Here is a 115,343-nt window from a genome sequence, read left to right as displayed (position 1 = left end):
AAGTTATTGTTTTATTTTATTTAATTATCTAAATATTCATTTAAAATATATTTAATGTTTATTTTTATTATATTTTGTTTAATAATAAAATTAATATCAAATGAGGTTTAATTTATGAGCCTTAATTTTAAAAATCTTAACAGCCGTTTAATTAAAGAAATCACTATTATTCTAATAATAAAAATAGTGCTTCTTTTAACGATTAAACATATTTGGTTTGATGCTCCCACCATCCCCAAAAATTTTGACAATCAGGTCGCCGAGCATATTGCTGGCGATAACATTTCCCACATTAAGGAGACACGTTGATGATTTCTGAAAGCGTGGTTGATCTTTCGCGGTTTCAATTTGCGATGACCGCAATGTATCACTTTCTTTTCGTCCCTTTAACTCTAGGTTTGGCATTTATTCTTGCCATTATGGAAACCACCTATGTCATTTCTGGTAAAGAAATTTACAAGGATATGACTAAATTTTGGGGAAAATTATTTGGTATTAACTTTGCTTTAGGGGTAACCACTGGCTTAACAATGGAGTTCCAGTTTGGAACAAACTGGGCTTATTACTCGCACTATGTAGGTGATATTTTCGGTGCTCCATTAGCAATTGAAGGCCTTATGGCATTCTTTCTTGAATCGACATTTATAGGTCTATTTTTCTTTGGATGGGACCGGTTAACGAAGGTTCAGCATCTAGGCGTAACATGGTTAGTCGCTCTCGGGTCTAACATGTCAGCGCTTTGGATTTTAGTGGCTAATGGATGGATGCAAAACCCTGTAGGTGCTGCATTTAACTTTGAAACAATGCGTATGGAATTAGTTGATTTCGGCGCGCTTATCTTCAACCCTGTAGCTCAGGTGAAATTCGTACATACCGTTTCTGCGGGTTATGTAACTGGTGCAATTTTTGTACTCGCCATCTCAAGCTATTATTTACTTAAGAAACGTGATCTTCCTTTCGCACGTCGCTCATTTGCAATTGCTGCCATTTTCGGTCTTGCATCTACACTTTCAGTGATTTTGTTAGGCGATGAATCTGGCTATGAGTTAGGTGATGTTCAAAAAACTAAACTCGCTGCGATTGAAGCTGAATGGGATACTCACCCTGCTCCCGCTCCATTTACTTTGTTTGGCGTACCAAACCATGAAGAGATGCGGACAGATTATGCAGTTAAAATTCCATATGCGTTAGGTTTAATTGCAACTCGTTCAACAACTAAAGAAGTTACTGGCCTTAAAGATCTCATGCAACAGCATGAAGTTCGTATTCGCAACGGTATGCTTGCCTATGCCGATCTTGAAAAATTACGTGCAGGTGACCGTTCACCAGCGTTATTGGCCTCATTTGAAAAAAATCAAAAAGATTTAGGTTATGGCCTACTTCTTAAAAAATATGCACCAAATGTAGTTGATGCAAGCGAGCAAAATATTAAAGCTGCAGTCAAAGATACTGTTCCAAATGTTACAGCGCTATTTTTCTCTTTCCGCGCAATGGTTGCCTCTGGTTTCTTAATGCTATTACTCTTCATTTTAGCGACTTGGGCTGTAGCAAAAAGAAATGCTGAAAACAAACCTTGGCTATTGAAATATGCATTGTTTGCTCTTCCGCTTCCTTGGATTGCTGCACAAACTGGTTGGTATGTAGCTGAAGGTGGCCGTCAACCATGGTCTATTGGTGAGATTTTACCAACTCATCTCTCTACTTCTAGTTTAAGTACTGGAGATGTATGGGGTTCAATCCTTGCTTTAGCAGCGTTCTATTCTGCTCTTTTAATTATTGAAATGTATTTAATGATCAAATTTGCTCGTTTAGGGCCAAGTTCCCTGCACACTGGCAAATATCATTTTGAAAAGCAAGAATCTAAAGCAGCTGTTAATGGGGAGGCCTTATCATGATTGAATATGAATTATTAAAAATCATTTGGTGGGTGTTAGTTGGCGTATTACTAATAGGTTTCGCTCTAACTGATGGTTTCGATATGGGTTCTATGACTCTCATGCCTTTTGTTGGAAAAACTGATAGCGAGCGCCGTGCTGCAATCAACACCATTGCCCCTCATTGGGATGGTAATCAGGTCTGGTTTATCACCGCAGGTGGTGCACTATTTGCTGCGTGGCCAATGGTCTATTCCGTTGCCTTCTCTGGAATGTACTGGGCACTGTTGTTGGTTTTGTTCGCACTCTTCCTAAGACCAGTCGGCTTCGATTATCGTTCTAAACTAGATAATACCAAGTGGCGTAATTCTTGGGATTGGGGGCTTTGCATTGGCGGTGCCGTTCCAGCGCTTGTATTTGGTGTGGCCTTTGGTAATTTGTTCTTAGGCATTCCTTTTAGTTTAGATAGCACATTACGCTCTGAATATTCAGGTAGCTTTTTTGCCCTTCTCAACCCATTTGCCTTAGTTTGCGGAGTTGTGAGTCTATCTATGCTTTGTGCACATGGTGGTGCATGGCTCATGTTGCGTACAGATGAAGCTTTAAAACAACGCTCTGCCAAAGCCACTCAAATTATGGCCATTCTATTTTTAATTTGCTTCCTTGTGATTGGAGCATGGCTCTATTTCGGGCAAGTGCCAGGTTATAGCTATGCTGTTGCTATAGATCCAAATGCTGCGCTTAACCCCATAGCTAAAGAAGTAATTACCAATGGTAACCCGGGTTGGATGAACAATTACAGCACCTATCCAATGACTAAAGTTGCTCCAGTTGTTGCCATATTAGGTGCAATTATTGCAATTTTTGCATCTTCAAAAGCAAAAGCAGGTTTAAGTTTTACTGGCACAAGTTTAATGATTGTAGGAGCAATTTTAACTGCTGGCTTTGCTCTATTTCCATTTCTGCTTCCCTCTAGTATCAACCCTAACTCTAGTTTAACGATGTGGGATGCTGTCTCAAGTCACCTTACTTTAGGCGTTATGACTGTCGCTGCCTGCATTTTTGTTCCAATCATTTTGATTTACACAACTTGGTCTTATTACAAAATGTGGGGGATCATCACTAACAAACATATCGAGTCAAACTCGCATAGCTTGTATTAAGGAGAAGACTATGTGGTATTTCGCATGGATCCTAGGCATTTTGATGGCATGTTTTGCGGGCGTACTCAGCGCGCTGTATATCGAACATCATCAAGATTTAGATGAGGAATAAATGATGGCAAAAGCAATGACAGCATCAAATCATCGAAAAGCTCAAGCATTTGCAATGGCCCTTTCTTTTCTGTTGGCATTGCCTCTTGCTGCAATTTTGTTAGTTTATCCTTCACTTATGCTAGATGCTAATGGACACTACAATCATAGCCAGCTTATGCTGGTAATGATTGGTATTTCAGGTGGTTTTATTTATGGAGTAGGTTTCGTACCCAACTTCTGGTTGTGGAAATGGCTATTTAGCCCATGGGTGGCTTGGCCTCTCATGCTTCTAGGCTATTACATCTGGTTTCTAACCTAAATCCAAAAGGACCTCATCTGAGGTCCTTTTTCATTTCAACTAACTTAATAGGTACAATTGGCACACCTACATTTGCCTCAAATGGATATGGCTGTTCATTACCCGTTTTCACATATCCACGTCTTTCATAATAAGCGATCAATTCAGAACGTACATCGAGTACATACATTACGGCGTTAGTGAGATGTGGATCTTCTTTCAATGCATATTGCTCTGCATATTCTAAAACAGACCGACCGACTCTCATATTTTGAACTTGAGGATCCGTACAGAATGTTCCAATCTCAACCTGACTATTTTCAAATGTGAGCCCAATACACGCAACAATGTTAGAAAATTCAGTTTCCGCTATCAATAATGTTGAATTCCTAAGTTGTAATTGTTCTTCTAATTGATGCTCTGTAATACGTAGTCCTTTTACCCACTCTAGCTCTGTTGTCCAACTTCGACCCTGCTGTTCTCGATAAGACTTATTAATTAAATCTACAAGTTGTGGAATATCGCTAAATTGAGCTAAACGAAAATTTAAATTATTCATAAAGTACACTTAGGCTATTTATAAAAATTCTAAAAATAAAGCCGATATTAAATCGGCTTTATTTTAAATAGCAATGAATTAATTCGATTGTTCAGCTAACCATGCCATGAACTTTTGACGCTCAGCTTTAGAAGCTTTCTGCCAAGTTTCAACTAAACGTTGATCATTCGTTTGTGCTCCACCTGTTACTGCCATAGACGTTGCTGTTGGCACAACAACTTGAGCGGAAGTAGGTTTAGCAGATGCATACACTGCCTCAGGCTGTGATTTTGATGATTTAGTCGTAAAGTCAGTAACCTTACCTAATAAGCCCGTTGCAAACCATGGTTTTGCCTCATTGTTTGCACCAGTTTGTTTTACGATTAATTGATTATTTGCACTATACAAAGCCACTGTTGGCTGCTCCGCATATTTCTTAGCTTGTTCAAATTGTTTTGGTGCATCTACCATTCTGAGCTTATAAGTTTGCCCATCTTGGAGTGCTGGAGTTTGAATCGTAACTACCCCAGATTTAATAATGTCATGTTCACCATTTAAATGCTCAAAGTATTCTTGATAGCGCACACTTAAGCTCGCTTCCCCTGCATCAACTTTATAATTATTTTTAGATGAACGAAATAATCCAGAGTTGACTTCCTGACCATTCACCGCAAGGATTACAATTTCCTCTGGTGCTGTAATTGTAACTGCTGAAAATACCGAACCGCTGAGTAATAAACCAATTGCAGCAACACCTAATCTTAAAGTCATCTGTCTCTTTCTCTGTGTTTGATAAGCTATTAAATCATGAGCAATATGCAATATGATTGTGACTATTTTATGACAGTGCAGTGATAGACTAATTTCTTGTTTTTTTATTTTGAAATATCTACCTGCATTTTATTAGTTTTCAATTTGGTTAACCTACCTACTCATTCTAAAAAAATAAAAAAGCACCTAAATAGGTGCTTTTTTTAACTTTCAATTAATTAAAAGTTTTGAAACGATCAGCATCATTAATAAATGCTTTTTCGCCTGCTGGTGCTTCAACTGAACCAAATACTAATTGAGCACGTAGTTTCCAATTTGTTGGAACATCAAAAGCTTCAGCTGCATCTGCATCAACAATCGGGTTATAGTGCTGTAAAGATGCACCTAAACCAAGCTCTGAAAGCGCAGTCCAAGTTGCAAATTGAGCAATCGCACTTGAGTGTTCAGACCATACTGGGAAGTTGTCTGCATATAATTCGAATTGCTCTTGTAAGCTTTTAACCACAGCTTGGTCTTCATAAAATAAAACCGTACCAACACCCGCTACAAAGCTATCAATTTTTGCATTTGTACCAGCAAAAGCATCTGCAGGAACAATTTTACGTAATGCTTCACGAACCAAATTCCAAAATTTAGCATGTGATTCACCGTATAGTGTCACCACACGTGAAGACTGTGAGTTAAAAGCTGAGGGACTATGTTTAACCGCTTCACGAATAGTTTCTTCGATTTTAGTGCGATCTAATGCAACATTTTTACCAATTGCATAAATAGTACGACGATTTTTAATTTTATCTAAGAAAGTAGACATTTTGTTATTTCCTACCTATTGATTGACCAAGGGTCGTTGTTTGGGAATGAATACAGTGTATTAAAGTCATTTTTTATAATCAGCATTAAAAATATGACAGTTCGTTTTATTTTCGCAACAATAAAAAAGATATAGATATGAAAAAAGCTTCACGATTTAGTGAAGCTTTTTAAGATTAATAACCAATTTACTTATCAGTTTCAAACAGTGCTGCAACAAAAGATTTAGCCGAGAATGGTCTTAAATCATCAATTTTTTCACCTACACCAATAAAACGAATTGGCACATGGGTACGACTTGCAATATTAAAGAGCACACCACCTTTCGCAGTTCCATCTAACTTAGTAATGGTAATACCCGTTAAACCTACAGCCTGATCAAACTCTTGTACTTGGTTAATCGCATTTTGCCCTGTACCAGCATCTACCACCAACATGATTTCATGAGGGGCAGTGGCATCAATTTTCTGCATAACACGTTTAACTTTTTTGAGCTCTTCCATCAAATTGCTCTTATTATGTAAACGACCTGCCGTATCTGCAATTAATACGTCAATTCCTTTAGCACGAGCACTTTCAAAAGCATCAAAAATAACAGAAGCACTATCAGCCCCATGGCCTTGCGCCACTACTGAGATATCATTACGTTCACCCCAGATCTGTAATTGCTCAGTTGCTGCCGCACGGAACGTATCCCCAGCAGCTAACATCACTTTTTTACCTTCCCCTTGCAAACGTTTAGCTAACTTACCAATAGTAGTAGTTTTACCAACACCATTTACCCCAACCATTAAAATTACATATGGTGATTTATTAGGATCAATATGCAAAGGTTTTACACGTGGAGCCAACAAAGCAACCAACTCTTCTTGTAATGCTTTATATAACGAATGAGAATAGATCAAATCACCACGAGCTGTACGCTCTGTTAAATTGGTAATGATCGTTTTAGTTGCTTCGACACCAATGTCTGCAACCAGTAATTGCTCTTCAACTTCTTCAAGTAACTCATCGTCAATTTCCTTTCCGCCAATCAAGATATTGACCATACCATCAGCGAAATTACGACGAGTTTTGGTTAATCCCTCTTTCATTCGGCCAAAGAAACCAGTTTTTGGTTGTTCGACCGCTGTTTCTGAAGGAGCTAATTCAACTTTGGCTACTTCAATATTTTCTTGTGATTTAACAGGAGATTCAACGATGGGAACATCGATAGCAGGTAAATTAGGTAATGTGACATCGTCATCACCGATCTCAGCATCTATCAAGAATTTATTTTGCATATTCGATTGTTGCTCCATGCGGATTCCTTGAAAAGCAGCGTGTTAAAAAAGATAAAGTCTAACATAAATTCAAACTTTTGCCTGCCACAATAGTGCTCAAAAAGCTTTGGAAAACAAGATTTATCTCGATAACCAATTTATTGCATATCTTCCTGAGCGAGTGCTGGGTATTGCTTAATATGAGCACCTTCAAATTGGTATGCATGCATTAACTTTAAATACTCTGCTCTATGAATTTCAGATTGAGTCATGAGTAACTCAGCCATATCTTGAGTTCTTGGATAAGTTGCCTGATGAGAGAGTTGTACAATTCGTTGATATTGATCCGGACTAATAGGCCGAAGTAATGCTAAATATGACAGCACAAAAATACAGCCAATGACAATAACCACAAATAGGTTAAAACATTGATCAACTTTTAACTCAGACTTTAATTTAAGGAAATTTTGTTTGAATATGAGCATGACCTACCTCGAATTAGTGTAGTGTAGGGTTCAATACTCATAAGCACAAGATCAAACATCCAGTAAGGCCAAGAATCGTACCTTACTGGATAATAATACTTAGCTTATTAGTGAACGAATGACAGAAAAGTATAAAATTGCCGCAATAATCACCAAGACTAAAAACATGGCAAAGATACTTAATCCTTCTTCTGCATCTGCTGGATGCAACTCGTCTTCATCAGCAATTTTTCTCAGTTCACCATCATACACCTGATAAAACCAGTTTTTTTGTGCGGGTTCTAAATGCCGAGCGAAATCAAATACTCTTTTGCGCTGAGCAAGACAATAATCCCCTAAATGGATCTCTTGATGAAAGATCGCTTCATCTAATAGTTTACGATGATAATGGGCTAGTTCTATGATTTGTTCCTCTCTAGGTGGAGTATCAAAAACAAAGCCGTCGATAGTATTTGTCATATTTTATTCTCCTTGTCTTTTATTCTCATATTGATTTTACTCAAAATTATTTGTGAATAATGTTTAATCATGTATCCTAATAGTGAATAAAGTGGTTTGCACCAATAGTTGACAAATCCATTAATTTGTAATATTAGTTTAACAATACTAAGTTAAATTAATTTAAAGGCACTGGCCTTTAGAAAAAGTAATCATAATTACAATAAGGAGTTTTATATGATTCAACGTATCTCTCATCATGATTTAGAACATGTATACGCAACTGCAGTAAACACTATTCACTCTCAAATGAATTTTCAGGATGCAGTTGCACAGTTAGAAGAAGTTGCTCGCGCTGGGCACGGTAAAGCCGCACTGTTTTTAGCAGAATTGTATTATCAAGGTTTCCGTGTTGAACGTGACTCACTTAAAGCACAATATTGGCAAAAGTTAGCCACAATGCAAGCATAAAGAGACGTCACTTAGGTGGCGTTTTTTTATGTCTGTAAAATTCAAATTTATCAACTTATCTAAAGCCTTACTTCGCTACTTCAACCATGGCTCAGGTGGCGTTTTTATACCTATAAAAAAACTAAATTTATCAATTGATTTAAAACTTCAGACACTATAAGTAAATGAACAGAATTTCATAGCTGGAATATTTGTTTACGATTTGATACCTGTTTAAACTGAAATGTCATCTGATTTTTTTATAATAAGCAAGACAAGTTAAGAAACATTAAATTCACAATGAATAGTTTAAGTAATCTACAACCGGTTTCAAGAGACTTGATGATTAAGATTTATATTTTAAGAACCATGATGTACTGCGGGGTTCTTTGGGGTTTATTTCATCAAGGATGGGCAATTAAATCAGATCAGGAAGATTTTATTTTCCCTTTTTGGCTTAACGGTTTGCAAGCACATCGTTATGCAAAAGAGCATTGGCCACATTACAAACCTAGAAGAATTACCCCTAAAGATTTCCATGAGTCTTTATTACCAACCTTAACTCGACTTAACGTCACTCCTGCTTTGTTTAATTCATCTCATAGAAAATTAAAGCTATCTACTCAGCAAATGCATCATTTCTTTTTTAAACATCCCCATTGGCAAGGAGCGTAAACTTCTTCTTTAGCTTTTTAGCAATCAATATAGAATGCTTTTTGAACGCTTGAATGCAAAACTTATATTTGAATGACTATCAAGTCTTTGCATTTTTATAAAATCAAGCTAATTTAAAACAAAATGATAAAACACAGGACAGAAGAAATGACAATCGTTGCACAAGTAATCAAAAACAAATCAGAGCAAGATATTTTTACAATTTCTCCAGAAGCCACTGTCCTTGAAGCAATTAAGATCATGGCAGATAAAGGGATTGGTGCACTTGTCGTAGCAGACGGCGGAAAAGTTGTCGGAATTTTATCTGAACGTGACTACACGCGAAAAGTGACACTGATGGAACGTTCTTCATATAGCACCACAGTTGCTGAAATTATGACATCAAAAGTAATTACGGTAAGCCTAAACAATACGGTTGAAGAGTGTTTACAGCTCATGACAGACCGCCACTTACGTCACTTACCTGTACTAGACAATGAAAAATTAGTTGGATTTATCTCTATTGGTGATTTAGTAAAAGCTGCAATGGAAGACCAGAAAAACCTCATTGAACAGTTAAAACAGTACATTTCTGGATAATTATTTCACATAAAAAATGGGCATTTTATATGCCCATTTTTTATTGATACCAAAACTTAAAGGTAGTTATTAATTAAAGAGACTAAACGCTCGAGTAAATCATCAGCCTGTGCTTGAGTCATATTAATTGGTGGCAATAAACGCACTACAGAACCTGCTGTAACGTTAATAATCAGCTTATGTTGATCACGAGCAATTGCAACGAGCTCAGCACAGTCTTTAGGTAATTGAATACCAATCATCATACCAAAGCCACGTACTTGTACATTTTTATCTGCCAATTGAGCACGTAATTGATCAACAATATAACCACCGACTACAGCTGCATTTTCTACAGCATTCTCTTTTTGAATTGTATCAATTACCGTATAAACCACACGAGAACCTAGCACAGTTCCACCGTAAGTAGAACCGTGACTACCAGGACCTAATAAACCTACAGCTTTACCTTGTGTCATGACCGCTCCTACTGGAAAGCCATTACCAAGACCTTTCGCAGTCGTAAGAACATCGGGCACAATATTTGTGTGCTGATACGCAAAATACTTACCTGTACGGCCATTACCTGTTTGGATTTCATCTAGCATCATTAGCCAGTTATGCTGATTACATAGGATACGAACTTCTTCAAGATAGCTAAAACCTTGAGGTGCTGTATTAATACCACCTTCACCTTGAATTGGCTCAATCAAAATCGCAACAATATCTGGATGCTGTAAAGCGGCTTCTTGAATTGCTTCTACATCACCAAATGGCACACGGATAAAATCATGAGTTAAAGGAGCAAAGCCATCTTGTACTTTCTTATTACCAGTGGCTGAAAGTGTTGCTAAAGTACGGCCATGAAATGATTGCTCTGCCACAATAATCTTTGGTGAACTTATGCCTTGTTGAGTACCAAATTTACGAGCAATTTTAATCGCTCCTTCATTTGACTCAGCACCACTGTTTGAAAAGAAGATCTCTTCCATTCCTGAAACTTCAGCAAGCTTCTGAGCAGCAGCAGTTTGCCAAGGGATCTCAAATAAGTTACTCGTATGGACAAGTGTTGCAGCTTGTTCTGCAATCGCCTCTGCAATTACCGGATGTGCATGACCTAAACCACATACAGCAATACCCGTTAAAGCATCTAGATACTCTGTGCCATCTTCGGTATATAAATATGCCCCTCGGCCTCGTACAAAACTGATCGCTTGGCGGCCATAAGTAGCCATTAAATGTGATGGTTGATCAGGTTGTATTGGAGCTAGGGTAATATCAGTCATGACGAACTCTGTCTGTATGAGATTTTTAGAAGGGTTTATATAAGCAAAAACTGGCTCTGATGAAAAGTCTCATCATTCATTTATCTAAAATTTCGTCCACTTTTTGCTATCACTTCGGTTTATACAATAAAATATTGAATATTCAATGCAACTTTAAGTAATCAGGTGGTTTGCAAAGCGATGTAAACACCCCCTATAATGCTGCTAGATTAGTTGAGGATCTATTTATGACTGAACAAGCACGTGATACTGAAGCGTTAATCCGCGATCAAATTGCGAAGCATCCCGTTTTACTTTACATGAAAGGCACTCCACAGTTTCCACAATGTGGTTTCTCTGCACGTGCTGTAGAGGCGCTCAGTCAAATTGGTCGTCCATTTGCATATGTAAATATTTTGGAAAACCCTGATATTCGTGCAACATTACCAAAAATTGCGAACTGGCCTACATTCCCGCAACTTTGGGTAAATGGTGAACTTATTGGCGGTAGCGATATCATGCTTGAAATGTTCCAAAATGGCGAATTAAAACCATTAGTTGAACAATACAGCGCAGCGCCAGAAGCGTAAATAATAAAAAAGCCAATCAAAAGATTGGCTTTTTTATTACTCTCGAATTTAACGATCACTCACCCCAACATAGCGAAATAAATTTTCTACACCTAAATCAGACTTCAAAATAATTAGATTTTCATAAGTAGTTGTCGTTAAAGCTTCAAATACATTCATATTCGGATCTTCGTGCAACTCATCTACATTCTGATTCATACCCTCTTCAAATCGATCAGCAACAAATTCAAATCCTAAATCCATAGCAATAAATAAAGTATGTTCACAAGGCTGAATATATTGTTCTTGCACCCAGTCAATTATCGCTTGTTTACAAAATGGACATTCAATATTCGCAGACGCATCGTTAAGTTCGATTAGTTGATAAGGCATGAAATTTGAGAGTAGAGAAAAATTGTAGTGTAAAAGAAAATAATTAAAACTTCTATAAGAGGCGAGAATACTAGTTAAAACAACACACATTAAAATTACAACGTAATTACAATATAATTTCAAAATTCTATTTTTATTTAGAGGGCTAATTAATTACAAATAATTTAGTTTAAGAATTATTGTTGCAAAAATAATGATGTAAAATCGTTGGTGTTGCAGAAATAGGATATTTTAATGCTCACTGATCTTGATGATTTTTATTGTTTTGCTCTCGTTGTTGAGCATGGTGGCTTTAGTGCTGCTGAACGTGTAACGGATATACCAAAATCAAAACTAAGTCGTCGCGTATATAGTTTAGAAGAAAACTTAGGGGTTCGTCTCATTCAACGTAGTTCACGTCATTTTGCTGTTACAGATATTGGGATGGATATTTATAGACATGCTCAAGTTATGATGAATGCTGCACAAGCCGCACATGATCTGGTTGATCACCTAAGTATTCAACCCAGAGGTGTTGTTAAAGTTAGTGTTCCAGTTGATGTTGCTCAAAATCAACTTCCTAAAATTTTGCCTGCTTTCCTAAAAAAATATCCAGAAATTCGTTTGCAACTTATGGTCAGCAATCGTCGAGTAGATGTTATTAATGAAGGAATTGATATTGCTCTACGAGTTCGCTCAAAACTAGATGATGACCCGAGTTTAGTTCTTAGACAATTTGCTCTGATAGAACAGAGTCTATTTGCAAGTCAGGCCTATTTAAATGAGTTTGGTGATATAAAAACTCCTGAGCAGCTAAGCGAACACCGTATTTTAAGCCTTTCTGAAGAGCATCTTGATCAGCAATTCCTTTTGCATGGGCCAGACAACCAGCAAAAGAAAATCAAAGTCAGCCCTACTATAATGGGTACAAACATACACATGTTGGCGCAATTGGCGAGTCAAAACTGTGGTATCGCTTTACTCCCAGAAAGCGCAGCAGAAGATTTTTTAAAATCTGGACAACTTGTACAAATATTACCAGAATGGAAAGCGCCTCACGGTATATTACATGCTGTATATCCATCACGTCGAGGGTTGCTACCTGCTGTACGAGTATTTATCGATTATTTGGTAGAACATCTTTCTGAGCATTAAAATAAAAAAAGTTCGATAATTATCGAACTTTTTTATTTTCAAATTGCAGGATAATTTCCCACACCTTCAGGCCAAGGTGTTAATAGCTCAAAGCCTGTATCAGTTACAGCAACCATATGTTCCCATTGAGCAGATAACGAAAGATCTTGGGTAATGACAGTCCATCCATCATTCAACTCTTTCACTTGCGGTCTGCCCGCATTAATCATCGGTTCAATGGTAAAGACCATTCCCTTCTTTAAAACCAAACCTTGGCCACGTTGTCCATAATGTAGAACATTGGGTTGTTCATGATAAACCTTACCAATCCCATGGCCACAATATTCTCGAACAATGCTATACCCTTCTCGATGGGCAACTGACTGAATAGCGTAACCGATATCACCTAATGTAGCTCCCGGTTTAACGGTATGAATACCAGCAACCATCGCCTCATAAGTTGTTTCGACAAGTTTTTTTGCTTGTGGATTTACATTACCCACAAAATACATACGGCTCGTGTCACCAAAGTAGCCGTCTTTAATAATTGCGACATCAATATTGATAATATCGCCATCTTTTAAAATTTTATTCGGCGATGGAATTCCATGGCAAACCACTTCATTTACTGAGGTACATATTGTTTTAGTAAAACCATGATATCCAACATTGGCAGGAATAACTTTTAAAGTATTTACAATATAGTCGTTACACAGGTTATCTAAATATTCAGTAGATACACCTGGTTTAACATGTGCCTCTATCATTTCTAAAACTTGCGCAGCCAAGCGTCCAGAAACTCTCAACTTTTCTAGATCTTGTTCAGTTTTTATTGTAACAGTAGAAGCTCTCATTCAGTTTTATCCTCGTAGACACTATTTTTACAATGCCTACAAAAATGTAAGTTAATTTAGAATATTTTAGAACGGATATAGGATAGGCTGGAAGCGTTAAGTGCCCAAATATTCAACATTCATAATAGAAATTTATACTTTTATTTTTGCATAATTTCTTTAAAAAGTCAGACATAAAAAATGATTTACGCATTTCTTTCAATGGTTTTTCAACTACATACCTTAACCAGTTGATATTTTTGATATCTATTAAAGGTTTCTATACTCCGAAAAAAATCTTTTTCACATAAAATACCGCTTGATCATGCTCTCTTTTGCTCTAAAATTCCTTCTTTTTTATTAAATTTAATTTATGCAACATCTTCGTACTGGAGATATTATTGCCTTAGGTTTTATGACCTTTGCCCTCTTTATTGGGGCTGGCAATATTATCTTTCCTCCCATTGTCGCTCAACAAGCCGGTGATCATGTATGGCTAGCTGCTATAGGCTTTTTGATTACTGCAGTTGGTCTTCCTGTAATTACCATTATGGCACTCTCTCGTATGCAGGGTTCCATTGAAATTATTAGCTCTCCTCTAGGTCGAGTTGCAAGTCTGATTTTAACTGTAGTTTGTTATTTATCAGTAGGCCCTTTATTTGCAACTCCACGTACAGCTACTGTTTCTTATGAGATTGGTTTTTCTTCTTATTTTGGAACATCAAGTAGTAGCCTTTTAATCTATAGTGCAATTTATTTTTCATTTGTAACTCTAGTTTCTCTTTATCCAAACAAGTTATTGGATACAGTTGGACATGTACTTGCTCCGCTAAAAATTATTGCATTAGCAATTTTAGGCATTGCAGCAGTCATGATTCCATCTGGTTATGTTCCTGCTCCAATCAACCATTACGTTGCTTCTCCAGTTTCAGAAGGTTTCGTAAATGGTTATCTCACCATGGACACTTTAGGCGCATTAGTATTTGGTATTGTAATTATTCAAGCGATTTACTCTCGTGGTGTTACCGATAAAAAGCTAGTGACTAAATATGCAATTATTGCCAGTCTCATTTCAGGTGCTGGTCTTACATTAGTTTATTTAAGCTTGTTTAAATTAGGTTTAGGTAGCCATGAAGTTGCACCAAATGCAGCAAATGGTGCAGTAATTTTACATGCGTATGTTCAACATGCTTTCGGCAATATGGGTTCGCTATTCTTAACTGGCCTCATTTTTCTAGCATGTATGGTAACAGCGATTGGCTTAACTTGCGCTTGCGGTGAGTATTTTGCTCAGTTAACTAAATTACCGTACAAACTTTTAGTATTCATTTTAGTTGGTTTCTCTTTCGTTATTTCTAATCTTGGATTAACCAAACTTATTGCTGTATCAGTGCCTGTTTTAAGCGCAATTTATCCACCTGCAATTGTGGTAATTATGCTGAGTTTCTTTTGGAAATTCTGGCACAAGCCTTCTTTTATTGTAGGTTCAGTAACAAGTATTGCTTTTATCTTCGGGATTATTGACGGTCTTAAGGTTGCAGGTTTTGGTGATTATTTACCCGATTTTCTTCAACACTTACCTTTAAACGAACAAAACTTAGCTTGGTTGATCCCATCTTTAGTTGTTCTCATCATTACCGTAATGATCGACAAAGTTAAATTTAAAAACATTTAATCTAGTGTCTATTTTGAAATCGAGTTTTACCCAAACATGATTTTATATATTGAATAAAATGCTGAGTTTACCCAACCAGCATTTTGTTTCCACACTAATTTGAATGACAAAACAATAATAGATATAATCAATTTTTACTGTAAAATTACACTAAAATAATTTTTAGCTTACTAGGAAAGAAGAGCAACAATGAAAAGTAAATATTACCTAACATTAGCAGATGCAGAGTTTTTAATGGAAGAAGCTCAAAAATATGCAATTGAACACAACTTTAAAGTTAGTATCGCTATTGTTGACGAAACAAGTTCTTTACTACTCATGAAACGTTTAGATGGTGCCTCGCCTTTAAGTTCCCATTTATGTTTAGAAAAAGCAAAATGTTCTTCAATATCAGGTAGACCTTCAAAATTCTATGAAGAACTTTTACAAAATGGTCGCTTAGGTTTTTTAAGTATGTCGAGTGCTCAAGGGATGCTAGAAGGTGGTAAACCAATTCTTTACGACGGTCAAATTTTAGGAGCAATTGGTGTTTCTGGCGTTCAATCTTTTGAAGATGCAGAAATTGCCCAACATGCCATTGACCTCTTTTTAAAAAAACAAAATAGTTAATCTGAACTTATAGAGAAGAGAAATTATTATACTTTTCACTTAAATATTTCTCTTTTCTAAAAAAATTAAGTATTTTATACAAAAATATTTAATATTTACTTTTTTAATACCTTAACCTTTTATAAACATAGAGTTTTTTATAAAACTGCTCAAAAAATTTTCTATTCACTATTGAATTGAATTAAAAATAGAAGTACAACATTAAACTTATTCTTGACTAAAACATTCAGTTTTAGCACAACCACAAGGAGGGATGGAGATGTTATCATTACATTTCAACAAACAAGTCTTCATTAACACTCTGAACAGCAAAGATTCAGTTGTTTATGGAGTAACGCCGCTTGCTCTTATGCTGACTTTACTGTTTCAAGGTATGATTAAGGGAAATCTGAAACCCGAATACTTTATGTATGCGATGGTTGTTTCTTTCATATTTTGTGTGTGGGCCTTTGTCGACCATAAGATGCGAAAATTAGCTAAAAGACGTCTTAGTCAACAGAACTCGAATACTTAAAAAATGGATGAGTGATCATCCATTTTTATATACCTAAAAATAAAAAAATTGTTCCGATAACTAAAATAGCCGTAGCAAGTAATTCAGTCACAATTAATCCTACCATCATTAAAGACATTAACCATGAAGGCAAACTAAAACGGCCTAACTTGTGCGGACGTTTAAATTGATTTGTCGTGTCCTGTAAATAGCCATGTAGGATATAAACTAAAATTGAAAAACTAAAAAACAGAATATTTGCAAACACGCACCACAAAGCAATATTTTCATTTAAAACAGTAAAGTAGCTTAAGACAGCTAGAATTAGGCTAGCGGCTGCATATAACAAACTACTTCGATGAGCGATATCTACATAATAATGAGCACGACTTAATTCTGAACAGCGTATTTGCCAATATTTCCATACCCCGGTTACCATCCCTATCCATAAAAATATGCCACTAAACACAATAGCTAACTGTACAGCCTGTGGTAAATCCATCTTTTTTCCAATTATTCGTTTTATTCAAATTTAATGAGCTATATAACATAATTATTGACTTTATAGTCACATTTTAATCAAGTTTCATTTTAGAACTCGTGTAAATTAAAGATATCTACAAACTTATCACTACGAAATATTATGGATAATACTTTTGAAACATTTTGGATGACCTGCAAAGATGGTTATCAACTTGCTGCACATTTTTATCCAGCTCAATCAAAACAACTGGCCAATCCCGTGTTGATTTGTCCAGCCACAGGTATTACCAAAAACTTTTATCATTCTTTTGCTAGTTGGTTAAGTGAACAAGGCTATGACGTATTAAGCTTTGATTTCCGTGGAATTGGAGATTCATTGCATGGGCCGTTAAAGCAAAGTGGTGCAAGTATTAATGATTGGGGAACTCTCGATATCCCTTGTGCAATTGATACTTTATTAGGAAAAACCCAAGCACAACAAGTTACTCTTCTTGGCCATAGTGCTGGTGGGCAATTGCTAGGAATTGTGCCTAACTTCCATAAAGTAGCAAAAGTTGTTGCAGTCGCAGGTTCTACTGGCCACGTAAAAGGTCTTAAGGGTAAAACCAAGTTTTTAGCGCCAGTGATGTTTAATGTTATCTTCCCGATCTCTAGTGCCTTAAAAGGTTATGCTGCTACCCAATTTATTGGAATGGGAGAAAACTTACCTAAAAAAGTCGCTCAACAGTGGCGTGAATTTTGTAGTCATCCCGGTTATGTGAAAAACGCCATTGGTAAAACTATTTTTCAGGATTTTCATACTGAAATTAGCTGCCCTATTACTTCTATTTGGGCAAGTGATGATGAAATTGCAACCGAGCGTAATGTTGAAGCTTTATTAAAGCTGTATCCGAATGCACCTACAAAAATGCTAGAGCTAAACCCTATTAAACTCGGATATAAATCAATTGGGCACATGTTAATGTTTAAAAAATCACATCAAAAGTTGTGGTCGCTCTTGGAACAAGAAATTCGACACTAATTTTAATTAATCTTTCACTTTTTTTGCCTCTATACCCGTAATCCGGTATAGAGGTTTTTTTATCTGGAGGATTTAACTCCTTTTATAAAATTACTTTATTATCTTTATGGTTAATATAAAAATTTAAAATACTATTCATGGATTATCCTTTGTATTAAAAACAAGCATTTTTTACGTAAATACGTCGATATACCTTTAAAGTTCTGCTATGGTAATTTATACGAAGCTGTTGTTTAAAAACGGTTAAATTAACCTATTTTTAATACAAACGGCTTCTTTTTTTCTGTTTTAGCTAAACCTAAAGATATTGTTCAAGGATAAATATGCTAGCACTAGAGCCTCGACATATTCATATGAATCAACATGCTGTTGATAAAACTCATGCATTACAGTGTCTAGTAGATATATTGGAGAAAGATGGGTTAGTCACACCTGACTATATTACAGGACTCATTAATCGTGAAGAGCAAAGTGCAACCTATTTGGGTCAAGGCATTGCTATTCCCCACGGTACTCCCCAATCTCGTGAATGTATTTTAGAAACAGGTATCCGTTTAGCTCACTTCCCCGAAGGAATAATATGGGATGGTGAAAACAGAGTTTATTTAGCTGTTGTTATTGCAGCAAAATCAGATGAACACTTACAAGTCCTACAAATATTAACCCGAGCTTTAATGCATGATGTAAGTGAACAGGTAAAAAATGCAAAACAACCTGAGCAAATTATTGAAATATTACAAGCTCAGCCGTTATCTTTAAATTTACATGAAAATTTAATTCAAACTGAAATTGAATCCCAAGATATTGAAGATTTGTTTTGGTCAGCATCTCAAATTCTAAAAAAACACAATTTTGTAAAATGTGGTTTTCTAAGTTCGCTTGATCCAGATCAAGTTATTCAACTACAAGATCAAATCTGGTCTATTTCAAGTACCAAATTCGTTCAACAACCAGCAATCAGTATCGTAAAGCCTCGCCATGCATTAGAGTTAGGTGAAAAAAAGTTAAATACACTCGTATGTATCGCTGCCAATGAGCAATTAGATAGCCAGAGATTTAATCGGCTAATTGATATTCTGTTTAATCCAGAGCAAGTTGCACAATTAGATCAAACACAAGCGCCAAATGAAATTGCCAAAATCATTGGGGCAGATGTTATTCCAGATTGGCCTCATCGTTCTGTTGTACTCGCTAATGCACATGGATTACATGCTCGACCAGCAACTCATTTGGTGAACTTAACAAAAAGTTTTCAAGGTGATATTCAGGTCGCAGTAGATGAAGGAAATTTTGTTTCTGCTAAAAGTTTGACGCGCCTCTTGGCTTTAGGATGTAAACGTGGACAAACTCTACGTTTCATTGCCGAACCAGAAACAGATGCAGTCGAAGGTTTAGATAAAGTTATTCAAGCAGTACAACAAGGTTTAGGTGAAGAAGTCGAACCTATACAATCTTCCGATATAAAAATAGAGCCATCAAATAAAATTGAAGCTCCATCAAAACTACTTAGTTCAAATATGGGCATTGCCGCTTCAAGTGGTTTAGCTTTTGGTCCTGTTCATGTCATTAAACCTAAGGTTTATCAATATGAACGTATGGGTTTGAGCGTCAAAGTAGAAAAAGAAAATCTTGATATTGCCCTTCATGCAGTTAAAAACAACATTCACCAAGTTATTGCAAAATCTGAAGTGGCTGAAATTAAGCAGATCTTCCAAGCACATTTAGAAATGCTTGACGATCCAGATCTTATTAATGGTGTTTATCAAAAAATTAACTTAAACCTTTCTGCTCCTGCTGCTTGGCATGAACATATTGAAGCAGCAGCCAAAGAGCAAGCAGCTTTACCAGATCGTTTATTGGCTGAGCGGGCTGCAGACTTACGAGATATTGGCGATCGGGTTTTGGCTCAACTTTGTGGTGAAGTTATCATTGAAGAGCCTAAAGAGCCTTATATTTTAATTATGTATGATGTGGGACCAAGTGATGTGGCCCGCCTTAATAAAGATCGAGTTGCAGGTATTTTGACATCCGTAGGTGGTGCAAGTGCACATAGTGCTATTGTTGCTCGTGCTTTAGGTATTCCTGCAATTGTCGGTGCTGGTGAGCAAGTACTAGATATTGAGCAAAAAAGTTCTCTTTTAATTAATGGAGATACAGGAACCTTTATTTTAAATCCTAATACTCAGCAAATCGAACAAGCAAAACAAGAACGCGAGCATCAGAAAAAAATTCGTGAAGAAGCTGAACGTCACAGTCAAGAACCTGCAATTACTCTAGATCAGCATCAAATCGAGATTGCTGCCAATTTAGGAAAAGTTCAAGCGACAGCGCATGCAGTCGAGTGTGGTGCTGAAGCAATTGGCCTACTGAGAACAGAGCTTGTTTTTATGGCGCATAGTAGTGCTCCAAGTGAAGCTACCCAAGAAGCAGATTATCGTATTGTTTTAGATGCTCTTGCAGGCCGACCACTCGTAGTACGTACTCTAGATGTAGGTGGTGACAAACCACTCCCTTACCTTCCAATTGCTGAAGAAGAAAATCCATTTTTAGGATTAAGAGGCATCCGCTTAACTCTGAGACAACCAGAGCTGTTGCGTCAACAACTTATTGCTTTGCTTAAGGCTGCCGATGATCGCCCTTTAAGAATCATGTTTCCAATGATTGGCCGTGTAGAAGAATGGCGCGCAGCGAAAGCCATTCTTGACGAAGTAAAAGCAATATATCCGTGTACCGACTTACAAGTTGGTATCATGATAGAAGTTCCTTCAGCTGCTTTACTTGCACCTATCCTTGCTCAAGAAGTGGATTTCTTTAGCATAGGAACAAATGACTTAACTCAATATACTTTAGCCATTGACCGTGGGCACCCTATCCTCTCGGTTGAAGCAGATGGCCTACACCCAAGTATTTTGCAATTGATTGATCAAACTGTAAAAGCTGCCCACAAACATGGCAAATGGGTGGGCATATGCGGTGAACTCGCTGCTGATCCAAAAGCTGTACCGATCCTTATGGGTTTAGGTGTAGATGAGCTTAGTATGTCACCGAATAGTATTCCTTTGGTTAAAGCTCAAATTCGTACACTCAACTACAGCAAAGCTCAGGTGCTTGCAAAGCGTGCACTAGAATGTGATAGCGCCCCTGCTGTACGTCAGTTATCCGAACAAGAAATGTAAAGATTAGGAATGGTAATGGCTAAAGTTTTAACAATTACTTTAAATCCTGCAATTGATGTGACCATACAACTCAACGAGTTACAGATCGGTCAAGTGAATCGTCAAGAATCTGTAGAAATACATGCAGCAGGCAAAGGGTTAAATATTGCACAAGTTTTAAAAGATTTGGGGCATGAGGTTATTGTTTCTGGTTTTTTAGGAACAATGAACAAACAGATTTTTGATGAGCATTTTAAAAAAGTTCAATTCCAACCAGAGTTTATTTATATTGAAGGTGAAACTCGCCAAAATATAAAAATTGCTGAACATTCCGGAAGGATGACTGATTTAAATGGAAAAGGTTTCTTAGTATCCGAACTAGATAAAAAGAATCTCTTTCAAAAAATCGAAATGATTTTACCCCAGATCGATGTAGTTGCTATTGCAGGGAGTCTCCCGCAAGGGTTTAATGTTGATGAGCTACAACAACTTATTAAATTCATTCAAGGGCAAGGCAAAAAAGTTGCGCTTGATACAAGCGGTAAAGCATTAGTCGCTGCAATCGAATGCCAACCATGGATGATTAAACCAAATACAGATGAATTAGTTGAAAGTTATCAGCTTCCTGCCGCGACGTATTCTGAACAAAAAAAGCTTTTTGAAAACTTAGCTAAAATTGAGCATGTCGTAATTTCGATGGGTGAAGACGGTGTAAACTGGTTACATGACAGTCACCCACTTCATGCCAAAGCTCCTAAAGTGATCGTTAAAAGTACCGTAGGTGCAGGTGACTCTCTTTTAGCAGGAATGATCCATGGTTTAATCAATGGTTTCTCTGCCGAAGAAACATTAAAAACAGCCACAGCAATTGCGAGCCATGCTGTAACACAAATAGGTTTTCGCATTCCTAATGCTGAAAAGCTAAACCAGTTAAAAGCCCAAACTACTATCAATTCATTGAGTGAATCTGATGCCAACTGCTAAACATTTATTATTTGTCATTAATAGTCCGCAACAGCAAGTCAATGCTTTGATTTTAGCTCGTAAACTTGCACAAGTTGCATCCCAACAAGGTTATGAGAATAGCATTACCACGATCAACGAATTCGATCCGAATGAAAGCTTTGACCAAGTCATCGTGATTGGTCAACGGCCGAAAGATCTTCATATTTTTGGTGCACATTCTTTATCTTTCATTAGCATTGAAGAGATCAAAAATGATGCACACACAGCTTTGCAAACGGCATTAAATAATTTTAAATTTGCCCAAGACTGGCAAAATGATAATAGCCTAGCGTTAACTACCGCCAAAAAATTTGTTGCAATCACTGCCTGCCCTACGGGGGTTGCACACACTTTTATGGCTGCTGAAGCTTTACAACAAGGTGCAGAAAAACTGGGTTATGACATTGAAGTAGAAACTCAAGGTTCTGTGGGTGCAAAGAATATCTTGTCACCTCAAGCTATTGATGAAGCAGACATTGTCATTCTTGCGACTGACATTGAAGTTAATACAGATCGTTTTGTAGGTAAGCGCGTTTATCGATGCGGAACAGGCTTTGCTCTAAAGCAAACAGATAAAGCCTTTGCTGAAGCTATTAGCAATGCACAAGTTTTAGAACAAGGTAAGCAACAAACATCTGCAGAAACCAAAGATAAAACCGAAAAAGTTGGCGTATATAAACATCTCTTAACAGGTGTTTCTTATATGTTACCGATGGTGGTAGCTGGAGGCCTTTTAATTGCTCTCTCTTTATGCTTTGGCCTTAATGCAGCTGAACAAGCAGGCAGCTTACCAGCTATATTAAAACAAATTGGGGCCGCTGCATTTATGCTTATGGTTCCAATGCTATCTGGTTATATCGCTTACTCGATTGCTGATCGTCCTGGTCTTGCGCCTGGTTTAATTGGGGGCTTACTCGCTTCTCAGCTACAAGCAGGCTTTTTAGGTGGCATTGTCTCAGGTTTTCTTGCTGGCTATATCGCGCTTTTTATTGCAAAAAAACTCAAACTTCCTACAAGTTTAGAAGCACTTAAACCTATTTTAATTATTCCCCTATTAGGTACATTATTTGTTGGCCTTATCATGTTTTACGTGGTGGGTCAGCCAGTAGCACATATTTTTGAGCTAATGAAAGACTTCCTAAACAACATGGGTACAACAAATGCCGTATTAATGGGCATTATATTAGCAAGCATGATGTGTATTGATTTGGGTGGTCCAATCAATAAAGCAGCCTACGCTTTTACTGTCGGCTTACTGACAACAAACACGTATATGCCCATGGCAGCTACGATGGCTGGCGGCATGGTTCCTGCTATTGGTATGGCTATTGCAACTTTCATTGCTAAAAGTAAATTTAGTACAGGAGAGCGAGATGCTGGAAAAGCCGCTTTCGTATTAGGTTTATGTTTTATTTCTGAAGGTGCTATTCCATTTGCAGCAAAAGACCCAATGCGTGTAATCCCGACGTGTATTTTAGGTGGAGCGGTGACCGGAGCACTTGTTGCCCTTTTCCATTGCGAATTGGTTACTCCTCACGGCGGTGTATTTGTTCTTTTAATTCCGAATGCAATTAATCATGCTTGGTTATATCTTGCTGCAATTGCTGCAGGTAGTATCGTTACAGGCATAAGCTATGCCATTGTTAAGAAAAAGTTAGAAGAAAAGCCCGTGGCTATTTCATAATAAAAAAAGGGAGAATTTATATTCTCCCTTTTTTATAAATTATATATGCCAGATCTCATAAAAATTTAAATTAAAAACTACTTAATGGTTAATTGTCTAAGACTTAACTCATTTAATCTGAATAGCTCTTGCCATAATTTGTGCTGGCACTTCCTCTGCCAACACTACAGTTAAAGTTGGTTGGTTTTGCAATTTAAGAGATATATTTCAAGTAAAATTTATAAAAAATATAATTTATAGACAAAATCCACTCTCTATCATAATTTATGATTTAAAAGTAAATATATAAATTACAAATAAAATCAATAACTTATAATGAAAACTAATTTTAATTTACTAAATAATAGATGTTTCATGTTAAATGTATGGTAAATTTTATCAATATAAAAATAAAGCAAAACATTGATATATAAAAATATTTATTATTTAAATATCTTGATTTTTCATAATTATGACTTTAGAGACAAAAACTTTCTCGTTCAATGCCACGGTCAAATCATAATTTTTTTTCTACGATGCGGTTGCAAGCAATATCGTTCATTTAACGATCAAGCAAGCTTAGATGCAAACTTATATATCGATTCAAAGAGCTTTTGAGACTGCTTTGTTAAGCAGTATTAATTTTCAATACTCTTTGATTATAGAGGAAGAATATTTTTAAGTTCGTGCAAAGATATAGTAATGCTCTATAAAGATAAGGACTATTCAAGGCCATTATCAACTGAAGCTATATAACTTTTGCTCATCAAGTAAAGTCCTGCTATAACTTGCTTGATGAAACTATATTTTTCAACTATTAAAGATAGTTCACCAGGAATGCGATCCACCAAGGTATGGGGAAAAGTCAATGACAAAGAAGTATGCGCGTTTTTTACCTACAACAGAATCTTTTACTCTTGAAGATTTTCCATATTATTGGATTACTCAAGTACATGCCCAATATGTACAAAACATTGATAATGCTTTAAAAAAATATGGTTTAGATAACTCACGTCGACGTATTATGTTGGCTTTAAGCAGCAAGCCCCATGCGAGTGTTTCTGAACTTTCAGATATGATTATTTCAAAAATGTCGACTACTACAAAAATCGTTTATCGATTAAAAGATGAAGGACTGGTTGAAACATATTCCTGCCAGTCTGACGGCCGAATTACCCGCGTAGTACTTACAGAAAAAGGCACTGAAATGATCAACAAGATCAACGATCTAACCAGTGTAGTACTTGAGCAGTCTTTTGAAGGTATTACTCCTTTACAACTCGAAAAAATGATGGAAAGTTTAAAATTACTTTTAAAGAACCTTTCTCGTTAAAACCAAATAAAAACTCTCTTATAGATAACAATTTAAGCTCTCCTTACGAGAGCTTAATTATTTTAATATTTTGTCTGAGCCATTGAGAGATATAGCAGCCTACATAAAATAATCAATTAACCTTCCATCTGTTGACTTGAGCTTGCAACTCAAGTAGAAATTCTCTTTCAATCACTGAATAGCAAACTCCGGAAAAATGGCTAAAAGAAAATACAAAAGTGACAAGTTTCAAGTACGTCGTATTAACCGTAAATGGTGGGTACTCGAAAAAGATCTTGAATCAAATTGCTATTTAAAACATGAGCAAGTGGCGACAAAAACATTAGCAAACAACTATGCCGATGATTATATCGAACAATACTACATCAACCTGTACATTCAAGAACAGTTGAAAAAACCAGAAACTGTGTAAAAAGCCATTTTGGCTTTTTTTATTTTTAGTAGTTAGAATTTCTAAAAATTATGCATAAAAAAAACCTACATCTTGGGGAAAATGTAGGCTATAAAATGCACAAAAAGGAAATATATATCCTTTTTGACAAAAAGAATTTTACGATAATAGAAGCCTTTATTTTATGTTACTTTTGTAAACTTAATAGCGATTATTGTATTTATTTAAACTATTTTTAGAATTTCTTTATTTATATAATCTAAATAAAATTTAATTTACTAGCTTTTTTATTTTTCCTGTTTTCTTCCTCTCATCGTTAAGTTTATTTTTATTAAGCTAATTATATTAGGCCAGTTATAAGCTTCTGTTTTAATAAGTTTTTTACAAAAATCATCATAAATATTTTTTTAAAGTCAAGAATGCTAAAAACTAATAAATAACAAAAACATAAATTAAATATTAAGTTTATAATAGTTTCAGCAACCCAGTTTTAGTTCAAAAAAAATACACATAAATTTTTTTTATACTATTTTGGATACTACAGAAAGATTACAATACCCACTAATAAATAGATTAATCAACTCTCAATCTTTCTAGGCATGTTATGACTTCAATGTCGAACACTACCCAAAAGCATTTTATTGTTGAGCAAATTCCACTACCAACTTGGGTAAGTGATGAAAATGGCTTGATATTATATTGCAATGCAGAGTGTACAGAATATTGGTTGGATACTTTTTCTCCATTGCCAGAGCAATGGTTAGATTTTATATATCCTGCTGATTTAGATGAAGTCAAAAATAGATGGCTCGAAGCAATTCGCCTTCAAAAAAGAATAGAATTAAAATGTCGACTTCTACAAGCTGGAAATCAATATAGATGGTGCAAACTCTCTATTCAAGCCTCTAAGTATCACGGCCCATCTCAGGTTAACGAATGGTATGTAAGCTTTTTAGATATTGATCATGATATCCAAGAACAACAAAACTTGCAGAAGAATATTGAAATACAAAATCAAATGTTAGACATCAGTGAGGATTGCATTAAAGTACTTAATGTAGATGGCACAGTTTCTCATATGAATAAATCAGGATGCCTCGCTTTAGGTATCCCTGTTGACGAAACAGAATTTGGAATGAAATGGCTTGAGTTATTACCACCTCATATCCGTAAGCGTGGACGTGTTGCTTTAAAAAAGGCTCTTCAAGGAAAGGTTGCCCGATTTGCAGGGATGAGCTGTTTACCCAATCAAAACCCTGAGTATTGGGATAATATGCTTACCCCGATTCATCGGGAAAATGGTGAAATTGGACAAATACTTTGTGTCTCACGTAATGTTACCCAACAACATTTGGCAGAAAACCAGCTCAGGAATATGAGTGAGAGAGATGAGCTGACTGGTTTATGTAATCGGCGCTCATTTAAATTTCAACTTAAACGTACCCTCACCTACTCAAAAGACACCCAAACAAGTGTGGGGTTGCTTTTAATTGACCTTGATCATTTTAAACATATTAATGACACTTTAGGGCATAGCGCAGGCGATCATCTTTTAAAAGTTTTATCCAAACGCTTTAGCCATTGTGTCGATGAAGAACGATGTTTTGTTGCGCGATTAGGTGGAGATGAATTTGCGGTTATTATTAATAACCTCAAATCCGAAAATGATGTGCGCGACCTAGCAGCCATTTTACTTCAACAGCTAAATCAACCTATCACCTATTTAGGTAATGTTCTAAATGGTGGCATGAGTATTGGTTGCGCAATTTACCCACAAGATGCCATAGATCAGTCAGGTTTACTTAGTTGTGCTGATATGGCATTACATGACTTAAAAGCACGTGGTCGTGGCGGAATCCGCATGTATGATCCATGCATGATGCAAATGACTGAAACAGTCGCTTCTCAGCTTAATTTAGCACGCCAGTTAATTCGCCATCATACAATTCAGCCCTACTATCAACCTAAAGTAGATTTAAGAACCCATCATGTAGTGGGTTTTGAAGCTTTATTAAGATGGCATACCACATCAGCTCAAAGAGGCTACCCTGCACAAATTGCAGAAGCTTTTAAAGATTATAATTTAGCGAGTAAAATCGGTGAAACAATGCAACATCAAGTTTTACGTGATATCGCAAAATGGATAAATCTTGGTATTACACCCCTTCCTGTTTCCTTAAATGCCGCACCTGTAGAGTTCTTAAGAGATAACTACGCTGAGCGACTTTTGAAAAAGATTAATCAATTTCAAATACCGACACATTATATTGAAATTGAAGTCACTGAGCACATGTTGGGTGATCGAGGTTCAGAGTATGTAATCCGAGCACTGAATAAATTAAAACAGCATGGGGTCCGTATTGCACTAGACGACTTTGGTACTGGTTTTTCATCGCTCACACATATTCGAGATTACCCGATTGACAGTTTAAAAGTAGATTGTAGTTTTATACAAAAGATGCAGCATGACCCATCAATTTATGCAATTGTGCAAGCAATTGGGTTACTCGCTCCAAATTTATCACTTGGGCTTATCGCTGAGGGGATTGAGACGCCTGAACAAGAAGAGCTACTTCGGCAGTTTGGTTATAGTATAGGTCAAGGATTCTTATTTGAATCTGCTATAGATGCCAATCAAGTTATTTCAATACTTAGACAAAATCAACCTTACTTAGAAAGTCATTACAATGCTTAAAGCTAAAAATAGCTAATAAGCTTTTTGGATCTATTCATACTAAAAATAAACAATAACTTTTAAAAAATTGTTCATAATATAGGCATAAAGATAATAATTTGGTGTTTTGCCACCCCACATTGTCACAGGACAATAAGGAGCAATATATGAGTTATCACCATATTTTGGTTCCAGTCGATGGTTCTCCTACTTCACTTATTGCTGTCAATCATGCAGCGGCAGTTGCTAAGGCTTTTGGTAGTAAAGTGACTCTAGTATATGCGCTGACCATAGATCCTTTCATTTCTGTAGAATTTATTGATAGTACAGAATTAGCACAGGATTACTTTAATAAAGCTAGAGCATCTATTCAGACTATTTTAGATCAAGCTAAAGAACAATTTAGCCAGCATGGAATTTCTGTTGAAACAAAAATTGTTGAAGGTCACACAATTCACACAGAAATTATTAAAGCTGCTACCGAGCTAAAAGCAGACTTATTAGTGATTGGTTCTCATGGTCGAAAAGGGTTTAAAAAATTCTTCTTAGGAAGTGTGACTCAAGCTCTTTTAGGAGAAATTCATTTACCGGTACTCGTCGTAACCGAATAGTTTTTCTAAAGCAAAAAACCGATCTATAAAGATCGGTTTTTTAATGGGTAGTGTTATTGAGTCTTATATGTAAACTTAATGAGAGATCCTGGATTTTCCAATGTGTTGGTTACAGAGCCATCATCCTTTTGAACATTCCCAGCAGTGTCAGTTAATACATATAAAACATTCCCATCTGGGCTGGCAATTACATCACGATAACGGTTGTTGCTTTTAAACATTGGCACAGCATCATCATAAGTCGTACTGTAGGTTGGATCTAGCTTGATACGGAAAATAACGCCACGTTTTAAAGATGGAACCAATAATGTATTTTCCCAACCAGAAATAGCTTTTTTACCGCCCTTATAGACGTAAGCAGATGACGGCGCAACTGTTGGCCAGCAAATATAGACCATATCCCCACAAGTTGGGTCATTATAGTTATAGGTATCTTGAACGGTATATAAAGTTTTTAATGGCGGTACAAAGTTTTTACCAGTCCATTCAGATTCTTTCGTTACTGGTACACCTGCGGCTACTTTTACTCCGTTCTGAGCCAAATCCTTAATTGATTTATTGGTGGCTGCCGAATAATTTGCATAAGCATAACCACTATCGTCTTTATAACCTGCTACATTTGGCCAGCCATAGTTTCCGCCTTTAACTATGATGTTAATTTCGTCATCAGAGTTTGGACCTTGTTCAGATTGCAACAATTTACCATTTGGAGCGAATGCTAAGCCCTGTGGGTTACGGTGCCCGAGTGTATAAATATGGCTAACCACCCCGTTAAAACTTGGATTATCTTTTGGAATATTTCCATCAAGATTCAAGCGGAGTACTTTACCCATGTAGGTGTGATAGTCTTTGCCATTCAGCTCTTGTTGAGTCGGCGTGTGTTGTGCTTGATTTGGCAAGAACAAATAAGCAAGTTGGTTACGCCCTTGGTCACCAATCGTATAATAAATCTTTTGATCTGGACCAATGACAAGACGACCTGACTGATGGTCTTTCGATGAAGGTAATCCTGCTAACAAATCGACTGGTTTCTCAAGCGTATCTGTTGACTTGTTATAAGTATAGCGACGAATAATCGTTTGATTCGGTAATTCTTTATCTAGAGATTTCGGATTTTTAAATGTGCCTGAAATATAAATATAAGGATTATTTTTAAAGTCAGGATGAAAAGCAAAGCCTAACAAGCCATTTTGTCCATCAGCATCACTTACAATCTCAGGCACCTGAAAAATTGTTTTTACACTGGCCGACTCAGGATTCACTCTTAAAATCTTACCTGTTGCTCGTTCAGTTAACCAAATTTGATTATCAGGTCCCCATAACAAAGCATGTGGCTTATTTAAATTAGTTAGAATAACTTTTTTATCAAACTTGTCTATTTTAGCTTTAGCAAATTGAGAAGGAGTAAGAGGAACATCAGCTAATGCTACATTGAGAGTAACTAACTGAGCAGCGCCCAGTAAGGCAATTTTAGCTAATAAATGTTTATTCATGTGTCCACCTTATAAATTGTCAGAATTTTCCGAGAATTTTTAAACCTTTATTAAAGGCTTTGTACGTCTTCTCTCTATATTTCGTATTATGATGAATAGCAAATTTATTAAAATCCAATTTCCTGAAAGGCTCTGTTGCATAAAAGTAGCTATTAAAAATAAATAAACTCTTTTTAAGATGAGCTCCTTAACTTTACGATTTTTCTATTTATTTACCGCTCTACTCATTTTATATCTAAATTGCCTTGAAAGCGGCGCAATTTAAATAAACACTTATTAACGAAGTAATTGATTGTTAAAAATTAATACTTAAAGAGACAATACTAATGAGAAAAATATACATCATAAAAAGATAAAAGTTAGAAGCTGTAATTAAAGAAAAGTTTTATAAGCAAGGCGGTCTTATGTGTGCAAATTTTAAACCTATTAAGAAAAATCATGCCGATCAATTAAATTTATTTGAACCAACTTTTGAATATAAGTTGGATATTTTCCCAAGTGATGATTGTCCACTCATTTTATTGAATCAAAATGAGCTTGAGTGGCGAAATGCTAAATTTGGAATGCTTCCTCCTTATGCCAAAGAAATCGCATTTAAATATGCAACTTATAATGCCAGAACAGAGACAGTACAACAGAAACGCTCTTTTAAACATGCTTGGTTAAATAACCAATTTGCACTTATTCCTGTTGAAGCCATCTATGAACCTAAATACATCAATGGAAAAGCTCATTGGTATGGAATTTTCCGGCAAGATGGGAAACCTTTTACACTTGCGGCGATCTATGAGGAAACACTTATTGATGAACAGAAAGTTAGGTCAATGTCGCTATTAACAATTAATGCTGATCACCACCCTTTTATGAAACAATTTCATAAACCTAATGATGAAAAACGATCCATCATTGTGATACCTGATGATCTGAGGAATGATTGGCTCAAATGCTCTCACACTGAAGCAAAAGATTTTTTCCTAGATATGCCTTCGAATGAGTTTACTTCGATGCCAAAAGCCGAAATGAAAAATTATGATTAACTCGGTTTAGCAAGCTTAGGTTAGTCAACCTTAAAAACTTATGTTATTCTTCGGGCACTTTTAAATGCCTCAAATTTTCTATACCTATGACACTTACGCCACCTTAAGTTTATTTACGCTTATCTCCTGTAAATAACTCATCACTGTTTAGTGATGTGGTGTAGTCGCTTGTGTTGGTATATCACATCACTAGCCTTTTCAAAATTTAGAACTTAGGCTATTTCTCATGTTAACGAATGTCCGAGAACAATGGTTCTCTAATGTCCGCGCAGATATTCTTTCCGGTCTTGTTGTGGGTCTTGCTTTAATTCCAGAAGCAATTGCATTTTCAATTATCGCAGGTGTAGATCCAAAAGTTGGCCTATACGCCTCTTTTTGTATTGCCGTCATTATTTCTTTTGTCGGCGGTCGTCCGGCTATGATTTCGGCTGCTACGGGTGCCATGGCTTTGGTTATGACAACGCTCGTAAAGGAACATGGACTTCAATATTTATTTGCTGCAACGGTATTAACCGGTTTCATACAAATTTTGGCTGGATATTTTAAACTTGCCAAACTCATGCGTTTTGTTTCCAAGTCAGTTGTTATTGGATTCGTTAATGCCCTAGCCATACTCATCTTTATGGCTCAATTACCAGAATTAATAAGCGTGACATGGCATGTCTACTTACTAGTAGCTATTGGTTTAGGAATTATTTATCTATTCCCCTATATTCCCAAAATTGGAAAATTCTTTCCATCTCCCCTTATCTGTATTGTGGCAGTCACACTACTCGCTATTTTCTTAGGCTTTGATGTTCGAACGGTTGGTGATATGGGTTCACTACCCGACACTTTACCGATATTTCTAATTCCCGATATTCCTTTTAATTTAGAAACACTTCTGATTATTCTTCCATATTCTTTAGCTCTTGCTGCCGTTGGTCTACTTGAATCAATGATGACGGCAACAATTGTTGATGAAATGACAGATACATTTAGTGATAAGTTTCAAGAGTGTAAAGGTCAAGGCATTGCCAATATTGCCTCAGGTTTTATGGGGGGTATGGCGGGTTGTGCCATGATTGGTCAATCAATGATTAATGTAAAATCGGGTGGCCGCACACGTTTATCCACTTTTTGTGCAGGTATATTCTTACTTATTCTCGTTGTATTTTTAAGTGATTGGTTAAAGGTTATTCCCATGGCCGCTCTGGTTGCCGTCATGATTATGGTATCGATTAGTACTTTTGAATGGAGCTCACTGACTCAATTTAAAAATAATCCTAAAAGTAGTAATGTCGTTATGATCGCTACAGTTATTGTGGTAGTTGCTACACATAACTTAGCGTTAGGTGTATTAACTGGGGTATTACTTTCAGCACTTTTCTTAGCAAATAAACTTGAAAATGATATTCGTATAGAAACTTCATTCGAAGATCAAGCTCGTCTATACGAATTAAGAGGTCAAATATTTTTCAGTTCATCTGAAAAATTTATGCAAAGTTTTAACTTTAAAGAAGATATTAAAGACGTCATTATTGATCTCACGCATTCTCATATTTGGGATGTGACTTCAGTTGCCATGCTAGATTCAGTAGTGAATAAATTTCAAAAGAATGGTATTAGGGTAACAGTTCGCGGTTTAAATGAAGCCAGCTCAATCATGATTGATAAATATGGTACTCATGCAAAAATTTAAGAAAGGTCCTTTGGGACCTTTTCTAATTTTACGCCATGCTTCTTATTAAGGAGATTTATATAGCAACCGGTTTGGACTTCCTGAAGGACTTTTTACCACATTAGTACTTGCTTGGTTTAAAAGATTGGTCGAAATGGTCTGAGGTGTTGCTGTAGGTGTACTTTGCAACATTTCAGCAACTACTCCAGCCACATGTGGCGTAGCCATTGAGGTTCCGTTTAAAACTTTAGTTGCTGTATTACTCCCAATCCAAGAAGAGTTAATCTGGCTTCCAGGTGCGAAAATATCAACACAACTTCCATAATTAGAATAACTGGCTCGAGTATCAGTATTATCTGTAGCAGCAACAGTAATCGCCTTACTTACTCTGGCAGGAGAAGAACTACACGCATCTGTATTAGAATTTCCTGCTGCCACAACCATTACATAACCATTATTAAATAAGTTTTCAACCGCACTATCTAAAGATGTACTCGCTCCACCCCCTAAAGACATATTCACGACAGCAGGCTTTTTACCATTTTTCAATATCCAATCTAAACCCGCAATTACGTTACTCGAAGCACCAGATCCATCACATCCTAAAATTCGTATCGGTACCAAACTTACATTCTTAGCAACACCATAAGTACTGCCTCCCACTGTTCCTGCAACATGAGTACCATGACCATTACAATCCGTTGTGCCATTTCCATCAGATATCGCGGTATAACCACTTAATACTCGTCCAGAGAACTGTTGATGTGTAGACAATATTCCTGTATCAACAATATAAGCTGTTGTACCTGAACCAGTCTGTAAGTATGAATAGGCTGAATTTAAAGGTAAGGTTTTCTGATCAATACGATCTAGTCCCCAATCTGGATTGCTTTGGGTAGTCGCATCAATTTTCATGATTGTGTCATTTTCTACTGAAAGGACATTTGGATTTTTTTTCATGGCTTCAACAAAAGCAGTACCAGCGGCCTCAGGTAGGTAAACAGCAAACCCCTTAAGTACAGTGTCATAAGTCTGCAATACTTTCCCACCATGTTGTTTAGCAATATTTTGTGCAAAATCGTTAGAAGCACCAGCGTCTTTATTGAGAATAACAATATATTGGTTTTTAATGATTCCTTTTGCTTGAGAAGAACTTAATACAGAATTTGTTGTAGCTGGTGCAGCATAAATTAAATGACTCACAGCTATTGTTAAAAGAAAATTCGAAACTTGGCAAAACTTCATAAAAAATCTCCATATCTTTTACTTCAGATATCGTTGTTATGATCAGTACAGTTTTTATATTGAGGGGTAAATTTTTTAGAAAGGAATTTTTATTATATTCTCCATGTATTATGACCAAGTCATATTTTCATAAAACTTGGGTACATGCAATGCTCTTATCTTTTTTCAATTAAAAGTGAGAACCAATTCAAATAAATTAATAAAGCAAAAATTTTAGATTAGTTAGTTATTTTACTCTTTTATCATTTAGATTAGGTAGGATGTATAATGTAAAAATATATAATCATTAAAAATAATATAAATGTAGAAATAATGAGATATGTGCCAGTCGTATTAAAGCTTTTTAAAAATTTCCAGATATCCATAAATAAAATATAAAACAGTACGTTATAGAAATTCTTGCAAATTTCAATATAGCCTTCAACTAAAAGAGATTTACATTTTTTTAAACTATAGGTGTTCAATGTCAAATACGTAAAGATATATTGCATAAATACTACTTACTTAAAGTGGCGTACAGTCCTTAAAATATTGCAGTTAAAATAAATACTAAAATTATTATAATCTATAATTATTTAATTCTAGTTTTGGTAGCTCAACCCTACATCCAGCTAAAGGATGTCTACAATTAAGGCTATATTCAATAAAACCATCTTTAATAAAGTAATTACAACAGTCATTTATAGTTATGATTGAATCAAATGTAGGTTTTTCCAAGTTATTATTAAAATCCCATTGGTTTCCATTGGAGAAAGGATGATGTACAGGAATATAATGAAGGTATCCGCAACCAGGACACATATGTTTATACATACCTCCTTCAAAATATTGTAATTTCATAAAGGCTCCTTTATAAATAGAAAAACCAACTCATAAGAGCCGAGTAAACCAATTACTTTAAAATACTATATATTATTTAACCATCTACTATAACTTTCTTTTTTATATTTAATTTACCGAAACTATATGACAAATTCATGAAGATTAAACAACTTATATTTCAATTAACTTATTAAACGACAATTCAATTTAAATAATAGAAATCTAATATAAAGTTATTTATTATTTAATTCAGTTCTATCTTATTAATTTATATTAATCATTAAATAGATATTAATCCATATCTAAGTACAAAACTTTGTCTACCTTATTGTTTTTAAAAATCAATAAAAAAGTCCGTATCTTGGGAAGCTACGGACTTGAAACTCAACTAAACAACAGCTAAACATTTTGCCGCTTAGTGAGAAAGCACTATCTTTTTAATCTAATTAAATTCTTTATTCCGGTCAATAAGAACATACCTTTTCTACAAAAAATACAGCAAGTTGTGAACTAACTCACATTTAGATCCTGATCGCTTAAGTTAATTATTTTATAAAATAATATTTTATATATTATTTTCAGTTATCTAGCTTAATATATATCTAAAATAATGCTCTAAAATCGTATAATGATTGATATGAGGTATAAGCTTAAAAGATATTAGATTCTGAGCTCCTCCTTTTTTAATTTCAAAATAATTTTGGCTTTGCCATTTCAACTCATCAAGTTCCAGTTCACCACATAAAATTGAACATGGAATAGTAATTCGATCGCTGTAATGAATAGGACTATATTTTAAAATATCTTCACTTGAAAGATTGAGAGCATGATTTAAATGGGTGCTTTGAATAGGTTCTAAATCATAAATTCCACTTAACAACACCATCTCAGAGATAATGGGATGGCCTAATGACAAAGCAGCTAGATGTGCCCCTGCTGAATGCCCAACCAAAATCACCTCGTCGGTTCGCCAGTCTTGCTCTCGAATAAAATCGAGAGCTTGATTAACTTGAGAAGTAATATCTGAAATTTTACTTTGTGGTGCCAGATCATATTCTAAAAGCACACACTGTGCGCCCTTGGCTAGAACATACGGTACGATAAATGCAAAATCTGACTTATCACACCATTGCCAATAGCCCCCATGAATAAAAATAACAGTCTTTTTAGCTTGCTCTAAAGGAAAGAAATCTAAAGTTGATCTTGGGTTCGGACCATACTGAATATCTGAGATATGGGTGAACTTTTGGTAGCTAAGTAAACTTGTCTGTTGAAATCCTGCCAATATTTCATGTTCATTCGCTACAGTTCTAGCATTGTCATATAGTCTCATAGGTGTCTCACTTTAATGATTCTTCATGAGCATTTAAAGCAAGCTTGGCTGATGATCGTTTTAAATAATAGAAAAACGTAAGCACAACAACTAATGGAATCCCAAATTGTAAAGTTGACTTGAACTCATTGGTAAACCATGTCGTGACGGTGATACTTAAAATTGCAATTAATCCCAACAGTGAAATTAACTGGCTCGCTGGAACCTTAAATTTTAATTTCTGCCCTTTCCGCGCCATATTTCTTCTAAAAAACATATGGGTAACAAAAATACTGCCCCAAGTGAACAACGCACCAAACATAGATAAAGCAATCATGATCGGGAAAGCAGAGCTCGGATTAATGGTATAAACAATACTCGCGATACCAATACCAACAGCTGACAATAACAATGCGTTAATTGGTACGCCATTGTGACTAATACGGCCGAATAGTTTTGGTGCATCACCTGCTCGTGACAAGCTAAATAGCATACGTGTCGAGATATACAGCATACTGTTCATGGCTGATAAGGCCGCAACAATTACAATAAAGTTTAAAATACTATCTGCATATGGAATACCTACAATTTTCATCACCATCACAAAAGGACTAGTCGCGTCTGCTCCAATTAAAGTTGTCCAAGGAACAAGTGCCACTATGAGAAATAAAGACAGTAAATAAAATAGGATTAAGCGAATCGCAGTACTTTTAAAAGCTTTCCTAACCGCTCTTTCCGGATCTTTAGCCTCACCCGCTGCTACGGCGATCATTTCAATACTTAAATAGCTAAATATTGAAATGATTACCCCAATCCAGACTCCACTCAAACCATGAGGGAAAAAGCCCCCATGCTCGGTTAAATTAGAAACAACCTGAACTGCTCCTCCATGACTTTGCGTCAAAATACCAATTGCTAAAAGAATAAATACAATAATTGCAAAGACTTTTATGGTCGAAAACCAATATTCAACCAATCCAAAAGCTTTAACGCTATATGCATTAACCACAAGTAACGTCAGAGAAAAAAACGCAATCCAGACCCAAGAACCTACCTCTGGAAACCATAATTTCATATAGTCAGCAACTGCTGTAATTTCTGTACCGACCGCTAAGACAATACATGCCCAATAACAATAACGGACTAAAAATCCCGCAAGTGGACTTACATAATGCTCAGCATATGCTCCAAATGAGCCTGATGTAGGGTGCTGAACCGTCATCTCAGCCAAACAAGCCATAATAGCAAATGCGATTAAGCCGCCAATGGCATAACTCACAATGACAGCGGGACCAGCAAAGCTGATTGCAAACTTGCTTCCCATGAACAGCCCTGTACCAATCGCTCCACCAATTGCAATCATTCCCATCTGTTTTGCAGATAATTTCTTATGTAAACCCGCTTCTCGATTTTGTATCTCATCAAAACTGCTCATAGGCCCTCCTAGCCATTCTTCTGCTATTAACCTTTAATGATCAGGTCACTTCGCTGCGCACTAGATAACGCTCATTTTTCCATTCACTATTCAGCATAATTTGCTTAAGTTGTTGTACAGCATTCCAGATATCTTCAAATCCCAAATATAAAGGTGTAATTCCGAAACGTAATACTTCTGGCTCTCGGTAATCCCCAATCACACCACGAGCAATAAGTGCCTGAATAATTTCATAACCAAACTCATGTCTATAACTGACATGGCTGCCGCGATATTTATGGTTTAAAGGAGTAATGAGTTCAAAGCCAAACTGAGTACATTCTTGTTGAACAAGTTGAATAAACAAATCAGTTAATTTGAGTGATTTCTCGCGTATTTGTTGCATATCAGCTTGTAAGAAAATATCGATACCACATTCAATTAGACTCATCGAAATGATAGGTTGAGTTCCACACAAATAACGACGAATGCTATTGGCTGGTTCATAGTGCTGAGCCATATCAAAAGGTTTTTTGTGCCCCCACCAGCCCGAGAGAGGTTGCCAGAACTGATCACGATGCTTTCGATTTACCCATAACAACGCAGGTGAACCCGGACCACCGTTTAAGTATTTGTAAGTACAACCAATCGCAAAATCACTGTTGCTTTGATTAAGATCCATAGGCACCGCACCAACCGAGTGACACAAATCCCAAATAATCAAAGCATCTTTAGCGTGAATTTGTTGATTAATAGACTCCATATCATAGAAATATCCGGTCCGATAATTCACATGAGAAAGAACAACCACAGCCACTTCTTTTGCCAAAACACGGGATAGATCATCTGCACCATCAATCAACTCAACTTGATAACCTTGATTAATCAAGTCTATAAAGCCTTCAATAATATAAATATCGGTTGGGAAGGCATCTTTTTCTGCAACAATAATTTTACGTTCCGGAAATTTTTCGGCTTGAATTTTTACCGCTGCCGATAAAACTTTAAATAAATTTAAGGTCGTTGAATCTGAAATAACCACTTCCCCTTTTTCAGCACCGATAAGCTGCGCGACTTTATCTCCGAGTCTAGTCGGTAGCCCCCACCAATCTGCTTTATTCCAACTATTAATGAGGTCCTCGCCCCACTCTTTAGCAATAATATGCTGAGCAACCTCTAATGATTTCTTTGGTCTTGCTCCCAAAGAATTCCCATCTAAATAAATGACGTTTTTTGGCAGTGTAAATTCATCTTTAAACTTTTTGAGTTCATCTTCCTGGTCCCAATAGAGGCATTGTTCTTGAGTAATCATTTGTTATTTCACCTATTTTCAACATTTCCTTTGTTTTTGAATTTTATCACGCCAATTCTTACGATTTATTCGATAATATTTGATTAAAATTTGCTATTTTCGTATAAAATTCGAATTAAAATTAAAAACCATGGATGAAATTCGAAAATGAATGTAGATGCGATTGATCTTAAAATTTTAAAATATTTGCAAGATAACGCTCGGTTAAGTAACCAAGAACTGGCCGATCTCGTTAACCTTTCGGCTTCAGCATGTCATCGACGAGTTAAAATTTTAGAAAGCAATGGTGTAATTGAAAAATATCAAGCCAAAGTTAACTATGAAAAATTAGGAATAAAAATTGAGGCAATTGTCGAAATAAAACTTGCACAGCTAACTGAAAATGATCACAACTTCTTTTTAAGTCAGATCAAAAATTTTGATGAAGTCATTAATGCATATATTATTACGGGTGAGTCTAATTATGTTTTACACGTTGCGACCAAAGATTTAAGTTCTTTTTCTCATTTTGTTATTAACACCTTAAATAAAATTAAAGGTGTAGTCAGCATCAATTCTAAGATCATTTTACAGAAGATTGTGCAAAAACCACTTTGATTTTCCTGATTTTTATTAAATAACTCTCTCATGATCGAAACTCAGCGTTTGATTCTAAGATAGTGGAAAGAGATTGTGAATCTTTTATAAAATGGGTTTAGATGAAGTTGTTATGCAATTTTTCCCCAATCTTTTAATGCCCCTTCTCAAGCTGTAATGGAGCGGAGAGGAAGGCAAATATTAAAAACTTTGCTCATCCAAGGTTCCTCTCCATCACTAATTAAAAGTATAAGTCTTATGTGAAATTACGAGCTCTTCATTTAATTTTTGATTTTTAAATTCAAAATTTTAAGTTATTAATAAATATTTCTTACTCATCAAAATCATAGCCAACACAGGTGGAGCATTCCCAATATTCATGAATTTTAGTCGCGATATCTTCTTTCTCCATTGTTGTGAGTACATAAAAGAGCTTAGCCTCTTTATTTTTTCTTAATATTAATAAGTTGTAATAATCATACTCAGGGCCATTAAGCCCTAATGTTGGCTGTGATTCACAGTGCTTTTCTGCTTTGTAGTGCCATTCAAGCTTATAAGTATCAAGGCCATCAGCGGCATTAATTACAATACCGTCATTGGCTCCGCCAATAAATCCAATTTTCATTGCTTTCTCTAAATTCTTATTAGGGGTAATTTTAAATATAACTTTAAACAAGTATGCTTCAATTTATAAAATGTATGTCAATACGTATCCTATGTAAGTAAAATTAGCCATAAATATAAATGACACATAAAACTTCTAAATTCTGAAACTTTGTTCAACTAGTTTTATTCCATACACGAAAATTTTCTACTAAAAGTATTTATTATTTTTTTGTTTTGCAAAATTACAGGCTATAATTTTCAAATCATTTATCCTCCCTACCCATCACATTAATTTAATCTAAACAACTTTTGAAAAAATTAATGAGTGGAGTTTTAAATTAATTTTTTATATCCCAAGCTTCTTTAATTTATGATTTTAAAAAGGATATATGGTAGATGTGTCTTAAAAATTTTGCTTTGAATGGTTTTGGAGATATTTAAAATATGTCTAAAATCGTAATGTTTGACATGGATGGAACTTTATTAGATCTCGCTTTTGATGATTTCATTTGGAATGAATGTCTTCCTAAGCGACATGCAGAGATACATCAACTTTCACTTGGTGAGAGCCAGAAAACACTCTATCAGTTCTATCAATCACATAATCATACACTTGTTTGGTATTCATCAGCTTATTGGACTAAAACCGTAGGCGTTGATGTACTCAAATTACAGCAAGAGTTTCAGACCAAAATTCAAGCTCGTTCCGGCTGTACTGAGCTTCTACAACAACTGAAAGCCCAAGGATATAGTTGTTGGTTAGTTACAAATGCTGATCGCGCAAGCTTACGGTTAAAGCTCAATAATATTGCAATTGAACACTTCTTTGACGTAATCGTATCGAGTGAACAAATTGGTTATGCAAAAGAAGACATTTATTTTTGGCAAGAGCTCCAAAAATTGCACTCTTTTGATCCGGACTCAACAATTTTTATTGATGATACAGCTCCTGTACTAAAAACAGCTGAAAAATTTGGTATCAAGCACTTGTTTACTATCTTACAGCCCTCAAGTCTAAAGGATGTAAGAAAGCATGAGGATTTAGAGTATAAAGCGCTAGATCGACTTACAGAATTACTGTCTATATTGAATCAAATTGATAGAAAGGATAATGATGTCAAAATTGCTTGAAAACGATGCTGTAGAGACCATGCGTGTCGACAAATGGTTATGGGCTGCTCGTTTTTTTAAAACTCGTTCAATTGCTAAAGCAGCGATCGAAGGAGGTAAAGTACATCACAATAATGAGCGTGTAAAAGTTTCAAAAGAAATTCGTGTCGGAATGGAACTTATAATTCAACAAGGTTTTGATAAAAAAACCGTTGTCGTAAAAGCGCTTTCGAATACACGAGGTCCAGCGCCAGTTGCCCAGCAACTTTATGAAGAAACAGAAGTAAGTATTGCTAGACGGGAGTTGATTGCATCCCAACGAAAATTGCATAATCTTGCTCGACCTGAACATAGACCGAGTAAAAAGGATCGTCGTCAGATTAATCGCTTTAAACAGGAGAATGATCAACACTGGTCATATAGTGATGAATAAAAACGTCGAGTTGTGTCGCACACACACAGACAACACATAGAAGCTATAGAAAAAATCTGTCACTATTAGCCCTGTGAAACAAGTTGAGATTCAATGCATCCACTTGGGTTAAACGTGATGAACTTAGAGTATTGAGGTTTTTGAGATGGATGAGAATAAAAGCAAAGCATTACAAGCCGCGCTAAGTCAAATTGAAAAACAATTTGGCAAAAATACGGTGATGCGTCTCGGTGACAACACTGTTCAAGCTGTTGAAGCTGTATCTACAGGTTCTTTGACTTTAGATATTGCATTGGGGATTGGCGGTTTACCAAAAGGTCGTATCGTTGAGATTTATGGTCCAGAATCTTCTGGTAAAACCACAATGACTCTACAAGCGATTGCGCAATGTCAAAAAGCTGGTGGTACTTGTGCATTTATCGATGCAGAGCATGCATTAGATCCACAATATGCACGTAAACTCGGTGTGGACATTGATAATCTACTTGTATCACAGCCTGACAACGGTGAACAAGCTCTTGAAATTGCAGATATGCTAGTTCGCTCTGGCGCAATTGATTTAATCGTTGTCGACTCAGTTGCTGCACTTACTCCTAAAGCAGAAATTGAAGGCGAAATGGGCGACTCTCACATGGGTTTACAAGCTCGTTTAATGAGTCAGGCACTACGTAAAATTACGGGTAATGCTAAACGCTCAAACTGTATGGTTATTTTCATTAACCAGATCCGTATGAAAATTGGTGTAATGTTTGGTAGCCCTGAGACTACGACGGGTGGTAACGCATTGAAGTTCTATGCTTCTGTACGTTTAGATATCCGCCGTATTGGTCAAGTCAAAGAAGGTGATGAAATCATCGGCTCTGAAACTCGAGTTAAAGTTGTTAAAAACAAAATGGCTCCTCCTTTCAAAGAAGCTATTTTCCAAATCCTATACGGTAAAGGTACAAACCAGCTTGGCGAACTTGTAGATTTAGCTGTACAACAAGATATCGTGCAAAAAGCAGGTGCTTGGTATTCGTATCAAGGCAATAAAATTGGTCAAGGTAAAAACAACGTTATCCGCCACTTTGAAGAAAACCCTCAAATGGCTGGAGAGATTGAAAAAGTTATCCGTGAACAACTATTAACTACGGGTACTAATGGCGCTGTACAGGTAGAAGAGGAAGAAGAAGATCTTCTATTAGAATCTTAATCAGTATCGCTCATTAGTCTTAAAAACGCCCTTCGGGGCGTTTTTTATAAGGAAACCTAATATGTTCAAAAGATCAGAAGAACAGTCTCAACAACGTGCTTTGCTTACAGGTCAGCGTTTGCGCTCCTATGCTTTCGCGCTATTGACTCGTCGAGATTATTCAAAAGCAGAACTTACCGAAAAATTAAATCGTTATGCACAAAACTCAGAAGAGGTTAAGCAACTTGTTGAAGAGTTATCTGAACAAAACTATCAAAGTGACCAACGCGTTGCAGAACTGACATTGGCTAGCCAAATTCGAAAAGGTAAAGGCCCAAAACGTATTAAACAAGCGTTAAAAACAAAACAAATCGAAAATGATTTAATTGCAGATGAAATTCATAACATTGATTGGGTAGAACAGGCTTATCAGCTTAAAGTGAAGAAGTTTGGTGAAGAAGTAGAAAAAGATCCTAAACTTAAAGCAAAACAAATGAGATTTTTACAATATAGAGGATTTGATTTAGATGTAATTATTAAAGCAATCCAACGGAAAGTGGATTAAGTAATGGTGGCAGCCCCACTAGCAAAACTTCGGCACATCATAGATCTGCTACCGTTGCTACCTTCCGGTCCTGGCGGGGTTCACAGAGTACAATTGCGAAGCCACCAGCGGGGCTACCATTGCAAAACAGAGTATAGAGATTTTTAAAAGAGTTGCAAGCCCTCTTCACATTTTTAAGCAAGTTTATGTTTCAATTGATTAATTCATCAGCAAAAATACATAAATTTCTAGAATTTCTAATCTTATATTCTTTCTTGATACTTATTTTTAATAAAATATGCTTGAAGATTGTAAACTATTCTTGCATTTATACTGTTAGCTGTTTTAATTGCAATGATCAATTAAAACCTTAGATAGCTAGCGTGAATAGTTTATATATTCCCTTCTCAAGTTGGCTTTTACATAAAATTATGGACCTATACTCATGCGATTGATGAAGCATTCTTTATTATTTATTGCCTTAATGAGCACTACTTCTCTCTATGCCAATATTCCAATTGAATCGCGCGGTTTAAGCCAAAGTGGCGGCAGCTCAACCACTACTGCATCTAGCAATTCTTCAGTTCCTAGTAATTTAAATTGGGAATTGATGCAAAAAAATCAACAATTAGAAAGTGATATACGCACTCTACGTGGACAATTAGAAGAACAATCCAACGATATTGAACAATTGAAAAAAGATTTAGCTAATCGCTATACTGATTTAGATCAACGTCTAGAGTTACTTAATCAAAAAGTAGATCCGGAAAGTGCAACGCCAGACAATACCGCAAATAGTGATGCTACAACTGCGGGAAACACAGAAACCCCACCTACTGACAATAAAGCATTAAATAGTACAGCTTCTACAAATCAAGTTACCCCTTCCTCCCCAACTCAAGTAACGCAACCTGTTCCCTCATCGCCTGTACAAAATCAATCAAACCCTGTAGAACTTGAAAAAGCAGCTTATACAGTCGCTTTAGATGCCTATAAACAAGGTGGAGCAAAAAAAGCGATTGCTCCAATGCAAAACTTTATCAAAAATCATCCTAATAGCGTCTATACAGGGAATGCCTACTTTTGGTTAGCCGAGTTTAATTTAGCTACTGATCCAGTAAATTATAATGAAGCTAAAAAGAACTATAATGTAGTCGCTACGCAATACCCAAATTCTAGTAAAGCTCCTCGTGCCCTTTACCAACTCTACAGTATTGCCAAAGATGTCGATAAAAATACTGTTTCAGCAAATCAATATAAAGTTAAGATCTTAAGTCAGTATCCAAAATCTGAAGAAGCCAAATTTTTTAATAAATAAAAGTTTTGAAGAAAAAAAGACACCGCTTATTGCGGTGTCTTTTTTATGATATCTTGGCTTAACGCACAATACCACGTTCTGACTGTTCAACAGAGTCAATTAACAATTGAGCTTCTGGAACATTCGGAAGGATATCATTTTTAATCTGCTCAACCGCTTGAACAGATGTCAGGCCAGATTTAAAAATCAATTTATAAGCCTCTCTAAGACCTTGAATTGTATTTTTAGACCAACCCTTTCGGCGCATACCCTCAATATTGATACCAAATGCATGTGCTGGATTACCAGACGCCATAACATAAGCCGGCACATCTTTTAAGATTAAAGATGCTCCCCCAACCATACTGTAAGAATCAATTTTACAGAATTGATGAATCCCAGAATTACCACCAATAATGACATGATCACCAATATGTACGTGTCCAGCAACACCGACATTATTTGCGAAAATATTATGATCACCAACAACACAATCATGTGCAATATGCGTATTAACCATCAATAAGTTATGACTACCTATTTTAGTTAAAGCATTATCTTGTACAGTTCCTCTATGTAAACTGCAATGCTCACGAATTAAATTATGATCTCCAATCTCTAACCAAGTTTCTTCCCCTTGGTATTTCAAGTCTTGGCAAACTTCACCAACACTTGCGAATTGAAAAATCTCATTATTTTGACCAATTTTGGTAAAACCACCCACTACAACATGTGAATGTAATTTAGTACCAGCACCAATTGTCACATTTGGACCAATAATACAATAAGGTCCTATTTGGACATCTGGGGCAATCACTGCAGATGGATCAATAATGGCCGTAGAATGAATTAAATCGTGATTGCTCATGCCTGCTCTGTTTTTTGGTGTGAAATCATAATTTCAGCGGTTGTTGCTACAATACCGTCAACGGTAGCCGTACAGTTATATTTGTAGATACCGCGTTTTTGCATTACTAATTCAGATTTTAATACAAGTTGGTCGCCCGCAACTACTTGTTTTTTAAATCTAACCTTTTCTGCACCAGCAAAGAGGAATAAAGAACCTGGTTTTGGCGTCTCATTGTTCATAATGAAACCTAGAACGCCTGAAACTTGAGCTAATGCTTCTACAATTAATACACCCGGCATAATTGGATATTCAGGGAAATGTCCTTGCAAGAACTCTTCATTGATAGAAACATTTTTATAACCAACAATACTGTTGTCAGTTACTTCAGTCACACGATCAACCAATAAGAATGGGTAACGATGCGGCAAATATTGACGAATCGTTTGAATCTGCATTGGTAATTCAGGGATGGCAAATTTAGGTGTAGTTGACTCGGTCATAATATTCTATTTACGCAAATTAAAAGTTGATTCAAGAGACTCTATTTGAGCTTGTATATGATCAAGTCGTTTAGTGATTTGGGTCAATGGCACATCTGCTAATTGTCGCAAGCGTACAATCGTCTTTTTCCAATGACTATTTTCAAATAATCCAATTCCTGAAGAATAGGTACCAGCTTCAGAAATATTTTTTGTGACCATTGACATTCCTGTTAAAGTCACATTATCAGTGATTGAAAGGTGACCAGACACACCACAGGCGCCTGCAAGAATACAGTTTTTGCCAATTTTAGTGCTTCCTGCAATTCCACATTTAGCAGCAATAGCAGTATTTGAACCAATATGAACGTTATGTGCAATTTGCACAAGGTTATCAATAATTACCCCATCTTCCAAAATTGTATTATCTAAAGCACCCCGATCAATACTACAATTTGAACCAATGCGGACATCATTACCAATAATAACTGAACCTAATTGTGCAATACGATTCCATTTACCTTGATATGGTGCAAAGCCGAAACCTTCACTACCAATTACGGTACTTGCATGAACTCGAACGCGGTCAAGTAATTTAGCTCCACCGGTAATAGTGACATGAGAATCAATAAAACAATCCTTTCCAATTTCCACATTATCATCCAGACGAGTATGAGACTGAATAATCGTGTTATCTCCTACTACACAATTTTCACCAATTACAACATAATGGCCAATATATGCATTTTCAGAAATAATTGCAGATGGATGAATTTGAGCAGTACTTTCAATACCTATTGATGTGATCTTTTTATCAAAAGCATGGGTAAGGATGGCAAAAGCTAAATAAGGATTATCAACAATAATAAAATTTTGTTTATCAGTAAGCCGTTCTTTAATTGAGTTTGTAACAATGTACGCACCCGCACGGCTAGCTTTTGCTTGATCAATATACTTTTCGCCATTCACGAAAGTAATATGACAAGGTTCAGCATTTTCTAAACTTGCTAAGTTTATAAATTGGAGATTACCCGTACCAACTAACTCACCATTAACTAGGTGAGCTAGTTCATCTAAACGATAATGTTGCACTTTCATTAATTTATTTCATTGAATTAACCTTTTGTATCATTTTATCAGTTAAATCATATTTAGCGTCATAGGCAACGGTCGAATTTTTATTCAAAATGAAGTCAAGATTATTTTCTTTTCGTAATTGTTCAGCAGCTTGCTTCACACGGCTCTCAAAAGTTGAGTTCATTCCTTGCAAACTAGTTTGAACTTTAGACTGCAACCCTTGTTGAGTTGAATTAAATTCATTTAATTTTGACTGATATTGAGTTTGAAGCTTTTTAATATCATCTTCTTTCATTTTTTGCCCTTGAGTTTGGGCTTGACGCTGAAGACCTTCTAGCTCTTTACCCAACTGCTCAAGGCGAGTAGTCGTTGGTTTAACGGATTGATTTAAACTTGCATTTTGTTGTTTTAAATAAGTACTGCTTTCAACAACTTTAGCAAGATCAATCACGCCATAACCAGCGGCATTCGTCATAGCAGAAACTGTAAGGCCTAACCCTAACATTAATATATTTAATTTTTTCATCTTAATTTGTGTCCTTATTTGATTGTTTAGTCAAGTCGTACTTAGAAAGTACGACCGATTTCAAACTGAATCTCTTTAGTTTCATCACCAGGCTTATCATTTAACGGGAATGCATAGCTAAGAGATAATGGCCCAATCATGGTAATCCATGTGAAGCCTACACCTACGCTATAACGCATATTGCCTAAATCAAAACCATAATTATCTTCACAGTATTTTTTAGCATTTGGAATTTCTTGGCCATTCATACGCATAGAATAGGAACCAACGTCACACTTAGTATCAAATACCTGACCACCTTCAGCAAAAAGAACTGGACGCACCTGACGAGTCCAATCTCCTTTGAAAGGTAACGGTAAAGCAAGCTCTGTACCAAATTGAACTAAAGCATTACCACCGACTTCTTCTGGAGAAGAATCATTTTTACCTTCTTCTTGTAAATTTACACTGGCATACTTAGGACCCAAGGTACTGTTATCATAACCACGAACAGAACCGTAACCACCCGCATAGAAGTTTTTATAGAACGGCAAATCATTACCATAGCCAAGCTTACCATAACCACGTAATACAAAGCCTGAATTACTAATTGGCCAGAATGCCTGAGCATCATACGTTACTTTTTGGTATTCAACATCACTACCAGGCAAACCAATTTCAAGGCCAACTCGATGTGACATCCCAGAAGTTGGGAAAATTGGTCTATTTAAGGTATTATATGACCAACCTAAATTCAGGTTATAAGTAAAGAACTCACCCTCAAAAGCATTGTCATAACTGGTAAGACCTAACTCATTATTCTTCGAATCTACACATTTAGTAGCAAGATCATAACCTTCTGGCTTAGTAGTTGGAGGCGCGACTCCATTTGCTTTATCAATATCAGCTTGAGACTTATAATTTCCTGAACAGAACTCCCCCTTACCAGTTGACTTTCCACCATTTTTTAATAAGTAATCACGCACATAAGTTGATACAAACGCACCCGTAGTTACTTTGGTGTTATCAATACCAACCGAAGCACTTAAACTTTGATTTTCATCAATTGGATAACCAAAACTTAAACTACCACCAAAACTATCGGTAACATAGTTATTAACGTTATAGTCATCATTTAACTTTGTTTTACGGTAATAAACATTATAGCCGCGGCTTACCCCATCAATCGTAAAGTAAGGATCAGTTACACTTAAGTTATAGTAATCTTGAGTTTCAGAACGAGATAAATCGATCGAAACGCGGTTACCTGTTCCCATAAAGTTAGTTTGACTTAAACCGGCTTGGAACGTGATACCACCACTTTGTGAGTAACCTACAGCTAAGGTTGTAGTTCCCGAGTGTTGTTCTTCAACATTTACGTTTAAGTCCACCTGATCCGGTGAATTCGGGATACGAGCTGGTTTAATATCAACTGTTTTGAAGAATCCTGTACGCTCTAAACGTACTTTAGATAAATCAATTTTTTCATTACTCGCTAAAGCGCCTTCCATTTGACGCATTTCACGACGCAATACTTCATCGGCAGTTTTACTGTTACCTGTAAAATTAATACGACGTACAGTAACTTGCTGACCTGGGTTTACATAGTAATTTAAGTCAACAACACCCGTTTCATTATTAATTTGCGGAACAACGTTCACATCAGCAAAGTAATAACCAGCATTACCATATTTACGCAATAACAATTGCTTAACAGCATTTACTTTTTCTTGTGAATAAGTATCGCCATCTTTATAAATTTTTAAAGCTTGCAGTTCTTCAGGTTTATAAAGTGCATCACCTAAAAACTTGGTTTGACCAAATTTGAACTGACTACCTTCCTCTACAGCAACTTCAATAAAGATATTCTTTTTATCTTCACTAATATTAAGCTGTGAGTTATTGATATGAAAATTGATATAACCTTTATTCAGATACATCGCACGCAAAGCTTCAAGACTTGCTGCCATTTTCTCTCTAGCATAACGGTCATTACGAGTTACAACTGAAGCCCAGCCACTTTCTTTAACTGCGAAAGCTTGTTTAATTTCACTGTCTTTAAAAACAGTATTACCAATGATATTAATATTAAAAACTTTAGCTGCCGTACCTTCATTAAAATTTAATTTAAGTTCAACACGGTTATTTGGACGAGCAATAGTATCAATAGTTACATCAGCATCATAACGGCCTTGCTGAGTATATTGCTGCTCTAATTCAGTTTCAATTGTTTGTAAAGCTGACTTCTTAAAAACTTCGCCTTCAGCAATGCCCATTTTTTTGAGGCCTTGCTCTAAAGCCTCTTTAGGAATAAGTTTGTTACCCTTAAATTCGAGTTTTGAAATAATTGGGCGCTCTACGACATTAAAAACTAAAGTGTCGTTGTCTCTTGAGGCTTTAATATCGTCAAAAAGTCCAGTGGCATACAATGTTCGAATTGCTTCTGCGATCATCGGTTCATTAACGCGATCGCCACTGTTGATTGGCAACATGGTAGAAACATTTGCAGGAGTAAGACGAACCAATCCATCTATACGAATATCTCGAACAACGAAATCATCAGCTGCATATGCTTGTTGTACCGCTGCCATAGCGCTAACAAGTGCCAAAGGCATTAAAAAATGTGTGTGCCGCATGCCAGTTTTTTCCAGTAAGTTATAAATCCATATACGTTTACAAACGCATAAAATCGTTAAATAAAGCTAAAAGCATCATACTACCGAGCAGTACCATACCAATTTTTAGACCAAACATTTGTATTTGTTCAGAAACAGGCTTACCGCGAATAGCCTCAATAATGTAATAAACAAGATGTCCACCATCTAGCATTGGAATTGGCAATAAATTTAAAATTCCAAGACTTACACTCATTAAAGCCATAAATGAGATGAAAGTCTGCCATCCCATTTCTGCACTTTGTCCCGCTACTTTCGCGATTGTAATTGGTCCAGAAAGATTCTCTAAACCAATTAAACCCTTAACCATTTTTACTATCGAACTCAATATCATGCTAGAGATTTGGCCAGTCTTATCTAACGACATCTCGAAAGCTTGTATTGGAGTATATTGAATTGTTTGCTTATATTCGTCAGGAATTGTAATTTTTCCTGCATCACTTTTTACGCCTAAAACCCCGCTCACTTGTCCCATGTTGTCACGCTTTCCTTGAGGCATGACTTGCAAATGAACGAGTTGACCATTACGCAACACATCAATACTGAGCAATTTTTCTGGTGAGTGTTGTACAACTTCTACCACATCAAACCAGTCTTTCATCGCTTGACCATTAATAGATACAATACGATCACCGACTTTCATTCCTTGTCGAATTGCTGCTCCATCTGCAGTCAACTCAGTTACAACAGCTGGAATAACAGGACGATATGGTAAAAAGCCTAATACATCTAAAGCTGACTCATTCTGATTTTTTAAAAAATCTTTAATCGGCAAAACAATATTTTTTTCAGCTCCTGCACGATCTACATCAAGATTTAGGCTACCAGTTTCACCCACACGGTCAATCAAAGCAAAGTTAAGTTTTTCCCAAGTTTGCGTTTCCTTTCCGTCAACAGCGATAATCTTGTCACCTACTTGCAGTTGGGCAGTTGCTGCTGGCGAGTTTGGTATAACTTTACCTACTCTCGTATTTAGTTGTTCTTGTGCTGGTAAAAATAGAATCCAGAAAAGTAAAACAGCAAAAATCAAATTAATTAAAGGTCCGGCCGCAACAATTGCTATACGTTTCCAAGGTTTTTGACGGTTAAACGCATAAGGTAAATCTTGCTCTGCAACATTACCTTCTCGCTCATCGAGCATTTTTACGTAACCGCCTAAAGGTAAAGCTGAAAGTTGATATTTAATTCCAGATTTTTTTGATGTCCATTTGAGTAATGTTGGACCAAAACCAATTGAATATACTAAAACCTTAACGCCAAGTTTTCGCGCCACCCAATAATGACCGAACTCATGAATTGCAATTAATGGACCGAGCAAGAGAGCTGCTGCTGCAATCATAAATAATGCGCTCATTTCAGCCTCCTATACTTGATATATACTGCTGTGCTACATGTCGCGCTACTTCATCTTTATTTAAAATAGACTCGATATTATCAGCAACTGAGTTTTCCAATTTTTGCAAAGTATGCTCTACCACTTGTGGGATATTTGTAAATCCAATCTGTTCCTTTAAAAATGCAGCGACAGCAATCTCATTTGCAGCATTTAAAATAGTAGGTGCCAACCCTCCTGCACGCATTGCCTGTCGTGCCAAGTCAAGTGCAGGAAATTTCTGAATATCCGGTGCCTGAAAATTAAGTTGAGAATACTCAAATAAATCTAAAGCAGGAACGCTAGTCTGTAAACGCTCTGGCCATGCTAATGCATGAGCAATCGGAGTACACATATCTGGATTACCCATTTGCGCTAATGTTGAACCATCAACATATTGCACCATAGAATGAATAATACTTTGTGGATGAACAACAACTGTAACAAAATGTTCAGATATTGAAAACAAATGACATGCCTCAATTAACTCCAACCCTTTATTCATAAGAGTAGCTGAGTCAACTGAGATTTTCTGCCCCATAGACCAATTCGGATGCTTACAGGCTTGCTGTGGGGTAACTTTTTCTAGTTGTTCTAACGAATGATTTAGAAATGGGCCACCTGAAGCGGTCAATAAGATTCTTGATACGCCCTGTTGCGGCTGTCCATTTCTTTCAGCCTCTAAATAATTATGAGGTAATGATTGGAAAATAGCGTTATGTTCTGAATCTACAGGTAATAATAATGCCTGATGATCACGTGCTGCTTGCATCATGATTTCACCAGACATTACCAAAGCTTCTTTGTTAGCTAGCAAAACGCGTTTACCAGCTTTTACAGCCGCTAATGTTGGCAATAAACCCGCTGCACCAACAATCGCAGCCATAACCACATCAACATCAGGGTGAGATGCGATACTTACCAACCCTTCCTGATCAGTCAAAATCTCAATATTTCGTAATTCATTTTCTACAAATAAAGCTGCTAATTCATCAACTTTTTGCTTTGGAACAACTACAACTTTTGGTTGGAATTGTTTACATATATCAACCAATTCAGAAATTCGACTATGAGCCGAAACTGCAAATACTGAATACTTATCAGGATGTTGATTTAAAATTTTTAAGGTACTTTGCCCAATGGAACCGGTTACACCCAATATGCAAACAGATTGTGTCATTTATAAATCTACACCAATAAGTTTTAATATATACATTCCCGTTGCAAAAATCGGGGCTGCAGCAAGTAAAGAATCAATACGATCTAAGACACCACCATGACCAGGTAACACACGTCCAGAATCTTTTATACCAGCACGTCGTTTAATCATTGACTCAAATAAATCACCCAAAACTGAACCAAATACTGTAATGAGTGACAATATAAGAAATAGAATTTGCTGGATTAAAGTTAAATTTAAATAATTATATTGCACAACCAACATAACCAATATAGTGGTGATAATACCACCATATAACCCTTCTACTGATTTGTTCGGACTTACGGTTGGAGCTAACTTTCTTTTACCAAATTTACGACCAACAAAATAAGCACCACTATCTGCGCCCCACACAAGCAAGAACAGATACATTAACCACCATGGTGAACTTTGCCACACGACAAAAATTGAAGTTACTGCAGCACAGACTAAAATTATGCCAATTACATACAAAGTCGCGTTATACCAACCATCAAATTCAGGAAAAGACTTGACCCAATAAACGCTTACAAGCCAAGTCAAAATTGAGGCAGACCACAACAATAAGGCAATATCATGGAAAAATAAGGCAACACCTGAAACGAATGCAACAAGCAGACCGTAGCACCAAGCTTTAGGCTTTACAGCATTTACAGTTTCACGAGGCATTAATTTATACCATTCATACCCCGCAACCCCTGCTGCTACAATCATAAGAACCAACATTGGATAATGTGATTGCGTAGCAAACATACAGCCTAAAACAACTGCGACAAGTACCAATGCGGTAACAATCCGCTCTAACATTATAAGTTCTCTATTTTCTCTTGCTGAATTTGTTCAGATGTTTTGCCAAAACGACGCTCACGCCCTGAAAAAACATTCAATGCATGATCGAATTCTTGTACTGTAAATTCTGGCCATAAAGTATCAGTAAAATACAGCTCCGCATACGCTGCTTGCCATAACAAAAAGTTAGATATGCGATAATCTCCGCCTGTACGGATCAATAAGTCCACAGCTGGCAGATCGTTTAGACTGACATATTTTTCGAACAAATCAACATTTATTTGATCAGCACCAAATTCACCACGAGAAACTGCTTCAGCAACTTGTTTTGCTGCATTTGCAATATCCCACATCCCACCATAGCTCACGGCAATAGTTAAGGTCATAGTGTTATGATGTGCTGTTTGTTGCTCTGCATCTTCCATTAAGGCAACTAAGTGTGAAGGTAATCGAGAACGATCACCGATAAAACGCAAAGCAATATTGAATTTCTTCATGCGAGGTATTTGCTCATGAATAGTTTCTTCAAGAAGCTTCATAAGCAGATCGACTTCAAATTGTGGTCGATTCCAATTTTCGCTTGAAAATGCAAAAACCGTTAAAGCACGAATACCCGTTTTTTTACAATGTTCAACGATAGGATCAAGAACATTTTTACCCTCTCGATGTCCATCGCCTTTTTGCATTTGATTTTTTTTTGCAAAGCGGTTGTTGCCATCCATGATGATGGCAACATGCTTAGGAAGATGATACTCTTCTGAATCGGTCATAAAATTTAGACCTTCATCAATTCTGCTTCTTTCGCTGCAAGACGTTTGTCTACTTCTGCAACATATTTATCTGTAATTTTCTGAATATCCTCACCTGCACGGCGCTCATCATCTTCAGAAATTTCTTTTTCTTTCAATAACGCTTTAATATCACCTAACACATCACGGCGAATATTACGAATCGCAACTTTTGCATTTTCAGCTTCACTACGTGCAACTTTTTGCATGTCACGACGTGTTTCTTCAGTTAATGCAGGTAAAGGGACACGAATTGAATCTGCCGTAATCGGGTTTAAACCAAGATCGCTTTCACGGATTGCCTTATCAATAGCAGATACCATAGTACGCTCAAATGGTTGAACAACAAGTGTACGAGAATCTTCAATACCTACGTTTGCTACTTGATTTAAAGGCACATCAGAACCGTAGTAAGGAACCATCACACCATTTAAAATTGATGGGTGTGCACGGCCGGTACGAACTTTAGCAAACCCTTGTTCCAAAGAATCAAGAGTTTTTAACATACGCTGTTCGCTGTCTTTTTTCAGATCGTTAATCATATGATCTACCTTACTTATTTATTCAAGAATGTATTTAACAAATTTAATTTAGCGCTAGTATAAAGAGCTTTCAACAACACGTACATTATTTAGTAACGCGTGTACCCTCTTTTTCACCCATTACTACTGACAATAGCGCACCTGATTTATTCATATCAAAAACTTGTAGCGGCACATTATGGTCACGACATAAACAAATAGCTGTCAAATCCATAACACCAAGCTTTTCATCTAATACCTGATCAAAAGTTAAATGATCGTATTTAACTGCGTCTTCGTATTTACTTGGATCTTTATTATATACGCCATCTACTTTGGTTGCTTTTAGAATTAAATTCGCTTCAATTTCAATTCCGCGCAAGCATGCTGCTGTATCAGTTGTAAAGAATGGATTTCCTGTACCAGCAACAAAAACACAAACTTCGCCCTGACTCAAATGACGAATCGCATCACGACTTGAATAAGATTCTACAACTGTGCCAATTGGCAATGCAGACATAAGACGAGTTCTGATATTACGGCGAACCAATGCATCACGCATAGCCAAACCGTTCATTACAGTTGCAAGCATCCCCATTTGATCGCCAGTAACACGACCAACTAAGCCATCTTTTTGCAACTGACTGCCACGATACAAGTTACCGCCACCAACAACGATACCCACTTGCACGCCCAAACCAACTAAGTGAGCAATTGAAAGGGACATTTGATCAAGAACTTGGGCATCAATACCCATATCTTTATTACCTGACAATGCCTCACCAGATAGTTTTAATAAAATGCGTGAATAACGGGGGCTAATTGTTTCCGCCATGAGTTTGCTCCAAAACCTCTTAAACTGAATGCTTTTTGAATCGTTATCGATTAGACCGACTTAATTTTAATTAACTTTGCAAATAAATCGTATTCATCCGCATCGGTGATTTCGACTTCCAACATATCGCCTGGTTGAATAGTGCTCTTATCGATATCTTCTACAAAGACATTACCGTCAATTTCCGGAGCATCCGCATAAGAACGTGCAACAGCAACAGGATATTCATCTTCCAAACTATCGACTAATACAGTCATCGTTTGACCAATACGTTTTTGCAACTTGGCAGCAGAAATTTGTTGCTGCACTTGCATAAAGCGCTCGTAACGCTCTTGCTTAATTTCTTCAGGCACATGATCGGGTAAATCATTTGCCGTAGCGCCTTCTACTGGTGAGTAGGTAAAGCAGCCTACACGATCAAGTTCAGCTTCAACTAACCAATCGAGTAATATTTGAAAATCTTCTTCAGTTTCGCCAGGGAATCCCACCACAAATGTAGAGCGAATCACAAGTTCAGGACATTTTTCACGCCACAATTTAATTTTTTCTAGTGTATTTTCACTGTGAGCCGGACGCTTCATTAACTTAAGAATGCGCGGGCTTGCATGTTGGAATGGAATATCAAGATAAGGCAGGATTTTACCTTGTGCCATTAAGTCAATAACTGCATCGACATGTGGATATGGATAAACATAATGTAAGCGCACCCAGATGCCAAGTTGGCCTAGTGCTTCACACATATCAAAGAATTTTGTTTTAACAGGTTGGCCATTCCAGAAATCAAGCTTATATTTGGTATCTACACCATAAGCTGATGTGTCTTGAGAAATAACCAAAATTTCTTTAACACCTGCTCTTTTAAGCGCAGCAGCTTCCTCCAGTACACTTCCGACTGGACGAGAAACAAGATCGCCACGCATACTTGGAATAATACAGAAGGTACAACGATGGTTACAGCCTTCAGATATTTTTAAGTAAGCATAATGTTTAGGTGTTAAACGAATTCCTTGTTCAGGAACTAAATCAACAAACGGGTTATGTTTAGGCGGTGCTGGCACATATTCATGCACAGCTTCCATCACATCTTGATAAGCTGCTGCACCAGTAACCTTTAAAACGTTTGGATGCATTTGACGAATTTTATCTTCGTCTTTACCTAAGCATCCAGTAACGATTACTCGACCATTTTCATTCATGGCCTCGCCAATTGCATCTAGCGACTCTTGTACCGCAGATTCAATAAAACCACAGGTATTAACAACTACTAAATCAGCACCATCATAATCTGATGCAACTTGATAACCTTCAGTCTTTAACTGAGTTAAAATTCGTTCAGAATCTACCAATGCCTTAGGACAACCTAAAGAAACAAAACCGACTTTGGGGGTCTTCATGAATCTGCGCTCCACTTGAATGCGCGTATTGTATGTCTTTTCTTGCCTCAAGCATAGGTGGAAAGCCTACTCTTTGTGTAATGCACCAAAATACGACCAACATTTGCACCAAAACTCACCTTTGCACCAAGTTGGTTCATGTTATTATCTATTTTTAAGCCATCAGTTTTGATCAATAGATATAAAGACCGATTTCAGCGCGTTTTTAAATACCTTAAAACTTTAAAATAACCCATAAACAAAGTTGGCGTATATTTTGCATCGTTCATGTTCTATAACGGTGAAAATCCGATAACCAAGAAGATGCCATTGCGCTATTTTAAGACAGGAACGATTCGCTAATGGATCAACACAACCCTATCGACTATCGCCTATTGGTAGACAACCTAACTACTGCGATTTTATTGATCGATAGTAACTTAAATATTTTTTATTTAAATTCTGCCTGCGAAGCACTATTTGATATTAGTTTGCTTCGAGCTTCAGGACAGCCCGTTCTAAACCTACTTCATGCACCTGATGATACTTTTAATACACATGAAGCATTATTAAACACCATAAAAACCGGTCAACCCTATACTCGTCGAGAAGCTGTTATTAATGTCAACTTTAAAGATCTTCATGTTGATTACACAGTATCTCAATTAAATACCGGTAAAAGTTATCATCCATTACTTTTGATTGAGCTCAACCCGATTGATCGCATGTTAAAGATTTCTAAAGAAGAAAATCTGGTACAACAACATCAAGTGGCTAGGCAGCTTGTACGTGGCGTTGCCCATGAAATTAAAAACCCACTTGCAGGTATTCGTGGTGCCACTCAATTACTGGCTCGAAGTTTAAACGATAAGAGTTATTCGGAATTTACAGATGTCATTATCAATGAAGTAGATCGCTTAACAAACTTGGCAGATACCATGTTGGGTTCTAGACAACTTCCAAGTTATGAAAATGTTAATGTACATGAACCTTTAGAGCGGGTACGTTCACTGATTGCTAATCAGACAAAGAAGAAAATTAAAATCATACGGGATTATGATTTGTCTTTACCCGATGTTAATGCTGATCGTGATCAATTAATTCAAGTTATGCTCAACATTAGTGTAAATGCAATTCAAGCTATAACAGAAAACAAAGCATTCTTTATAGATCATGAACCGGAGCTAATTCTACGCACACGCATACAACGTCTTGTCACAATTAATGGTGTACTCAATCGCTCTACTGTAAGAGTCGATATAGAGGACAATGGACCAGGCATCCCAGAAAGCATTTTGGAGTCTGTGTTTTATCCTTTGGTTACTGGACGAGCAAAAGGTACTGGGCTTGGCCTGAGTATTGCACAGAATATTATGCATCAACATAACGGAATGATTGAATGCCAATCTGTTCCTGGAAAAACAATTTTTAGCTTATATTTACCTTGGGAGTCAGACCGTGTCGCGAAATAAAATATGGGTTATTGATGATGATCGCGCCATGCGATGGGTATTGGAAAAGACCTTTAAAGAAGAAGGATTTGACGTTACCAATTTTGAAGAAGCTCAAACTGCGCTGGAACGTTTGCATCATGATGCTCCCGATGTCATTTTAACTGACATCCGAATGCCTGGAATTGATGGGTTAACTTTTTTATCTAAAGTCAAAAATTCTCATCCAGATTTACCTGTCATTATTATGACAGCACATTCTGACTTAGAATCAGCTGTATCAAGCTATCAAACAGGTGCATTTGAGTATTTACCAAAACCTTTTGATATTGATGAGGCTTTAGCTTTAGTCAATCGTGCAATTCTGCATATCAACAAACTACAACAACAAGAAGCTACAAAAACAGCTTCACCTCTTCAATCAACAGAAATTATTGGTGAATCTCCTGCAATGCAGGAAGTTTTCCGTGCTATCGGTCGTTTGTCTCAATCCCATATTACCGTTTTAATTAATGGTGAATCGGGTACAGGTAAAGAGTTAGTTGCTCATGCTTTACACAAGCATTCCCCACGCCGCGCCAAACCTTTTATTGCTTTAAATATGGCAGCAATACCAAAAGACTTGATTGAAACTGAGTTATTTGGACATGAAAAAGGTGCTTTCACAGGTGCAAACACTCAACATCAAGGTCGCTTTGAACAAGCAAATGGTGGAACACTATTCCTTGATGAAATTGGTGACATGCCATTTGAAACACAAACTCGACTACTGCGCGTACTCGCTGATGGTGAGTTTTATCGTGTAGGTGGACATATTCCAGTTAAAGTTGATGTTCGAATCGTAGCGGCAACACATCAGGATTTAGAAAAACTGGTAAATGAAGGTCGCTTCCGTGAAGACTTATATCATCGCCTAAATGTGATCCGTATTCACATTCCTAAACTTGCTCACCGTAGCGAAGATATTCCAATGCTTGCTCAGCACTTTCTTGCGCGTGCAGGTAAAGAACTTGGCGTAAGTCCAAAAATCTTACGTACCGAAACCACAGACTATATGCAACAGTTACCATGGCCCGGCAACGTTCGACAACTTGAGAATACATGCCGTTGGTTAACTGTAATGATCACTGGTCGTGAAGTTTATCCAGAAGATTTACCATCAGAACTCAAACAGGTTCCCTTACAAAAGAATAGTGACTCTGGACAACCGGCACCTTCCTTTGAACGTATCTCCCTACACCATTGGGATGAACTACTCAATCAATGGGCCATTCAAAAGCTTAAGAATGGTGAAATGAAAATTTTGGATATTGCTACGCCAATGTTTGAACGCACGTTGATTAACGCGGCATTACAACAAACACGCGGACGCAAACGTCACGCAGCAGAACTATTAGGTTGGGGTCGTAATACCCTAACTCGCAAGTTAAAAGAACTTGGAATGGACTCTGCAGATGATGATGAAGAAGATGAGCATAAAATTACTCAAACTGAAGCCTAGAAAGCTTATGAGTTAAGTTCAAAGCGGTTAAGTCATTCTTAGCCGCTTTGTTTTTATTAGCAATTTTTCATTAAATTCTAAATAAACATAAGGTTACATCATATTACCCACCTACAACCCACTCTAAGCTTATATTTTCTATTAGTTTATTTCTTGAATTAGCCATGTATTGTTCAGCAGTTAACCTAAAAAAATAGCAACAAGCATCCTTAAAGATAGTTTTGCTATACTAGATAGGCAAAGTTAACCGTTGTTATGAAATTATATGCATGATCCAGTCCTTGAGTCACATCACTCAGTATGTGATAAACCACAAACACGTCGCGGTATTGAACGTCGTTTAGCACTATTGTTAAGCGCAACCGAGCTGTTTTTGGATAAAGGATATGATGCTGTTTCACTCGATGACATTGTGAATCATGCGGGTGGTTCAAAAGCTTCAATATATAAGTATTTTGGCAATAAAGATGGTTTATTCACAGCAATTTGCGACTATCGCCGTGAAATGTTCTTTAAAGATATTTGCATCGCTTTTCAGCCCTCACAAACCTCTCTACGCGATTATTTAGTTCAAACGCTTATTCGTTTTTATACTCATATTATTCAACCTGAACATATCGCTTTTTTGCGTCTAGTTATTGAGCAAACCCAATGCAATGCAACTTTGAGCCAATACTTATATGAAAAGTGTGCTCAAGATGTACAAAACACAATTGCTCAGGCACTTCTACTTTCTCATCAAGCTGAAGAAATTTTTTGTGCATCTCCAGATTATTCTTCACTAATGTATTTTGGAATTTTACGCGATATTGAATGGCGTATGATTATGGGAATGCCACTCCCTCCCAATGAGAAAGAAGTCATTGATTATATTAATTATTGTGTAGATATTTTCTTAAAGGGCCATCATAAAGTCTAATTCTTTTGCATTTTAAAATGCTTATAGTATAGTAGACTTCTTTTTTCCCACATCCACCCAGCCAACAACAGATAATTGTTGTATTTCAAAACAATTATTATGGAGTAGCTACATGGCTCTAAGACATTTCCTGACTTTACGTGATCTATCCACTCTAGAACTTAATCGCATTTTAGAACGCGCAAGCGAACTAAAAAAAATGCAACATGACAATAAGGTCTATCAGCCCTTTGTCGGTAAAGTATTGGGAATGATTTTTGAGAAATCTAGTACGCGTACACGTATCTCTTTTGAAGCTGGTATTAACCAATTTGGCGGCAGCGCGATTTTCTTATCGCCTCGTGACACACAGTTGGGACGTGGCGAACCAATCGAGGACTCAGCACGTGTAATTTCAAGCATGCTTGATATTGTGATGATTCGTACCTTTGGTCATGACATTGTTGAACGTTTTGCATCTTATTCAAAAGTTCCTGTGATTAACGGCTTAACTGATGACCATCATCCATGCCAGTTACTTGCTGACCTACAAACGTATATTGAACATCGCGGTAGCATTGAAGGCAAAACGGTTGCGTGGATCGGTGACGGCAATAATATGTGTAACTCATATATTGAAGCTGCACATATGATGGGTTTCAAACTTAAGATTGCATCACCAAAAGGATATGAACCTAAACCTGAATTTTTAGCAGAGTTTGGTCATTGTGTTGAGCTTTTTGATAATGCAGAAGATGCAGCAGTAAATGCTGATCTCATTGTGACAGATGTATGGGCAAGCATGGGACAAGAAGAAGAACAAAAACTTCGTGAAAAAGCCTTTGCTGATTTTCAGGTTAACGAAAAATTAATGAGTCTTGCTCACCCTGACTGTTTATTCATGCATTGCTTACCTGCTCATCGTGGTGAAGAAATTTCTGAAACCATGCTCGATCATAAAAATGCAGTAGTATGGGATGAGGCAGAAAATCGTCTTCATGCTCAAAAAGCTTTAGTTGAATTTTTATTGAATGAAAATTTAAAAGCTTAACTATTTAAATAAAAAAACAGCATCTTCATGATGCTGTTTTTTTTATTTTATAAGGCTTGTACTTTTCCAGTTAATTATTTTTAAAATTTTGATAACGTTGTCGAATATATAAGCAGGCCGTATTTCAACTATTCTCTAGAATCGTGTATAACATTCTACACAATAAGCTAAGCCTACTCTTGTAGAGTGCGATCATGACAACCCTTGAACAATCATTATCTCAAATTCCCGCATTTTCGATTATTCATGAACATTTATTTAGTTCGGCACAGCCTTCCGTTGAACAACTAAAATTGATTAAAGAGTATGGCTGTAGCACAGTCATTAATCTTGCTTTAACTAATGCCCCAAATCACATCGAGAATGAAGATCGTATTTGTTTAGACCTTGGTTTAAATTACATCCATATTCCAATTGATTGGGAAACCCCATCAGCAGAGCAATGTTTGCTCGTGCTTGATCTGATTGATCACTTGGTTCAAAACGAAATCGTTTGGGTTCATTGTTCCAAAAACGATCGCTCAAGTTGTCTTATGTATGTCTATAGACAGTTTTATATGAATATGGACATGCCGACTTCACAAGATTTACTACACGAAATTTGGGAACCTAATGAGACTTGGACTGGTCTCATTCATAGTATTACCTTACAGCTACAAGGCCGTAAGGCAACTCTCGAACTTCAACAGTCTTTGCAACAGGCCGATCACTTAGTGTGATGAGAGACTAAAACAGTCGCCGTAGCCAAAATACCCTCTTGACGACCGGTAAACCCTAGTTTTTCGGTTGTCGTTGCTTTAATACTAATTTGATTAATATCGACATTTAAAACATCAGCAATGCTTTGACGCATTTCCAAATTATGCTTAGCTAATTTTGGACGCTCACAAGCTACCGTAATATCGGCATTATTTAACTGATAACCACGGTCTAAGATTAATTGGTAGACATGCTTTAACAATACTCGGCTATCTGCACCCTTGTATTCCGGATCAGTATCAGGAAAATGTTGTCCAATATCTCCAAGTGCTAAAGCACCTAATAAAGCATCACATAGGGCATGAAGCACCACATCACCATCAGAATGTGCTTTCAAACCATGTGTGTGTGGAATTTGAATACCAGCCAATGTAACAAAGTCCCCCGCTTCAAAGGCATGTACGTCTATTCCTTGTCCAATACGAATCTGAGCAACCATATAAATTATTACCTTCCATAAAAACTTAAGAAATCTTGTATTCAGCCTTTCTGTTTCGCTATAGTACACCTAGCAAAGTAGACTGAAAGTATAAGCGATCATGCTGTCTAATACTGATATGAATCAATTGAAAAGATTAAGTTTTGTCGTGACACTGAGTTGTTTATGTTCACCTCTTGTCTTTGCAGAATCCATAGACTGTTCCAATACTGGAGCTGAGCTTAAAATCTGTTCAAAAACATTTAGCGAATCGAGAAAGCAACTCAATAATAAATATCTTTCTGCATATTTAGTTACTGATGCCCCTTTACAGCTTTTACAGGATACACAAAAGTTATGGTCTAAGCATACTCAGCAATGCAAGAGTAATACGTGCATTCAACAACAGTTTGATTTACGTACTGATGACCTAAATTTTTATGCGTCGCTTAAGCAAACCCTTACCCAACATTATCTTAAGTTCGAAAATGGACATATAGCAGCTCAACCTGTACACATTCAAGTCCATCAACTCGCGAAAGATAAAATCAAAATTGAAGGGATCGCATACCGCAATCCAAATAACCGCAAGGAAACTCAAACGATTTCATTGATGGCCTATAGTTCACCTGAACAAAAAAGTGAAATTTTAGACAATGAGCACAACTGTAAATATCAGTTTAATTTTCAAAAAGCTTTATTGAATGTGAAAACCCAACAAAAAGGCTGTGAGCGTTTTAGCGGAATATATCGACTATATGACTAGTACTTTAAATAAAAGCCAGTGTTTGAACACTGGCTTTTTACTTTCTACGCTGGATATTTTTGAGCAATATCCTGACCGACTAAAACTGCGGTTGCCGCAGACAAAGTCCAACCTAAATGCCCATGCCCTGTATTATAAAAAACACGAGGTTGTTTAGATTGTTTCACTACTGGCAACATATTCGGCATCATAGGTCTTAAACCTGCCCAAGGCACCACATGCTCAGTTGAGATATCAAAATTACGATTTACCCAATTGACTAATGGTTGAATACGATCAGCTCGTATGTCACGGTTATAGCCATTAAACTCAGCGGTCCCCGCTACACGCAATCGATCTTTACCTAAACGAGAGGTCACAATTTTTGCACTTTCATCTAGTAAGCTCACCCAAGGAGCATTCTTTACACTGTGCTCATCTTTTAATTGCACAGTAATTGAATAACCTTTTACTGGGTACACATTTACTCGCTCACCAATCATGTCAGCAAGTTGATAACTCCCTACACCACCACAAACAACAAGCACATCGCCTTCAAGCTGGATGTTATCAGATTCAACCAGATAAGGATGCTCTGCACTTGGCTGACAAGTCACGACTACTTTGTCTGCGCTGCACTTAATATCCATAACTTCTAGGCCGAACTTATATTGAACGCCATATTGCTTAGTCTTCTCGGCCAAAGAGGTCGAATACTTATGAATATCGCCCGTTGCATCACTTGGTGTGTAATAACCTCCGAAGTAATCTCCCGTTAACGATGGCTCTATTGTTTTCATTTCATCAGGTGAAACTGAATAGCGCTCTAATGTACCTTTGTTCAATACATTATTCACTTGTTTAGCAATCTCGTAGTCAGCCTTACTATGATACATATGGAGAATTCCACGTTTCTCCAAATCAAACTCAAGTTGCTCTTTTTCCGCAACTTCAAATAAACGCTTACGAGCGAGTAATGCCAAACGAACTGTTTCAATCGTATTCGCTTCATAGTTTTTAATATGTGATAGAAACTCAACTAGCCAACTATACTTATGCAAACTAAATGAAGGATTCAGCAATAGAGGTGCATCTTTTTGTCTCATCCATTTAAAGCCTTTAATCACGGTGGCTTTTTGGTTCCATACTTCAGCATTACAAGCCGATAGTTGCCCTCCATTGGCAAATGATGTTTCCATTGCAGGATATAAATGTCGATCGATCACTGTGACTTGATAACCCAGTTGCGATAATTCATAAGCAGAGGTAACCCCTGTGATTCCCGCACCTATCACAATAACATGTGGCATAACAGACTCCTCAGAAATGCAAAACATTTCATCAGTACAGCCCATCTGTCATTGGTACCTGAGAGTTTCGACCCCAACGCTACCTTTTAACGTTTAGATCTTCCCCTTCGGTGAGTTTATAATTTATAAGTTATTATTTTCCATTCTTATAAATCTAAGCTTCTCTCCAGATTTTTTAATTATTACAGTCCTTTTGCCTGAGAGTTTCCGGGCTTGTTGCTCCTTCGGCGGGTTCTTAATGAACCTCTCTCCCGCAATAATTTTGTATTTATATAAGCAATGTATCTGCCACATTGAAAAAAACGCATTCTTTTCTTGTAAACTTTTGTATAAGCAATTTTTTAGTTATAAGAAATTGATTTATATACAAAATAAAAAAGGTGAATTAATATAAATTCACCTTTTTTATTTAAATTAGAGTTTTCCGTTGAGCACTTGGTCTGAAACTGTACCCTTCCATTGGTCACGCAAAGTAGGTAAATAGAATTTTTCACCAATAGTGACCAGTTCAGCATCAATCAATGCGTGAACTTCGTGCATAAAAATATAATCAAGTGCAACTAAAGAAAGCTGATGATTCTTTTGGGCTGTTTTCTTACGTTTTACCTGTGCTTGTTTCACTAACTCATTTGCAAAGTTTTTATCTTTGTAAGCAGTAATTGCGTTTAAACGAAGCTCAATAACACCCCATCCCGCTAATAGCTTTTTAAAGATTTCAAAATCTTTTGAGGTTGATTCCCAAGTTACATTTTCTAGGTCATTATCTTCAGGTAAAACTGGCAATAATAAATCCGCTGTACTTGGGAAAATCTTTTTAAGATTTAACAGAAACTTAACTGGCTGATCACTAGGGTAATCATTAAATTGCACATGTTGTTGGGTATCTGTTAAATAAATAGAGAGCATTCAAAAAATCCTTAGCTAAGCAACTGTTTTTATTAATCTTATCTCTAACTTCGCAAAATAAATGCAAAACAAAAAACAATATAAAAACAGGATAAGGTGGGCATTTTAACAATTATGACGGCTTATTCAACGCCAATTCACCATTAATTAGTGAAACTTTAAACCTTTGTGATAAAAAGCCCTCCGAAGAGAGCTTAAATTTAAATAGAACACTTAAAACTCAATGTCATTTCTAGTTTTGATTAAACTTGGTATTGATCAACTTTATGATTGGGTTGATCTACAAGCAATTCAATAAAAGTTGGAATGGATGTAGTGTTAAGCAAATATGGATTAAACTCATCAACATGATGATGACGAAAGAAATCTTTTATTTTCGTATTAATAGGAGCAAATTTCATGCTCCAATGTTTAAATAAACGTTGTTCGGATGATTCAGAAAAGATGATTTCGCAGTTTTGGTGTCTCGAATCTTTTAAAATTAAGTTATAAAAAAGTGATTCGACCTGTTCTTTCTCACCTTCCAAATACTGCAAGAAGTATCCATTACCATAGTAAAGTACTCCTGTAATATCATTATAAGAATTAAATTTGACTGCTTCTGTGAGAATATCAATTAAATCTTGTTTTATTTGACTATGTTCACTATTGGTTTTACTTGCATACATAAAGCCTATTAAACTCATAGCGATACTCGAAGATAAATTTTAATATCCATTCTGACATCTACCTACTCTTCTTACAATCTAAGCTATTTAAAACCTTGTATTTCAAAAGTAAAGATTATTTTCATTTTGAAAATGACAAACTTTAACAACTCGAAATCTTTTGTAAATGAATGCCAACCTAACAAGTTAATCAAATAGGATGAATTTGAGTAAAATTAAAAATTGTATTTAATGGATGGAGGTCTAATGGAGAACCATGAAATTATTCTTCAAGACGAACATCATAAACAGTTTAAGATTGTTAAAGTACAAGATGTTCGTTTTGATAAAAGTACGCTTAATAATAGCTATCAATGGTTATGGATATTTGATCATAGTTCAGAGTTTTTCCCATTTGAATTATGGGATCAGCTTGATCATGCAACCATTCATCAAAAAATTAAACTCGGTAATCAAGTTTTCAAAATTATTAAGATCTTAACGAAGAAAACAAAAGTTAGGCCTTCATAAAAAAATAAGTACTTAACCAAGTTGAAATTACTGAAATCAATATCTTCGGCTGTTCAATCGGAATCATATGGCCAGTATTTTTAATTATCTCAAGCTTTGCATGTGGCAACTGATCTAATAATTCTATCGCTTCTTCCTTAGAACGCAGCTGATCCTCTGCACCAGAAATAATTAATGTTGGGCATGTAATCTTACTCATATCATAAGAACTTCTATCTAACATAGATTGTTTAACGAACTCTTCATAACCTAAAGTCCTCCCCATCTCTTGGATTCTTTTTACAAGAGTGCGATTCTGAACATTCGATGGATGAAGTGTTTTTTCAATCGATATTGAACTTAGCCCATGGAAAGTTTTCCCAGAGTTAAGCTTAATCGCTGTTAACTTTTGATTTTTCTGCTCTTCTGTATCTGAGCGTAGTGAAGACGCTATTAAAACAAGCGCCTTAACTTTTTCAGGAAATTGCTCCACTATAGATCTCGCAATGTATCCTCCAAGTGAGAATCCAATTAGTACAAAGCTTTCAGGCGCATTCTTAGCAATATTCTGAGCAATTTCTTTTATTGTTTGCCCTTCTTTTAAAGTAGCTCGATATATATTCCACTCTTTAGGCAGCTCATTTATGACTTCATTCCAGAGAGATTCATCAAGCATATAACCAGGAATTAAAACAACTGAAAGTGGTTTTTGATTCATAAGTTTTTTAATACCTTACTTGTAAATTATAGCTAACAGCATTTTATGCTAATAAAAAATCTATAATTAGAATATTGAAGTAAAAAATAAAATCACTATATAAATTAAACAGTATTAACTCTACAAGCACGCCAGACTAAAACATTACCTTTCTACGCTTGAAGGAGGTACACATGAAAGTTAGAGCATCACGTACGTATTCCGCTTCAGCAAATCATTATTTTATTTCCAAAGAATATGACTGTACTGTTATTCCTGTAAAAGGAATATGTTTTATAGACTCTGGTCTAACTGAGAGTGGAGTGATCCAACCAGTAGAAATTATTGAAGTGACTATAGAACCAGAAACTAACTCTTATCATGTTCTTTTAGCAGGCGATCCTCATAACTACGAAAAAGAAGAGCTAAAAAAGAAGTTTGAAGCTATGAAATCTCATGGTTGGGAATATATAGAAGGCTTACTTTGATATTTTCCTATCCCACGCTATAAGTTAGTCTCTACCTATAAAAGCCCTCAGATGAGGGCTTTTATATAAACATTAACGCTACATTATTTTTAGTGATTACTTGCTATTTGGCGAAACCATTTTTTCAGGTTTTACCACTTCATCAAATTGCTCTGCTGTGACCAAACCAAGCTCAACAGCAACCTGCTTCAAAGTTTTATTTTCTTTATAAGCAGTCTTTGCAACTTTTGCAGAATTTTCATAGCCAATTACCGGATTTAACGCTGTGACCAACATGAGAGAGTTATGTAAGAAGTGGTCAATCTTATCGCGATTAGGCTCAATTCCTACTGCACAATGGTCGTTAAAGCTATTACACGCATCCCCAAGCAATTGAATAGATTGCAATAAGTTATAAGCAATCACAGGCATAAATACGTTTAACTCAAAGTTACCTGAAGCACCAGCCACATTAATGGTTGTGTCATTGCCAAGCACTTGTGCAACCACCATGGTCATTGCTTCACTTTGGGTCGGATTTACTTTGCCCGGCATAATGCTTGAACCAGGTTCATTTTCTGGAATACGGATTTCACCGAAACCACAACGTGGACCACTTGCCAACCATCGAATATCATTCGCAATTTTGTTTAAGCTTACAGCTAACGTTTTTAATGCACCTGATGCAAAAACAGCCGCATCACGCCCTGCTAGTGCTTCAAATTTATTAGGTGCAGTTACAAATGGCAAGCCTGTAAGTAGAGCAAGCTGTGCTGCTGCTTTTACTGCATAGTCAGGATGTGCATTTAACCCAGTCCCTACAGCAGTTCCACCCAATGGCAATTCATATAAACCAGTTAAAGCCTGTTGTAATCGAACCAATCCATGCTCAAGCTGAGAAACATAGCCACTAAACTCTTGGCCTAAAGTTAATGGCGTGGCATCTTGCAAATGAGTACGGCCAATTTTGACAATATCTTGGAACTCATCAGATTTTTTTTGCAAAGTCGCTTTAAGTTGCTCAACCGCAGGGATGAGTAACTCATTGATTTGCAAACTTGCTGCTACATGAATAGCCGTTGGAAATGAGTCATTTGTTGATTGAGCACGATTAACATGATCATTTGGATGTACTGGTTTTTGTGCGCCTAACGCTTGCCCTAATTTCTGGTTCGCAATATTGGCAATCACTTCATTACAGTTCATGTTACTTTGCGTACCAGAACCCGTTTGCCAGACAACTAAAGGAAACTGTGAATCCCACTTGCCATCAATTACTTCTTCAGCTGCACCCACAATATATTGGCTCAAGTCTTGCGGTAATTGTTCAAGTTCAGCATTGGTTATTGCAGCAGCCTTTTTGACCAAACCCATTGCTCGAATCATGGCACGAGGTAATCGTTCTTGCCCAATTTTAAAGTTCTGTAAGCTGCGTTGAGTCTGTGCCCCCCACAATGCTTCATTTGGAACTTCAATCTCACCCATCGTGTCATGTTCAATTCGTGTTTGCATAGAAACCTCGGTTATCTCAATAAAGAACTCACGGGCTGAAGCAAGTGTTTGCTCTGGCTAGTTAATTTTGAATATCGTACTCAAGCATTCCATTATTGTAAATAAGAATCATTATCCTATCTTCCATTTAATGTATTTTGATAAAAGCGCCATTCATCTTCAATCATTTGTTTTAACGGACGTTTTGGTGCCCATTGCAGTAATGTTTTGGCTTTTTCAATATTAGCTCCAACTTGATCCAACTCAACATGCTTATAAATTGCTGTTTGTGTTGGAATCTCAGCTTGAGTGACTTGCGAAATTTCATCGAGTAATTGACGAATTGAATGAACATGATCATGGGCAATATTAAATGCTTCACAACAATGTGTTTGATCACGCAGCCAATGTAAACTCGCACTCACCGCCTCACACAAATCTAAAACATGTAGAAAACTGCGTTCAGTTGTATGATCTGATGTTTCAGCTTGGTCTTGTAATTCAATCAAATCACGCTGCATCGCTGCTACTTGCATTGCAAGCGGTACGATATTTTTAGGGAGCTGAGCGACATACTCTCCGAGTACACCATGTTCAAATGCACCTACAATATTAGATAAGCGCAAGATTGCAATTTTCCACTCATGATCAATTTTATAAGTATCACGGATAATTTCTTCAATCATCTGTTGGGACTTGATGTAGGGATTAGGATAAGCGTAATTAAATTCTTCTGTTTCACTTAATTGCAATCCAGATTTACCATAAGCTGCAAGGCTAGACAGGTGAATAAAATGACGAACACCTGTACGTTGCATAGCACGTAGTAAACTCATGATGCAACTGACATTATCATTATAATATTCAAGAGGTTTAAGGTTAGATTCTTCAATTGATTTAAACCCGGCAGTATGAATAACCGCATCAATTGAGTATTGCTCGAAAACCTTATTCAATGCTGGTGTATTACGTACATCAAGTTTGACAAATGGAACGTACATACCAGAAATAAACTCTAGCCGTTCAAGCGTTTGCAAGGTCGAATTAGCCAAATTATCGACGATTACCACTTCTTGCCCTTGAGCCATAAGACTCAATGCAATGTGTGAACCGATAAAGCCTAAACCACCTGTCACTAAAATCATTGTATACTTACCTTTCTCTTAATGTATCTACGCCCATTTAGACGTATGACCATAGTGAATTCTCAATGAGTACATTACTACTAATTACCTCTGCTCCTACTTCCATTCATGCTTGGCATGCGTTAGGACTTGCTCAGGCACTCAAAAGTAAAAATGAAGACTTCCGTGTATTCTTTTACCAAGATGGCGTGCAGGTTGCTAATGATTTTCAATGGGTTCCTGACGACCAGCGTAATTTAACGCATGAATGGCAAAAGCTTGCAATTCGTCTTCCTGTTTGTGTGAGTGCTGCCCTCGCTCGTGGTATTACGGATGCAGAAAATGCCAGTCGCCATCACCTTACTCATCACAACCTTGCCAAAGACTTTGAACTTGTCGGGTTAGGTGAACTTGCTGATGCAGTACAGTCAGCATCTCGTCTTATTCAATTTTAAGTTACTTTGTTTGCTTAGATTGTTGCTTTTAAAAGGTATATTGTGTGAAATCTGTACTCGTCATTTTAAGCCAAACCAATTTAACCAGTCTTCAAATCAATGAAAGCCTTTCCGCTACTATGGTTTTAGCAACCTTTGGCTCACCAGTCAAAGTATTATTGAAAGATGCTGCTCTTAGTCTTTTGCAAAATGATTTGAGCTTTGATCAATTTGCTCAGGCTTTTAAAGTGGCTTCAAATATGGTCGAAAGTTTTGAGTTCTACGACTTGAGCCCCATTCTGATTGAAAGTAGAAATCAGCAACATCCTCTTGTACAAAAAACCGAGCAAGAGATTGAATTTGTTCAGTTGAATGCTGAATTTATTCAATCTTTTGATCATGTTCTATATTGGTAGATGAAGGTGTAAGTTTAATGAATCCATCAACTCTTTATCTTGTGCAATCTTCTTACCACGCTACGCCTAAAATTATTGATGAGTTAAGTCATCTTTTTCAGGCAGGTGACCAGATTGTTTTTATGGGTGATTCTGTTGCACAGCTTTCTGCTGAAATGATTCGGTCATTTGAATCTGTTTCATGTTTAAGCATCGAAAAAGACTTACTTGATACAGATACTTTAGCTCAGATTAATGTATTAAATTATGATCAATTTACGGATCTGATTTTGACGTTTAATCGCTGTATTTCTCTTAAATAATATATTTAGGCTGGTTTCATGAATTTAGAATTAGACCAAGATGGTCATTTGGTTGATTACACAATTTGGAATCCCGAAGTTGCACAAGAACTTGCCAAATCGCTTGATCTTGAACTCACCGATTGGCATTTTGAAGTTTTAGCGGCTGTACGCCAGTTTTATCAACAGTTTGGACATTCTCCAGCAACGCGCCCACTGATTAAATTTTTAATGAAAACGGTCAGCCCAGAGATTAATAATGCAGTTTTACAGCAACAATTTAATACTGGTTTAGTTGCCCGCCACTTAAGTCGCTTAGCAGGGATTCCTAAACCAGCAAATTGTTTATAAAGTTAGGTAAATTTTCTAGCAGCAGCGACACATAAAACAGTTGCTGCTGTAACCACTAACATTGACCAACTTACCTGTTCGTGTAACAAGACAGCGGCAATACCTAGTCCCATTAGAGGCTGTAACAGTTGTAGTTGGCTAATCGCAGCAATTCCTCCTTGAGCAAGCCCTTTGTACCAAAAGAAAAAGCCAATAAGCATACTAAACAAAGACACATAAATAAGCCCAGCCAAAGCTGACGTAGACACGCTCTGAAATGAAGCTGGCATATAAAAAACAGTCAGAAACAGCATAAAAGGTAGTGACAAAATAAGCGCCCAACAAATGACCTGCCACCCACCTATTTTGCGCGAAAGTACGCCACCCTCAGCATAGCCAAAGCCACAGAAAATAATCGCCATCAACATATAAAAGTCTCCTATTCCAAGTGATGTATCACCAGAAAGGAAGAACATATAGGCGAAAACAACCGCACTCCCCAATACTGCAAATATCCAGAAAAAATGATTTGGTTTTTCGCCGCCTCTCAGTACAGCAAATATTGCAGTTGCAAGCGGCAAAAGACTAACGAATACAATTGAATGGGCTGCATTCATGTGCTGTAGAGCAAGTGCTGTAAACAATGGAAAACCGATCACCACTCCTAAAGCAACAATAGCAAGAGGCCACCAATCCTGCTTGGCTGGTTTCTTTTGTTTTAAAACTAATATCAGAATAAGGCCTAAAATACCGGCAATTGCCGCACGTGCTGCAGTTAGAAAACCAGGATCGAAACCCATTACAGCTACACGTGTTGCTGGCAATGAACCCGCAAAAATAGCTACGCCAATAAAACCATTTACCCAGCCATTCATAAACCTATTCATAATTTTCTCCGTCACTATACGAAGAATTTAAGCTGTGCTAAGGTGATTAAACCAGATACAAAGCAGTACAATTTAAAAGAACTGTTATGTACAACTAACCAGTACAGTTGGATTTTAAGTCAGTGAATCAGAGTAAAACAAAAATTGAAATTGTTATTTCAGAGATTGAGCAACAAATAAAAAATCGGTCTTTAATGCCTGGAGCGCGTTTGCCTTCTGTTCGTAAGTTAGCGAATGATCTTGGCTTTTCTGTATCAACGGTTGTAGAAGCATATGAACGATTAATTGCTTTAGGCAAAATCGAATCAAGAACTGGATCTGGTTTCTATATTGTTGGTCCGCTCGCACCTTTAGCTTTAAGTGAATTAGGCCCTAAATTAGATCGCTCAGTCGATCCATTATGGATTTCACGTCAATCTTTAGAAGCAAAAGCAGATGTTTTTAAGCCCGGCTGCGGTTGGCTACCTGATGACTGGATGCCATTAGACAGTATTCGTAAAGCTTTAAGGATGGCTGCAAAAAGCCCAGATGATTGTTTAATGGGTTATTCAACACCATTGGGATTACCAGCGCTACGTGATTTACTAGCAAGACGTGCTCAAGCAAAAGGAATAAACGCGAATCTTAATCAGGTACTTTTAACTGATTCAGGAACTCAAGCGATTGATTTGGTTTGCCGATTTTTACTAAAGCCCGATGATGTCGTTTTGATTGATGACCCTTGTTATTTCAATTTTCATGCTTTACTTAAAGTTCATCAAGTCAAGGTGATTGGTATTCCCTACACACCAACAGGTCCTGACTTAGAGGCATTTAAAGAAGCAATTGAAACTTATAATCCACGTCTTTATATCACCAACTCAGGAATTCACAATCCAACCGGAGCAGTACTTTCTCTTTCTACGGCGCATCAATTATTAAAGTTGATTGAACAATCAAATTTGATTGTTGTTGAGGATGATATTTTTTCAGATTTTGAATATAACGCGGCTCCTCGGCTTGCTGCTTTGGATAATCTTTCACGTGTAATCTTTATTGGAAGTTTTTCTAAAACGTTATCGGCATCTATTCGCTGTGGTTATATTATTGCTAAACCAGAATGGATTGATCAGCTCACTGACCTGAAAATTGCCACAAGCTTTTCTCACAATGGCGTGTCTGCTGAAGTTTTATTAAGTGCTTTAACAGATGGATCTTACCGTAAGCATATAGAATTACTAAAAGTTCGTTTAGCAAAAGCGATGCACGATACTATTACTAAACTTGAACCATTGGGCATAAAGCCATGGATTAAGCCTCAAGCGGGAATTTTTGTTTGGTGTCATTTGCCAGAGGGAGTTGAAGCTTCAGAAATTGCCAAATATTGTATTAACCATCAAGTTATTCTTGCACCAGGAAATGCGTTTAGCCAAGCTTCCAATGCTGGTCAATTCATCCGCTTTAATGTAACCCAGTCAAATCATGACCACATCTATAAGACTCTGGCTGATGCGATTCAACAAGAGTCTTCATGATGGGTAATAAGAAAAATTAAGCTTGTTTCTGTTTTTGCTGCATATATGCAAAATATCCCGGCCCAGCTGAAACCTGAACTTGTTTTGCATGTAAAGGTTCACGGCAAACCGAACATACCATGACTGGTTCAAACTTATGACCACAATTTTTATGACGATATTCTAAAGGTTTACCTAAACCTTGATCCATCCATTTATCTGCCCAATTTGCCATAGATAAGATAATTGGATAAAGCTCAAAACCTTTATCAGTCAATTTATATTCAAAGCGTTCCTGACGGTCAAAATAAGGAGCTTTGACTAAAATTTCATATTCAACCAAACGCTTTAAACGATCCGAAAGGACATGACGAGTTACGCCTAATGACTTTTGAAAATCGTCAAAACGACGTATTCCCATAAAAGCATTACGTAATATTAGCATCGTCCATCGATCGCCAATCACTGATAGCATACGAGCAACCGAACAAGGTTGATCACCGATGTCATCCCATTTCATCTTTATGCGTTCCTCGATATTTCCTAGCCTAATGGCCCTATTATTTATACCCTAAACCACATACCACGATTTATGCAAGATTCATTATTAAAATAACTTCTTACCAAGCTTATGAAAAAATTTTCATTATAAAAAATTAAAAGTTATTATATAAATTTGCTTAACAAATATAACTCACCCAATTGTATAGTGAGTTATATTTATGATTAGTTTGAAATGAATACACCTTTCAATATATAACCCGCTTCCAATTTTACATTTGCCGGAATTCGAACCAGACAATTGGCTTTCATTAAATTACTGAGCATGTGCGATTGCTGTTTTGCCAAACTTTTAACTTTGAGCTGTCCATTGTCAAAATAAGCATGCATCCGTAAAAAACGTTCACGCGCATCTTCTTTTAAATCATGATCTAAAATTGCACTAAACCACTCTGGCCCATTTTGATTTCCCTGCAAAGTGTCGAGCAATACTTTACCGTAAACCTGCATAGAGACATAGACCGCAGCAGGATTACCCGGCAATCCCAGCAAATAACAACGGTGATCTTTTTCAGGTTGAGAATATTCAGCAAAAAAGAGTGGCTTACCCGGCTTTTGTTTTACTTTCCAAAAGATCTGTTCAAAGCCAGCCTCAAAAGCACATGGTCGAACAAAGTCATAATCACCTACTGACACTCCACCTGTGGTTATGATGACATCATGACTATCTTTTAAGCGGTCGAAATATTGTGTGACCTGTGCTGCCTCATCTGCCACATGAATAATTTCAACATCTAAGCCATAATCTTCAAACCAAGCTTTTAGTAATGGACCATTTGCATCAAAGATTTTACCTTCAGCAAGATCTTCTGCTTTTTCGGCAACTTCATCACCAGTGACTAAAACAGCAACTTTCGGAGCACGGTAAATCTCACCCGTTTGCACACCCGCCATACTTAAGGCAGCCAAGCTTCCAATATTTAGAAACTGTCCAACTTGTGCAAGCAACTGTCCCTTCTGGATTTCTTCGCCAGTAAAACGAATGTCAGCTTGAGGGCGTATATGTTCAGTTAAAGAAATTTCTTGTGCTGAAATGACCTCTACTATTTCTTGCCTCGCAACATGTGTTGTACCTTCAGGAATTTTGCCACCTGTAAATATACGAATTGCTTGACCTTCACTCAGAATGTCATGACTTTCACTTCCGGCACGAATCTCACCCGTAACCTGAAACTTTTGATGATTTAAATCTTCTACATGACTGCAAAGCGCATAACCATCTACAGCACTTTGAGAAAAGCTTGGCAAGTTAATTTCTGAATAAATTTCTTTGGCAAGATACCTACTTAGGCTATTTTGAAGTGCTTGCTGAATTGAACCTAATTTTTTAGGACGATTACTCATCAACTCAATTGCTTCATCTACGCTAATCAACCCACGCTCTGTACCACAACCTGACATTATTCATAGCCTCCCGGATGTGGTAAATCACGGCAAACATCAAAAATATGAACTAATGCGGGCAGGATAGCAGCCATTGATTCGCTTGCTCCACCACGGCTTCCCGGTAAAGTCACCACCAATGAACGATCAATAAAACCGGCTACTCCACGTGACATTGCAGCATATGGTGTGCGTTTTTGCCCAAAAGATCGTGCAGCTTCCATTAAACCATCTAGCTTACGCTCTAAAAGTGGCTCTAGCGTATCAACCGTAATATCACGCTTACCAATTCCAGTGCCACCAACGGTCATAATACAAGCATATGACTTGCTCAACTCAAGCACTAAGTTTTTTAAAGTATCTGCTTCATCTGGCAAAATTTGGTAATGAATTGGATCAAATCCTGCCTCGGTTAAAGTTTCAACCACAGATTTCCCGGCAGTATCGGGTTTTCTACCTGCTGCTACGGTGTCTGACAACACAATAACCGCAGCCGAAACAGACTGACGAAGAACTCGCTTAAAGTGTGATTTGCCACCTTTTTTCTTAAGCAATTTACATTGATCCATCCAGAGCTCTTCTGGTTCACAATGTGGTTTTAACATATCGTAAATGGTTAAGCCTGCAAGACTTGCAGCCGTTAAGGCTTCCATTTCTACACCAGTTGGACCAATGGTTTCGACCACAGCAATAATCTTTACAAAATCATGTTCTAATTCATATTCAACATCTGCACGATAAATCGGCAGTGGATGACACAAAGGAATCAGCTCATCAGTTCGTTTTGCTGCCAAGATTCCTGCAACACGTGCAGTTTTTAATGCATCCCCTTTTTCAGTATTTCCTTGTCTTAATAATTCAATACAGTGCGGTGGTGCATATAAAATTGCTTGTGCTTCAGCAACACGATAACTTTCCGGCTTCATTCCTACGTTTTTCATTATTTATCCTAGTCTTGCTTATTTCAGTGTGAGTGTTCATGGCCGGCATGATGATGTTTGTGGTCGTGCGGTGCATCCTTACGAATACAGCAGCCTTCTACATAGTGACTTGTACCATCTGTAAAGAACTCTTCTTTAAATACAGGTACTTCATGCTTTACTCGCTCAACTGCTTCCTCACATGCTTGAAAAGCTTCACGGCGATGGGCTGCATAAGCAATTGCAATAATGGCTGTTTCGCCAACATCTAAATATCCAATCCGATGAACCACTCGCACATAAGATACCTGATACTTTTTCTCAATTTCCAGTTCAATTTCACGTATCATTTTTTCAGAAAGCGGTTTATACGAGGTATATTTCAGTGCTTTAACAGCTTTACCTTCATGATGATTACGAACCGTACCCATAAAAATATCAATTCCACCGCATTCAGGAAATGATTCAATAGGATCAAAGGTATCAAGGCTTAAAGCCTGCTCTTGTATACGTGCAAAATCTCGCATGACTTACCCTCCTGCAACTGGTGATAATAAAACCAAAGTACACGGCTCACTTAAGGCAGATTGTCTGGTTATAACGTTATCCTCTATCGCACATGCACATTTTTCCATGGCCTGTGTACATTCCGGATGTAAAGTCACAATTTGATCTAAGACATCTTTCACTAAAATATCGGTGGGGAAAACTAACGAAAGATTTTGTGGAAGCAATTTTTCAATTGCACCAAATGATTCGATTTTAATTTGGATAGATTGCTGCATTTATCCCCCAAGCATATGCATACTGATTTTACGGGTTTGTTGATGTTGTAAAGCATGAAAGCCCTTAGCTTTATTCCAGATATACGGCATAACTTTCTCTTTTAACTGCTGACTATGCAACATATGATCGGTTGAGTTCTGTGCGCGTAATAGCGCTTGAAGCTGAGGTTTAATATTTAAACCCTGCTGCGCAAATAGACAGTTGTACAACTCGCCTTGTGCGGTTAGTCGTATGCGGTCACATTGGTGGCAAAAGGAATGAGTAATAGTTGAAATGATGCCTAGAGCATAATGATTATTCAGCAAATATTGGCGCGCTGGTTCGTGCTGCTGCTCGATAACTTGTACTGAATAATGCGGTTGTAACGCCTGTAAAATTTCAGCTTCACTCACCACATCTTTATTTGACCAAAGTGCATCGCCATCAAGAGGCATGAATTCAATAAAACGTAGTGGAATCTGGTTAGCAATCGACCATCTCACCATAGGTAGGATTTGATCGTCATTTTTATTTTTCATTAACACACAGTTAATTTTAAAGGGTAATCCTGCATCTTTTGCAGCTTGAATACCTTCAAGAACTGGTTCTAATTTTTTCTTGGTGAGTTCTTTGAATTGAATTGGATCAAGACTATCCAAACTAATATTTAGGTCATCTAAACCAGCATCTTTTAACTGCTGAGCGTATTTAGCCAGATAATGTCCGTTGGTGGTCATTGAAATGCGTTTTAAACCTAATGCTTTTAAGGCTTGTAAATCACGGACGAAATGGACAATGCCTTGACGCATTAATGGCTCTCCGCCCGTAATACGGATGCTTTCAACACCATGTTGCACCATAAAACTGCAAAACTGAAAGAGCGCCTCAAAACTAAGCAAATCTTGTTTATTCAGCCATTCAGGATGTTCCGGCATGCAATAGACACACTTAAAATTACAGCGATCGGTTACTGAAATTCGTAACTTTCGCTTGATACGGCCATATTGGTCTTGCAGAACAGATGGCGTATTTTCAGAGTGATATTGTTTCATCTTTTGCACTCATGTCGAGAACAGTTCAAATATTGCTGGCACCTTTTCTGGGCAATTAAAGTAGAAAATTGCGCCTCTATAGTGCTCTGATGTTTATGCAAAATTTGTTCCAATTCTATTTATCATCCATAACTATTCGGGTTTTAATTAAAATATTGGCCTACTGTTTTAGCTCAGTTTTAAAAAGTCTTGCACAATCAGCGCGGCCTCAACTTGTTATATTGCCCTACTTTATTTCTAGCACTTTTCTAAACGGATGGGTACATATTTATGGTACGGCGTTTTAGATAATGGATCACAATGTTCAGCGGAAATTAGTCTGTTTAATTGTGGTCCAATTGGCTCTCCACCTTGAAAGCGCATACCGTAACCATGCGGAAGCGAAACAACTCCTTTTCGCATTCCTTCATCAAAATCTACAGTAACCTGAATTTCTCCATGTTGAGAAATACATTTAAGCTGACCGCCTGCATCTACATTTAGGTGCTTTGCATCTTCAGGATGAATGCGTAAAGCTCCTTCAGCATCTACTTTTCGCCAAGCTGGATCACGGTAAATTTGATTGGCGTTATAGCTACGTCGCTCACCTGATAAAAGTATGAATGGAAATTCTTCTACATTAACCTGATGATTTTTTAAATTTGCAAGCTCGTTTAACATCTCTGGAATAGCAAGACGTATTTTCTTATCTTTATAAGCCACTAGTTTCCAGACTTCATCATATTCATGTTGTGACAACACCACACCTGAACGTTGCTTTAAAATTTGCTCGAATAAACGGACGCCTAAAGTTAAAGGGTTACCTTTATAACCTGCATGGCGTACCGCTTTGGTGTGTAACACAGCATATTGAATTGACAGTGGCAGTAAAAAAGCAACTGAACCAGCTGAGTTTTCTATCCGTTTTCCTAAAGTGCGATAGAGAATTGAAGCGGCAAAAGGGATATATTTTTTATGTCGGGCAAAAGTTAAACCTAAAGCAGATAGATAAGGTAAATAGGATGTTTTTTTCGAGTCAACCGCAGCAATTTTTTCTAAAAGCGGAAAGCGTTTTGGAATCACCTGCATGGCTTCAAGTAATCGTGTATAAATTTCTGCCTCTGGCAAAGTATTCGCTTGAGCGGTCAATACTGGATGTCTTAGGTGAAAGCCATTCTTAGGAAACTCAAGATTAAAGCCCGTAAATTCCCATTTCTCAAACTGAGTGTGTGCAGGCAAAATATAGTCAGCGAGTCTAGCAGTTTCTGTCATGGCGACATCGACCACAACCAACAAATCTAATGCTTTAAATGCTTCCTCAAAAGCTGGTGTATCTGGATAAGTTAATAACGGATTACAGCTATCTACAAAAACTGCGCGAATTCGCTTTTCCCCTGCTTTTAAGATTTCATCGGGTAAAATGTTAGGTGGGAAAAACCCTGATATCGGGAACATTTTATGGTAAACACTACGTCTATATTTTGGCTTTCTTTCATCCGTATCGCTTAAGATTGGAATAAACATAGTATGCAAATTATTGGTGCCTTGCTTTCCAAAGTTTCCAGTCACTAAGTACAGTAGTTTTTCTAAATATCCGTTTAATGTCGTGTTTAAAGTATGTTGAATACCTAAATCAATACGCACACAGCCTCTTTTAGCTTTGGCAAAATCTCGAACCACTTGGTAAATCAAATCGACTGGAACATCAGCTTTAGCAATATAGTCTTCAATCGGCACACGACTAAATGCTGTTTTTACGTCTTCAAAACCGTGCGTATGCTGCTCAATAAACGCTGCATCATAAAGGTTTTCTTTAATAATGATTGCAATCATTGCTGACATTAAAAAAGCATCTGTTCCAGGTTTTAGCTGCACATGAATATCTGCTTGTTTGGCTGTCTCGGTAACACGTGGGTCAAACACTACCATGGTCCGATTCGGATCTTTCTTAATATGTTTTAGCGTGTCGCGTGCGTTGGGAATGCCATGGGCCTGAAAAGGATTTGTCCCAATGAAAAGAACATAATCGGCATACTCAACATCTTCTGTGGTATGGCAAGCCTGACTCCCGAATAACCGCCCATTGAGCCAGAAATCACCTGTTTTTTCTTGTGCAAGAGAGTTGTAAGCATAATAACTTTTCATGGCCAGCAAAAGTTGGCGACCATACGCGGCACCCAGATGATTGCCTTGACCGCCACCACCAACAGAAGCAAAAGCAGTTCCACCAAACTTATCTCTAATCTGCACTAATCGATTAGCAATTTCTTGAATTGCAACATCCCAACTCACTTCTTTAAATGAGCCATCTGGCTGGCGTTTTAAAGGTGCGGTCAAACGATCTGCGTGTTGCTGGTAGTGCTGTAACCTAGCAGCTTTTTGGCAAATGTAGCCTTGAGAAAATGGATGTTCGGGATCACCTTTAATTTTGACAAACTGGTTATCTTTAATTTCTACGCTTAAACCGCAGTTTCTAGAACACAAAATACATGCGGTCACATCTGTTTTATTTTGCTTCAGCGCTTCAATCATGCCCTTTGACTCCCTTTATTTTTATACATTTGATTGGAATAAATAACAAGTTCCAAAATAGAACTTAAATAATAAATAGTCAACAGTACAAAGATTAAAAACGTATTTCACTCGACCAATGTAAGTTTTAAATCACTCATATACGAAGTTAATTTGCTGTAAAAATTTCTTTAAATGCTTTGATTTGTTTGTATTGCTGAAGCTCATCCAATGAGTTGATGCTATGAAAAAAAAGATTCTGTTTTTGAAATATAGCCACTTGAGCATGTAAAAGCTTAAAGCACTCTTTCAAACTTAACCGCTGCTTTTCAATTTGCTCTGTTATGGCATTTAAACTTTCACGTTTTAATAAGCAAAATGGGTATAAGGCATCTCCATTAATTGAAACATAAGCTGCCTGAGCCTGTTTATTTTTCCGAAGTGCACCGTGTAATTTGGCAACGACTTGGGTAGGTATATAGGTCACATCACAAGGGATAAATAAAACATAGTCTGCGCTTACATTTGACCATGCACTTTTCATTCCCATCAGCGGACCGAAAAAACCTGCTGCATCATCTTGATAACATTGAATGTCCGGCACAATACTTTGATAAATTGAATAATCACGATGACTATTCACCCAAATTTCAGACACTGAGGATCTTAGTTTCTGATGAATTTTAGTGAGTTGAGTTTCACCATCAAATTGCTGCAACAATTTGTTTAAACCATTCATACGGCGAGCTTGTCCACCCGCCAGAATGACCAAATCAGTTACGGGATACCCCTTATTCACACTTCCACCTCCTGTTGGCAAGCTTTAATCAAGCCACGGATTTCAGGTAAACATGAACCACAGTTACCACCTGCTTTTAAACAAGCTGTCACTTGTTTTTCATGAGTAATATTTTGAGTTTTGATTGCGTCTATAATTTTGTTCTTACCTACTTTAAAACAACTACAGACTAAAGGTCCGTCATTATTTGTAGCAGACATTGGCATGCCAGCCAGTAACGCTTTTCGGTGTAACGCACTTAAACGTTCACGTTTAAACAGACTTGCGACCCAATCACGATCCGGCAATAAATCTGGTGGAGCGATATATAAGCTTGCGATCACCACACCGTCTTTCAAAATGATGCTATGACTGAGTTGTGAAGAAATATCTTCAATACTCAACCATTCAAAAGTTTCATCGGCAAAAGGCAAGAAGCTTTTTAGGTTCTTTTGGGTGTCATGAAAAGTTTGACGGTCTGCAAGTTCATAACGATTAGTTTTCACCATTTTGACCTTGGTCCACCATGCACAGTGATGTAGCGATTCTTGAATATGTGAATCGTATCCTTCACGCACATAAAGTACGCCCTGCCAAGTGGTATAAAACGGTTGAATCGTGACAGGTGTATGTTTGAACTCAGGTTCGCCTGAAATAGCATCGACTTCGGGGTTAACGACTTTACCAATACGGGCATCGGACGCAACTTGTTCAGTCCAGTGAATTGGGGCAAAAATTTGGCCACGACGTACACCCGACGAGAATGTTACACGTAGTACACAACTGCCCCATTTTGAACGGACTTCGACCAAGCCTTGATCACGTACACCAAACTTCAAGGCATCACTCGGATGAATCTCACAAAATGGTTCGGCACGGTGACTGGTCAAATTTGGTGACAAACCTGTACGCGTCATGGTGTGCCATTGGTCTCGAATACGTCCAGTGTTTAAAATAAGTGGATAGTCTTCTGAAATTGCATGTACTGGGTCAATTGCAACAGTTGGAATCAATTTCGCTTTAGTGTTTTTATGACTAAACCGGCCCTTGCCAAACAGTTGTTGAACGGCTTTAGCGTCTTGGTTTTTATTCCACACTGGCCATTGCACTGGTTGTAGAGCATCGTACTCGTCATTACTTAGGTTCATTAATCCTTTCAGGTTGAAATAACGGAAATTATTACTCTCTTCTCGTACATCTATATCTGCATTGTCTTGTGCAGATAACGCTGCATGTTCATTAAAGATGTCACTGGCACTCGTAAAGTCAAAACCTTTAAAGCCCAATTTTTTCGCGACTTGGCTAACAGACCACCAATCCGCATTTGCTTCACCCGGTGCAGGTAAGAATGCACGCTGGCGTGAAATACGGCGCTCAGAGTTCGTCACAGTTCCATCTTTCTCACCCCAGCCTAGGGCGGGAAGTAAAACATCGGCATAAGCTGTCGTATCCGTATCTGCACAGATATCTGACACGACGACTAATTCACACTTCTCTAAAGCACGTTTGACTTGATCGGCATCTGGCAGACTCACGACTGGATTGGTTGCCATAATCCAAATCGCTTTAATTTTTCCTGCTTCAACGGCATGGAACAAATCCACTGCTTTTAAACCCGCTTGAGTCGCAATAAATGGACTGTCCCAAAAGGTTTGCACTACTTTCTGATGTAGTGGATTATCTAAGTCCATGTGCGCAGCCAGCATATTGGCTAAGCCACCAACTTCACGCCCACCCATCGCATTGGGCTGACCTGTCATCGAAAATGGTGCAGCGCCGAGCTTACCAATTTTTCCAGTCAATAAATGACAGTTAATAATGCTATTGGCTTTATTTACACCCTGACTTGATTGATTCACACCCATTGAAAATAAGGTGATGACTTTTTCAGTTTGAGCGAATTTCTCGAAGAAATGCTGCAATTTGTCTAAAGAAATACCACTACGTTTTGCCACATATTCGATATCAGTTTCTGGCTGACTACTTGCCAAAACATCGTGCAGACCTTCGGTATAAGCATCTACAAAGGCCTGATCAGCATGACCATTTCCATATAAATATTGAAATAAGCCATTAAACAACGTGACATCTTGACCCGGCAAAATCGGTAAATGTAAATCCGCTTGTTCACAAGTACTGGTAAAACGTGGGTCAATTACCACCACATACATATCTGGATTTTGGCTCTTAGCCTGCATGATCCGCTGATAAAGTACAGGATGACACCATGCAGTATTGGAACCGACTAAAACCACCATGTCGGCATGTTCAAAATCTTCATAGCTTGCAGGGACAATATCTTCACCAAAGCTGCGTTTATGCCCAGCAACCGCAGATGACATGCAAAGGCGCGAGTTGGTGTCGATATTTGCCGTGCCCAAATAGCCTTTTACAAACTTATTCACCACATAATAGTCTTCAGTCAAAAGCTGACCTGAAACATAAAATGCAATGCTGTCACGGCCATATTGGTCGATACAAGATTGGAATTTATCAGCAATTTTATTGATTGCCGCATCCCATGTCGTTACTACCCGATCGGCTTTTCGTCCCATCATCGGTTGTAGAACACGTGTTTCTAACCCCAAAGTATCCGCCAAGCGGCTACCTTTAATACATAAGCGTCCAAAGTTGGAAGGATGCTCAGCATCCCCCTCAACTTGTACCAGAGGTCCTTGAGGTTTTTGCTGGACGTTTACGCTAACACCGCAACCCACCCCACAATATGGACATGTTGTTTTGGTTATAGTTGTTGCAACATGGTCGGAGCTATCGATTTCAACGCTTGGAATACTATTCATAACTGCTCCTTTCCTTATTTAGCCTGCATTTTTTAATGCAAAATCTCGACCAAATAGCAGTTTATTTCTAAATGATGAGACTGGGGTTTGATCTGCAATTAACTCTGCATACCACATGCCATCTTCAGTATCGCCAAATAAAACTGCACCAATTACTCTATCACTTTGAATAATAATGCGTTTGTAGATGTGACGTTTTTCATCATTCAAAATAATGTCTTCATAATCATCTTTCGGCTCAAAGTTACCCGCCGAGAATACATCGACACCACTTACTTTTAATTGAGTCGGTACGGTTGGCGCTTTAAAAGTTAAACTGCCGTGCTCTGCTAAATGTGTCGCGCAAATAAATGCTTGGCCCCATAATGGTTCAACCAAACCAAAAGTTTGTCCACGGTGTTCAATACACTCACCCACCGCATAAATACTTGGGTCAAACGTTTGCATGGTGTCATTCACCAATACACCGCGGTTACAACGTAAACCGGCACTTTGCGCCAAGCTAATATTTGGACGAATACCGACTGCAAATACTACAAGATCGGCTTCTAAAACCGTGCCATCTTTCAAACGGATTTGCTTCACATGACCGTTTTCGTCACCAATTAACGCTTCAGTATTCGCTTCGGTAATAATGTGAATGCCTTTTTGCTCAATACTATGACGCAGTAACTGACTCGCACGGCTGTCAAGTTGACGCTCCATAATGCGGTCCATTAAATGCAGCACAGTTACATTCATACCGCGTTGTTTTAAACCGTACGCTGCTTCTAAACCAAGTAAACCACCGCCAATCACCACTGCATTGGTTTTTGAATCGCAGTATTCAATCATGGTATTAACGTCATAAATATCACGGAAAGTTAACACGCCCTTTAAGTCGACACCTTGAACTGGCGGAATAAACGGAGCCGAACCTGTCGCCAAGATCAAACGGTCATAATCAACAGTTTGCCCTTTTTCGGTGTAAACCACTTTACGAGGACGATCAATTTTTACGGCCTTGTCACCTGCAATAAATTTGATGCCTTTATCGTCATACCACTTCGGTGGATGGAGCATAATGTCTTCAATGGTTTTTTCACCTGATAAAACCGGAGATAGCATAATGCGGTTATAGTTTCCCCAAGGTTCTTCACCAATTACCGTGACTTCATAACGGTCTGGTGCCATATCTAGTAAATCTTCTAGGCAACGCATTCCTGCTAAACCATTACCAATCAACACCAGTTTAAGTTTGTCTTGAGACACACCTGTATTGGTAATATAAGTTTTTTGCGGCACAGGGTTGATCAAAACACGACCATCAACAATTTTGCTCGGATAAACTGAGAGTTTTTGGTCTTTATCTTCTAAACAACGACCCGTTGCCAAACTAAAGTGTTGTTTATAGATTGGCGATGCAATGACCCGTTCACCTTGTAAATCGCCAATAATGCCGCGGCTCATGACGTTAGCTTGGCTAAACGGATCTTTATTGCTTAACACGTAAACACGTTTTTCATGCCCCACACGGAAGATTGAAACTGCTTGACCACCCACTAGCGCACCTGCGCCAGTATTGGGAGTTAAATCATCGAGTGCACATACATCAATCCATTGATCATCAGGAAGCATATTTTTGTCTTGTACAATATTCATAGAGATTCTCCTTGTTATGCTTCAACCATTGGAATGCGGTCTTCTGAACGCTCAGCATCAGTTAATGGACGGATCTGACCACGTTCAGTCGTAAATTGAATGTGTGGATCGGCCTGTTCACTTGCATCTGCATTGATATAGGTCTGGAAGCGTTTACGCACTTCAGGATTTTCTACCGCAGTACGCCATTCGTCTTGATATGTGCCAATAATATGTTCCATACGGCGCTCAAGCTCGGCAGCCAAACCAAGAGAGTCATCTACAACGACAGATTTAAGGTAATCTAAGCCACCTTCCATGTTGTCGCGCCATACGCTGGTACGTTGTAAACGGTCTGCAGTTTGAATATAGAACATATAGAAACGGTCGATATAACGGATGAGCGTTGCTTTATCGAGGTCAGAGGCAAGTAGTTCTGCATGACGTGGTTTCATCCCACCGTTACCACATACATAAAGATTCCAACCTTTTTCGGTCGCGATAATACCGACGTCTTTGCCTTGTGCTTCTGCACACTCACGTGTACATCCAGACACAGCCATTTTTAATTTATGTGGTGAACGTAAACCTTTATAGCGGTTTTCAAGTTCAATCGCCAAACCAACCGAGTTGTCTACCCCGTAACGGCACCAAGTACTTCCCACACATGATTTCACGGTCCGCAATGATTTACCGTAAGCATGACCAGACTCGAAACCAGCAGCATTTAACTCTTCCCAAATGAATGGAAGCTCGTGAACTTGCGCACCGAACATGTCAACACGCTGACCACCTGTGATTTTGGTGTAGAGATTATATTTCTTAGCAATTTGACCAATGGCAATTAAACCATCTGGAGTCACTTCACCACCTGCCATACGCGGTACAACTGAGTAAGAGCCGTCTTTTTGGATGTTACCCAAGTAGTAGTCGTTACTGTCTTGTAAGCCCGCATGGCTTGGCTCAAGTACGAAATCATTCCAGCAAGATGCCAAAATGTTTGCCGCAGCAGGTTTACAGATATCACACCCTAAACCATGACCATGTTGATGAATCAAATCATCGAAGGTTTTAATTTCATTAACACGAACCAAGTGATACAACTCTTGGCGCGAGTACGGGAAGTGTTCGCAAATATGATTATTTACCGTTACACCTTGACGTTGTAACTCAGATTTCAACACTTGAGTCACTAATGGTGCACAACCACCACATGCTGTTGCTGCTTTGGTGCATTTCTTTAATGCACCTAAAGAAGTCGAGCCATCGCAAATCGCTTGGCAAATGTCCGCTTTTGATACGTTGTTACATGAACAAATCGTTGCGCTGTCTGGCAACAAATCTACACCGCTACCACCTGACTTACCTGCCGACTGTTCAAAGCCCGGCATAATCAAGCTTTCAGGAACTTCTGGTAAAGCCAGACCGTTTAACATCATTTGTAAAAGGTCGTTGTATTCTTTTGCATCACCCACCAAAACTGCACCAAGCAATTTGGTTTTATCTGCATTTACAACAATCTTTTTATAAACCAGTGCATGCTCATCTGCATAGAAATAGCTTAATGCACCCGGCGTCATAGCATGCGCATCACCTACAGAGGCAACATCCACACCCATCAACTTCAACTTAGTGCTCATGTCTGCACCAGCGAAGCAATTACACTCTTCATCTAGAATGTGTTTTGCTGCAATACGTGCCATGTCATAGCCCGGTGCAACCAAACCATAAATTTTATTTTGCCAAAGTGCACATTCACCAATGGCATAGACATTGGTATCTGAAGTTTGGCAGTAATCATTAATGACGATACCACCACGCTCACCAATCGCAAGTCCACTGTTGCGTGCAAGCTCATCACGTGGACGGATCCCCGCAGAGAATAAGATGACGTCTGCTTCAAGCTCACTACCATCTGCAAATTTCATTACATGCGTAGTGCTGTTGCCCGATTCAATAGATTGAGTCGCTTTTTGTGTATGAACTTTTACACCAAGATCTTCGATTTTTCGGCGTAAAACTTTACCGCCTAAGTCATCAATTTGAACTGCCATTAAACGTGGCGCAAACTCAACAACATGAGTTTCTAGATCTAAATCACGCAACGCTTTAGCTGCCTCAAGACCCAGTAAACCACCACCAATAACTACACCTGTTTTTGCATTAAGACTTGCTGCACGAATCGCGTCTAAGTCTTCAATCGTACGGTAAACAAAACAGTTTTCACGGTCGTTACCTGGAATTGGGGGGACAAATGCATAAGAACCCGTTGCCAACACCAATTTGTCATAGCTAATCACATCGCCATGGTTGGTTGTAACTGTTTGCGCTGCTGTATCAATTGCCATTGCTTTAGTGTTTAAACGTAAGTCAATACCATGCGCATCGGCAAAGTCAAAACGAGCTAAAGATAAATCTTTTGCCGATTTCCCCGAAAAATATTCTGTCAAATGTACGCGGTCATACGCGATACGAGGCTCTTCCGCGAGAATCGTGATTTCCAGTTCATCATCTGCTTTTTCTAAAATGGCTTCGATGAATTTGTGGCCCACCATACCATGACCAATCATTACCAATTTCATAGTGTTTCTCCTCAAATCACGTTGCTTTTAAGCTGCGTTATTGCGATCTAAAATAGCTTGCTCAAATAGACGTTGTTCTTTTGCCTTGTGCTCTACCGAGAAGCGAATCAACATCACGAAGCATCCAGCGACAATGACAAATCCACCTAATGCCATCAGGCAAGATTGAATATCTGTCATACCTTTTAATAAAAAACCTGCAACGACCGCGCCTGCATTGCCTCCGGCACCGATAATGCCAGACACACCACCCAGTGCTTCACGGTCGATAAATGGAACCATGGCATAGGTCGCACCGCATGCCATGTTGATGAAGAGTGCAAAGACCACCATGCTCATGATGGCCAAGTGCGCGACATTCATTTGTGAAAATAAAATCAGGAATAGCCCTTCGCCCAAAATCATGACAAAGAGTAGTTTTGTACGGCCATCCAAGCCTTTTTTGATTGCTACTTTGTCAGAGAGAAAACCTCCCAAAGAGCGAGCAAAGATGGCAAGTAGTCCTAAAATTCCGGCAGTTAAGCCTGCCTCTTTTAAGCCAAAGTGAAATTTTTCGACGTAGTACATGGCCAAGATGTTGTGCATAAAAATCTCAACCCCAAAACATGCGCCGTATGTACCAAATAAAATCCAGACACGGTAATTGCCAGCTGCTTGTTTCATTACAGCCCAACCGCCTTTTTTACCGCTATCGGTTGCAATGCCTTGAGCGCGCAGCTCATCGAAGTTGCCTTGTGGACAGTCTTGGGTAAATTTCCAGTACATAAATGCCACTACAAGCATCATTATGCCGGGCATTAAAAGTGCAATACGCCAGCCCATAGATTGCTCGACGCCAAACATCACAATTGCAGAGAGAATCAAAGGCATGACTGCTTGTGTGGTACCACCGCCGGCATTACCCCAACCTACGGCAGTTGCATTGGCTGTGCCCACTACATTTGGAGCAAACATGACGCTGGTGTGATATTGAGTGATGACAAAACTTGCGCCAATGGCACCAATCAAAAAGCGGAAAAAGAGAAAAGATTCATAACTTCTAACAGCTGTGATTCCAATGACTGGGATACTGCCAACAAGTAAAAGCGTGATGTATGCTTTACGTGGGCCATATTTGTCACACAAAGGCCCGACAACCAAACGTACGACAATCGTGACAGCAACGGCTGCAATACTAATGTTAGCAATTTGATCTTTTGTTAAATGGAACTCACCTGCAATGACAGGCATGAGAGGCGCACAGGCAAACCACGCAAAAAAGCAAGCAAAAAAAGCGAGCCAACTCATGTGGAAGGCCCGCATCGCTGGAACTGTAAAATTAAACAGCTTAATAGATGTTGCTTTTGTGGCTGACAAATTCAAAGACATTGCCTTCACTCCGACTGAACGTAACTTCTTTGTGCACACCAAGGTATTCACAAACTCGATCAGAACGGACTTCATTGGCCGTCTTTAAAACTTATGGTCGTCTTCGACCTGTTATTGAATAAGCATTTTGCATGCCAGCTTTTAAAAAAACTAAATTAATCTTTTTTTATTATTGTTTTTCATATAGATAAAATTTTTTAAAATATCGAAATGAACATTCTCATATCTTGGACTGCTCTAACCTTGCACCCTTATAGGGTTCAGGTAAAAATATGCTCTGCTACAAAATGAATCGCATTTTTGCACCAATATTGATCAGTAGCGCCATTAAGCATGCTAATTTAGCGATAAAGCTCGATTTTTTCTTTAGTTTGCTATGGCATTAATCTTGCTTAAATAATTGATAACAAAAACGCGTCGAATTGGCGCATTTTCTTAGCCTGATTTTCTGAACTTATGCCAAAACTCAAAATAGCCCTTATTGATGATGATCATGCGCGAGCCGACTATATAAGAAAAAGTTTGCTTGAAAATGATTTTGAAGTAGTCGCCTGCCTTACTTTGGATCATTTGAATATCTTTCGTCTGGAACATTTGCAAGCTGATGTCATCTTGCTTGATATGGATCATCCTCATCGTGACATTATTGAAAGTTGTGTCAGTAGTTATGACCTACCTACAGTTCTATTCACCAAAAATTCTGATAAAGACACCATTAAACAAGCCATCGATGCGGGAGTAACTGCTTATATTGTCGATGGCATCGACCCTTCCCGCTTACATACCATTTTAGAAATCTCAATTGAGCAATATAAAAAGCACAAAAAACTCGAAGGTGATTTAAAAGAAGCTCAAACCAAACTTGCTGACCGCAAAGATGTCGAAAAAGCCAAAGTGCTACTGATGCAACTGCATGGCCTACCTGAAGAAACTGCATTTCAGCTTCTTAGAAAAAATGCGATGAGCCACCGCATTACAATTGGAGAAATGGCACGGCGTTTACTTGACGCTCAAAAATTACTTGGCAATCAACTAAAGGATGAATAAATGAGCAAATTAGAAAAGACTCAATTACAACTCGGCTATATTCCTTTGCTTGATTGTCTTGCGTTGCTTTGGGCAAAACAAAGAGGTTTCTTTGAAGAAGAAGGTTTAGAAGTTACTTTAGTTAAAGAAGCATCATGGGCGAGTCTGCGCGACCGTCTTGCTTTTGGTTTATTGGATGCAGCTCATTGCTTATCTGCAATGTTACCTGCGGCGGCTGTAGGCGCAGATCAAATTGGTACACCTTTACAAACGTCACTGGTTTTAAGTGAAAACCGTGCTTTTATTAGCTTAAGTCAAAAGCTTACTCATCAACTTGCAATTCAAGAAAATGACACCGCACAAGTAACGGCACAAAAAGTGGCGAGCTATCTTGAACAAGGTCATCCTCTTTCTTTAGCGCATGTGTTTAAGCATTCTATTCACCATTACTGTTTAAGAGAATGGCTGGCTTTAGCAAATCCAAAACTTGCGCAGTCTATTCAGCTCAAAACATTACCGCCACCGTATATGGTCGAAGCGTTGGACAAACATGTGATTGATGGTTTCTGTGTAGGTGAACCTTGGAATACCCAAGGTGAGCTCCTTGGTTTAAGTAAAATGATTTGCTCAAGCCAAAACGTTATTCCTTCTGTCGCTGACAAGGTTTTAGCCGTAACGCAAGAATGGGCGGAGCAGCATCCACAAACGCTCGTCGCGCTCACCGCCGCAATCATGAAAGCCCAACAAGAGTTGAGCGAGTTACAAGACTTTGCGCCAATTTTAAAATTATTGGTTGAGTCTGGAATTGTTCGTTTTCATTGCTCAGAGGAAGTGCATGTCGATAAATATTTTATGATTCAGGATATTGTCCGTCATTTAGTAAAAGAAAATGCACTTCCAAAAGTAGAAGACTTTTATTGGCTGCTCAAACAAATGCAAAAATGGGATGAACTTCAAATCGAACATGCACAAATCACAAGTTTGGGAGCTCAATGCATTAATCTTGAGGCTTATAAACAAGCCAAACAGCGATATTCTTCATAAATTATCTGGGTCAAATCAGCATAAAAAAAGCTGTCTTTTGTGACAAAGACAGCTTGAAAGACCCATAAGACAAAATGCGAAACACGCATTACTATATTTTCTGGACTCAACTGATCCATTGAAAACACAGTGCTTATGCAAATGATCATATCTATCTAAGCATATCATTTTCAGACATTTTCATATCAATAACTGCCACTTAATCAATTTCAGTTAATCATTCTCAGCCTTTTAAGAAAGCCTTCAAATATTCCTCTCTCTTTAAGCATTCATCTTAGCTATGTTCTTTATAAAATAGTGATACATAACTGATATGGGTCTGGTCATCAATTTCTTTTTAATTCTTCGAAGTAATTTCAAGCAGATGTCTTAATTAAATTAATTTTTTTAGCTTAAAAGTAATTTATTGCCTATGTGGTTATATTTAAAAAGATTTATTTATTTATCCTTCTATAAAACTTAAATATTACGATTCAAATAATTACCTAAAAAAAATTAGTGAAAATTCCTCTAACTATCTCCTTTTTTGAGTTACAAACAGCAACAATCTTGTCACAAATGGTAATCATAATTAAATTAATAATCATTATCATTCACACCACATAAAAACCTGAGAAGATCTACCATGATCCATGAAAATATTCTCGAATGCATAGGTAAAACGCCACTATTACAACTATCAAGGCTATTCACGCATCAATCAGTCTCAGTGATTGCGAAAATGGAATTGTTAAACCCAGGAGGAAGTATTAAAGACCGTCCAGCATTATTCATGCTACAGGAAGGTCTGAAATCTGGAGTCATCAATAAAGATAGTCATATTGTTGAAAGTTCGTCAGGGAACTTAGCGATTGCTCTTGCAATGGCATGCAAAATCTATGGATTAAAATTTACTGCAGTGATTGACCCGAAAATTGCTTCAGCAAATTTGCAAATGTTGAAGCTCTACAAAGCCAATATTGAAATGGTCTCTGAAAAAGACCAAAACGGCGGTTACTTAAAAACCAGAATTGACACTGTAAAACGACTCTGCCAACAACTGCCGAATGCTGTCTGGATTAATCAGTATGCAAATCCAAACAACTGGAAAAGCCACTATTTTGGTGAAGCAGAAGAAATCCTCAATCAAATTGACCGCAAAATTGATTACCTCGTGATTGGGGCGAGCACTTCAGGCACGATTATGGGTGTGTCTCGTCGCCTTAAAGAAAGATTTCCAGAATTAAAAGTGATCGCAGTCGATATCGTCGGCTCTGTGTTGTTCGGTGGTACATCTGGTCCACGCGAAATTCCTGGCATTGGTGCAAGTACTGTCCCACCACTACTCTCCCCCGATGAAATTGATGATGTCATTTATGTCGATGACTACGAGTCGGCACTCGGTTGCCGAGAACTTCTTGAACATGAAGGAATCTTTGCAGGTGGTTCGAGCGGCTCATCTATTTCAGCCATCAAAAAACTGATTCCAACCATTCCAAAAGGTTCATGCGTTTTAACACTGTTGCCTGATCGTGGCGACCGTTATCTCGATCTGGTTTATGAAGATGAATGGTTCGAAATGATCAAAAAACGTCACTTCAATCGAAACTTACGACGCCAAGAAAACCTTACTTTACAAAATGTTGTTTAACTTTCTCCTTAGGACATATTTATGAGCAATTTGGCTACCCTTCGCTATTTAAGTCAATCAGATTTACTAAATCTGGGCGCAAATCATAGTAATTCATTTATTGAAGCGATTACTGAAGGTTTAACCCTGCATGCAAATAAACAGTTTGTACAACCCTTAAAACCTTATCTTCGCTGGCAAGGTGCCGACCATATTGCTGACCGTATTATTGCTATGCCTTGCTATTTAGGTGGCAATGACCCGATTGCCGGAATTAAATGGATTGGTTCAAGACAACATAACCCTAAAAAATTCAATATTCCGCGTGCCAGCGCACTGATTGTTTTAAATGACTCAGAAACAAATTATCCAGTTGCAGTGATGGAAGGCAGCCTCATCAGTGCCATGCGAACTGCGGCAATTACTGGTGTTTCAATTAAATATCTAGCAAAAAAAGACTTTTCAGACATTACTGTAATTGGCTGCGGACCAATTGCTCAAATGCAGATTAAAACTGTGCTTGAACAATATGCTCAAGTGAAAAAAATCCATTTATTTGACGTAAACCCTGAAGCAGCTGAAAAACTCAAAGCATTGTTTTTATCAGAATATCCACATCTAGAAATTGAAATTCATGACAGTGCTAAGTCTGCGATTCAGCAAGCTGACGTGCTTATTACCTGCACAGTTTCAGATAAACCTTACATTCCATTTGAGTGGCTTAAAAAAGGCTGCTTTGTTTCAAATATTTCAATTATGGATATCGAGCCTGAAGTCTTCTTAAAAGTGGACAAAGTGATTGTAGATGACTGGAACCAATCAAACCGAGAAAAGAAAGTTATCAATGTGCTGGTTGAAGATGGCTTATTCAGCCGTGAAAAACTACATGCTGAACTTGGCGACATCATTATTGGTCATAAAAACGGTCGTGAACACGAAGATGAAATCATTTTGCTCAACCCAATGGGCATGGCGATTGATGACATTGTCTGCGCTAAATGGTTCTTCAATGCTGCACAAGAACAAAACGTTGGCACGGTTCTACCGCTTTTATAAGAATAGGAATAACTAAAATGTTAGATCGGATTTACACAGCACAACTACAAAAAACCATAGATGCACTCTACATGGAGAATTATGGAGATTTTAAAGATCATATTTCCTATAAAAAGCCTTATCTGGCAATTACTCTCAATGATGAGTTGGAACTCTATTTCAGCTGTTTAAAAGTAGATGGTGTAAATCCTTTCTATGTTACCCAACCCGAAGTTCTGCTTCATAATATCTTAAACAATACGACAACTAAAATTTCGATTTCTGAAGTTTTTAACTATTTAACTAAAGCAACTTGGTGGCCTTCACCACACCATCAAAAAGCGATTAATTATTGGCTAGATAACTTAGTAACGGCTGAAAAAATTCCTCAAATTTTACAGTCAGCCCTTTCATTTTCATCGCCTTTAGTTACTAGCGAACTGCTCTCACTGATAGCTGACCGTCCATTTCATCCATTCGCTCACTCAAAAGGTGAACTTGCACCGCTCACAACTCAAAAAGAAATTGAGGTGTATTGGTGGGCTTTTAAGAAAGATGACGTCATCAATAATATGGAGTCAATTCCTCACAAAGAGCTTCTGTTATCAGAAGCTGAGGACAAGCATATTACTGAAAAAATAGCGGAACTTTCAGATGATTACTTAGCCCTGCCTTTGTTAGAGACGCAACATCGCTATTTAAAGTTTGATGAAAATAAATACGGTGCTATTGACCTGAACCATGTCACGACAATTGGTTCACCGACTTCTTCATTAAGAACGCTTATTCATAACGCAAACCCTACTCTACATTTAAAACTCTCGACCAATGCTAAAACATTAGGCGCAATCCGCTCTATGCCAGGCCGTTATTTAATGAATGGGCATACGGCTTATGATTTTTTAAATGAAGTCATTAATGAAACTTCTTTATTAAAAAATCGTCTCTTTTTGAGTAATGAAACGCATTGGTGGGTGTTGGGTAAACAAGAGCCGATTGTAAAAAATTTAGGTGTAATCGGTTGCCAAGTCAGACATTTACCTAATTTTTGCCAAGATAAAAATGTCTCTCCTATTACCATGTCAGCTTTAAGCTGTACTTATGTTGACCCTTGGGAAACATTGGGCATTGAAGGCGACAAATGGTCATTATTAAAAGACTTAAGTGTTCATTTTATTCAAACATTCTTAACACTGTGGGCAAAAGGCATCATGCCTGAATGCCACGGGCAAAACACTATGGTGTGTTATGAAAATAATAAGTTTAAATGCTTTATTTTACGAGACCACGATACCCTAAGAATATGTACAACAGCCATTGAAGAAAACGGTTTTACACCTCCGATCTATACCATTGATACCAGTACGCCGAACAATCTTATCTTTACTAAAAATGAGAACTTATTTAACTACTTCATTACTTTAGGGATTCAAATTAACCTCTACCCAATTGCTTTAGCGACTTTGAAATATACAGATCGTACAGAAAGCGATTTTTGGGAAATGGTTCAACACATTATTCAAGATTTTGTAGAAACCCAACCGATTTCAGAGCAAACAAAATCACAAATTCAAACTTATCTTTTTGACAATAAGACTTGGCCATTCAAACAGCTACTTACACCTTTACTCGCGCAAGAAAGTGACTCAACAGGCATGCCAAGTAAAATCGGAACCACACCAAACCCTTATCAGAACTTGTGTGTTTCTAGCTATGAGACCATGGACATCTAAATCATGCGCTCATCTCGCCTAGATCATTTCATTATTTTGCTCTGTCAGTTTTTTTCCACTTTTGGGCTTATGGTACTTATTCCAATCATGCCGCTTTATATGGAAAAACTGACGGCGCATATGAGTGCTCCCACTATCTGGGCAGGTTTGGCACTCGCGGCTCCGGCTATTGGCAGTTTATTTACAGCACCGATTGTGGGTCATCTATCCGACACATTCGGCCATAAAAAAGCCTTGTTACTTTCTTTGGCTGGTTTCTGTATTTCAATACTGCTGATGGCGAGCGCCCAGCATTTATACCTATTTATTTTTGCTCGAATTTTACTCGGGTTTTGCGGTCTTTCCGTGATCTTAAATGCTTATGTTTCATATCTTTCCAATGAACAACAGCGAGGTGCCGCTTTTGGGCAACTACAAAGTAGTGTTGCGCTCGCTTGCCTATGTGGTCCGGTTCTCGGTGGGATATTTATGGATCAATGGCGAGTTGAAGTTTTACTCAACGCAACAGCATTTGTTGTGATGACCTTAATTTTGATTGCGTCATTTGTATTAACTAACCCCGTTAAAACCGAGGCGTCAAAAACCAAAGAGAAATCTAAGCTTCCAGCCTTCTTTGATAGAACGATTTTTTCATGGTTAAGCGCCGGTATTTTGGTTCAAGCGGGCGGCTTTGGTTTGGTGTCTTGCTTTGTTTTATACATTAGTGAAATAAGCCAGAGCACTCATTCATCGTTATCTGCTGCAAGCTTAACAGGAACAATTCATGCACTCTCGTGGGGCGCGGCTTTTATTGCAGCAACCTATTGGGGAAAACGAAATGACCATAAAGGAGATTCTTTTAATAACTTCGTTTATGCATCTTTAATTTGTGGCATCACAATTTTTGCATTGATCTGGGTTTCTAATCTCTGGCTGATTCTTATATTACGACTCATACAAGGTTTCTGCTTTGCAGCTTTGATTCCTTCGATCTTACACACAATGTCTCTAAAAGCTGGCGCTCAAAGCCAAGGAAAAGTGATTGGTATTTCTAACAGTGCCTTTGTTTTAGGGCAACTTATTGGCCCAATCACCATCACCCTCACCTACTCATTTTTCAATATTACCGCTGCATTAATCTGCACTTCACTATTTTTTATCGGTGCGGGATTAGTGGTGATTTTGAACAGATTCTTAATGGATACAATTTTAAAAGAGGCACAAGAATGAACTCAATTATTACAACAGATGCATGGTCTTATAAACTTTTCGAACAGTACCTGAATACTTTCTTTCGTGAACTCAAAGTGAATCTTGAAGAGCATATTATTCCAGCTCAAGATTCTCCTTTATTCATCCTATATGCGGAGCGCCCAGATACCCTATATTTTGCTTATACATTTAATGCATCTAACACAGTTGTTTATGGCGTCGTTCAGCATTTATCCACCACTGGCTACCATAGATATCAGCGTGGTTTTACCCTGCAAAACTTAAGCAACAATACATTTGACTCGCTTACCGACCCTAAAAAATTAGTGAAGCTTATTACAGATGAACTGAATAGCTTATTTAAAGATAAAAATCAAAATAAGAACCTGTACTCCGATATTGCCAATAGTATCGAGAACACAAAATTCTTTTTAGAAAATAAGCCTTCCCAATCAGCAACTAAAGCGTTAAGCGGTTTTCAGGCAACCGAACAAGGCATGTTATATGGGCATCCTTTTCATGTGACTTCTAAAGCCAATTTAGGTTTTTCTAAAGAAGACATGAAAAAATATAGCCCTGAGCTAGGCGCCAGTTTCCAACTTCACTACTTCGCGGTTCATTCTTCTCTAATTCAAAAGCTGGTAAGTGAAGAACAGCCTTCTTACCATATTGAAGATGAAGTTTTAGAGACCGCAAAAGAGCGTTTGCAAGAAAACTTCGCGAACTATGAGCTGATGCCAACTCACCCTTGGCAAGCCAACTTCTTACTTCAACATCCATCTTTAAAGAAACATTTAGATAGCCAAGACGTTATTTATTTTGGAGCTTTAGGTCAAACCGTGTGGCCAACCTCATCTGTTCGTACCGTGTGGTTACCTCAATCGAACCTGTTCTTAAAGCTCTCCATTGATGTGCGAATTACCAGTTTCATTCGTAATAACCCAATGGATGAAATGGAACGTGCCATTGATGCGAGCAAAATTATTATTAATCATAGAATTAATGAGCAATATCCCGACCTTGTGATTCTGCCGGAACTAGAGGCGAAAACAGTCAAAATTCCTGAGCTTGAAAGTTCATTTGGCATTATTTATCGAGCAGGACTCACACCAGAGGTATTAGAAAATACCAGAATGCTCGGCGGTTTGGTTGAAGAAAATGAACACCATAAAATCCCACTTTTAAGCTTCATTCAGCAAGCTGCCCCCAATCAAAATCTACAATCAAAAGATGCCAAAGACTTCATTACCTTTTGGTGGAAACAGTACGTTAAAGTTTCACTTATTCCATTAATTGAGTTGTTTGCAAATAAAGGCATTAGCGTAGAAGCTCATATGCAAAACAGTTTGATGGAATTTAAAAACGGCTATCCGCATCGCCTTATTCTTCGAGACATGGAAGGCATTAGCATTGTTCCAAAAATGATCGAAGACAACTCATCTATTTCTGAAGATAGTACAGTTTGGTTCTCTCAAAAAGATGCATGGACTTTTTTAAAATATTATCTCGTGATCAACCATATTGCTCATCTCATCAGCGCAATTGCACGAGTTACCGTGATTGAAGAATCTGAACTTTGGCAAGCCACCCGTCTTACGCTCACACAAGAAAATTTTAGCGCAAAAGGTCAGCAGTACCGCGATTTATTAATTAATTCACTCACATTACCAATCAAGGCAAATATGTTAAATACGCTCTACCACAGTGGTGGCAATCCTATCTGGATTGAAGTTGAAAACCCTATTTATAAATATCGCGGCGCAGAAGCGCTTTGCCCTCTTCAATCAACACAACAAACCAATTATAAAACCCTTGCGGAAAATCGCGTGATGGGCCAATTATTAGAAGCACTCATTTTTGAAAATACTTTTAAATACGAGTTTTCTAAAGGTCAGATCAAGTTTTATATTTCCGATACCGTTTTTTATACTTGCGCGGCCAAGAGACATTTCAGCTTCAAACGAATTAAGTTAGATCCTTCAAGTTTAGTCCGTTCTGATATTACTTTAGGTACTGAAGCTCACCCTAACTTAAAAACGCTACTTGCCGATCTCAAAAATATTATTGAAGCTGATCCAGTTAAATGGCAAAACTTTAATGATGAACTCAATTTAACTTACGTTAAACATACGCAAACTTTAAGCCAAGCCCCTGCTCAACCTTTAAGAACCTTGCCTTACCTAGAACAAGAAGCGCGAATTACCAATGCGCATTTATATCACCCAAGTTTTAAGTCTCGTATTGGCTTCGATTTAAAAGAAAACCAGAAATATGCTCCAGAGCTTTCTGAAGGTTTTACGGTTCAATGGGTCGCAACTCATAACAGTTTATGCAAACTGGTTTTAAGTGAAACCATTAATTTAGAGCAGCTTTATAAACAGCATTTTTCAGAAAAAGATCTACAAGCCATTAACGATCAATTGAAAGAGCAAAATGTAGATTTTAAAGATTATATTCTTACCCCAATTCATCCATGGCAGTGGGATAAAATTATTGAACTGTATTATCAAGATGCAATCAGCAACCAACTGATCATTCCGTTAGATATTGAAGGTCCGACTTATTTACCACAGCAGTCAATTCGAACCTTATCAAATATTAGTGATATCTCGGCGCTTTCTCTTAAATTGGCAATGAACTTGGTTAATACATCGACCTCTCGTGTATTGGCACCGCATACCGTTCAAAATGCTGCAAAAATGAGTGACTGGCTTTATAACATTGTTGAGCAAGATCATATTTTAGAAAAACAGCGTAAGCCTGTTATTTTAAGAGAGATTGGCGGTCTCTCAGTTAACCAGCCGATTGCTTTGCCTATTCAATACGGCGCACTCGCCTGCATTTGGCGCGAAAGTATTTACAGTTACTTAAAAGAAGGTGAATCAGCAACGCCTGTAACCGGTCTAATGCAACTCGATACAGATCAAAAGCCTTTAATTGATGAGTGGATTCAAGCGTACGGGATCGAGTTCTGGTTAGAAAAGTTACTCACCAATGCTTATTTACCGATCATGCATATTTTATGGTGCCACGGCCTCGCTTTAGAGTCACATGCACAAAACATGGTGCTCATTCATAAAAATGGCTTACCCGTTAAAGCTGCTTTGAAAGATTTCCACGATGGAATTCGTTTTAGCCGTCATCTGTTGCGCGAGCCCGACCTTTTACCTAACTTGCAAGATGCGCCGAAAGAACATGCCAAAATTAACCCGAACTCTTTCTTGGAAACCCATTCTCCAAATGAGTTAAGAGATTTTACTCAAGATGCGCTGTGGTTTGTAAATTTGGCTGAGTTAGCGATTTTCTTAAATGAACATTATGACTTCGATGAAATCAAATTCTGGACTATGTTAAGAACCATCATCAATCAACATAAAGAAGCTCACCCAGAGTTTAGCGAACGATATGAATTATTTAACTTTACAGATGACACTATCGACATTGAACAGCTGGCAAGCCGCCGTTTCCTTCCGGAAATTCGCCTAAGAGTACAAACCACACCAAATCCGCTCAGTCTTATTAAGGAAATTGAATATGAATAAATATTCGATTTCTTTTAAGAAACGAATAGCACACGGCGAGACGCTCTACGGAATATTTTGTTCCGTAGCCTCTCCCATTAATGTCGAGCAACTGGCACTTGCCGGCTATGACTTCATCATTATCGACTTAGAACATACTTTATTTAGTACGTCTCAAGTCGAGACTATGATTTTAGCTGCTAGAGCCATGAGGCTTGATGTCTTCGTGAGAGTGCCATTAAACGCCAATCATTTGATTCTACCTCTGCTCGATGCAGGGATAACGGGTATTGTGTTTCCGCGTATTGAAAATGCTCAGCAAGCACAAAAAGCCGTGAACTATTGTCACTATATGCCGCTTGGACAAAGAGGTCTGAATTCGACAAGGTTAAATCGATATGGCATGGACGATTTAGCAAGTTTTGTTCAACAGGCTGCAAACGAAACGGTTGTCATTGCCATGATTGAAAGCTTAGAAGGACTACAACAACTTGATGAAATTTTAAAAGTCGAAGGCATCGATATTATTCTTGAAGGGGCTGCCGACCTGTCTCAATCTATGGACATACCGTGGCAAACCAGCCATCCGAAGGTCCAAGAAAAAGTTCAAGAGATGTATACAAAAACGAAAAATAGTCAAAAACATTTCTGTGCTATTCCCCGAAAACCTGAAGATATCTCTACATGGAAACAGCAATCTGTTCAGCTTTTTGTACTGGGTGATGACCGAAGTATTATTCGCCGCGCCCATCAAAATCATTTGAATTCTTATAAGGAAATCTCATAAATTTTCAGTTGTGTAGAGCGATAGAAATATGGTCCTCTACACAACAATTAATAAAAACGAATTTTATTATTTTTTGTCCAACAACGATATTGTGAATTACAATCATTCTCACTTATAATTCGACAAATTTAAAATCACTCTCAGGGCGAGACAATGGGAAATAAGATAAAAAGTCACAAACTTTTTACGAGGAAGTCTGAAGTAAAAAATATTATTCCACTCCTTTCACTTGGTGGGGCCATCTTTCTCTCAAACTCAGCCTTTGCAGCCTCGTCTTCTGAGACCACCGATGCTGAAAAAAAGCCTGAAGCATTACCTACAATCACAATTACCGCTTCACGTGCAGATGAACTTTCTACTTCTGCCAAGCAAGTAACCAAGCTAGATGAAAAGCAAATTGAACTTTTAAGAAATGGTTCATCTGGCAGTATTGCAACCGTTTTAGCGAAAGCCATACCGGGCCTGTCAGATTCAAGCCGAACCATTACCGATTACGGCCAAACTTTACGTGGCCGTAATGCCCTCATCTTGGTCGATGGCGTACCAATGAACCTTACACGTGACACATCACGCGGACTTTCAGCAATTGACCCTGAAAGTATTGCCAACATTGAAGTGATTCGAGGCAGTAACGCAATTTATGGTGGTGGTGCTGCTGGCGGTATTATTTCAATTACCACAAAAGCTGCGGGTGGTGAACCTACAGCTAAAACCGTGGTTGGACTTCAAACACCTTTAACAAATTTCCGTTCTAATGCTTTAAGTGGCGATATTCATCAATATTTCACAGGCAGCTTTAACGCTTTTGATTATGCGCTCGACTTTGGTTACCAACGTATTGGTAGCCCGTATGATGCAAGCGGTGACCGTGTTGCACCTGAACCAAGTCAGGGTGATTTATATGATTCCGATGGCTACAGCGTAGGCGGTAAACTTGGTTATCATATTGATGACAACCAATATCTACAGTTTGCTGCAAATTACTACAATGCCGAGCAAGACTCAGATTATGCATCTGACCCAAGTGTGAAGAATGCCCCTGCCGGAACCGTACCAGCTAAAGCCATTAAAGGCTTAAAGCTCAAAGACCAAAATAAAAACGAAAACCAGATCTACAACTTAACTTATAACCATAAAGACTTTTTTGGTAATAAGGTCGATGCTCAAATTTATTACCGCGACTTCTTTACCCGTTTTTCACCATTTGATGCACGAAAAAATGCAAATCGTGGTGGACAAGTCGATCAGATTTATCAAGAAAATAACGTACTCGGTAGCCGCTTAACTGTTACCACACCACTTGAGTTTTTAGGGGATACCTCATTGGTTTGGGGGGGCGACTTTAGCCGTGAAAAAAGCGAAATGCCTTTAGATATTTTTGATCAAAAAATTTATGATCAATCTGGTGGCTTAGAGTTTGTAAAAACTGGCAAGCTTATTTATTTGCCTGAGCTCACCACGCAAAGTGTCGGTGGTTTTGTACAGTTAAAGCACCGCTTTAATGATCAATGGTCAGCAGAAGCTGGTACACGTTATGAAGATAGCTATGCCCAAATTGATAGCTTTGTTCCATTATCACAATTGGGCAAGACTAACCCTTATACAGTTCCAGGCGGAAAAGTGAAAGCTGATGCATGGTTATACAATGCCAATTTGACTTTCTCACCAAATGATCAAAACTCGATTTATGCATCGTTTAACCAAGGTTTCCAATTACCTGATGTAGGTTTGATTATTCGTAATGCTGGCGAAGGTTTTAACCTTGGTTCGTCATTCTTAGAGCCTGTAAAAGTAGATAACTACGAGTTGGGCTGGAAAGGAAACTTCAATAACTTCTCTTCAAGTTTAGCGGTCTTCCACTCTACTTCTGACCTAGGCGCTGTGCAATCATTCAATAACGGTCTAGTACTTGCTAGAACCAAAGAAAAAGTTACTGGTGTGGAAGCAACTTTTGACTATCTGGACGATGCGAACATTTGGGGAACGGGTGGTAGCGTTACGTGGATGAAAGGTCGTGAAAAACCGCAAAACGGTGCTGAACAAGACATGACAGGCTTCCGTATTCCACCATTAAAACTCACAGCTTACGTTTCTTATAGCCCAACTGAAACTTGGACAAATCGCCTGCAAGCCACATACTTTGGCGCAGAAGATTATCGATTGAATGGCGTAAATGGTTTTGGTCGTTACGATGTAAAAACTTATACAACAGCAGATTTAATTAGTAGCTTTGCGCTTAACAAAAAAGATACTGTGACGATTGGTTTAGAGAACATGTTTAACCGTAAGTACTATCCTCTCTACAGCCAACTATTAAGAACAAGTGATAACACTAGCCATTTAGTGGCAAATGGTGCAACGCTGAAAGTTTCTTATAGTCATAAGTGGTAATCAAAACTAACTTAGAATGTTTCATCAAAAGGAGATCTATACGATCTCCTTTTTTTTATTAAAAACTTTAAACCCTTATCTATTTTTTCCATGGTTAACTTGAGGTAAACCCACAGAACTCCTCTAGCTTTCCGTTAGAAACTTTGTTAACTTGATTTTGTTACATATTCAAAATGTAATTTTTTCGGTTAACACACCACCTCACTGTGTTTATGAAAGCAATATCAATATGTAGTTTTACCAATATTTTTAATGGGGCAAATCATAATGGAAATCTCACACCGCGAAATTTACGCGCTTGTCGACATTAATAATTGTTATGTCAGTTGTGAGCGCTTATTTAACCCCAAACTTATTGGTCTGCCTGTTGTAGTACTTTCTAACAACGATGGATGTGTTGTATCACGTAGTGAAGAAGCAAAAAACATGGGTATCAAAATGGGTATTCCATGGTATCAAATCGAGCAAGACGCTCTTCAAGCAGGTGTACACGTCTATTCAAGTAACTACACTTTATATGCCGAGATGTCGCGTCGCTTTTTTTCAGTACTTGGGGAGTTTTTCTCACCCGATGATTTAGAAGCTTATTCTATTGACGAATGCTTTATTCGCCTTACCCCTTACCTACAGTCGATAGATATCCACTCTTACTGTGCCAAAGTCGTAGAAACTCTAGAAAGTTGGTTAAGCTTACCTTGCTGTATTGGCATTGGATATTCAAAAACTCAAGCAAAATTAGCCAATCACTATGCTAAAAAGATTCCAAGCTTTAATAAAATTTGTAATTTCATCACTTTAGATCCTTTGCTTCTTGAAGACCTCATGCAACATACTTCGGTCAAAGAAGTGTGGGGAATTGGCTATCAATTGGTCAAACAATTACGAAGCTATGAGATTTATTCATGCTTAGACTTAACTTTTGCCAATGAGCATCATCTAGCAAAAGCTTTTTCTGTGGTTATGGCACGTACCATTCGTGAGCTAAAAGGCCAATCCTGTGTTCAACTCGATGATCCTGCCATCGTCACAAAACGAATTTTAGCTTCACGTAGTTTTGCTCAAGCTTTATCCAGCATTGAGATTATTAAACAAGCACTTATTTTCCATCTCAACCGTGCTCATCGCCGTTTAATGAAACAAGAGCAACTATGTGCCTGCATTCAAGTCATGCTTTATGAAAAAATAGATAAGCCACCTTATAAAAAAGCATCATCTCAAGCGATAGGCTTAAATTATGCAACAGATGATCTATGTATATTAACAAAAGCAGCAATGCAACAAATTGATGTTTTATATAAAGAAAATAAGAAATACATTAAGATTGGAGTTTTATTTTGTGGTTTGCATCCCCGTCAACATCACATTGATGATTTATGGCAACCTCTGGAGTTAATTCATCAAAGACAACAATTGATGCAAACGCTCAGCACAGTTCGTAACCGATTCGGTAGTCACTATTTACAAGTCGGTTATCATTCTCGAAGTTCATCTTGGCATATGAAACAATGCCACCGTTCAAAAAACTATCTGACCCGATGGAATGAACTATTAGTGATTGGAGAGAACTCTATAGCCGTTACACAAAATACATGAACTGTTTTTGTCAATTCAGTTTAAAATAAGCTCCATTAAATTACTTGAAATTTTGTCATTTTTTAACATTGCTAAATCATCGCAAAATTTACAATATATAAGCCGAATTTGGTATACCCTTTCTGCGACGATGAAAACAAATTATAAAAAAATTGTAGAAACATATGCCATAATAAGCAAACTTTGCAGACATCTTGCAAAGAATATTTGCAACTTTAGAGCTGGAGCAATCTGAATGAGTTCGACCATTTTGGTGATTCATGGACCGAATTTGAATTTGCTGGGAAAACGCGAACCAGAAGTATATGGTCATCTTACCTTAGGTGATATTAACCAACAACTTATTAATCAAGCTCAACAAGCTTCAATTACCTTAGATACTTTTCAAAGCAACTGGGAAGGTGCCATTGTTGATCGTATTCATCAAGCACAAAGTGAAGGCGTAAAACTTATTATTATTAACCCTGCTGCCCTCACCCACACTTCAGTTGCTCTACGTGATGCCCTACTTGGCGTTGCGATTCCATTCATTGAAGTACATTTGTCGAATGTCCATGCAAGAGAGGCATTCAGACACCACTCTTACTTATCTGATAAAGCAATTGGCGTGATTTGTGGCCTAGGTGCAAAAGGCTATCGTTTTGCGCTCGATTACGCTATTGAAAAAATTCAACCATCTAACCCAAACTAGTTTAGGAATAGTCGCCCATGGATATCCGCAAAATTAAGAAACTCATCGATTTAATGATTGAGTCTGACTTGCAAGCGATCGAAGTTAAAGAAGGTGATCAATCAATCGCTTTAACTCGTCGCAATCCTGTCGTTGCTGCGGCTGGTGTAGCACTTCCGGCTGCTCCTGTTGCAGAAGCACCAGTTGCAAAAACACCGCGTGGAGCAGTTGAAACTTCTCCAATGGTTGGCGTGTTCTACGCTGCTCCAAGCCCAGGCGAAGCACCATTTGTTAAAGTAGGTCAAACTGTATCTGCTGGTGAAACTTTGGGTATTATTGAAGCAATGAAAATCATGAACCCAATTGAAGCAACTCAAAGTGGCGTGATTGAAGAAATTTTAGTGAAAAATGGTGAAGTTATCCAATTCGGTCAACCTTTATTCCGTTATCGCGCGTAATTACCCCGGGGACGTCTATGTTGCAAAAAGTTTTAATTGCAAACCGTGGTGAAATCGCTTTACGTATTACCCGGGCTTGTAAAACATTAGGAATCAAGACTGTTGGTATCTATTCAGATGCCGATAAGGATTTGATGCATTTACGTTTTGTTGATGAAGCAGTATGTATTGGTCCGGGCGCAAGTAGTGATAGCTATTTAAATATCCCGGCAATTATTACTGCTGCAGAAATTACCGGTGCTGATGCTATTCACCCGGGTTATGGTTTCCTTTCAGAAAATGCTGAGTTTGCTGAAATTGTAGAAAGTTCAGGCTTTACTTTTATTGGCCCTCGTCCAGAACATATTCGCCTTATGGGGAATAAAGTTTCTGCGATTGTTGCCATGAAAAAAGCTGGCGTACCTACTGTACCAGGTTGTGACCATGCAGTAACCATCCACAATGCATTGGCAGAAGCGAAAGAAATTGGCTTCCCGCTTATTGTTAAAGCCGCTTCTGGTGGTGGTGGACGTGGTATGCGTATTGTTGAGCGTGTAGATACACTACTTGAATCAGTTCAAGCAGCGCAGCGTGATGCAGAAATGTGGTTCGGTGATGATACCGTTTACATGGAACGCTTCTTACAAAAACCTCGCCATGTCGAAGTTCAAGTTCTTGGTGATGGTAATGGTCATGCAATCCATTTATATGACCGCGACTGTTCATTACAACGTCGTCATCAAAAAGTACTAGAAGAAGCACCTGCACCAAACTTACCAGAGCAAGCTCGAGCTGATATCTTAGAAGCTTGTGTTCATGCTTGTCAGTTAATGCAATATCGTGGTGCTGGTACATTTGAATTCTTATTTGAAGACGGTGAATTCTTCTTTATTGAAATGAATACTCGTGTTCAGGTAGAGCACCCTGTAACTGAAATGGTTACTGGTGTTGATATTATTGAACAGCAGTTACGTATTGCAGGTGGTCTAGGACTAGAGCTTCAACAAGAAGACATTAAAGTTCAGGGACATGCAATTGAATGCCGTATCAACGCAGAAGACCCAACAACTTTCTTACCTTCACCAGGTAAAATCGAAAGTTTCTATGCGCCAGGTGGTGCAGGTATTCGTTTAGATTCTCATATCTACCCAGAATATAGCATTCCTCCTTACTATGACTCTATGATTGCTAAATTGATTTCTCATGGTAAAGATCGTGAAACTTCAATTGCACGTATGCGTCAAGCATTAGATGAAATGATCCTTACAGGAATTAAAACAAATATTCCTTTGCATAAAGATCTTATTTTGCAAGATAAAAGCTTCTGCTCTCAAGCAATGGACATCCATTACCTTGAAAAACACTTGTTAAAGCAAGTGGAAGAAAAGAAAGCTGAAACTGCATAATAAAAAAAGCCTCTTATTTTTAAGAGGCTTTTTTTATATCTATCGTTTTATGGTAACACTCTACGCAGAGTCGCAAAGCATTGCTCACCCTTCGCAGTCGAACAGAAATTGATGGTATGATCGTTTTTCCATTGTACAAAATATTGTGAGACATCTCCTGTTTGGTCTTGCTTCTGACCAGAACAATCTACTTTATTATTATCAAATTTAATTTGCATTACTAAAGCGGCTAGCTGCTCTTTAGGATCATCAGATGGTTGATATTCATAAATACCATAAGACCATTCCTGACCGCTTTTAATCACTACATCGTTACTACTACGAAAGTTATAATATTCCACACATTTCTTATTATTTGGAATCTCCATTCCCCATAATCCCATAATTTCAGGACGCGTAACAATACGTATAGCGTTAGGATTACTTGCAGTCCGAACAGGTTGTTCGGCTGGCTGTTGAGTAGCTGTTTCTGCCACAGCTAAACCAGAACAAGCCCACAATAATCCAATAATATAAATATTTTTCATAGATTTATTAATCATTAAACGCATGAACTTAAGTTAGCATATTTTTTTAGAAAATCATTGCTCCATAACCATATAAAAACAATATTTTTCAACTGTAACGTGCCACAACAAGTCAACAAACAATTTTATATTTATTTGCTTTTTTCAATACAAAGTTATTAAAGTTTTATCTCACCTCAAACTTATGTGGAAGAGTCGATTTGTTTAGGAAGCCACATCACAAAACCTAGGCCTAATAGTACCACCGCACTTGCACACATAAAGATGACTTCACCAGAAAGAATTTTCCAGAAATGCCCAGCTAAAACACTACCAAAGGCTACCCCTAATCCCCACATCGTGCTGTAAAGTGCTTGTCCGCGGCCCTGTTGCCCCGCTGAGAAGTTTTGAAAAATTACTCGCATCGCAATTAAATGAAATAAACCAAAACTAAAAGCGTGCAAACACTGCGCAAAAATTTGACCAACAAAATAATGTGAAAATATTGCAACCATCATCCAACGTATGCTCGTCAATATTAAGCAAACAATTACCAAAATACGCCATGAGAAATGTTGAAAAACTTTTGCAGCAATTGAAAACATAAAAATTTCAGCAAAAACACCCATAGCCCATAAGAAACCAATTTGCGTGGTACTAAAACTTAAAGATTTCAAAAAATTACTATAGAAACTATAAAAAGGAGCATGTGAAAAAAGCAGAATAAATTCAATTGCAAAAAATGCAGCCACAGTTGGACGTTTAAGAACAGGAAGTAAAGGTTCTAAATGTTTTTGTGAGGTAGGTGCACTATCAGGTTCGCGGATTGTGAAAGACCAGACGAAGGCCAGTGAAGCAATAATTAATAATAAAATTGGGAGCATTGAAATAGGCACTATTTCTAAAATTGCTCCGATAGTGAATACCCCAACAATAAACCCAACAGACCCCCACTTACGAATTTTGCCGTAAAGCTTGGCTTTTTGGTCACCCAACCAAAATAAAGTAACACCTTCAAATTGAGCTAAAATAGCATTTTGAAAGAAACTAAAAATAAGCATGAGCAAAGCAATTGACTGAAAAGTATTTGGCACTATAAAAATAGCTAACCATATGCACGACTCCATCCAAGTTGCCAGCCGGACAAGTAGCATTCGTTTACCAGATTTATCAGCAATCCAGCCCCAAACTAACGGTGCAAAAAAACGCGTTACAATCGCAATTGATGATAAGACACCAATTTCTTGATAATTAAATCCTTGATCTTGAAGATACAAATTCCAATAAGGCATGAATGTACCAACAATGGAATAGTAGAAAAAGTAGAATCCGCCAAGTCTAGTTTGGATGGTAAGTGGTTGGAACAAGCTGTAAACCTTTGCATTTTCAATAGGTTAAAATTAGAGATAGTCATATATCAAAACATCCCAACCCTTTAATTTTAACACTTTGTTTTGTAATACAAATAACTAAATTATCGTTAATTCAATTGTCTCTAAAAGCATTTTTTATGGATAAGAAAGAAAAAATAAGGGAAAAGAGAACTGTAATTTAATTTGTACAATCTGTTAACTTGTGTAAAAATACATTTAATATTCATAAGGTATTTAATCATCAGATGTTTTTTCTTATTTTTTTAATTTGTCTTTTTCTGTTTTTACTCATCCTAAAACAACATTATCGATAAACCCCTCTATAAATTCCGGTATATTCAAAATTTCGCTTTAAATCTAAATTAAGTCATCCTCTTTCCCCCACTCCAATTCGCTGTGTAAAATTAAAAATATACTAGATTTCTTTAAATTAATTAAGAGATCCTAGAAAAGACAACAAAAAGCAAAAAATTTAATTCTCAGCTCCTAGTAACTTCACATTTAAAAATAGAATTTATCCAAAATAAATAATTCCCCTTAATTTTTATTATTTGCGTGGATTTTATATCTTCTACTTTATTTTAGGTTTGAACTAACAATTCCATACTTGTAGTTTGACTTGCTTCTTGGCAAGGTATGTGCCAGTAAAACATTAGGAATTTGTTCCAATATGGCGAGTCCAGCACAAATCATTCGACATAAATTTCTCAATACATTTTTCTCACGCCATTCTATCTGGTTTTTATGTATTTTTACTGCGCTCAGTATTACGTGGTTTCGTACTGTATATACCCCTCATAGTATCTACTATTTTGTTTCTGACACTCTCCTTAACGGTTTATGGGTGGTTACAGGTGCCTTAAGCTTATTAGGTCTCTATGATGTTTTGCAGAATAAACATTCAATTTTAAGAAATTACCCAATTATGGGACATTTTCGTTTTTTGTTTGAAGATATACGTCCTGAAATTCGCCAATACTTTATTGAAGCGGATCAAGATGCTCTACCTTTTTCACGGATGCAAAGAAGCTTAGTTTATCAACGCGCTAAAAATGAAAATGCAGATAAACCTTTTGGTTCAATCATTGATGTTTATCAAGAAAATTATCGTTTTATTGTTCACTCAATAAGCCCTTGCCCGCCCGCAGACCCAAAAAGCTTCCGTATTCAGGTGGGTAATGCACAATGCCTACAACCGTATAGTGCCTCTATTATGAATATTTCTGCCATGAGCTTTGGGAGTTTAAGTGCGAATGCAATTCGTGCCCTAAATAAAGGAGCACAATTAGGCGGTTTTTATCATGATACTGGCGAAGGAAGTTTAAGCCCTTATCATCTGGAAAATGGCGGTGATATTGTTTGGCAAATTGCCAGTGGTTATTTTGGTTGTCGTACGCTTGATGGAAAATTTGACGAGCAAAAATTTGCCCAGCAATCTCAATTACCACAGATCAAAATGATCGAGCTGAAGCTTTCACAAGGCGCAAAACCTGGTCACGGCGGTATTCTACCTAAGCATAAAATTACCGAAGAAATTGCTCAAATACGTGGTGTTTCGCGCGATCACGATTGTATCTCTCCTGCTAAGCATTCTAGTTTTTCTACCCCAATTGAAATGATGCATTTCTTACAAAAGTTACGCACATTATCTGGTGGTAAGCCAGTTGGTTTTAAATTGTGTATTGGCCAACCTTGGCAATTTATGAGTATTGTTAAAGCAATGCTTGAAACAAAAATTGTTCCTGATTTTATTGTTGTTGATGGTTCTGAAGGTGGTACGGGAGCAGCGCCAATTGAGTTTAGCGACAATATCGGTACTCCATTACGTGAAGGCTTACGCTTTGTCCATAACACACTTGTCGGTGCAGGGCTAAGAGATCAAGTTAAAATTGGCGCGAGTGGTAAAATTATTAGTGCATTTGATATTGCGAGTACTTTTGCGCTTGGTGCAGATTGGGTTAACTCGGCACGTGGTTTCATGTTTGCTGTCGGGTGTATTCAGGCACAAAGCTGTCATACCAACCAATGCCCAGTAGGCGTTGCAACCCAAGATAAAGATCGTCAAAAGGCAATTGATGTACCGACTAAATCAGAACGAGTATTTAATTTCCATAAAAACACATTGCATGCATTATCAGAAATGATTGCTGCTGCTGGTTTACGTCATCCTTCTGATATTAAAGCTCATCATTTAGCTCAGCGAGTAAATGACCGTGAAATTAAGAACTATGCTCAATTGCATTTTTTCTTAAAAGAAGGTGAACTTTTACAGTCTGAACTTAATAATGACGATGATAATTTTTATTATCGAATGTGGAATATGGCGGATGCTAATCATTTTTAATTGATATTAATTTTATCAGTTAAGCATCTATCCAATTTTTTGGATAGATGCATTATTTTTTAATAATAAAAATGTTTTGGCTTTGCATGTAAAAAGGCCGGAATCAATCCTGTTAATGCGGCACGTATATCCGCACGTTCATTAATTAATTGATGAGAACCTTCTTCAAGCATTAACAACGTTTGCAGCCTAAATTTACGACGAATAAATTCAATGTTGTAACGCCAATCAACTGTCTGATCGAGAGCACCTTGTGCAAGCCAGACTGGTATACGGCAAGCAGGTCGCGCTTCCATTTCTTGCATCCATTTTGACATGGCCAAAATCCAGTCCATCCCCATCATTCGGGGTTGTAACGGATCTTTTAAACGAATAAAACGCAAAAATTCAGGATTATGATTATTACGTCTAAAGTGTCTTGGTACTTGACGTTTAATACGGCGAATAATGCCCAGTCCAACAGGGTTATGCCACCATGCAGTTTTTGCCGGTCGAATCAAAGGAGAAAGTAAAAGTACTCGATCTACAATCGGATCTTGCCGTTTTTCAGCGTATTCCAATAGGTGATGCATCCAGATTGCGCCACCCGTACTCTGACCGATACCAACCCATGGCTTTGGCAATTGATCAGCATGTTTTACATATTGATAAACAGCCATCAAAACTTGTTGATAATGATCAAAATTTTTAATACTGGCCGGTGAACCATCACTTAATCCGTGGCCAGGCAAATCATAAGTAATGATGCTAAAACCCTGCTCAAGAATTTCACGGATAATTGGCTGATAAATTCCGCTATGTTCAAGATAGCCGTGCAATAAGCAAACTGTACCTTGTATTTTTTCTACTTTAGGTTTGAAAACTTGTACATGCAAACGGAATAAAGGCATTTGAACATAGCCCTGCCAATGGTCACACTCAAGTAAATGTAAACCATATAATTTGCGGTAAGCTAACAAATCACGAGAAGGTTCTTCTAATGTATTTAAATTGAGTGGACTCAAAACCTGCGGGGTAAGATCACGGTTAGGAACGGGTAAATCTAATTGTTTTAATACGGCAGGATTGAGAAATGGAATATCTGACATTAAGGAACCTCTCGACAATCACTTGAGCCAAACAACATGTCGCGAATTGTCGCAAGTAATTCATAATTTGCACGGCGGCTATGATCGTAATTTTGCACACTTGGTTGCCAACGCGTCAGTGGAGTTGGCATTGGTGCCACAACAGGAATTGTTTCTATACCATTTAAGGCAAAGAGTCGGCGTGTACGCGGCATATGATATTCGTCTGTAACCAGCATTACCGTCGGTGCTCCACCTTTTTTCTGAAGCAATAAAGAG

Annotated in this window: 110 protein-coding genes, 1 other RNA gene, 1 pseudogene and 1 riboswitch (1 of these 113 running past the window's edge); of the genes and pseudogenes, 57 read left to right on the top strand and 55 right to left on the bottom strand. The window is 37.6% G+C overall.

Translation table 11 applies throughout. The features are described 5' to 3' along the window. Positions 1–114: 114 nt before the first annotated feature. The 5 genes from cydP to POD11_RS04720 are packed head-to-tail and all read left to right on the top strand — an operon-like array spanning position 115 to position 3,449. Positions 115–309, top strand: coding sequence for a cytochrome oxidase putative small subunit CydP (gene cydP / locus POD11_RS04740; protein ID WP_224991200.1), 195 nt, complete (start codon positions 115–117; stop codon positions 307–309). Next, positions 309–1,895 carry a cytochrome ubiquinol oxidase subunit I gene (locus POD11_RS04735; RefSeq protein ID WP_262456568.1) on the top strand — a complete coding sequence of 529 codons (1,587 nt, stop codon included), beginning with the start codon at positions 309–311 and terminating at the stop codon, positions 1,893–1,895. Before cydP ends, POD11_RS04735 begins: the two co-directional genes overlap by 1 nt. Then, the gene (cydB, locus tag POD11_RS04730) at positions 1,892–3,037 is read left to right on the top strand and encodes a cytochrome d ubiquinol oxidase subunit II (RefSeq protein ID WP_262456567.1); all 1,146 of its coding nucleotides are present in this window, start codon (positions 1,892–1,894) and stop codon (positions 3,035–3,037) included. The genes POD11_RS04735 and cydB overlap by 4 nt, the downstream gene beginning before the upstream one ends. A gap of 10 nt (positions 3,038–3,047) precedes the next feature. Then, positions 3,048–3,149, top strand: coding sequence for a cytochrome bd-I oxidase subunit CydX (cydX, locus tag POD11_RS04725; RefSeq protein WP_002120988.1), 102 nt, complete (start codon positions 3,048–3,050; stop codon positions 3,147–3,149). Then, positions 3,150–3,449 (top strand): cyd operon YbgE family protein, encoded by a 300-nt coding sequence (locus POD11_RS04720; RefSeq protein ID WP_004791954.1) that lies wholly within the window; start codon positions 3,150–3,152, stop codon positions 3,447–3,449. A gap of 13 nt (positions 3,450–3,462) precedes the next feature. Here the strand turns inward: POD11_RS04720 and POD11_RS04715 are convergent, their stop codons facing one another. The 6 genes from POD11_RS04715 to POD11_RS04690 form a co-directional block, all read right to left on the bottom strand. Beyond that, entirely contained in the window at positions 3,463–3,987 is a 525-nt protein-coding gene (locus POD11_RS04715) for a GNAT family N-acetyltransferase (protein WP_262456566.1), read from the bottom strand. A gap of 78 nt (positions 3,988–4,065) precedes the next feature. Next, positions 4,066–4,737: a YccT family protein gene (locus POD11_RS04710; RefSeq protein WP_262456565.1), complete on the bottom strand. Its 672-nt coding sequence runs from the start codon at positions 4,735–4,737 to the stop codon at positions 4,066–4,068. A gap of 214 nt (positions 4,738–4,951) precedes the next feature. Further along, complete coding sequence (locus tag POD11_RS04705) at positions 4,952–5,548, bottom strand: nitroreductase family protein (protein ID WP_239970290.1); 597 nt, start codon at positions 5,546–5,548, stop codon at positions 4,952–4,954. 187 nt (positions 5,549–5,735) lie between these two features. Continuing rightward, positions 5,736–6,848 (bottom strand): signal recognition particle-docking protein FtsY, encoded by a 1,113-nt coding sequence (gene ftsY, locus POD11_RS04700; protein ID WP_031948529.1) that lies wholly within the window; start codon positions 6,846–6,848, stop codon positions 5,736–5,738. A gap of 119 nt (positions 6,849–6,967) precedes the next feature. Then, positions 6,968–7,294 carry a hypothetical protein gene (locus POD11_RS04695; RefSeq protein WP_239976936.1) on the bottom strand — a complete coding sequence of 109 codons (327 nt, stop codon included), beginning with the start codon at positions 7,292–7,294 and terminating at the stop codon, positions 6,968–6,970. Between the two features lie 99 nt (positions 7,295–7,393). Next, positions 7,394–7,753: a hypothetical protein gene (locus POD11_RS04690; RefSeq protein WP_002120892.1), complete on the bottom strand. Its 360-nt coding sequence runs from the start codon at positions 7,751–7,753 to the stop codon at positions 7,394–7,396. Positions 7,754–7,969: 216 nt separating this feature from the next. Here POD11_RS04690 and POD11_RS04685 point away from each other — a divergent pair, with 216 nt between their 5' ends. The 3 genes from POD11_RS04685 to POD11_RS04675 all read left to right on the top strand — a co-directional run bounded on the left by POD11_RS04685 (position 7,970) and on the right by POD11_RS04675 (position 9,436). Next, on the top strand, positions 7,970–8,203 hold the full coding sequence (locus POD11_RS04685; protein WP_002121063.1) for a hypothetical protein: 234 nt from the start codon (positions 7,970–7,972) through the stop codon (positions 8,201–8,203). A gap of 279 nt (positions 8,204–8,482) precedes the next feature. After that, the gene (locus POD11_RS04680) at positions 8,483–8,857 is read left to right on the top strand and encodes a DUF2750 domain-containing protein (protein WP_025470290.1); all 375 of its coding nucleotides are present in this window, start codon (positions 8,483–8,485) and stop codon (positions 8,855–8,857) included. 147 nt (positions 8,858–9,004) lie between these two features. Further along, positions 9,005–9,436: a CBS domain-containing protein gene (locus POD11_RS04675; protein WP_016140769.1), complete on the top strand. Its 432-nt coding sequence runs from the start codon at positions 9,005–9,007 to the stop codon at positions 9,434–9,436. A gap of 56 nt (positions 9,437–9,492) precedes the next feature. Here the strand turns inward: POD11_RS04675 and POD11_RS04670 are convergent, their stop codons facing one another. Continuing rightward, on the bottom strand, positions 9,493–10,701 hold the full coding sequence (locus POD11_RS04670) for an aspartate aminotransferase family protein (protein WP_239970299.1): 1,209 nt from the start codon (positions 10,699–10,701) through the stop codon (positions 9,493–9,495). A 227-nt stretch (positions 10,702–10,928) separates the two neighbouring features. Between POD11_RS04670 and grxD the strand changes: the two genes are divergently transcribed. Beyond that, positions 10,929–11,270, top strand: coding sequence for a Grx4 family monothiol glutaredoxin (gene grxD / locus POD11_RS04665; protein ID WP_002120913.1), 342 nt, complete (start codon positions 10,929–10,931; stop codon positions 11,268–11,270). Between the two features lie 48 nt (positions 11,271–11,318). Here the strand turns inward: grxD and POD11_RS04660 are convergent, their stop codons facing one another. Then, positions 11,319–11,642, bottom strand: a complete 324-nt coding sequence (locus POD11_RS04660) for a hypothetical protein (RefSeq protein WP_239970301.1) — start codon at positions 11,640–11,642, stop codon at positions 11,319–11,321. Between the two features lie 234 nt (positions 11,643–11,876). On the opposite strand from POD11_RS04660, the gene POD11_RS04655 reads away from it, so the two are divergent. Beyond that, on the top strand, positions 11,877–12,776 hold the full coding sequence (locus tag POD11_RS04655; RefSeq protein WP_016140766.1) for a LysR family transcriptional regulator: 900 nt from the start codon (positions 11,877–11,879) through the stop codon (positions 12,774–12,776). 38 nt (positions 12,777–12,814) lie between these two features. On the opposite strand, the gene map is transcribed toward POD11_RS04655, so the two are convergent. Further along, positions 12,815–13,609 (bottom strand): type I methionyl aminopeptidase, encoded by a 795-nt coding sequence (gene map, locus POD11_RS04650; RefSeq protein ID WP_262456564.1) that lies wholly within the window; start codon positions 13,607–13,609, stop codon positions 12,815–12,817. Between the two features lie 352 nt (positions 13,610–13,961). Between map and brnQ the strand changes: the two genes are divergently transcribed. The 3 genes from brnQ (at position 13,962) to POD11_RS04635 (ending at position 16,386) form a co-directional block, all read left to right on the top strand. After that, complete coding sequence (gene brnQ, locus POD11_RS04645; RefSeq protein ID WP_032053926.1) at positions 13,962–15,263, top strand: branched-chain amino acid transport system II carrier protein; 1,302 nt, start codon at positions 13,962–13,964, stop codon at positions 15,261–15,263. A gap of 189 nt (positions 15,264–15,452) precedes the next feature. Further along, positions 15,453–15,872: a GlcG/HbpS family heme-binding protein gene (locus tag POD11_RS04640; RefSeq protein ID WP_239970303.1), complete on the top strand. Its 420-nt coding sequence runs from the start codon at positions 15,453–15,455 to the stop codon at positions 15,870–15,872. Between the two features lie 259 nt (positions 15,873–16,131). Then, a complete protein-coding gene (locus tag POD11_RS04635; RefSeq protein WP_005068965.1) occupies positions 16,132–16,386 on the top strand; it encodes a hypothetical protein in 255 nt (84 codons plus the stop codon). Positions 16,387–16,411: 25 nt separating this feature from the next. On the opposite strand, the gene POD11_RS04630 is transcribed toward POD11_RS04635, so the two are convergent. Continuing rightward, positions 16,412–16,867: a hypothetical protein gene (locus tag POD11_RS04630; RefSeq protein ID WP_262456563.1), complete on the bottom strand. Its 456-nt coding sequence runs from the start codon at positions 16,865–16,867 to the stop codon at positions 16,412–16,414. A gap of 141 nt (positions 16,868–17,008) precedes the next feature. Between POD11_RS04630 and POD11_RS04625 the strand changes: the two genes are divergently transcribed. From POD11_RS04625 to POD11_RS04590, 8 genes are all read left to right on the top strand, one after another. Then, a complete protein-coding gene (locus POD11_RS04625) occupies positions 17,009–17,869 on the top strand; it encodes an alpha/beta hydrolase family protein (protein ID WP_239970307.1) in 861 nt (286 codons plus the stop codon). A gap of 323 nt (positions 17,870–18,192) precedes the next feature. Next, positions 18,193–21,045, top strand: coding sequence for a phosphoenolpyruvate--protein phosphotransferase (gene ptsP / locus POD11_RS04620; protein WP_262456562.1), 2,853 nt, complete (start codon positions 18,193–18,195; stop codon positions 21,043–21,045). A 15-nt stretch (positions 21,046–21,060) separates the two neighbouring features. Further along, positions 21,061–22,008, top strand: a complete 948-nt coding sequence (pfkB, locus tag POD11_RS04615; protein WP_262456561.1) for a 1-phosphofructokinase — start codon at positions 21,061–21,063, stop codon at positions 22,006–22,008. Continuing rightward, positions 21,995–23,713 (top strand): fructose-specific PTS transporter subunit EIIC, encoded by a 1,719-nt coding sequence (locus POD11_RS04610; protein WP_262456560.1) that lies wholly within the window; start codon positions 21,995–21,997, stop codon positions 23,711–23,713. Before pfkB ends, POD11_RS04610 begins: the two co-directional genes overlap by 14 nt. A gap of 847 nt (positions 23,714–24,560) precedes the next feature. Further along, a complete protein-coding gene (locus POD11_RS04605) occupies positions 24,561–25,025 on the top strand; it encodes a MarR family winged helix-turn-helix transcriptional regulator (protein WP_016140756.1) in 465 nt (154 codons plus the stop codon). A gap of 196 nt (positions 25,026–25,221) precedes the next feature. After that, positions 25,222–25,437: a hypothetical protein gene (locus POD11_RS04600; RefSeq protein ID WP_262456559.1), complete on the top strand. Its 216-nt coding sequence runs from the start codon at positions 25,222–25,224 to the stop codon at positions 25,435–25,437. A 583-nt stretch (positions 25,438–26,020) separates the two neighbouring features. Then, positions 26,021–28,111: a sensor domain-containing protein gene (locus POD11_RS04595; RefSeq protein WP_262456558.1), complete on the top strand. Its 2,091-nt coding sequence runs from the start codon at positions 26,021–26,023 to the stop codon at positions 28,109–28,111. 146 nt (positions 28,112–28,257) lie between these two features. Beyond that, positions 28,258–28,701, top strand: coding sequence for a universal stress protein (locus tag POD11_RS04590; protein WP_016140753.1), 444 nt, complete (start codon positions 28,258–28,260; stop codon positions 28,699–28,701). Between the two features lie 53 nt (positions 28,702–28,754). Here POD11_RS04590 and POD11_RS04585 read toward each other — a convergent pair whose 3' ends face one another. Beyond that, entirely contained in the window at positions 28,755–30,194 is a 1,440-nt protein-coding gene (locus POD11_RS04585; protein ID WP_262456557.1) for a glucose/sorbosone family PQQ-dependent dehydrogenase, read from the bottom strand. Positions 30,195–30,598: 404 nt separating this feature from the next. Between POD11_RS04585 and POD11_RS04580 the strand changes: the two genes are divergently transcribed. Continuing rightward, positions 30,599–31,231, top strand: coding sequence for an SOS response-associated peptidase (locus tag POD11_RS04580; RefSeq protein WP_262456556.1), 633 nt, complete (start codon positions 30,599–30,601; stop codon positions 31,229–31,231). A gap of 226 nt (positions 31,232–31,457) precedes the next feature. Next, positions 31,458–32,912 carry a SulP family inorganic anion transporter gene (locus POD11_RS04575; protein WP_262456555.1) on the top strand — a complete coding sequence of 485 codons (1,455 nt, stop codon included), beginning with the start codon at positions 31,458–31,460 and terminating at the stop codon, positions 32,910–32,912. 45 nt (positions 32,913–32,957) lie between these two features. Here the strand turns inward: POD11_RS04575 and POD11_RS04570 are convergent, their stop codons facing one another. The 5 genes from POD11_RS04570 to kynU all read right to left on the bottom strand — a co-directional run bounded on the left by POD11_RS04570 (position 32,958) and on the right by kynU (position 38,996). Next, positions 32,958–34,136 (bottom strand): S8 family peptidase, encoded by a 1,179-nt coding sequence (locus tag POD11_RS04570; RefSeq protein ID WP_262456554.1) that lies wholly within the window; start codon positions 34,134–34,136, stop codon positions 32,958–32,960. A 558-nt stretch (positions 34,137–34,694) separates the two neighbouring features. Further along, on the bottom strand, positions 34,695–34,976 hold the full coding sequence (locus POD11_RS04565; protein WP_262456553.1) for a DUF6527 family protein: 282 nt from the start codon (positions 34,974–34,976) through the stop codon (positions 34,695–34,697). A gap of 568 nt (positions 34,977–35,544) precedes the next feature. Beyond that, positions 35,545–36,291: an alpha/beta hydrolase gene (locus POD11_RS04560; protein WP_262456552.1), complete on the bottom strand. Its 747-nt coding sequence runs from the start codon at positions 36,289–36,291 to the stop codon at positions 35,545–35,547. 7 nt (positions 36,292–36,298) lie between these two features. Next, positions 36,299–37,705 (bottom strand): amino acid permease, encoded by a 1,407-nt coding sequence (locus tag POD11_RS04555; protein ID WP_262445299.1) that lies wholly within the window; start codon positions 37,703–37,705, stop codon positions 36,299–36,301. Positions 37,706–37,745: 40 nt separating this feature from the next. Then, positions 37,746–38,996, bottom strand: coding sequence for a kynureninase (gene kynU / locus POD11_RS04550; RefSeq protein ID WP_262456551.1), 1,251 nt, complete (start codon positions 38,994–38,996; stop codon positions 37,746–37,748). Between the two features lie 147 nt (positions 38,997–39,143). Here kynU and gigD point away from each other — a divergent pair, with 147 nt between their 5' ends. Beyond that, entirely contained in the window at positions 39,144–39,593 is a 450-nt protein-coding gene (gigD, locus tag POD11_RS04545; protein ID WP_004791887.1) for an Lrp/AsnC family transcriptional regulator GigD, read from the top strand. Positions 39,594–39,903: 310 nt separating this feature from the next. Here the strand turns inward: gigD and POD11_RS04540 are convergent, their stop codons facing one another. Continuing rightward, positions 39,904–40,197 (bottom strand): hypothetical protein, encoded by a 294-nt coding sequence (locus POD11_RS04540; protein WP_224991569.1) that lies wholly within the window; start codon positions 40,195–40,197, stop codon positions 39,904–39,906. A gap of 425 nt (positions 40,198–40,622) precedes the next feature. Here POD11_RS04540 and POD11_RS04535 point away from each other — a divergent pair, with 425 nt between their 5' ends. From POD11_RS04535 to POD11_RS04520, 4 genes are all read left to right on the top strand, one after another. After that, on the top strand, positions 40,623–41,309 hold the full coding sequence (locus POD11_RS04535; RefSeq protein ID WP_262456550.1) for an HAD-IA family hydrolase: 687 nt from the start codon (positions 40,623–40,625) through the stop codon (positions 41,307–41,309). Next, entirely contained in the window at positions 41,293–41,721 is a 429-nt protein-coding gene (locus POD11_RS04530) for an RNA-binding S4 domain-containing protein (protein ID WP_239967855.1), read from the top strand. Before POD11_RS04535 ends, POD11_RS04530 begins: the two co-directional genes overlap by 17 nt. A 145-nt stretch (positions 41,722–41,866) precedes the next feature. After that, positions 41,867–42,913 (top strand): recombinase RecA, encoded by a 1,047-nt coding sequence (gene recA, locus POD11_RS04525; protein ID WP_016140739.1) that lies wholly within the window; start codon positions 41,867–41,869, stop codon positions 42,911–42,913. Positions 42,914–42,974: 61 nt separating this feature from the next. Continuing rightward, positions 42,975–43,457, top strand: coding sequence for a regulatory protein RecX (locus tag POD11_RS04520; RefSeq protein WP_262456549.1), 483 nt, complete (start codon positions 42,975–42,977; stop codon positions 43,455–43,457). Between the two features lie 13 nt (positions 43,458–43,470). Here POD11_RS04520 and ffs read toward each other — a convergent pair. Further along, positions 43,471–43,567, bottom strand: an RNA gene (gene ffs / locus POD11_RS04515) — signal recognition particle sRNA small type. 314 nt (positions 43,568–43,881) lie between these two features. On the opposite strand from ffs, the gene POD11_RS04510 reads away from it, so the two are divergent. Beyond that, positions 43,882–44,754: a YbgF trimerization domain-containing protein gene (locus tag POD11_RS04510; protein WP_262456548.1), complete on the top strand. Its 873-nt coding sequence runs from the start codon at positions 43,882–43,884 to the stop codon at positions 44,752–44,754. A gap of 58 nt (positions 44,755–44,812) precedes the next feature. On the opposite strand, the gene lpxA is transcribed toward POD11_RS04510, so the two are convergent. From lpxA to rimO, 12 genes are all read right to left on the bottom strand, one after another. After that, positions 44,813–45,601 carry an acyl-ACP--UDP-N-acetylglucosamine O-acyltransferase gene (gene lpxA / locus POD11_RS04505; RefSeq protein WP_016140736.1) on the bottom strand — a complete coding sequence of 263 codons (789 nt, stop codon included), beginning with the start codon at positions 45,599–45,601 and terminating at the stop codon, positions 44,813–44,815. Further along, positions 45,598–46,083, bottom strand: a complete 486-nt coding sequence (fabZ, locus tag POD11_RS04500) for a 3-hydroxyacyl-ACP dehydratase FabZ (protein ID WP_002115603.1) — start codon at positions 46,081–46,083, stop codon at positions 45,598–45,600. The genes lpxA and fabZ overlap by 4 nt, the downstream gene beginning before the upstream one ends. Before the next feature lie 6 nt (positions 46,084–46,089). Continuing rightward, on the bottom strand, positions 46,090–47,160 hold the full coding sequence (gene lpxD / locus POD11_RS04495) for a UDP-3-O-(3-hydroxymyristoyl)glucosamine N-acyltransferase (RefSeq protein WP_239967859.1): 1,071 nt from the start codon (positions 47,158–47,160) through the stop codon (positions 46,090–46,092). A 4-nt stretch (positions 47,161–47,164) separates the two neighbouring features. Beyond that, entirely contained in the window at positions 47,165–47,665 is a 501-nt protein-coding gene (locus POD11_RS04490) for an OmpH family outer membrane protein (protein WP_014206985.1), read from the bottom strand. Between the two features lie 41 nt (positions 47,666–47,706). After that, positions 47,707–50,280, bottom strand: a complete 2,574-nt coding sequence (bamA, locus tag POD11_RS04485; protein WP_016140734.1) for an outer membrane protein assembly factor BamA — start codon at positions 50,278–50,280, stop codon at positions 47,707–47,709. 37 nt (positions 50,281–50,317) lie between these two features. Beyond that, positions 50,318–51,673, bottom strand: coding sequence for an RIP metalloprotease RseP (gene rseP, locus POD11_RS04480; protein ID WP_032053961.1), 1,356 nt, complete (start codon positions 51,671–51,673; stop codon positions 50,318–50,320). A gap of 1 nt (position 51,674) precedes the next feature. Then, the gene (gene ispC / locus POD11_RS04475) at positions 51,675–52,871 is read right to left on the bottom strand and encodes a 1-deoxy-D-xylulose-5-phosphate reductoisomerase (RefSeq protein WP_262456547.1); all 1,197 of its coding nucleotides are present in this window, start codon (positions 52,869–52,871) and stop codon (positions 51,675–51,677) included. Then, positions 52,872–53,696 carry a phosphatidate cytidylyltransferase gene (locus POD11_RS04470; RefSeq protein ID WP_016140731.1) on the bottom strand — a complete coding sequence of 275 codons (825 nt, stop codon included), beginning with the start codon at positions 53,694–53,696 and terminating at the stop codon, positions 52,872–52,874. Further along, a complete protein-coding gene (gene uppS / locus POD11_RS04465; protein WP_002115643.1) occupies positions 53,696–54,448 on the bottom strand; it encodes a polyprenyl diphosphate synthase in 753 nt (250 codons plus the stop codon). The genes POD11_RS04470 and uppS overlap by 1 nt, the downstream gene beginning before the upstream one ends. A 5-nt stretch (positions 54,449–54,453) precedes the next feature. Then, entirely contained in the window at positions 54,454–55,008 is a 555-nt protein-coding gene (gene frr / locus POD11_RS04460) for a ribosome recycling factor (protein WP_016140729.1), read from the bottom strand. Between the two features lie 85 nt (positions 55,009–55,093). Next, positions 55,094–55,822 (bottom strand): UMP kinase, encoded by a 729-nt coding sequence (gene pyrH / locus POD11_RS04455; RefSeq protein WP_000852257.1) that lies wholly within the window; start codon positions 55,820–55,822, stop codon positions 55,094–55,096. A 50-nt stretch (positions 55,823–55,872) separates the two neighbouring features. After that, complete coding sequence (gene rimO, locus POD11_RS04450; protein ID WP_239967869.1) at positions 55,873–57,216, bottom strand: 30S ribosomal protein S12 methylthiotransferase RimO; 1,344 nt, start codon at positions 57,214–57,216, stop codon at positions 55,873–55,875. A 341-nt stretch (positions 57,217–57,557) separates the two neighbouring features. Here rimO and glnL point away from each other — a divergent pair, with 341 nt between their 5' ends. The 5 genes from glnL (at position 57,558) to POD11_RS04420 (ending at position 62,815) form a co-directional block, all read left to right on the top strand. Then, a complete protein-coding gene (glnL, locus tag POD11_RS04440) occupies positions 57,558–58,667 on the top strand; it encodes a nitrogen regulation protein NR(II) (protein WP_016140727.1) in 1,110 nt (369 codons plus the stop codon). Then, on the top strand, positions 58,654–60,147 hold the full coding sequence (glnG, locus tag POD11_RS04435) for a nitrogen regulation protein NR(I) (protein WP_016140726.1): 1,494 nt from the start codon (positions 58,654–58,656) through the stop codon (positions 60,145–60,147). The genes glnL and glnG overlap by 14 nt, the downstream gene beginning before the upstream one ends. 265 nt (positions 60,148–60,412) lie before the next feature. Next, on the top strand, positions 60,413–61,066 hold the full coding sequence (adeN, locus tag POD11_RS04430; protein ID WP_262456546.1) for a multidrug efflux transcriptional repressor AdeN: 654 nt from the start codon (positions 60,413–60,415) through the stop codon (positions 61,064–61,066). Positions 61,067–61,178: 112 nt separating this feature from the next. Continuing rightward, positions 61,179–62,096 (top strand): ornithine carbamoyltransferase, encoded by a 918-nt coding sequence (gene argF, locus POD11_RS04425; protein WP_016140724.1) that lies wholly within the window; start codon positions 61,179–61,181, stop codon positions 62,094–62,096. A 194-nt stretch (positions 62,097–62,290) separates the two neighbouring features. Beyond that, on the top strand, positions 62,291–62,815 hold the full coding sequence (locus POD11_RS04420) for a protein tyrosine phosphatase family protein (protein ID WP_262456545.1): 525 nt from the start codon (positions 62,291–62,293) through the stop codon (positions 62,813–62,815). Here POD11_RS04420 and ispF read toward each other — a convergent pair. Next, the gene (gene ispF, locus POD11_RS04415) at positions 62,803–63,294 is read right to left on the bottom strand and encodes a 2-C-methyl-D-erythritol 2,4-cyclodiphosphate synthase (protein WP_016140722.1); all 492 of its coding nucleotides are present in this window, start codon (positions 63,292–63,294) and stop codon (positions 62,803–62,805) included. The two genes, POD11_RS04420 and ispF, sit on opposite strands and share 13 nt — an antisense overlap. A 100-nt stretch (positions 63,295–63,394) precedes the next feature. Here ispF and POD11_RS04410 point away from each other — a divergent pair, with 100 nt between their 5' ends. Then, entirely contained in the window at positions 63,395–64,039 is a 645-nt protein-coding gene (locus tag POD11_RS04410; protein ID WP_016140721.1) for an A1S_1983 family putative colistin resistance protein, read from the top strand. Positions 64,040–64,083: 44 nt separating this feature from the next. Here the strand turns inward: POD11_RS04410 and POD11_RS04405 are convergent, their stop codons facing one another. The 3 genes from POD11_RS04405 to POD11_RS04395 all read right to left on the bottom strand — a co-directional run bounded on the left by POD11_RS04405 (position 64,084) and on the right by POD11_RS04395 (position 66,920). Beyond that, positions 64,084–65,328 carry a D-amino acid dehydrogenase gene (locus POD11_RS04405; RefSeq protein ID WP_002115716.1) on the bottom strand — a complete coding sequence of 415 codons (1,245 nt, stop codon included), beginning with the start codon at positions 65,326–65,328 and terminating at the stop codon, positions 64,084–64,086. Between the two features lie 175 nt (positions 65,329–65,503). Continuing rightward, positions 65,504–65,592: riboswitch (glycine riboswitch) on the bottom strand. A gap of 150 nt (positions 65,593–65,742) precedes the next feature. Beyond that, the gene (locus POD11_RS04400; protein WP_224991232.1) at positions 65,743–66,234 is read right to left on the bottom strand and encodes a hypothetical protein; all 492 of its coding nucleotides are present in this window, start codon (positions 66,232–66,234) and stop codon (positions 65,743–65,745) included. Between the two features lie 242 nt (positions 66,235–66,476). Further along, positions 66,477–66,920, bottom strand: a complete 444-nt coding sequence (locus POD11_RS04395; RefSeq protein WP_016140719.1) for a BLUF domain-containing protein — start codon at positions 66,918–66,920, stop codon at positions 66,477–66,479. Positions 66,921–67,148: 228 nt separating this feature from the next. On the opposite strand from POD11_RS04395, the gene POD11_RS04390 reads away from it, so the two are divergent. Continuing rightward, positions 67,149–67,412 (top strand): hypothetical protein, encoded by a 264-nt coding sequence (locus tag POD11_RS04390; RefSeq protein ID WP_016140718.1) that lies wholly within the window; start codon positions 67,149–67,151, stop codon positions 67,410–67,412. On the opposite strand, the gene POD11_RS04385 is transcribed toward POD11_RS04390, so the two are convergent. Next, the gene (locus POD11_RS04385; RefSeq protein ID WP_262456544.1) at positions 67,399–68,109 is read right to left on the bottom strand and encodes an alpha/beta fold hydrolase; all 711 of its coding nucleotides are present in this window, start codon (positions 68,107–68,109) and stop codon (positions 67,399–67,401) included. The genes POD11_RS04390 and POD11_RS04385 overlap by 14 nt on opposite strands. Before the next feature lie 173 nt (positions 68,110–68,282). Here POD11_RS04385 and POD11_RS04380 point away from each other — a divergent pair, with 173 nt between their 5' ends. Then, a complete protein-coding gene (locus POD11_RS04380; protein WP_262456543.1) occupies positions 68,283–68,576 on the top strand; it encodes a hypothetical protein in 294 nt (97 codons plus the stop codon). 96 nt (positions 68,577–68,672) lie between these two features. Here POD11_RS04380 and fumC read toward each other — a convergent pair whose 3' ends face one another. Together fumC and galE are read right to left on the bottom strand one after the other, a co-directional pair. Further along, complete coding sequence (gene fumC, locus POD11_RS04375; protein WP_016140715.1) at positions 68,673–70,067, bottom strand: class II fumarate hydratase; 1,395 nt, start codon at positions 70,065–70,067, stop codon at positions 68,673–68,675. A 116-nt stretch (positions 70,068–70,183) separates the two neighbouring features. Continuing rightward, positions 70,184–71,191: a UDP-glucose 4-epimerase GalE gene (gene galE, locus POD11_RS04370; RefSeq protein ID WP_262456542.1), complete on the bottom strand. Its 1,008-nt coding sequence runs from the start codon at positions 71,189–71,191 to the stop codon at positions 70,184–70,186. 65 nt (positions 71,192–71,256) lie between these two features. Here galE and tusD point away from each other — a divergent pair, with 65 nt between their 5' ends. Genes tusD through POD11_RS04350 form a run of 4 tightly spaced genes read left to right on the top strand, consistent with a single transcriptional unit; the run spans position 71,257 to position 72,652 of the window. Beyond that, positions 71,257–71,625 (top strand): sulfurtransferase complex subunit TusD, encoded by a 369-nt coding sequence (gene tusD / locus POD11_RS04365; RefSeq protein WP_002115623.1) that lies wholly within the window; start codon positions 71,257–71,259, stop codon positions 71,623–71,625. Positions 71,626–71,669: 44 nt separating this feature from the next. Beyond that, the gene (locus tag POD11_RS04360; RefSeq protein ID WP_262456541.1) at positions 71,670–72,020 is read left to right on the top strand and encodes a hypothetical protein; all 351 of its coding nucleotides are present in this window, start codon (positions 71,670–71,672) and stop codon (positions 72,018–72,020) included. A 17-nt stretch (positions 72,021–72,037) separates the two neighbouring features. After that, positions 72,038–72,322, top strand: a complete 285-nt coding sequence (locus POD11_RS04355; protein ID WP_262456540.1) for a DsrH/TusB family sulfur relay protein — start codon at positions 72,038–72,040, stop codon at positions 72,320–72,322. Positions 72,323–72,340: 18 nt separating this feature from the next. Then, on the top strand, positions 72,341–72,652 hold the full coding sequence (locus POD11_RS04350) for a TusE/DsrC/DsvC family sulfur relay protein (protein ID WP_002115694.1): 312 nt from the start codon (positions 72,341–72,343) through the stop codon (positions 72,650–72,652). A 2-nt stretch (positions 72,653–72,654) separates the two neighbouring features. Here the strand turns inward: POD11_RS04350 and POD11_RS04345 are convergent, their stop codons facing one another. Further along, the gene (locus POD11_RS04345; RefSeq protein WP_262456539.1) at positions 72,655–73,518 is read right to left on the bottom strand and encodes a DMT family transporter; all 864 of its coding nucleotides are present in this window, start codon (positions 73,516–73,518) and stop codon (positions 72,655–72,657) included. A gap of 122 nt (positions 73,519–73,640) precedes the next feature. On the opposite strand from POD11_RS04345, the gene POD11_RS04340 reads away from it, so the two are divergent. After that, positions 73,641–75,032 (top strand): aminotransferase-like domain-containing protein, encoded by a 1,392-nt coding sequence (locus tag POD11_RS04340; RefSeq protein ID WP_262456538.1) that lies wholly within the window; start codon positions 73,641–73,643, stop codon positions 75,030–75,032. Between the two features lie 16 nt (positions 75,033–75,048). Here the strand turns inward: POD11_RS04340 and POD11_RS04335 are convergent, their stop codons facing one another. From POD11_RS04335 to POD11_RS04280, 12 genes are all read right to left on the bottom strand, one after another. Then, on the bottom strand, positions 75,049–75,531 hold the full coding sequence (locus POD11_RS04335; protein WP_062848640.1) for a winged helix-turn-helix transcriptional regulator: 483 nt from the start codon (positions 75,529–75,531) through the stop codon (positions 75,049–75,051). A gap of 206 nt (positions 75,532–75,737) precedes the next feature. After that, a complete protein-coding gene (locus POD11_RS04330) occupies positions 75,738–76,973 on the bottom strand; it encodes a molybdopterin molybdotransferase MoeA (protein ID WP_262456537.1) in 1,236 nt (411 codons plus the stop codon). Then, positions 76,973–77,896 carry a bifunctional molybdenum cofactor biosynthesis protein MoaC/MoaB gene (gene moaCB, locus POD11_RS04325; RefSeq protein ID WP_262456536.1) on the bottom strand — a complete coding sequence of 308 codons (924 nt, stop codon included), beginning with the start codon at positions 77,894–77,896 and terminating at the stop codon, positions 76,973–76,975. Before moaCB ends, POD11_RS04330 begins: the two co-directional genes overlap by 1 nt. A 23-nt stretch (positions 77,897–77,919) precedes the next feature. Continuing rightward, positions 77,920–78,402: a molybdenum cofactor biosynthesis protein MoaE gene (locus POD11_RS04320; protein WP_262456535.1), complete on the bottom strand. Its 483-nt coding sequence runs from the start codon at positions 78,400–78,402 to the stop codon at positions 77,920–77,922. Positions 78,403–78,405: 3 nt separating this feature from the next. Beyond that, complete coding sequence (locus POD11_RS04315) at positions 78,406–78,660, bottom strand: MoaD/ThiS family protein (RefSeq protein WP_262456534.1); 255 nt, start codon at positions 78,658–78,660, stop codon at positions 78,406–78,408. Continuing rightward, entirely contained in the window at positions 78,661–79,701 is a 1,041-nt protein-coding gene (gene moaA / locus POD11_RS04310; protein WP_262456533.1) for a GTP 3',8-cyclase MoaA, read from the bottom strand. Positions 79,702–79,929: 228 nt separating this feature from the next. Beyond that, on the bottom strand, positions 79,930–82,203 hold the full coding sequence (locus POD11_RS04305) for a molybdopterin-dependent oxidoreductase (protein ID WP_262456532.1): 2,274 nt from the start codon (positions 82,201–82,203) through the stop codon (positions 79,930–79,932). 148 nt (positions 82,204–82,351) lie between these two features. After that, positions 82,352–82,981, bottom strand: a complete 630-nt coding sequence (mobA, locus tag POD11_RS04300) for a molybdenum cofactor guanylyltransferase (RefSeq protein WP_262456531.1) — start codon at positions 82,979–82,981, stop codon at positions 82,352–82,354. After that, entirely contained in the window at positions 82,978–85,761 is a 2,784-nt protein-coding gene (locus tag POD11_RS04295; RefSeq protein ID WP_262456530.1) for a nitrate reductase, read from the bottom strand. Before POD11_RS04295 ends, mobA begins: the two co-directional genes overlap by 4 nt. Positions 85,762–85,779: 18 nt before the next feature. After that, a complete protein-coding gene (nirD, locus tag POD11_RS04290) occupies positions 85,780–87,402 on the bottom strand; it encodes a nitrite reductase small subunit NirD (RefSeq protein ID WP_262456529.1) in 1,623 nt (540 codons plus the stop codon). Between the two features lie 14 nt (positions 87,403–87,416). Next, positions 87,417–89,963, bottom strand: coding sequence for a nitrite reductase large subunit NirB (gene nirB, locus POD11_RS04285; RefSeq protein ID WP_262456528.1), 2,547 nt, complete (start codon positions 89,961–89,963; stop codon positions 87,417–87,419). 27 nt (positions 89,964–89,990) lie between these two features. Continuing rightward, a complete protein-coding gene (locus POD11_RS04280) occupies positions 89,991–91,289 on the bottom strand; it encodes an MFS transporter (protein ID WP_228681266.1) in 1,299 nt (432 codons plus the stop codon). On the opposite strand from POD11_RS04280, the gene POD11_RS04275 reads away from it, so the two are divergent. From POD11_RS04275 to POD11_RS04265, 3 genes are all read left to right on the top strand, one after another. Beyond that, positions 91,183–91,419 carry a hypothetical protein gene (locus tag POD11_RS04275; protein WP_228681271.1) on the top strand — a complete coding sequence of 79 codons (237 nt, stop codon included), beginning with the start codon at positions 91,183–91,185 and terminating at the stop codon, positions 91,417–91,419. The two genes, POD11_RS04280 and POD11_RS04275, sit on opposite strands and share 107 nt — an antisense overlap. A 368-nt stretch (positions 91,420–91,787) precedes the next feature. Next, positions 91,788–92,378, top strand: a complete 591-nt coding sequence (locus tag POD11_RS04270) for an ANTAR domain-containing response regulator (RefSeq protein WP_016140698.1) — start codon at positions 91,788–91,790, stop codon at positions 92,376–92,378. Then, positions 92,379–93,401 carry an ABC transporter substrate-binding protein gene (locus POD11_RS04265; RefSeq protein WP_262456527.1) on the top strand — a complete coding sequence of 341 codons (1,023 nt, stop codon included), beginning with the start codon at positions 92,379–92,381 and terminating at the stop codon, positions 93,399–93,401. Between the two features lie 23 nt (positions 93,402–93,424). Here the strand turns inward: POD11_RS04265 and POD11_RS04260 are convergent. Further along, positions 93,425–93,520, bottom strand: a pseudogene (locus POD11_RS04260) (hypothetical protein); the annotation flags it as partial. Positions 93,521–94,026: 506 nt separating this feature from the next. Between POD11_RS04260 and sbnA the strand changes: the two are divergent. The 11 genes from sbnA (at position 94,027) to accC (ending at position 109,774) form a co-directional block, all read left to right on the top strand. Beyond that, positions 94,027–95,031: a 2,3-diaminopropionate biosynthesis protein SbnA gene (gene sbnA / locus POD11_RS04255; RefSeq protein WP_262456526.1), complete on the top strand. Its 1,005-nt coding sequence runs from the start codon at positions 94,027–94,029 to the stop codon at positions 95,029–95,031. Positions 95,032–95,052: 21 nt separating this feature from the next. After that, positions 95,053–96,066 (top strand): 2,3-diaminopropionate biosynthesis protein SbnB, encoded by a 1,014-nt coding sequence (gene sbnB / locus POD11_RS04250; RefSeq protein ID WP_262456525.1) that lies wholly within the window; start codon positions 95,053–95,055, stop codon positions 96,064–96,066. Between the two features lie 71 nt (positions 96,067–96,137). Next, positions 96,138–97,778, top strand: a complete 1,641-nt coding sequence (locus POD11_RS04245; protein WP_262456614.1) for an IucA/IucC family protein — start codon at positions 96,138–96,140, stop codon at positions 97,776–97,778. A gap of 3 nt (positions 97,779–97,781) precedes the next feature. Further along, the gene (locus POD11_RS04240) at positions 97,782–98,987 is read left to right on the top strand and encodes an MFS transporter (protein WP_239967895.1); all 1,206 of its coding nucleotides are present in this window, start codon (positions 97,782–97,784) and stop codon (positions 98,985–98,987) included. Then, positions 98,984–102,511 (top strand): IucA/IucC family protein, encoded by a 3,528-nt coding sequence (locus tag POD11_RS04235; protein ID WP_262456524.1) that lies wholly within the window; start codon positions 98,984–98,986, stop codon positions 102,509–102,511. The genes POD11_RS04240 and POD11_RS04235 overlap by 4 nt, the downstream gene beginning before the upstream one ends. After that, positions 102,504–103,277: an HpcH/HpaI aldolase family protein gene (locus POD11_RS04230; protein WP_262456523.1), complete on the top strand. Its 774-nt coding sequence runs from the start codon at positions 102,504–102,506 to the stop codon at positions 103,275–103,277. Before POD11_RS04235 ends, POD11_RS04230 begins: the two co-directional genes overlap by 8 nt. A 153-nt stretch (positions 103,278–103,430) precedes the next feature. Next, complete coding sequence (locus POD11_RS04225; protein ID WP_262456522.1) at positions 103,431–105,668, top strand: TonB-dependent receptor; 2,238 nt, start codon at positions 103,431–103,433, stop codon at positions 105,666–105,668. Between the two features lie 267 nt (positions 105,669–105,935). Then, entirely contained in the window at positions 105,936–107,261 is a 1,326-nt protein-coding gene (locus POD11_RS04220) for a Y-family DNA polymerase (RefSeq protein WP_262456521.1), read from the top strand. Positions 107,262–107,496: 235 nt separating this feature from the next. Beyond that, the gene (gene aroQ, locus POD11_RS04215; protein ID WP_262456520.1) at positions 107,497–107,952 is read left to right on the top strand and encodes a type II 3-dehydroquinate dehydratase; all 456 of its coding nucleotides are present in this window, start codon (positions 107,497–107,499) and stop codon (positions 107,950–107,952) included. A gap of 17 nt (positions 107,953–107,969) precedes the next feature. Further along, positions 107,970–108,389, top strand: coding sequence for an acetyl-CoA carboxylase biotin carboxyl carrier protein (gene accB, locus POD11_RS04210; RefSeq protein ID WP_000354611.1), 420 nt, complete (start codon positions 107,970–107,972; stop codon positions 108,387–108,389). A gap of 17 nt (positions 108,390–108,406) precedes the next feature. Continuing rightward, positions 108,407–109,774, top strand: a complete 1,368-nt coding sequence (accC, locus tag POD11_RS04205) for an acetyl-CoA carboxylase biotin carboxylase subunit (protein ID WP_002115704.1) — start codon at positions 108,407–108,409, stop codon at positions 109,772–109,774. A gap of 47 nt (positions 109,775–109,821) precedes the next feature. Here accC and POD11_RS04200 read toward each other — a convergent pair whose 3' ends face one another. Beyond that, positions 109,822–110,325 (bottom strand): hypothetical protein, encoded by a 504-nt coding sequence (locus POD11_RS04200; RefSeq protein WP_002115710.1) that lies wholly within the window; start codon positions 110,323–110,325, stop codon positions 109,822–109,824. Between the two features lie 158 nt (positions 110,326–110,483). Further along, positions 110,484–111,647 carry an MFS transporter gene (locus POD11_RS04195; protein ID WP_262456519.1) on the bottom strand — a complete coding sequence of 388 codons (1,164 nt, stop codon included), beginning with the start codon at positions 111,645–111,647 and terminating at the stop codon, positions 110,484–110,486. Between the two features lie 676 nt (positions 111,648–112,323). On the opposite strand from POD11_RS04195, the gene POD11_RS04190 reads away from it, so the two are divergent. After that, a complete protein-coding gene (locus POD11_RS04190) occupies positions 112,324–113,997 on the top strand; it encodes an FMN-binding glutamate synthase family protein (protein ID WP_262456518.1) in 1,674 nt (557 codons plus the stop codon). A gap of 59 nt (positions 113,998–114,056) precedes the next feature. Here POD11_RS04190 and POD11_RS04185 read toward each other — a convergent pair whose 3' ends face one another. Together POD11_RS04185 and POD11_RS04180 are read right to left on the bottom strand one after the other, a co-directional pair. Beyond that, positions 114,057–115,085, bottom strand: coding sequence for an alpha/beta hydrolase (locus POD11_RS04185; protein ID WP_016140682.1), 1,029 nt, complete (start codon positions 115,083–115,085; stop codon positions 114,057–114,059). After that, on the bottom strand, positions 115,085–115,343 hold the end of the coding sequence (locus POD11_RS04180; protein WP_239967904.1) for a YdcF family protein. 866 nt of this gene lie beyond the right edge of the window; the window shows 259 of its 1,125 coding nt (coding positions 867–1,125); its start codon lies off the right edge, out of view; its stop codon occupies positions 115,085–115,087. Before POD11_RS04180 ends, POD11_RS04185 begins: the two co-directional genes overlap by 1 nt.

The organism is Acinetobacter sp. P1(2023) (genome assembly GCF_028367635.1).
Taxonomy (GTDB): Bacteria; Pseudomonadota; Gammaproteobacteria; order Pseudomonadales; family Moraxellaceae; genus Acinetobacter; species Acinetobacter pittii_E.
Note: the sequence above shows the minus strand (reverse complement) of the source record. Positions and strands in the feature narration are given on the sequence as shown.

Bases quoted from the DNA above. Each gene is read 5' to 3' on its own strand.
- cydP (WP_224991200.1), top strand. From the start codon at position 115: ATGAGCCTTAATTTTAAAAATCTTAACAGCCGTTTAATTAAAGAAATC.
- POD11_RS04735 (WP_262456568.1), top strand. From the start codon at position 309: ATGATTTCTGAAAGCGTGGTTGATCTTTCGCGGTTTCAATTTGCGATG.
- cydB (WP_262456567.1), top strand. From the start codon at position 1,892: ATGATTGAATATGAATTATTAAAAATCATTTGGTGGGTGTTAGTTGGC.
- cydX (WP_002120988.1), top strand. From the start codon at position 3,048: ATGTGGTATTTCGCATGGATCCTAGGCATTTTGATGGCATGTTTTGCG.
- POD11_RS04720 (WP_004791954.1), top strand. From the start codon at position 3,150: ATGATGGCAAAAGCAATGACAGCATCAAATCATCGAAAAGCTCAAGCA.
- POD11_RS04715 (WP_262456566.1), bottom strand. From the start codon at position 3,987: ATGAATAATTTAAATTTTCGTTTAGCTCAATTTAGCGATATTCCACAA.
- POD11_RS04710 (WP_262456565.1), bottom strand. From the start codon at position 4,737: ATGACTTTAAGATTAGGTGTTGCTGCAATTGGTTTATTACTCAGCGGT.
- POD11_RS04705 (WP_239970290.1), bottom strand. From the start codon at position 5,548: ATGTCTACTTTCTTAGATAAAATTAAAAATCGTCGTACTATTTATGCA.
- ftsY (WP_031948529.1), bottom strand. From the start codon at position 6,848: ATGGAGCAACAATCGAATATGCAAAATAAATTCTTGATAGATGCTGAG.
- POD11_RS04695 (WP_239976936.1), bottom strand. From the start codon at position 7,294: ATGCTCATATTCAAACAAAATTTCCTTAAATTAAAGTCTGAGTTAAAA.
- POD11_RS04690 (WP_002120892.1), bottom strand. From the start codon at position 7,753: ATGACAAATACTATCGACGGCTTTGTTTTTGATACTCCACCTAGAGAG.
- POD11_RS04685 (WP_002121063.1), top strand. From the start codon at position 7,970: ATGATTCAACGTATCTCTCATCATGATTTAGAACATGTATACGCAACT.
- POD11_RS04680 (WP_025470290.1), top strand. From the start codon at position 8,483: ATGAATAGTTTAAGTAATCTACAACCGGTTTCAAGAGACTTGATGATT.
- POD11_RS04675 (WP_016140769.1), top strand. From the start codon at position 9,005: ATGACAATCGTTGCACAAGTAATCAAAAACAAATCAGAGCAAGATATT.
- POD11_RS04670 (WP_239970299.1), bottom strand. From the start codon at position 10,701: ATGACTGATATTACCCTAGCTCCAATACAACCTGATCAACCATCACAT.
- grxD (WP_002120913.1), top strand. From the start codon at position 10,929: ATGACTGAACAAGCACGTGATACTGAAGCGTTAATCCGCGATCAAATT.
- POD11_RS04660 (WP_239970301.1), bottom strand. From the start codon at position 11,642: ATGCCTTATCAACTAATCGAACTTAACGATGCGTCTGCGAATATTGAA.
- POD11_RS04655 (WP_016140766.1), top strand. From the start codon at position 11,877: ATGCTCACTGATCTTGATGATTTTTATTGTTTTGCTCTCGTTGTTGAG.
- map (WP_262456564.1), bottom strand. From the start codon at position 13,609: ATGAGAGCTTCTACTGTTACAATAAAAACTGAACAAGATCTAGAAAAG.
- brnQ (WP_032053926.1), top strand. From the start codon at position 13,962: ATGCAACATCTTCGTACTGGAGATATTATTGCCTTAGGTTTTATGACC.
- POD11_RS04640 (WP_239970303.1), top strand. From the start codon at position 15,453: ATGAAAAGTAAATATTACCTAACATTAGCAGATGCAGAGTTTTTAATG.
- POD11_RS04635 (WP_005068965.1), top strand. From the start codon at position 16,132: ATGTTATCATTACATTTCAACAAACAAGTCTTCATTAACACTCTGAAC.
- POD11_RS04630 (WP_262456563.1), bottom strand. From the start codon at position 16,867: ATGGATTTACCACAGGCTGTACAGTTAGCTATTGTGTTTAGTGGCATA.
- POD11_RS04625 (WP_239970307.1), top strand. From the start codon at position 17,009: ATGGATAATACTTTTGAAACATTTTGGATGACCTGCAAAGATGGTTAT.
- ptsP (WP_262456562.1), top strand. From the start codon at position 18,193: ATGCTAGCACTAGAGCCTCGACATATTCATATGAATCAACATGCTGTT.
- pfkB (WP_262456561.1), top strand. From the start codon at position 21,061: ATGGCTAAAGTTTTAACAATTACTTTAAATCCTGCAATTGATGTGACC.
- POD11_RS04610 (WP_262456560.1), top strand. From the start codon at position 21,995: ATGCCAACTGCTAAACATTTATTATTTGTCATTAATAGTCCGCAACAG.
- POD11_RS04605 (WP_016140756.1), top strand. From the start codon at position 24,561: ATGACAAAGAAGTATGCGCGTTTTTTACCTACAACAGAATCTTTTACT.
- POD11_RS04600 (WP_262456559.1), top strand. From the start codon at position 25,222: ATGGCTAAAAGAAAATACAAAAGTGACAAGTTTCAAGTACGTCGTATT.
- POD11_RS04595 (WP_262456558.1), top strand. From the start codon at position 26,021: ATGACTTCAATGTCGAACACTACCCAAAAGCATTTTATTGTTGAGCAA.
- POD11_RS04590 (WP_016140753.1), top strand. From the start codon at position 28,258: ATGAGTTATCACCATATTTTGGTTCCAGTCGATGGTTCTCCTACTTCA.
- POD11_RS04585 (WP_262456557.1), bottom strand. From the start codon at position 30,194: ATGAATAAACATTTATTAGCTAAAATTGCCTTACTGGGCGCTGCTCAG.
- POD11_RS04580 (WP_262456556.1), top strand. From the start codon at position 30,599: ATGTGTGCAAATTTTAAACCTATTAAGAAAAATCATGCCGATCAATTA.
- POD11_RS04575 (WP_262456555.1), top strand. From the start codon at position 31,458: ATGTTAACGAATGTCCGAGAACAATGGTTCTCTAATGTCCGCGCAGAT.
- POD11_RS04570 (WP_262456554.1), bottom strand. From the start codon at position 34,136: ATGAAGTTTTGCCAAGTTTCGAATTTTCTTTTAACAATAGCTGTGAGT.
- POD11_RS04565 (WP_262456553.1), bottom strand. From the start codon at position 34,976: ATGAAATTACAATATTTTGAAGGAGGTATGTATAAACATATGTGTCCT.
- POD11_RS04560 (WP_262456552.1), bottom strand. From the start codon at position 36,291: ATGAGACTATATGACAATGCTAGAACTGTAGCGAATGAACATGAAATA.
- POD11_RS04555 (WP_262445299.1), bottom strand. From the start codon at position 37,705: ATGAGCAGTTTTGATGAGATACAAAATCGAGAAGCGGGTTTACATAAG.
- kynU (WP_262456551.1), bottom strand. From the start codon at position 38,996: ATGATTACTCAAGAACAATGCCTCTATTGGGACCAGGAAGATGAACTC.
- gigD (WP_004791887.1), top strand. From the start codon at position 39,144: ATGAATGTAGATGCGATTGATCTTAAAATTTTAAAATATTTGCAAGAT.
- POD11_RS04540 (WP_224991569.1), bottom strand. From the start codon at position 40,197: ATGAAAATTGGATTTATTGGCGGAGCCAATGACGGTATTGTAATTAAT.
- POD11_RS04535 (WP_262456550.1), top strand. From the start codon at position 40,623: ATGTCTAAAATCGTAATGTTTGACATGGATGGAACTTTATTAGATCTC.
- POD11_RS04530 (WP_239967855.1), top strand. From the start codon at position 41,293: ATGTCAAAATTGCTTGAAAACGATGCTGTAGAGACCATGCGTGTCGAC.
- recA (WP_016140739.1), top strand. From the start codon at position 41,867: ATGGATGAGAATAAAAGCAAAGCATTACAAGCCGCGCTAAGTCAAATT.
- POD11_RS04520 (WP_262456549.1), top strand. From the start codon at position 42,975: ATGTTCAAAAGATCAGAAGAACAGTCTCAACAACGTGCTTTGCTTACA.
- POD11_RS04510 (WP_262456548.1), top strand. From the start codon at position 43,882: ATGCGATTGATGAAGCATTCTTTATTATTTATTGCCTTAATGAGCACT.
- lpxA (WP_016140736.1), bottom strand. From the start codon at position 45,601: ATGAGCAATCACGATTTAATTCATTCTACGGCCATTATTGATCCATCT.
- fabZ (WP_002115603.1), bottom strand. From the start codon at position 46,083: ATGACCGAGTCAACTACACCTAAATTTGCCATCCCTGAATTACCAATG.
- lpxD (WP_239967859.1), bottom strand. From the start codon at position 47,160: ATGAAAGTGCAACATTATCGTTTAGATGAACTAGCTCACCTAGTTAAT.
- POD11_RS04490 (WP_014206985.1), bottom strand. From the start codon at position 47,665: ATGAAAAAATTAAATATATTAATGTTAGGGTTAGGCCTTACAGTTTCT.
- bamA (WP_016140734.1), bottom strand. From the start codon at position 50,280: ATGCGGCACACACATTTTTTAATGCCTTTGGCACTTGTTAGCGCTATG.
- rseP (WP_032053961.1), bottom strand. From the start codon at position 51,673: ATGAGCGCATTATTTATGATTGCAGCAGCAGCTCTCTTGCTCGGTCCA.
- ispC (WP_262456547.1), bottom strand. From the start codon at position 52,871: ATGACACAATCTGTTTGCATATTGGGTGTAACCGGTTCCATTGGGCAA.
- POD11_RS04470 (WP_016140731.1), bottom strand. From the start codon at position 53,696: ATGTTAGAGCGGATTGTTACCGCATTGGTACTTGTCGCAGTTGTTTTA.
- uppS (WP_002115643.1), bottom strand. From the start codon at position 54,448: ATGACCGATTCAGAAGAGTATCATCTTCCTAAGCATGTTGCCATCATC.
- frr (WP_016140729.1), bottom strand. From the start codon at position 55,008: ATGATTAACGATCTGAAAAAAGACAGCGAACAGCGTATGTTAAAAACT.
- pyrH (WP_000852257.1), bottom strand. From the start codon at position 55,822: ATGGCGGAAACAATTAGCCCCCGTTATTCACGCATTTTATTAAAACTA.
- rimO (WP_239967869.1), bottom strand. From the start codon at position 57,216: ATGAAGACCCCCAAAGTCGGTTTTGTTTCTTTAGGTTGTCCTAAGGCA.
- glnL (WP_016140727.1), top strand. From the start codon at position 57,558: ATGGATCAACACAACCCTATCGACTATCGCCTATTGGTAGACAACCTA.
- adeN (WP_262456546.1), top strand. From the start codon at position 60,413: ATGCATGATCCAGTCCTTGAGTCACATCACTCAGTATGTGATAAACCA.
- argF (WP_016140724.1), top strand. From the start codon at position 61,179: ATGGCTCTAAGACATTTCCTGACTTTACGTGATCTATCCACTCTAGAA.
- POD11_RS04420 (WP_262456545.1), top strand. From the start codon at position 62,291: ATGACAACCCTTGAACAATCATTATCTCAAATTCCCGCATTTTCGATT.
- ispF (WP_016140722.1), bottom strand. From the start codon at position 63,294: ATGGTTGCTCAGATTCGTATTGGACAAGGAATAGACGTACATGCCTTT.
- POD11_RS04410 (WP_016140721.1), top strand. From the start codon at position 63,395: ATGCTGTCTAATACTGATATGAATCAATTGAAAAGATTAAGTTTTGTC.
- POD11_RS04405 (WP_002115716.1), bottom strand. From the start codon at position 65,328: ATGCCACATGTTATTGTGATAGGTGCGGGAATCACAGGGGTTACCTCT.
- POD11_RS04400 (WP_224991232.1), bottom strand. From the start codon at position 66,234: ATGCTCTCTATTTATTTAACAGATACCCAACAACATGTGCAATTTAAT.
- POD11_RS04395 (WP_016140719.1), bottom strand. From the start codon at position 66,920: ATGAGTTTAATAGGCTTTATGTATGCAAGTAAAACCAATAGTGAACAT.
- POD11_RS04390 (WP_016140718.1), top strand. From the start codon at position 67,149: ATGGAGAACCATGAAATTATTCTTCAAGACGAACATCATAAACAGTTT.
- POD11_RS04385 (WP_262456544.1), bottom strand. From the start codon at position 68,109: ATGAATCAAAAACCACTTTCAGTTGTTTTAATTCCTGGTTATATGCTT.
- POD11_RS04380 (WP_262456543.1), top strand. From the start codon at position 68,283: ATGAAAGTTAGAGCATCACGTACGTATTCCGCTTCAGCAAATCATTAT.
- fumC (WP_016140715.1), bottom strand. From the start codon at position 70,067: ATGCAAACACGAATTGAACATGACACGATGGGTGAGATTGAAGTTCCA.
- galE (WP_262456542.1), bottom strand. From the start codon at position 71,191: ATGATTTTAGTGACAGGTGGTTTAGGCTTTATCGGTTCACACATTGCA.
- tusD (WP_002115623.1), top strand. From the start codon at position 71,257: ATGAGTACATTACTACTAATTACCTCTGCTCCTACTTCCATTCATGCT.
- POD11_RS04355 (WP_262456540.1), top strand. From the start codon at position 72,038: ATGAATCCATCAACTCTTTATCTTGTGCAATCTTCTTACCACGCTACG.
- POD11_RS04350 (WP_002115694.1), top strand. From the start codon at position 72,341: ATGAATTTAGAATTAGACCAAGATGGTCATTTGGTTGATTACACAATT.
- POD11_RS04345 (WP_262456539.1), bottom strand. From the start codon at position 73,518: ATGAATAGGTTTATGAATGGCTGGGTAAATGGTTTTATTGGCGTAGCT.
- POD11_RS04335 (WP_062848640.1), bottom strand. From the start codon at position 75,531: ATGAAATGGGATGACATCGGTGATCAACCTTGTTCGGTTGCTCGTATG.
- POD11_RS04330 (WP_262456537.1), bottom strand. From the start codon at position 76,973: ATGTCAGGTTGTGGTACAGAGCGTGGGTTGATTAGCGTAGATGAAGCA.
- moaCB (WP_262456536.1), bottom strand. From the start codon at position 77,896: ATGAAAAACGTAGGAATGAAGCCGGAAAGTTATCGTGTTGCTGAAGCA.
- POD11_RS04320 (WP_262456535.1), bottom strand. From the start codon at position 78,402: ATGCGAGATTTTGCACGTATACAAGAGCAGGCTTTAAGCCTTGATACC.
- POD11_RS04315 (WP_262456534.1), bottom strand. From the start codon at position 78,660: ATGCAGCAATCTATCCAAATTAAAATCGAATCATTTGGTGCAATTGAA.
- POD11_RS04305 (WP_262456532.1), bottom strand. From the start codon at position 82,203: ATGATTGAAGCGCTGAAGCAAAATAAAACAGATGTGACCGCATGTATT.
- POD11_RS04295 (WP_262456530.1), bottom strand. From the start codon at position 85,761: ATGAATAGTATTCCAAGCGTTGAAATCGATAGCTCCGACCATGTTGCA.
- nirD (WP_262456529.1), bottom strand. From the start codon at position 87,402: ATGAATATTGTACAAGACAAAAATATGCTTCCTGATGATCAATGGATT.
- nirB (WP_262456528.1), bottom strand. From the start codon at position 89,963: ATGAAATTGGTAATGATTGGTCATGGTATGGTGGGCCACAAATTCATC.
- POD11_RS04275 (WP_228681271.1), top strand. From the start codon at position 91,183: ATGACAGGCATGAGAGGCGCACAGGCAAACCACGCAAAAAAGCAAGCA.
- POD11_RS04270 (WP_016140698.1), top strand. From the start codon at position 91,788: ATGCCAAAACTCAAAATAGCCCTTATTGATGATGATCATGCGCGAGCC.
- POD11_RS04265 (WP_262456527.1), top strand. From the start codon at position 92,379: ATGAGCAAATTAGAAAAGACTCAATTACAACTCGGCTATATTCCTTTG.
- sbnA (WP_262456526.1), top strand. From the start codon at position 94,027: ATGATCCATGAAAATATTCTCGAATGCATAGGTAAAACGCCACTATTA.
- sbnB (WP_262456525.1), top strand. From the start codon at position 95,053: ATGAGCAATTTGGCTACCCTTCGCTATTTAAGTCAATCAGATTTACTA.
- POD11_RS04245 (WP_262456614.1), top strand. From the start codon at position 96,138: ATGGAGAATTATGGAGATTTTAAAGATCATATTTCCTATAAAAAGCCT.
- POD11_RS04240 (WP_239967895.1), top strand. From the start codon at position 97,782: ATGCGCTCATCTCGCCTAGATCATTTCATTATTTTGCTCTGTCAGTTT.
- POD11_RS04235 (WP_262456524.1), top strand. From the start codon at position 98,984: ATGAACTCAATTATTACAACAGATGCATGGTCTTATAAACTTTTCGAA.
- POD11_RS04230 (WP_262456523.1), top strand. From the start codon at position 102,504: ATGAATAAATATTCGATTTCTTTTAAGAAACGAATAGCACACGGCGAG.
- POD11_RS04225 (WP_262456522.1), top strand. From the start codon at position 103,431: ATGGGAAATAAGATAAAAAGTCACAAACTTTTTACGAGGAAGTCTGAA.
- POD11_RS04220 (WP_262456521.1), top strand. From the start codon at position 105,936: ATGGAAATCTCACACCGCGAAATTTACGCGCTTGTCGACATTAATAAT.
- aroQ (WP_262456520.1), top strand. From the start codon at position 107,497: ATGAGTTCGACCATTTTGGTGATTCATGGACCGAATTTGAATTTGCTG.
- accB (WP_000354611.1), top strand. From the start codon at position 107,970: ATGGATATCCGCAAAATTAAGAAACTCATCGATTTAATGATTGAGTCT.
- accC (WP_002115704.1), top strand. From the start codon at position 108,407: ATGTTGCAAAAAGTTTTAATTGCAAACCGTGGTGAAATCGCTTTACGT.
- POD11_RS04200 (WP_002115710.1), bottom strand. From the start codon at position 110,325: ATGCGTTTAATGATTAATAAATCTATGAAAAATATTTATATTATTGGA.
- POD11_RS04190 (WP_262456518.1), top strand. From the start codon at position 112,324: ATGGCGAGTCCAGCACAAATCATTCGACATAAATTTCTCAATACATTT.
- POD11_RS04185 (WP_016140682.1), bottom strand. From the start codon at position 115,085: ATGTCAGATATTCCATTTCTCAATCCTGCCGTATTAAAACAATTAGAT.